Origin of the sequence: Micromonospora sp. ANENR4 (genome assembly GCF_015354395.1) — a bacterium.
Classification (GTDB): Bacteria; Actinomycetota; Actinomycetes; order Mycobacteriales; family Micromonosporaceae; genus Micromonospora; species Micromonospora aurantiaca.
In genome coordinates, this window is sequence record NZ_JADKYQ010000003.1 from 169,101 (window position 1) to 282,316 (window position 113,216).

Here is a 113,216-nt window from a genome sequence, read left to right on the forward strand (position 1 = left end):
ACAAGGCTTTCGAGCGAGTGCCGGGCTCGGGGGTGACCGACATCTATGAAGATGGAATGGTCATGCTGTCCTACGACGAGTCGGACCGCCTCGTCTTCATAGAGATTGGAGGCGAAACGGCGGTGTTGCTTGGTGGAATCCAATTAACCGGAAGGCCCCTCGGGGCTGTGCTTGATGAGCTGGCTCAGGGTGATATCCCGGTTGAGTTCGACGGCGACTCGTCGTACGCAATCTCGTCTACCGGAGTTGAACTATTTACCAGCTCTCCGGATGACATCAATGAGCCAGTTGGAGGGGTTTCGGTAATCCTGGCCGGGCGGCAGTGATGTTGCGACTCAGCGCGTAGTCGGACAGTTTTCGGGGCGTGCCGGCTCCGTACTTCGTGCAGAAGTGCGGAGTCGCGCGCCCCGGTTGCTGTCGGACGCTCAGCGGCGTGCAGATGAATACGGTGCTCCCCGAATGGGCAGTCGGCCCGGCGGTGGCGCAGCAGCACGGTCAGACGCGGGCACACTACTAGCTGGCAGTCAGGGCAACTGGCTGGCTGAAGGCCATGCCAGGGCAGGCGACCGACGCCGCCTTGAAGCCCTAGCCCAGACCGACATTACCGTCATATGCCGCATCCGCCGCATCGCCAGCCGTAGATCGCCTCATCGGGCCGCCGGCCGCACAGATCCATCCACCAGCACACCAGGCGGCGACCGAGTAGACGTCCTCGGTCGCCGCCGTGCCCGCGTAATCAGCGCGGCTAACCGCGCCCGCGTCGCCGTCGCGGCTACGGACGAAATCGCAGCCAATCAATGAGCTCTATCGCGTGGCTGAGCGAAAGCCCATCGACGATGCGACACTGCCGCGGCCAACACCACCCCGGCCATCGGCGTAACGTAGGTGGGAACCCTTGCCGGTCGTCAACGGATTCAAAGGCTAGCCACGACGGTCAGCGAGCCGACCCGTCGCCGGACTCGGCGAGCCGCTTGAGGTTCAGCAACTGCCGGCGGGCCATCACCAGGTCGCCGAGGCATCCGCCGAGGGCGATCACCGGGTTCGTCCGCATCACCACCTTGAGCAGCAGGCGGGTGGTGTTCCCAGCGTCGGGCACCAGGACGTACGACAGAACCGCGCCCATGATCTCGCCGGTGAGGTGGTGTCCCGGCTCGACCGCGAGGATCCGGCCCCGACGCCGTCCGCCGGCAGTCGTGAACGCCTCGCCCACCACCGGCTCGGGAAGGTCCACCAACCGTTGCGGTGAGCGGCGGCCGAGGTTGTCGATCCAGTCGTACGAGTACGGCGCGAGCCGGATCTGGGCGACCCACCGCCACACGGCGGAAGGTGGCGCGTCCACGCTCACCCCGCGCCAGGCCCGCAGGTTGGGCGCGGGAACGACGTCGTCGCACGGATACCGGCGACGTGTCTCGTCGTCGGAGACACCCCACCGGTCACCCAGCATCGGCCCGCCCCAGCACCAGCGTGGTCCGCAGGTCGAGCACGACCGTGCCGCCGAAGTCGTCGACCAGCCGGTCGAGGGCGGCGATCCCACGTCGTTGCTGCTCCGGTGTGCGGGACAGGTACGGCCCGAACGTGCGCATCAGCGCCAGGTACCGCTCCTTGTCCAGCGGCAGCTCCCGCCGGAACACCTCGCGGCGTACGTCGTCGAACTGCCCGCTGTCGAGGATGTCCCGATGGAACCAGTCGACGGGCCGCTTCCGGACGGTGGGGTCGACGGATCGCAGTGCGGCCCGGACGGCGGCCTGCTGGTCGGCGTCGGCGTAGTCGTAGCGGTGCCCGAAGACGGCGAGCGTGCCGCCGGGTGCCAGGGCGCGCCGGGCCAGGGCGTTGCGGGTGGCCGGGTCCAGCCAGTGCCAGGCCATCGCGCAGGCGAGCACGTCCACCCCGCCGGTGGGCGGCGACCACCGCTCGAACGTCGTGGCCTCGATGCGCGCTTCCGGGAACCGCTCGGCCAGCCGGGCCGCCATCAGTGCGTCGGGCTCCACGCAGGTCAGTGGCGCGCCGAGGCGGGCCAGCACCTCGGTGCCCTTGCCGGTGCCCGCGCCGACCTCGACGACTGAGGCCGGTGCGCCGCCGTGGTAGGCGACTATCGACTCGGCGATCTCCGGGGGATATCCGGGCCGGGCGCGCTCGTACAGGTCGGCGACCGTACCGAAGACATTCATCACCAGCAGGATACGGCTCCGACCGGTCCCCGACAGACCGCGCGGAATCCGGCCCACCCGCTTCTACAGTCCGCACCATGAGGTGGACCCTGCGGCTGGTGGCGGCGCTCGGCGTACTCGTGACCGCTCTGGCGACCGGGGCGGCGAGCGGCGCCGCGGCGCCCGCCGACGGCGGCCTCGGCCTGGCCCTGCGGCCCGGCCAGGCCGACTACCGCGCCGGGGACCAGGTCCGCCTCGATCTCACCGTCACGAACACCACCGGGTCGGCGTGCGCGCTCGCCACCGGGCCCGTCGGCACCGTGCAGATCACGGGGGTACGCCGGGACGGGCGCGACGTCGAGCCGACGCTGGCCCGCAGCTTCTTCGAGGACGGGATCGGCGCCGCCACCACCGCCGGGCTCACCACTGTGGAGCCGGGAGCGACCGCTGCCGTGGGATTGACCGGGGTACGGCTGCGCGACGGCGAGGTCGTGCTCCGCTCGGTGGCCGCCACCCCGGACGGCGGTGGGCTGGACACGCTCTGGCCGGTCGGCGCACCCGGCCGGTACGAGGTGACCGCCGGCTACGTGACGCTGCCGGTCACCGGCGCGACGAACCCGTGCGCGGGCGCGACTGCGCTGCGGACCGCCACGTTCACCGTGTCCGACGACGGCGGGACCGGACGGCGCTGGCTCTGGCTCGTCGGCGGGGGAGCACTAGCGCTGCTCGTCGTCGCGCTGGTCGTGCTGCTGGTACGCCGACGACGCCGGCCGACAGCCGCCGCCGTGGCCCTGGTGCTGCTGGTGGCCGTCGGCGCGTACGTCGGCGGTGGTGCCCGGCCGGCGCGGGCCGACTACGGCGTCGACCCGACCGCCGGGGTGCCGGTCAGCGGCGTCGACTTCCAGGCGGCTGTCGACGGCTGCCTGGCCGGGTTCGCGCTACCCGGCGGCGACCCGTCCGGCCTGCTGCCCCGGCTGCGCGACAAGAAGAGTCCCCGGGTGCGGATCATCCCGACCACTGGTGGCTCCGGCGCGTTCGAGACGCCGGACAGCGCCGACGGCAAGGGCTCCTCGACCGTCACGTGGAACCCGACCTCCACCGACCCGTACGGCGACGGGGTGGCCCGCGACCCCTGCGCCGCGCTGTACCACGAGCTGAACCACGCCGACGACATCTCCCGCAACGCGGTGCCGCAGGGCGAGTGCGGCGGCACCGGCATCCGTACCGCTGAGGTGAAGGCGACGCTCGCGGAGAACCGCTACCGGGCGGCGAAGGGGCTGCCGCCGCGCACCGAGTACGACGGGAAGACGCTGCCGAAGAACCTCGACGAGTGCAAGAAGCCGGCCAAGAAGACGCCGCCGCCGAAGGGGCCGGTGAAGCTCTGCGAGGACGGCGTCGACTGCGGCGGCAGCAACGGCGACCCGCACCTGGTCACGTTCGACCGGGTCGCCTACGACTTCCAGGCGGTCGGCGAGTTCACGCTGGTGGCAGCCACCGGCGGCGACCCGCTGGAGGTGCAGGTCCGGCAGGCCCCGATGGCCGGCACGCGCACCGCCTCGGTCAACTCGGCCGTCGCGTTCCGGGTCGGCGCACACCGCGTCGCGCTCACCCTCACCGACGGCGGCACCCGGGTGCACGTCGACGGCGCGTCACCGGCCGCGCTGCCGGACCGCACCGACCTGGTCGGCGGCGGCATCCTCACCCGCCGTCCGTCGGACACCGGCCCCACGGACGGGTACGACGTGACGTGGCCGGACGGGTCCGCCGCGGCGGTGGACCAGATCGGCCGCTACGGCTACCGCGTGCTGGTCCGGCTCGCCGAGACCAGGGCCGGAAAGGTACGCGGACTGCTCGGCGACTTCGACGGCGACCCGGCCGACGACATCGCGCCCGCCTCCGGGGCGGCGCTGGCCCAGCCGGTGCCGTTCGCGAAGCTCTATCCCGCGTACGCGGACAGCTGGCGGATCACCAGGGACCGTTCGCTGCTGCACTACGACGACGGGCAGGACACCGGTACCTTCACCGACCGCGCGTTCCCGGAACGGGAGATCACCGTCGGCGACCTCGACCCGGCCCGGCGCGCGGCGGCCGAACAGGTCTGCCGCTGGGCCGGTGTCACCGCGCCCGCCCAGCTCACCGAATGCGTCTTCGACGTCGCGGTCAGCGGCCGACCCGAGTTCGCCGTGGCCGGCGCGAGCACCGAACGGGTCGCCCCACCGGCCGCCACCCCGATCACCGCCGTACCCGTCGCCACCGCCACGCTCACCCCCGGCGGCGCGCCGCTGACGTTCGCGGCGCGAGCCGGGGACGCCGTCTTCGTCGATGCCACCGCACCGGGGATCGGGGACCGCTGCTCGCCGTACGTGCTCACCGAACCGGACGGACGGGAGATCGCCAGCGGATGCAACATCAAGGGCACTGGGTACGTCGACCGCGTCGACCTCACCGCCACCGGCACGTACGCGCTGCGGGTCGTCGCCGCGCCAGGTGACACCGGCCGCGCCGCCGTGCGGGTGTACACGGCCCGGGACAGCGACGAGACGCTGCAACCGAACGGCCCGGCGGTCACCGCGACAGTCGCACAACCCGGCGCGCGGGCGCGTTACCGGTTCACCGGGCGCGCCGGCGAGCGCGTCTACGTGGAGGTGCCGACGAGCACGCTCACCGACCAGTGCTCCCCGCTGGAGCTACGGGACGCCGATGGGCGGCTGCTGCGCAGCGGCTGCGTGATCAACGGCGTCGGTGAGGTCGACGGCACGCCGCTGCCCGCCGACGGGACGTACACCGTGGTGGTCGACCCCACCGAACGCGGCACCGGCACGGCCACGCTGCGGGTGGTCACCAGCCGGGACCGGGAGGCGACGATCACCGTCGGCGGGCCGCCTGTCGTCGCCGTCGTGGACCGGCCCGGCGCGATCACCGGCTACCGGTTCACCGCTGCGGCCGGCACGTCCGTGACGGTGAGTGCGACCGCCTCCGATCTGCCGGACCAGTGCGGCGTGCTGGCGCTGCGCGCGCCCGACGGCAGCACCGTCGGCAGCGGCTGCGTGATCAACGGGGCCGGTGAACTCGGGCCGACCGTGGTGCCGGCGTCCGGGGCGTACACCCTGGTGGTGGACCCGTCCGGGGCCGCGACCGGGCAGGTCACGCTGGCGGTGCGGTGAGGCCGACCCTGGTTTTCGGGGGTGGCCGGCGGGCGTGCTAACGTCTCGTCCCGTTGTCAGCGAGCGCCGCTAGCTCAACTGGCAGAGCAGCGGACTCTTAATCCGCGGGTTCGGGGTTCGAGTCCCTGGCGGCGCACCAACGATCAAGGCTCTGACCTGGTGTTACGCACCGGGTCGGGGCCTTTTTCGCTTACGCGGGTGATGGGTGGTCGCTCGGAGGGTGCTCGGGAGCTGTTGGACCGGTCTGGCATGGGTGGGACTGAACGCGGGTCTCGTGTGCGTGCGGCGCGCACCGCTGGTTCTTTCCCGGGGTTGATGGGCCAGACGTGTCCGGGCGTTAGGCGAGAGCTTCCGGGGCGCGCCGCCGCCACCACGCGGTGAAGAGGGTTATTACCTGCGTCTTGATCTCGTCCGTGATGATCCCGTGCGCGTCGCCCATCAGCGGCCTGACGGCGTGCTTGTAGACCTCTGGGTGGTGTTCGACAGAGGGGCAGGTGAACATGGCCAGCATTCGGAGGGCGCGCAGGGTGTCTGTACCCATAAGGGGAAAGTGAGCTTCCAGTAGCCTCGCCAGGGCTGACCACACCTTGTCCACGACAAGGCGGATGACAGCGTCGGTCACCAGCCGGGGCAGTCCCGAATCGAACCGCTGCGACAGCACGCCGGTGATGAACTGCTTGGCGGTATCCGTGAGCAGGTCGACGGCCTTGTTGATCCTCTCGATCAACTGGATCAGGCCCACCAGCAGGCTGCACCACGTGTGATCGGCCAGGAGCCTCTTGACCTCCCTGGCGTCAGCCTTGTTCCGGACGAGGCTGTCTATGCCGGCTGAGATCTCGGGCCACGTGCTCTCCATGACCTCTCCGGCGACGGCGTCTATCCGGCCAAGGTCTGATGACGTCGATGATGGTTCAACATCGCGGGGCAACCGACCGTTGATCTTGGTTCGGTTGTCGGCGGCCCACAGGTAGTCGGCGATGTCCAGACGTGCAAGGTCAAAGTAGACCTGGCGGTTGTGGGCGTTAAAACCCCGACGTCCGGATCGTTGGTCCGCTTCTGCCTCTTCCTTGAGTTCGCGCCGCCGGTCGTCGCGCTTCTCTGGCTGGTCGGCGGCTAGGCTCGTCCATCCTTGCCAGCCGTGTTGCGAGCCCCCGCAGCCTGAACACTTGCAGCCTGGCCTTTGAGCGTTTGCGCAGTTAGCCCTGTGGGTGTTAGTCATCATCCGCGAGTCACCGCCCGGTCCGTTGTGCTCAACGTGACTAGCCGGTGACCCTACGTTAATGCAACGATGGTTGCCAATGTATGTGCGAACGGGTCGGGGCAGCTCGACTTTCAGCCTCAACCTTCTGCGGGCGTTCTGCCTGTTGGGAGCCTATAGATCCGCTCCTTCGGCTGGGCTATGACGGATTATTGATAGACCACTCTTCCCTCATTTGCATTCACTTGCTTCGCTTGCGCAGGCCGATGGCCAAGGCTCGGGCTGGACAGGTTGTGGTGCTCCGGAGCCTGCGCTGATTCCATGAGGGGACACCCTGGGAGCTCATCGTGGGTCTTTCGGATGCCACCCCGAGCGTCGACTCTGGTTGGGCTGTCGACTCGACGCCATTGACTTGATGTGATGGCGCGGATGCGCTGTGCTGTCAGGTGGTCGTCGTCCGATCGGAGGTGATCGTGGCCGCGCAGGTGGATCCCGAGTGGTGGAGTTCGGGGCTGTGGAACGGCCGACCGATCAGTGAGTTCCTGCGACAACGCGACATCACTGCGGTCTTCCGCTTTCTTCACGCCAGAGGCGTGTCCTACGGCAGGATCGCGGCTCTCGTTGGCCTCTCGCCCCACCGCGCTACTGAGATCGCCAAGGGCGTCCGGCAGGTCACGGCGTACGAGGTGCTGGAACGGATCGCCGTGGGTCTGCACATTCCGCGTCCGGCCATGGGGCTCGGCCGCGACGAGGACAGCGCCATGCCGGTTGACTCCAGCATCGAGACCGTGGCCGGTGGAGCGGGTCGATCGCCTGCCCGAATGAGGAGCAGCGAGGTCGGAGGCCTGGTCAGACTCCGTCTGGGACTGGACGAGGCTCTGGCGGCGTCGAGTGTCGCCCCTCGGCAGCTTGAGCTGATCGAGCAAAGCGCCGGCGAGCACCTGCGGGTCTATCCCTCAGCTTCGTCGCAGACGATGCTGTCACTGCTGGCGGCCGACTGCCGAGAGGTGCAGGTGCTATCGCTTCGGCGCCAGCCGGCGGCGGTCCAGGCCCGGCTAACGGCGGTGGCGGCTCTGTTGGCGACGATGTGCGCTGACGCGTTGATGAGGCTCGGGGATGTCGCCGAGGCTCGACGGTGGTACGGCACAGCGATCCACGCGGCGGACGACAGCGGGGAGGCTCGGTTCCGGGTGCTCGTGCGCGCCCAGGCGGCGATGCTGCCGTACTACTTCGGGGATCCCGCCCAGACCGTCGCTCTGGCTGATGCGGCTCTGGCGGCCACGTCGGTCGCGTCGTCGTCGGGTGCCCTGGCGGCTGCGGGCCGAGCTCGTGCCCTGGCCAGAATCGGTGCCACCGAGCAGGCGCGATCGGCCGTCGATCAGGCACGCCGGCTGTTCGATCAGGCCGGCGACGAGGACACCGACGTGGCGTTCAGGTTCCCGGCGAAGCGGCTGCTGCTCTACCTCTCAGGCGCGTACACCTGGCTCGGTGACACGGTGAAGGCGTACCGGGTTCAGGACGAGGCATTGCGGCTCTATGGCACGGCTCCGGCCGTACCGATCGACGTGGCGCTCATCGCCCTGGACCGGTCCATGTGCCTCGCGCGGGACCGGCGGGCGACCGAGGCGGCGGCGACCGCGCGTGACGCCGTCGTGGACCTGCCCGAGGCGCAGCGGACGGAGATCATTCTGACCCGCGCGACCGACGTAGCCACGGCGATCCCCGAAGAGAGCCAGCGGGGTGAGGTCGCCACCTTGACGGACTACATACGGGCCTGCCGCGAGCGCGCCCGTAGGCTGGGGGCCACAGCCGCACTCGGTCCCTAGGAGCCCCATGTTCGTCGAGGCGCGCACCCGACCGGTGCTCGCCGAGGTATGTCGTCTCCTCGGCTACGCCGACTCGAACGCGGCTCTGCTGCGGCACCACACCAACGCCGTCTACGCCGTCGGGGACGTCGTCATCAAGATCGCCCCTGGCGACCAGCACCTGGACCGGGTGCGCGCGATGGTGGCCGTGGTCGACTGGCTGGTGGACCGAGATTTCCCCACGGTCGGCCTTCACCCGAGCCTGTCCCAGCCGTTGGAGGTGGGCGGGCACGCCGTCACTGTCTGGCAGCGTCTGGACCCCGCACACGACCATCCCATCACCGTCTCCGAGCTCGGAAGCCTTCTCCGGGATCTGCATTCCCTGCCTGTTCCGCAGCTGCCATTGCCCGTGCTGCGGCCGATCCATGGCATCGAGCTATCCGTGACCCGTTCGGAGATCCTGAACGGCAAGGAACAGGATCTGCTGCTGGGCCGGCTCGAGACGCTGGCCGCCGGCTGGGAGGCGATGCGGTTTCCCCGTGGCACGAGCCTGATCCAGTCAGATCCGCAGATTCGCAACGCGCTCCGGCGTTTCGACGGCACGCCCGTACTCGCCGACTGGGACGGCGCCGCCCTTGGGCCCCGCGAGTGGGACATCGCCACGGTCGCTGTCCACTGCCGCCGGTTCGATCCGCCCGGCTCCGATGCCTTCGCCGGCTTCACCGCCGCCTACGGCTGGGATGCCACCTGCTGGCCGGGGTTCGAGGAGCTGTGCCAGCTTCGCGAGCTGCAGATGATCGCTACCAACGCCCGAAAGTCCCGCCCCGGGACCGAGGCCGCCGACGAGGTGCACCACCGGATTGCAGGACTTGTCCACGGCGGGCCGGAACTCCGCCGCTGGCACATCCTCTGAAATGAATCTCGTAAGGACGGCGTAGTACCGCCTGTCTTCCTCGCATCGGTCGGGGCCGACCACAGTGAGGCCCACCGTGGCCCACCACGCTGGGTCTGTCTCGGGCCCGTGCCGCCCGCGATCGTGGACGTCAGGAACACGTCGGCGGAACGGTCCAGGACGATCCGGATCCCATGGCGTCGGCGGGTCAGCGGCAATGTCACGCCAGGGAGCCCTAGATGGACGTGTCGATCGGCGACAGGTCGGAATGCGACCCGACGCACCGGCAAGTGCTCGCGCCGGACACTCCGTCGACCGTACGGATGAATCCCCGTTCGCGTACCGCCATGAGGGCTGCGCGGGTGGGTGATCGGCGGTCTGCTCCCAGCCGCCGTGGTGCGGCGGCGGGCTCGCCCTTCCCCCGGCGGGCCCGCCGCTCATCGCTGCTGGTGGGGGTGACGGCATGACGGTCTACGTCTCGCGTAACGCCATGACCGGCCAGTCTCGGCGCCCCGAGCCTAGGGGGACGGCCTCGGCGGGGCAGGTGTGGCCCGTTGATCCGCCGCTGCTCACCTTCGTGTGGCGTCGGCTGTTCGAGCAGCAGGCCCGCGAGGGCGGTCGCCGGTGACCGGGCAGCAGCGCCGTCCCGCAGTGAACCGGCTCGTACCCGCCGAGGTGGAACATCTGCCGACGCGCCCGCTGTGGCTGTGCCGCCGATGCGGGCAGCCGTGGCCCTGCGGCGCAGCGAAGCTCGCGCTCCTGGCCGAGTACCGAGAAGTGCCGGTGAGCCTGTTCCTCTACCTGGCCGGCTGCCTGCACGACGCGATCGACGACCTGCACCGGCTCAACCCGAGCGTCACGGGCAGCGCCGCCGACATGTTCGACCGGTTCCTCGGCTGGCCGGCCCGCCACGCTTCCGCCTATCGGGTCAGCACCACCACGGCCAGCATCGACGAGGAGGCCACCTCGTGAACGGCCTCGGCCTCATCAACGCCACTGGCCAACCGGCGGTCTCCGGCAGCTTCCACACCCTGGTCGTGCAGCCGACGAGCTACTGCAACCTCGACTGCACCTACTGCTACCTGCCCGACCGGAAATCCCGGCGCATGATGAGCGGCGCGGTCGCGCAGGCCTGCGCCGAATCGATCGCCCTGCAGAACAGCGGTCATCCCGTGAGTGTCGTGTGGCACGGGGGCGAACCCACCGCCACACCCATCGGGCTGTTCCGGGAGCTGCTGGCCCCGTTCGAGGAGCTGCGGCGCGCGGGCATGGTGCGTCACGAGATCCAGACGAACGCGACGCTGATCAACCGGCAGTGGTGCGAGCTGTTCACCGCCTACGGGTTCGAGGTCGGGGTCAGCATCGACGGACCGGGCGCGTTGAACCGGAACCGCCTCGACCGGGCCGGCAACCCGACGGACGCTCGCACCCTGCGCGGCATGCACATGCTGGCCGACACGGGGCTGAGGTACTCGGTGATCTGTGTGGTCACCCCGGAAACCATCGACCACGCGGAAGCCCTCGTCGACCTATTCGCCGGCCTGCCCGGCTGCGAGTCCGTGGGCTTCAACATCGAAGAGCAGGAGGGCGCCGACCGGGCACCGGTCTCGGAGGATGCCGCGTACCGGTTCTGGCAGCACCTCATCGCACGTCGCGTCGGCGGCAGCCCGCTGCGGATCCGCGATGTGGACCGGCTGGCCGACTATCTCGCCGCCACCCGCGCCGGACACGTCGACCACGCCCCGTACGAGCCGATCCCGACCGTCTCTTGGGATGGGCAGGTAGTGCTGCTGTCACCGGAGCTGCTCGGCATCACCGAGCCGCGATACGGCGACTTCATCGCCGGCAACGTTCTCCATCAGCCCATCACCGCCATGCTCGCCCGCGCCGGCGACCTGGACTACGTCGCCGAGTTCGTCACGGCCCTCAACGACTGCGCCGACCACTGCGACTTCTACGACTTCTGCCGCGGCGCCCAGGCCGGCAACCGCTACTTCGAGCACGCGACGTTCACCGCCCGTGAGACGACCTACTGCCGGACCGCCCGACAGGCCCTCGTCCGAGCCGCCGCGGACCACCTCACCCCTCAAGGAGGAGCACCATGACCAACGCACTCGCGACCCTCGTCAACGCCGCACCCGAGCAACTCGCCCGCCTCGGCGTCGACCCGCAGCGGTCGGTAGCGTCGATCGACGCGGCGAGGTTCGACAACCGCCCCACCTGGGACAACCGCGGAAAGTTCGACAGTCGACCCGGCTGGGACAACTGGAACAAGAAGAAGTAGCCGCCCCACGCGGGGTGGCGTGCCCACCCCGCACCCACACAGGTTGAGGACACATGCGCACCACCACGATCGGCGACGTGAAGGTCCTGTTGCCAGACCTCGAACCGGACGACCTCGACACCACCACAGACCTCGCCGACGGCCTCACCGAGGCCCTCGTCAATGGCGCGGCGTGGCGCGGCTCGCACCTTGAGGACGCCAGTATACGCAGCAGTCTGATCACCGGCGTAGACCTGAGCGAGAGCACCTGGGAAGCCGGCAGCCTCTACGGCTGCGAGATCACCCGCACCGACTTCTCCGGCGCGACCCTGACCGGCATCACCATCGAACGCTGCGCGATCACCGGCTCCCGGTTCACCGGCACCAGACTCACCGACGTACGCCTCAAGGATGTTCTGTTCGACGGCTGCCGCTTCGACTACGCCACACTTCAGCGCGTCACCGCCGCCGGCTCGGTCGCGTTCACCGACTGCGCTCTCACCAACGGCGCGTGGTCTTCCTGCCGACTACCGCGGATCGCGCTGCGGTCATGTGATCTTGCCGGTCTGGAACTGGATTCCTGCCTCCTCGACGGGGCCGACCTGCGGGGCAGCCGGCTCCACGGCCTCAAGGCGCCGCTGGACAACCTGCGCGGTGTCACGCTCGGCGAGGACCAACTTCCTGACCTCACCCAGCTGACCATCGCCGCCTTCAACCTCGCCGTCCGCAAAGACTGATGACGAAAGCCAGGGTCCGGCTACTCCGTACCAGGGCCTTTTCGTCGTGGCCGCTCGCCGGCGGCAGCCTGGGCAGACCCCGGACCCATCGACGGCCGGGCGGAATAGATCATATTCTGACCCGTCGAAGGAGGCCGTCGTGTCCGCCACCCGGAGCGTGCTCACCCCGGCCACGTCGGCCGGTCCAACCGGCCTGCGCCCCCGCACCTGGACCGCGCTGATCGTGCTCGGGCTCGTCGGGCAGATGGCCTGGACCATCGAGAACATCTACCTGAATCTGTTCGTGTACGACACGATCACCGACGATCCCAACGCGATCGCCACGATGGTCGCCGCCAGCGCCGTCACCGCCACGGTCGCCACCCTGCTGCTCGGTGCCCTCTCCGACCGGACCGGCCGGCGCCGGTCGTTCATCGCCGGCGGCTACCTGCTGTGGGGCGTCTCCACTGCCGCCTTCGGTTTCCTGACAGTGGGGTTCGTGGAGGACATCGCGCCCGTGGCGAACGTCGTGCTGGTCACGGCGATCGCGGTCATCACGCTGGACTGTCTGATGTCCTTCCTCGGCTCGGGGGCGAACGACGCGGCGTTCCAGGCGTGGGTCACCGACGTGACCGAGCCGGCGAACCGCGGCCGGGTCGAGTCGGTGCTCGCCGTCATGCCGCTGGTCTCGATGCTGGTCATCTTCGGCGGGTTCGACGGGCTGGCCCGCACCGGGAACTGGCAACTGTTCTTCGTGGTCATCGGCGCGCTCATGGCCGTGGCCGGTTTGCTGGCCTGGTTCCTGGTCGAGGACAGCCCGTCACTCGTCCGGCACGAGGGCGGCTACCTGCGCGCCGTCGTCCACGGTCTGCGCCCGGCCGCCGTCCGGGCCAACCCGGGGCTCTACCTCGCCCTGGCGGCCTGGTCGATCTGGGGGATCTCCACCCAGGTGTTCCTGCCGTATCTGATCATCTACCTGCAGCGGTATCTGCGGATCGAGGGGTACGCGATAGTCCTGGCCGTCGTCCTCGTCACGGCGTCGGCGGTGAGCGTGGTCGGCGGGCGGCTCATCGACCGCGTCGGCAAGGTGCGCTTCCTGCTGCCGGCAGTAGTGGTCTATGGCACCGGGCTGGCGCTGATGTTCTTCGCCCGCGGCATGGTGCCCGTGATCGCCGCCGGGATCGTGATGATGTCGGGCTTCATGCTCGTGCTCGCCCCGATCGGTGCCATCGTGCGCGACTACTCACCGCCGGACCGGGCCGGCCATGTCCAGGGGCTGCGGATGGTCTTCGCCATCCTCGTCCCGATGCTCGTCGGTCCGTACCTCGGCGCCGCCGTGATCACCGGCGCCGGCGAGGTCTACGAGGATCTCGGCGTGGTGAAGCAGGTTCCGACGCCGGGCATCTTCCTCATGGCGCTCGCAGTGCTGGTCCTCATTTCGGTGCCGGCCGTGGCGCTGCGGCGGCGGGAGCAGGAGGCTCGGGCATGACGCTGCTGACGACGTGGGGTGCCACGCTCGACGCGGAGCGTGTCCTGCCCGAGTATCCCCGCCCGCAGTTCGCCCGGGACAGTCATCTCAACCTCAACGGCCGGTGGAAGTACGCGATCACCGGTTCGTCCACCGAGCCGGAACGCTACGACGGCCGGATCCTCGTGCCGTTCTCTCCGGAGTCCGCGCTCTCCGGCGTCGGGCGGCAGCTCCAACCGGGCGAGACGCTCTGGTACCGCCGTCCGCTGACCCTCCCGGCGGGCTTTCACGCTGCCGGTTCGCGCCTGTTGCTGCACTTCGGCGCGGTCGACCAGACCTGCCGGGTCTACCTGAACGATGTTCCGGTCGGCGGCCACACCGGCGGGTATCTGCCGTTCACCTGCGACATCACCGACGCGCTCCGCGAGGACGCCAACGTCCTGGTCGTGGCGGTCCAGGACGACAGCGACACCGGCCACCACTCCCGGGGCAAGCAGCGGCTGCGCCGCGGCGGCATCTGGTACACCGCCCAGTCCGGGATCTGGCAGACGGTGTGGGCCGAGAGCGTGCCCGCCGTACACCTGCGGAGCCTCACCCTGACCCCGCTCCTCGACGAGCGGTGCGTCGAGGTGACGGCGCACGCGACGGCGGATGCCGGCGACGCCGGCATCCGGATCCTGGCCGACGGGGTCGCGGTGGCCGAGGCCACCGCGCCCGTCGGCGTAGCGGTGCGCATCCCGATCCCCGAGGTACGGCAGTGGAGCCCCGAGGATCCGTTCCTCTACGACGTGACCGCCGAGTTGGGCGCGGACCGGGTACGCAGCTATTTCGGCATGCGCTCGTTCGGTGTCGGACCGGACCCCGACGGCGTGCCCCGGCTGCTGCTCAACGGCCGGCCGTACTTCCACGCCGGGATCCTCGATCAGGGCTACTGGTCGGACGGCATGTACACGGCGCCCTCCGACGAGGCGATGATCGCCGACATCGCCACCATGAAGCGGCTCGGGTTCACCATGCTGCGCAAGCACATCAAGATCGAGCCGCTGCGCTGGTACCACCACTGCGACCGGCTGGGGATGCTGGTCTGGCAGGACATGGTAAACGGCGGCAGCAGTTACCACCCGCTGGTCGTCACCGCGCCGGCGGTGACGCCGCTGCGGCTGCCCGACCGGGGCCGGTGGCGGCGCTGGTTCGGCCGTGCCGACGCCGGCGGACGGGCCCGGTTCCGGGCCGAGCTGCGCGACACCGTCGAGCATCTGCGCAACGTGGTGAGCCTCGCCGTGTGGGTGCCCTTCAACGAGGGCTGGGGGCAGTTCGACGCGGCCCGGATCGCCCGCGACGTCGCCGAACTCGACAGCACCCGTACTGTCGACCACGCCAGCGGCTGGCACGACCAGGGCGGCGGTGACCTGCGCAGCCTGCACGTCTATTTCCGCCGCTTCCGGGTGCCGCGGCGACGCGGCGACCGGCGGGTGCTGGTGCTGTCGGAGTACGGCGGCTACAACCTGCGCGTCGACGGGCACGCCTTCAGCCGCAAGGATTTCGGCTATCGGCGGTGCCGGAGCGCCGAGGAACTGGCGGAGGCGTTCACGCGGCTGCACCACGAGCAGATCGTGCCCGCGATCCGGACCGGTCTGAGCGCGACCGTCTACACCCAGCTGTCCGACGTGGAGGACGAGCTGAACGGCTTGCTCACGTACGACCGGCGCGTGGTCAAGCTTCCCGAGGAGGTGGTCCGGCAGGTCAACGAGCGGCTGCGTCACCAGCGGTTCTGAGCTTCCTCCGCCCAGCCGGCCAGGCCGTCCACCGCCACCCGTTCGCCGTCGTCCGCCTGGACCCAGCCGGAGAAGTGCCCGAAGCACTGGTGGGTCTCGCTCGCCACGACGCCGAGGTTGGTGCGCGAGATCTTCTCGTGGAACGGGTGGAACTCCACAGCGACCCGATCACCGCTGATCCGCCACGGCCGCAGCCAGTCGTGGCGGTCGTAGCTCCACTGCAGTTCGGCGCCGAGCTTGTGCAGCCGGCCGCCGAGAAACAGCGCGTTCTCGGTCGAGCCGGTGCCGTCGGTCCACTTGCCGCCGAGCTGGATCGACACGTCCGATCCACTGCCCGCCGCCCAGTTCCAGGTGATCGCGTACGGCCACTTGCCCCGGCCGTGGTCGAGCACGGCGAACGAGTCCCGCTCGTCCACGGCGTGCGTCGTGCCGTCGACCCGTAGCGAGCCGCGCACCGGCCGCCCGACGTCCTTGACCGTGTACTGGAACCGGCGCGGGCTCCACGGGACCACGACGCCGAGCGACTCGTGGCCGGGCGGGAGCGGCACCACGAGGTCGATCTCGATGCCCGGCGCGGTGGCACGGATCGTGCTGCCCTCGCCTGTCTGGTCGATGTCGATCGACAGGCCGCTCCCACGGGCGCTCACGGTGCCCGCTCCGCTGACCGGCGGCAGCACGGCGCCACGGGCGAACGGGACCACGACGTCCTTGCCGGTCTCGACCTTCGTGGCGCGGTCGAGCACGTAGACACCGTGCACCCCGGCGTAGTCCAGCGACGACGCGACGAGACCGACGATGTGGGTGGGCGTCACGATCCCCCAGTACTCCCAGCGCTTGGCCCTTCCCCAGCCGCGCAGGTTCGCCCGGTGCAGCGGCCGGCGGGTCCAGCCGACCGCGGCGGAGTTGAGCCGCCCGTCCGGCAGGCACAGGTCGACCGGCTCGACGATCTCCTTCTCGTGCGTCATCGGGGGAGCGTAGCGACCGCCTCAGTAGTCGATGTTGATGGCGGCGACCTGGCGGCTGCCGTTGAAGACGATCGCCGGGCCGGCGAAGCGGGAACTGGCGTACGTCAGCGCCGTCTTGTGCCCGGGGCTGTTGAACCAGGCCTCGATCATCTGCTCCGGCGAGGAGTTGCCCGACGAGGCGAACAACACCTCGTGCCCGCAGTGCTGCAGGCCGCTCGCGTTGAGGTTCTTACGTACGCAGGACTCCGCCTCCCGGTGCTGCGCCGCGCCGAGTTTGACCTCGTTCAGCCCGAGCGCGCGACGCCGCTCGTTGAGCAGCACCAGCAGCCGCCGTTCCGGGGCGGACAGGCCGGTGGACGTGGCGGCGGACCTGGAGGGCGACGACGACGGGGTCGGCCTGGGCGACTTGCTGGGCTTCGCCGACCTGCTGGGGGTGGGGATCGGGCGGGCAGCGGTCGGGGACGGCTCCACCGCGGCCGGCGAGGGTGTGAGCGCCGGTGCGGCGGTCGCGGCCGAGGGCTGCGCGGCTGCCGCCCTCGCCTGCTGCGGTTTCGGCTCGCTCGGGTAGTTGGCGAGGACGAGCGCGCCGCCTCCGGCCACCGCGACGGCGGCGACGACGCCGACCAGGACCTTGGACAACGAGAGCCCCGGCCGGGCTCCGGCGGTCACGGCGTGGAGGCCCGGCGAGGCGGCCTGCGACCCGGCGACGGTGTGCATCGTGTGGGTGACGTCCGAGGCGAGTGCGGCCGGGGGCGGCGTGAGCGCCAGACCGGCCAGCAGCCGCTCGGCGGGGACCAGGTCGTTCGTCGCGTCCGGGCAGTGCGGGCAGTCCCGGATGTGCCGGGCGAACCGCTTGCGCCACACCGGCGCCGGCTGACGGTCCCAGCGGGCGGCCGCGTCGGCCAGGGCGGCGCAACCGGGCCGGGCGGTGAGCGCCCGCACCACCAGCCGGGCGGTGTCCAGCTGAGCCTTCATCCGGGACACCCGGACGGTCACGTGGTGCGGCGCCAGGTTCAGGGCGTCGACCAGGTCGGCGCGGCTGAGGTGACCGGCCTCGACCAGCCACCAGAGGGACAGCAGGTGACGGTGGTCGTCATCCAGCCAGCGGGTGGCCAGGACGACCTCCCGGCGCTGGTCGGAGAGGCGGAGCTGGGTAAGCGTCAGGTCCTCGAAGTCCGAGCGCGGGTCGATCACGGTGTCGATGTCCTCCGGCGGCGCCGGTGTGGCGGCCCGGCGCTGCGTGTGGGTGCGGATCTCGTTCATCGTGACGGCCACCAGCCACGAGCGGAAGAGCTGCGGCTCGCGCACGCCCGCCAGGCCGCGTACGACGTTCAGCATCGTGTTCTGCACCACGTCGTCGACGTCTGCCGACCGGTTCAGTGCCCGGCCCACGATGTTGTAGACCAGCGGCAGACAGTGCGAGACCAGCTCGTCCATCGCCGCCCGGTCGCCGCGGCGCGCCGCGTCCACCACCGCCGACATGCCGGCCCTGCTCGGGTACGCGGGATAGGACACCCTCACCACCTCGTCTTCGCGCAAACGATCTCGTACACGGTGGAGACTGTCCGGTACGCGGTCAGGTCACACAAAATGCGTGCCCTGTCGGAGGAGAGCGCTATCTTCTCCGCCATGCCATTGATCACAGTCACCGACGAGGTCGTCGGAGCGCCGAGCGGACCCGCATGGACCATCGAGGTCTTCGAGGAAGAGGTACGCCTCGACGAGCTGATCCGGCGACGCGTCTTCCTGGAGATCGCCGAGTCCGGCGTGGACGCCGATCCGGAGGAGCGCACCCGGACGACGCTGGAGGCGTTCGGCCGTAACGCCTTCGTGGTGCTCGTCGACGACCGCCAGGTAACCGCCCTGGACGAGAAGGTCCGCCTGCACGCGGGATCCCGCGTCACCTTCCTCAAGCTCGTCCCGCTGGTGGGTGGCTGAATGAAGACGTACGACCCCGAGTCGGCCCTGCGCGATGTGGCCGCCACCGCCAAGAAGTGGTGGGGCCCGAGCGCCCAGAACCTCAACGAGACCGCCAAGCAGGAATTCGTCGACCGGGTGGTGACGGTGTGCGGCTGGGCACCGGCGGGGACGGTCCCGGCGCTGCTCGCCGCGCTCAAAGATCCGCACGGGCCCTACGATCTCGCTGCGCCGTTGGTCGAGCTGCTGCCGGAGGCCACCCGGAAGGTCGAGTCGGTTGCCGCCGCCGTGGCCGACCTGACCGGCGACGACGCGGATCACGACAGGCGTGTCGCCGCCGCTTCCACCCTGATCGACAGCCTGCCGCACCTGCCGTACCAGCACGAGGAGCCGTGGGACCGGGCCCGGGGCGAGGCGTGGCGCCGGACGGCGGAACTGCTGGCCGCGCAACCGGCACCGGTACGGCAGGTGGTGTTCGACGCGCTGGCGGTGCCGGGGCTCAACAAGGACGGGGCGAGCAAGCTGATCACTGCCGCGCGCTCCGGCGGCGGGCTCGACGGCTCGGCCTGGCTCGGCCGGCTCGGCACTCAAGCATGGCTGGGATTCAATTACTGGAGTTGGCACCTCAAGCGGTTCACCTGGGAGGCCATCCAGGCGGAGGCCTCGGCCGGGCGGGTGGATCCGGCGGCGTTGGCGACCTGGCGGCGGACCCGGATCGAGCGTTCCTCCAGCGACACGAGCGACGAGGCCGATCGGATGTGGCCGATCCCCAACGTCGGTGAGCAGTGGGCCGACCGCGCCGTCGCGGACATCGAGGCGATGCCGGCGGATCGCCGGTCCGCGTGGGAGGCGCTGCTGGCGCACTGTCCGGTCGAGGTGGACAAGGCGAAGCCGACGGCCGGTTGGCGCAAGCAGGCTCGGTCGCTGCTCGACGCGGTGGGCGTCGACGATTTCACCGCCCGGCTCGACGACTGGCTCCCGCTCGTCGGGCAGGCGCGCAGCCTGCCGCTGCGCATGACCACATGCTGCCCCGGCCACATCAAGGACATGCCATCACGGATGATCGACCGCTACAACGTCGGGCTGCTGTGGGGCCTGATCTGGATGCGGACGATGTGCCCGCCGTCGGAGGAGAGCCTGCGCAGCCTCGGCCAGATCGCGGAACGGGCCGCCCGCAAGATCTCCGGCCACGGCCCGGCGAGCCCGAAACTGGCGAACGTCGCGGTCGCGGCGCTCGTCGACACCGATCACCCGGCCGCGCTCGCCCAACTGGCGCGGCTGTCCTCGCGGCTGACCTACAAGAGCACCCTGCGCCTGGTGGAGAAGGGGCTGACCCGGCACGCCGAGGCGCGCGGCGTCAGCCGGGAGGACGTCGAGGAGATGGCCCTGCCCGGCTTCGGGCTGCCGCTCGCGGACAAGCTGGGCGACTGCTCGTACGAGCTGGAGGTGCGCGGTGTCGACGCCGTAGTGGTGTGGCGCAACGCCGACGGCAAGGTGGTCAAGACGCCTCCGGCCCAGGTGCGCAAGGAGCACGGCGAGGAGGTGAAGGAGCTGAAGGCGACTGTCGTCGACGTCGCCGCGACGCTCGTCGCCACCCGCGACCGGCTGGAAGGGCTCCTGCGGCGCGACCGTTCGTGGACCGTCGAGCAGTGGCGCGAACGGTTCCTGGACCATCCGCTGGCCCGTACGCTGGCCCGGCGTCTGGTCTGGACCGTCGATGGCGTCGCCTGCTGCTGGGCCGGTGAGGCGCTGCGAACAATGGACGACACCGTGGTCGAGCCGGCCGACGAGGCGACGGTCCGGCTGTGGCATCCGGTGCTCGACCCCGACGCGGTGGGGTCGTGGCGAGACTTCCTCAGCCGGCACGGGATCACCCAGCCGTTCAAGCAGGCGCACCGGGAGCAGTACCTGCTCACCGACGCGGAGCGGGCCACGGGCATGTACTCCAACCGGTTCGCCGCGCACATCGTGCGTCAGCACCGGCTCAACGCGCTGCTGTCCCGGCGCGGCTGGTCGTACGTCCAGCACCGCAACGATGGGGCCTCGTACGACCTGCCCTGGCTGGCCCTCCCGGACTGGGGGCTGCGCGCCGAGCTGGGTGTCGCCGGGATCGAGGACCGGGGCGACGACCTCGTGTTCGACACGATGGGGACCGACCAGCTGTTCTTCATCCGGGGAGAGCGCCTGCCGGTTCCGCTGGCGGAGGTGCCGCCGGTCGTGCTGAGCGAGGTGATGCGCGACGTCGACCTGTTCGTGGCCGCGGCCGGGGTGGGCGCCGACCCGAACTGGTACGACGGCGGGCCGGAGGGCCGGTACCGCGACTACTGGGCGGGGAGCAGCTTCGGCGAGCTGACCCCGACCGGCCGCACACGCCGGGAGGTGCTGGCGGACCTGATCCCCCGGCTGGCGATCGCCGGCCGCTGCACGCTCACCGACAGGTTCCTGGAGGTACGCGGCGACCTGCACACGTATCGGATCCACTGCGGCTCGGGGAACATCCTGATCGCCCCGGACGAGCGGTACCTGTGCATCATCCCGGACTCGGCGAAGGCGAAGGAGCCGGAGATGTACCTGCCCTTCGAAGGCGACAGCCGGCTCACCGAGATCATCAGCAAGGCGTTGCTGCTTGCCGCCGACAAGAGGATCAAGGATCCGGTGATCCTGCACCAGCTGTGAGGCCGCCGGCGGGCGCCGGGCCCAGGTTCAGCCCGGCGCCCGCTTCGGCAGCAACAGCTCCTCGTGGTCGAGTTCGCGCTCCAGCACGCGCAGTTCCTCGTCCGGCAGCCGCCCGGAGTCGCGCCACCGCAGCAACTCCTCCCGCTGCGCTTCGAGGACGCTCCGGCGGACCCGCAGCGCCGTCTCGTACTCCGGTGAGGTGGGCAGCTCCGACGAGCCGCTCTGCTGGATCAGGTCGAGCCGCCCCCGGTAGCGGGCCAGCCGGGTCTGCAACTGGGCCCGCGTGGTGTCGACGGCGACCCGGCTGTCCGGCTCCTCGGCGACGACGGTGTCGAGGCGTGCCAGCGCCGCCTCCACCGCTGCCGAGCGGGCCTCGTTGCGTACCCGGGCCTGGTCGGCCTCGTTGGCGCGCAGGCCGAGCATCCGCACGAGCGGCGCGAACGTCAGGCCCTGCCCGACCAGCGTCACCAGGACGACCACGAACGTGCAGAACAGCAGCAGGTCACGATCGGGGAAGGGGTCTCCGCTGCGGGTGGTCAGCGGCAGCGTGAAGATCGCGGCGAGGCTGATCACGCCGCGCGTACCGGACCAGCTCAGCGCCACCACCTCGCGGGCGGTCAGCCCGCGGGCGTTGCGGTCGACGCCACCGAGCCGGCGTGCGGCGTCCGGCTCGTCGGTGTCGTCCTGCTCGGCGACGCCACCCAGCCGGGTGTGCAGCGACCGGGGGAGCCACTGGGTCAGGATCAGCCAGGCGGGACGCAGGAGCAGCACCACACCGACCGACACCGCGACGGCGATGACGATGGTCGACGTCTCGTACTGGCGCAGGCCCCGCACGACGGCGGGGAGCTGCTGGCCGATCAGCAGGAAGACGAAGCCTTCGAGGAGGAAGTCGACGAGCCGCCACACCGCGTTCGTCTGGAGGCGGGCGGCCCCGGAGCCGAACTGCGGCGTCTGGTGGCCGACGATCAGGCCGGCGACCACCACTGCCAGCACGCCGGAGACGTGCAGCGCCTCGCCCAGCAGGTACGCCACGAACGGTGTCGCGAGCGAGATCGCGTTGGACAGCAGCGGGTCCGCGGTGAGCGGCCGGACCAGTCGTTTCGCCCGGGCGACGACCACGCCCACCGCGATGCCGCCCGCCGCCGCCAGCACGAACTGCCCGATCGCGGCGTGGAACGAGAACTCGCCGCCCACGGCGGCGGCCACGGCGACGCTGAGCATGGTCAGCGCGGTGGCGTCGTTCAGCAGTCCCTCGCCCTGGATGATCGTGACCATCTTCGGCGGCAGGTTCACCCGGCGCCCCACGGCCAGGGCGGCGACCGGGTCGGGCGGGGCGACGGCGGCGCCGACAGCGATGCCTGCGGCCAGCGTCGCGCCGGCCACGAACAGGTGGAACCCGACGCCCACGAGCAGCCCGGTGAGCAGTACCAGCACCACGGAGAGGCTGACCACGATCCGCAGGTTCCGGCGGATGTCCAGCAGCGACGAGTCGAGCGCGGCGCTGTAGAGCAGCGGCGGCAGCACGACCATGAGCACCAGCTCGGGATCGAGCCCGATGTTGGGGCCGGGGAGCAGCGCGTACGCGATGCCGATGAGGGGCAGCAGCGCGGCCGCCGGCAGGCCGGTCCGGGATGCCACCCACCGCACGGCGATGACGACCGCGACGGCGGCGAGCACGAACAGCAGTGTCGAATGGGTGCTCACCCCGACCGACACTACCGGCGCCGAGATCACCAGGCGACGCGGACTGCACCGTCAACCAGGGGTTGACGGGTAGGAGTCGTCAACCTATGGTTGACGCATGGAGGAGACCGAACCGCTCAAGATGACCCATCCGGTACGCCTCGACGACCTCATCGACGGCATCAAGAAGGCACACACCGACGCGCTCGACCAGCTGGCCGACGCGGTCCTCGTCGCCGACCACCTGGGCGACGTGGCGGACCACCTGATCGGGCACTTCGTCGACCAGGCGCGCCGCTCCGGCGCCTCGTGGACGGAGATCGGCCGCAGCATGGGCGTCACCAAGCAGGCCGCCCAGAAGCGTTCCGCCGCCAAGGCGGAGACCGCCGCCGCGCTCGACCCGAACTCCGGGTTCGGCCGCTTCACCCCGCGCGCCCGCAATGTGGTGCTGGCCTCGCAGGAGGAGGCGCGGGCCGCGGGCAACGCCGAGATCACCCCGGGCCACGTCGCGCTCGGACTGCTCGCCGAGCCGGAAGGACTGGCCGCCGCGGCGATCGTGGCTCGGGGCGTACCCCTGGAGCGGCTGCGGGAGGTCGTCACCGCGACGCTACCGGCGAAGGCCGACCCGGTCCCGGACCTGATCCCCTACGACGCGCGGGCCAAGAAGGTCCTGGAGCTGACGTTCCGGGAGGCGCTGCGGATGGGGCACAACTACATCGGTACGGAGCACATCCTGCTCGCCCTGCTGGAGGAGGAGGGCGACGACGGCGTGCTGCGCGGCCTCGGCCTGGAGAAGTCCGAACTGGAGTCGGCGTTCGAGGCGGCGCTCGCCGAGATCACCCGGAAAGGGGCCTGACCTCGCGCCGGGCACGCGTCACGGGGGCGCGTGCCCGGCGTCCGGGTCGTCAGCCGGCGACGGGGAAGCCGTACCGGGCGGCGTGCTCCGGGTCGGCGGGGTCGACCTGGCGGATGCCGGCGTCGGCCAGCCGCTTGTTCACCTCGTCGAGGTGCTCCCGGACCAGCCGGGCCTCCTCCTCGGTGACCCGGCCGCGGTGCGGGCGCCCGGCGTGTTCGATGGTGCCGTAGTCGATCCTCTCGGTGGCGCGGCGGGCCTTCGGCGGCTTGACCCGCTCGGCGGTCCGCAGCAGCTGCGCCATCGGCACGTCGGTCGCCATCGCGTCGAACTCGCTGGCGGTCAGCACCACCCGGCGCGGCTCACCGTGGCCGTGCCGGTCGTGGATCTCCACCACCGCGACGTCGAGCGCCGCGTCGTCGATGCTCTCCACCTCGACTGCGGTGGCGTCCAGCTGCACGGGGCCGGCGACCAGGTCCGGGTGCTCCAGGACGACGACCTTGACCACCTCGTCGTCGGGGCTGAGCACCTGACCGGTGAAGTCGGAGACGTGGATCGTCTTCTTGCCCATGCGCGGAGCTTCTCCTGTCGTAGGCCGGAAATCGGACCACAAGACGCTACCGCACAGGTGTGCGAAGGCCGGTACGCCGCCCGGCCGGTGTGTCGCCGCCCGCCCTCAGAGGGGCGTGAGGCCACGCCAGGAGGCGGTGCCGGCCGGTTGCGCGTTCAGTTCGGCCCAGGAGAGTCCCCGGACGCGGGCCTCGCGGTACGCCGGCTGCGCCGGAAACCGTCCGGCGTCTGCGGCGGCCCGCCAGCCGCGCTCCGGGTCCTGCTGGAATCGGTCATTCGGTTCGTGAGGCATGACCACTACCGTCCCAGAGAAACTTGTCCATGTATGAAAATGAATATGACGCAGGGTCGATGCCTTCGGTTCCGTGAAGCGCCGGAGTTCCTGCGGCCGGGGGCGGAAGCAGGGATCGGCGTCCGTCGCTGGCGTGCCGACCCTCTACCCATCGGCCGCACGTCTCAACCCCCGCGCGATCGCGGAATTCGGCGGACACGAGCGCGGCGTCCCGGCGTACCATGATCACGTGCTCGACCGGCGGGTCTTCCTTCATCTGGCGACCTGGTTGGGGCAGTGGCCGGCGGGCCCCGGGCTGCACGTGGTCCGGTCCCACCGCCGCGCCCGCCCGGCCTGGGACGGGCGGCTGCGCCCGGCCGTCGCGGTGACAGCGGACGGCAGCACCGTCCTCTCGGTGGCCGCCGACCGGGTCGAGGCGGTCCGGACCCTGGTGCGCGACCGGCCGCTCGGGGAGTGGCTGCCCGACCTGCCGGGCGCGGTCGGCACGCCCGAGTTCGTCGCGCACACCTCGGTCTTCCGCTGGTGCACCGACCCGGCGCCGCTGCCGGAGGTGGGGGAGTGGGTGCCGCCCACGCTGCCCGGGCTGCCGCCGTGGCTGCGGCTGTTCGACAGGGAGGTGCTGGTGGTCCGCGGCGCCGACGGCGCGTACCGGGCCGGCGTGGGGATCAAGCGGCACGACGCGTACGGGCACGAGCTGGCGGTGGGCACGGTGCCGGCGGCGCGCGGGCGTGGCCTGGCCCGGCGGCTGGTCGCGCAGGCGGCCCGCCGGGTGCTCGACGAGGGGGCGATCCCCACCTACCTGCACGACCCGGGCAACGCGGCGTCCGGCCGGGTGGCCGAGGCGGCCGGGTTCCCGGACCGCGGCCTCACCGCGTTCGGCGTCTTCCCCCGCTGAGCCGGCCCGGCATCCCCGGCCTGGCGCGGACCGTGGATCCCGGGCCGGATCCACGGTCCGCTGCTCTCCCCCCCCAGGCCCCGACATCGGTAACGCTATGTGTTAGTGCCGGTGGTCAACAAGGGGTGTGCCACTGTCCGGTTGCGGACTCTCACCTGCGCAATCGCTGTCAGGCGCGGTGGTGAGATCAGTGACGCAGCGTGTGGATCAGGGTGAGCGCCTGACGTGTGACGGGTCGCAGCACGCGCAGCCGGGACAGCCCCACCAGCCGGTCCACGAGCGGCACCACGCCGTCGATGAGCTGCCGGGTCTTGACCTGACCGTCCGAGCGGTCGTGCACCCAGTAGAGCACCACCCCCATGTAGCCGAGCCAGAGCAGCTCGGGCAGCGCCTCGCGCAGCTCGTCGTCGAGCTTGACGGTGGACCCGGTGAGCGCCTCGCGGAACAGCGCGATCGACATGTCCCGGGGCTCCGACGACTCGGCGGAGAACGGGCTCAGCGGCGAGGTCGGCTCGGCCGCCGTCTTGAAGAAGGCGCCAGCGAACGCGTGGTACGGGCTCAGCACGTCGATGCCCGCGTGCAGCACCCCGGCCAGGCGCGGGCCGAAGTCCCGCTCCCGGGCGAGCACCGTGTCGGCCGCCGCCCGGTGCTCGCGCTGGGTGCCCGCGTAGAACTCCTGGACCAGGTGCTCCTTGGAGCCGAAGTAGTAGTAGGCGTTGCCCACCGCCACGCCCGCCTCCTGGGCGACCGCGCGCATCGTCGTGCGGGCGTATCCGCGCTCGCGGAACAGCCGCATCGCGGTGTCCAGGATCAGCTGGCGGGTCTGCTCACCCCGGGCCGTCGACCCCTGGCCAGCCGCAGCTGTCGTCGGCGCACTCTGCTCGGTCATCGTCGTCACCGTATCCCGGTTCCCGGATCCGCTCGCGGACCGCGGAGGCCGCCGCCACCACCTTGCGGGCCAGCGGCAGCAGGTGTGGACGGGCCAGCCGCTCGGCCGTGCCGCGGTGCTCGGCCAGCGCCCACAGGCAGGCGAACCAGGCGCCGTCGCCGCGGTAGACCGCGCCGGTGTCGGCGACCACCGTCAGGTCGCGCAACGTCGCGTCGTGGTCCAGCCCGGGGAAGCGCCGCCGGGCCTCGGCGGAACCGGCCGGCACGAACTCCAGCGGTACGAGCTGGGCGCGCGAGGCGAGCCAGCGCCGGGCGGCCCGGCACATCGGGCAGTCCGCGTCGAACAGGACGGTGAACCCGCGGATCCCACCGGCCCCGTGCCCGGTGGGATCCTGCGGGTGCCCGCCCGGGGCGGACGTCACCGGGCCGGCGGGTTCGGACCCGCCGGTACCGGTCCGCCCTGCGGCGGGAGCATTCTGACCGGCGGCAGCGGTGGGTGGGTGGCCTGCTGCCGCAGGCGGCCGCGCCGGTAGCGGCCGAGCGCGAAGACGTTGAAGAAGTGCAGCGCGCCGAGCACCAGCAGGACGAATCCCACCTTCATGGAGAGCTGCTCCAGTGCCTGGCTGGTGTCGCCGACCGGACCGGACTCCTTCATCGCCACCGTGACGTAGCCGAGGTTGAGCAGGTAGAAGCCGACCACCAGCAGGCTGTTGACGGCCTCGGCCAGCCGGCTGTCGGCGAACACGTCCTGCAGGAACACCAGCCCGTTGCGGGACAGTGCCCGCGCCACCCAGACGGTGAGGCCGATGCTCACCGTCAGGTAGGCCAGGTACATCCAGACCTTCACGTCCATCCCCGTAGCCTCTCTTGAACGTGTTCAAATCGCTGGCGCACTGAGCGTACGACAGATTTTGAACGTGTTCAAGAGGGCGGCCCGCAGCCCTTCCGGGCAGCGGGCCGCGTGGGGGTGCGGGTCAGGCGGTCAGGCCGAGCGCGTCGGCGGCGGCCCGGCCGTTGGCGTGACTGGCGCCGTGGGTGGCGACGAACGCGCGCGCGCCCGCCGGCCGCCACGCGCCCGGCCAGCCCATCTCGACCACAGTCACCCGATGCGTGGCGGCCAGCGCCTCGACCAGCTCGCGCGCGCCGGGCAGCCGGTGCAGGTGCCGCCCGACCAGCACGACCGGCCGGTCCCCGGCGAGCCGCCGCACCTGCTCCGGGTCGGTCTCGCCCGCCACCGCGCGCGCCTGCTCGATCCCGGCGGCCAGGTGCGGGCCGAGTCCCCACGGCACCCGCCCCTCGGCGATGGTGGAGGTGGCGTGCACCTGCACCACCAGGGGAGCGGTGTCGCGGGTGAGGTCGCCCTCCACGCGTACCGCCCGCAGCGCGGCGGCGTAGCCGAGGCCGTCTGCGGCGGGCGGCGGGGCGTCGGCGGGCCCGGTGGCGGCGGCGAGCGCGGCGGTCCGGCCGGCCGCCTCCTCGACCCGCCCACGCGCCAGCCGTCCGTCGGCCATCGCCGCGACGATCTCGGCGGCGACCGACTCGACCAGCTCGGCGTCCACCCGAGCGCCGATGCAGAGCAGGTCCGCGCCGGCGGCCAGGGCCCGGACCGCGCCCGCGCCGACCCCGCCGGCGGCGAGCACCGCGCCCTTCATCTCCAGCGCGTCGGTGATCACCGCGCCGGTGAAGCCGTACTCGACGCGCAGCAGGTCGTGCAGGACCGCGCGGCTGAACGTGGCCGGGCCGTCGCCGGTCAGCGCCGGCACCCGGATGTGCGCGGTCATCACCGCGCGGACGCCCGCGTCGACCACGGCGGCGAACGGCGGCAGGTCGCGTTCCCGCAGGACGGCCGGCTGCACGTCGACAGTGGGCAGCTCGTGGTGGGAGTCCGCGACTGTGGCGCCGTGCCCGGGGAAGTGCTTGGCGCAGGCGGCCACACCGGTCGACTGGAGACCGGCGACGGCGGCGGCCGAGTGGACGGCGACCCGCTTCGGGTCCGCCCCGAACGAGCGGGTGCCGATCACCGGGTTCTCGTCGGCGGTGTTGACGTCGACGGTGGGGGCGAGGTCGACGGTGATGCCCAGCGCGGCCAGCTCCGCGCCGATCGCCGCGTACACCCGGCGGGTGAGATCGGGGTCGTCCACCGCGCCGAGCGCGGCGTTTCCGGGGTACGGGCTGCCGGTGGCGTGCGCCAGCCGGGTGACGTCGCCGCCCTCCTCGTCGATCGCGACGATCACGTCGGGGCGGCCGGCACGCAGCGCCGCCGTGGACGCCGCGACCTGGGCCGGGTCGTGGATGTTGGTGCCGAACAGGGTGTGCCCGGCGAGCCCGTCGGCGAGCAGGTCGACCGCCCAGCCCGGCGGGACCGGTCCCGGGTACGCGGCAAGCAGCGTGCCCAGCGCGAGCCGGCGCAGTCCTGGATCCAGACCCACGAGTATCCCCTTTCCCTGCCGGGTCGTCCGACCTCCGCGCATGGGGGTGGCCGATACGCTAACGGGCGCCCCTCGGCAGGCGTTTTGTGGTTAGAAAACTTTACTGAAAATTGAGGACGACGGCATGAGTGCGACCCGGCTGCCCGGTACCCCCCGACTCCTGCGGGCGCTCAACGACCGTGCGGCGCTGGAGCTGCTGCTCGAGCGCGGCCCGCTGACCCGGGCCCGGATCGGTGAGCTGACCGGGCTGTCCAAGGTCACCGCGTCCCAGCTCGTCGAGCGGCTGGAGGAGCGCGGCCTGGTCGCCCGGGTCGGCGAGCAGGCCGGCGGGCGGGGCCCGAACGCCCAGCTCTACGCCGTCCGGCCGAGCAGCGCGTACGTGGTGGGCGTCGAGGTGGGCGCGGAACGGGTGGTCGCCGCCTGCGCCGACATCACCGGCACCGTGGCCGGACGGGTCGAGCAGTCCACCAGGGACACCGACGACCCGGTCGGCGTGGTGCACAACGCCGTGGTCCAGGCGGCCGCCAGTGCCGGGGCGGAGCTGTCCGCCGTCCGGCGCGTCGTGCTCGGCACCCCCGGCCTGGTCGACCCGCAGACCGGTGACATCACGTTCGCGTTCAACCTGCCGCGCTGGCACAGCGGCCTGCTCGCCGCGCTGCGCGAGGACCTGGACACCCCCGTCGTGTTCGAGAACGACGTGAACCTCGCGGCGGTGGCCGAGGCGCAGTCCGGCGCGGCCCGTGGCACCGCCGACTTCGTGCTGGTCTGGGTGGACGCGGGCGTCGGCCTGGCGATCATGCTGGGCGGCCGGCTGCACCACGGCAGCAGCGGCGCGGCCGGCGAGATCGGTTACCTGCCGGTACCCGGCGCGCCCATCCCGCGCGATGTGTCCAAGCGGGCCAAGCCGGCGTTTCAGCAGCTCGTCGGCGCCGACGCGGTACGCGCGGTGGCAGCCGAGCACGGGTTCGCCAGCCCGGAGGCGGCCGAGCAGGGCGTCGCGGCGGCCCGGGCCGCCGAGGTGGTCCGCGCGGCGATCGCGGCCGGCACCGCCGGTGGGCCGATGCTCGACGAACTGGCCCGGCGGCTGGCGCTCGGTGTGGCGAGCACCTGCGTGGTGCTGGATCCGCCGCTGGTGGTGCTCGCCGGCGCGGTCGGCCAGGCGGGCGGGGCGGCGCTGGCCGAGCGGGTGCAGCACGAGGTCGCCGCGATCACGCTGGTCCGGCCCCGGGTGGTGACGACCGGGCTGACCGAGGAGCCGATCCTGCGCGGCGCGCTGCGTACCGCGCTGGACGCCGTACGCGACGAGGTGTTCGGCTCGACGGTCGGCTGACCGCGTCGTGCACCCTGGCGCCATGTGAAGGAATCCTTCATCATGGCGCCAGGGTCCGCAAGGAGTTGCCGGATCGCGGCTCCGGTCAGATCAGGTCACGGCGGCGGAACACCGTGAACGCCGCAGCCACCAGCGCGCCGGTGAGCCCGAGCAGCACCACCAGGCCCGACGTCCAGGTGAGCGTGTAGGAGCCGTCGCAGTAGCCGGAGATCCCGGAGCCGCAGGCATTGTTGTCCCACAGCCGGACCTCGCCGGACAGCCAGGCCGCCAGGTGGCTGGACAGCATGTACCGGTCCGGCCGGCCGACCTCCAGGATCTGGAACACCAGCCGGGCACCCAGCTCCCACACCACCAGGTACGCGGCCACCGTGCCGAGCGCCGCCGAGGTGTGCCGGCCCAGCGTGGCCACGGCGAACCCGAGCGCCGCGGCGAGCAGCACCAGCACCAGCCCCCGCGCCCAGATCGCGGCGAGCGACGGCCAGAAGTCGCCGCCGGTGCGCCCGACCAGGCCGGAGGCCTGGCCGATCAACCAGAACGCCCCGAGGTACGCCACCGACGCCAGCACCGAGAGGCCGAGCAACCCGCCCAGCAGCGTGCCCAGCTTCGCGGCGAGCACCGTCGGCCGCCGGGGCCGCCACAGCAGCAGGTTCACCACCCCGCCCGAGTTCAGGTCGGCCCCGATGTAGGAGGCGCCGACCAGGAACCCGAACAGCGTCAGGAACGCGATCAGGAAGTAGAGCAGCGGCTCGGCCTCCTTGGCGAAGACGAACACACCGCTGAGGTAGTCGGCAGCGGTCGGCAGCTCCTCGATCTGGGCCGGGTCGATCTGGGCGCAGTCGCGCGGCAGATAGTCGTTCTCGCCCAGCGGTAGCCCGCCCTCCCGGATCCGCAGGCAGCGGTCGTACGCCATCTCCATCTGGCGCACGCTCTCCGCCGCCTGGGTCTGGGCCCGGCTCAGCTCCGCCGGGCTGGGCCGGTGCGAACCGGCGAGCGTGGTCGCCACCGTCACCGCGAAGGCGACAGCCAGCAGCACCACCATGAGCTGCACGAAACGCCGGGCGGCCAGCCGCTCCAGCTCGGCACGGACCAGGTTCACGCGTCCACCTCCCGGGTCTCCCGGACGTCGAGGTCGATCACTCCGTCGTTCGGCGGAGCGCCGTCGACCTGCCGCGGCACCGCCACGTGCTCGTGGCCGCCGGTCAGCTCCAGGAAGACGCTCTCCAGGTCCGGCCGCAGCGGGACCAGCTCCCGCACCCACACGCCCTGCTCGCCGAGCGTCCGGCTGATCGTCTCCGGATCCTCCACACCGGTCACCACCAGGTGGTCCGGCGCGACGGCCACCGACAGGCCGGCCCGGCCCAGCAGCTCCCCGGCCCGCTCCGGGTCGGCCACCCGGACCCGCCACTGGTGCTGGTCGAAGCCGGCCAGCACCTCCTGCACCGGCCCGTACGCGACCCGCTGCCCCCGGCTCACGATCGTCACGTGGTCGCAGATCAACTGGATCTCGGCCAGGATGTGGCTCGACAGCAGCACCGTCACCCCGGCCTCGGCGAGCGACCGGGTCAGGTCGCGCATCTCCCGGATGCCGGCCGGGTCCAGCCCGTTCGCCGGCTCGTCCAGGATCAGCAGCTCCGGGTTCTTCAGCAGGGCCGACGCGACCGCCAGCCGCTGCTTCATGCCCAGCGAGTAGCCCCTGACCCGCTCGTCGCCCCGGTCGCGCAGCCCGACCTGCTCCAGCACCTCGTCCACCCGGCTGGTCGGCACACCGCCTGCGAGCGCCAGCAACCGCAGCGTCCGGTGCGCGGTGAAGTTGGCGAAGAACTGCGGGCTCTCCACGATCGCGCCGACCCGGCCGGCCACGTCCGGCAGGTGCTCGGGGGACTCGGCGCCCAGCACGCGCATCCGCCCGGAGTCCGGCCGGACCAGCCCCAGCAGCGCACGCAGCGTGGTGGTCTTCCCGGACCCGTTCGGCCCGAGGAAACCGTGCACCTGGCCCGCCTCGACCAGCATGTCGAAGCCGTCGACGGCGACCCGGCGCCCCTGGCGCAGCGTGTGGAACGTCTTGCGGAGGCCGGCGATCTCGATGACCGCGCTCATCCGCGCGCCTTCCGGCAGCGGTCGGGCATGGGTGTCCTTCCGGAAGTGGTGACCAACGACACGGCGCCCCACCCTATGGCGGCGGCGCCGCCCGTGGGGGGCGCCGGGCCGGGTGCGTGATTGGATGGAGCGGTGACTGGTGACCTGATCCCCGGCGCCCCGGGCGCCCCCGCCCCCTCGACCGTGGACGCGGATCTGGTGGTCAGCCTCGACGGGGTCGTCGTCAAGCGTTCCGGCACCGCGCTGGTGCACGACGTCGACTGGCGGGTCGAGCTGGACGAACGGTGGGTGGTGCTCGGGCCGAACGGCGCGGGCAAGACCACGCTGCTCAACCTGGCCGCCGGCCGGCTGCACCCGACCAGCGGCGTCGCGCACGTGCTCGGCGAGCGCATCGGCCGTACCGACGTCAACGAGCTGCGTACCCGCATCGGTCTGTCCACCGCGACGCTCGCCGAGCGGATCCCCGCCGAGGAGCGGGTCGTCGACGTGGTGGTGACCGCCGCCTGGTCGGTGGTCGGCCGCTGGCGGGAGAGCTACGACCGCACCGACGTGGCGCGCGCCGCCGCGCTGCTGCGCCAGCTCGGCGTCGGACACCTCACCGACCGCACGTACGGCACGCTGTCCGAGGGCGAGCGCAAGCGCGTGCAGATCGCCCGCGCCCTGATGACCGACCCGGAGCTGCTGCTCCTCGACGAGCCGGCCGCCGGGCTCGACCTGGGCGGGCGCGAGGACCTGGTGGCCCGGCTGGCCGAGCTGGCGTACGACCCGGACGCGCCCGCGATGGTGCTGGTCACCCACCACGTCGAGGAGATCCCGCCGGGCTTCACCCACGCGCTGCTGCTGCGCGAGGGCGGCGTGGTGGCGCAGGGCCTGCTCGCCGACGTGCTCACCGCCGACAACCTGTCGAAGACGTTCGGCCTTCCGCTGGTGGTCACGCGGTCCGGCGACCGCTGGGCCGCCCGCGCCGCCTGAGCGGCGGGACGACACCGTGCCGCAGACCCGGATCGCCGTCGTCGGCAGCGCCAACATGGACCTCGTCGGCATCGGCGCGGCGCTGCCCCGGCCCGGCGAGACGGTGCTGGGCGACGACTTCGTCATGGTGCCCGGCGGCAAGGGCGCCAACCAGGCCGTCGCCGCGGTACGCGCCGGCGCGTCCTGCGTCTTCCTCGGCGCGATCGGCTCGGACTCGTTCGGCGTGACGCTGCGGGCCCGGATGACCGCGGCCGGCGTGGACACCGGCCACCTGCGGGTGGTCTACGGCCCGTCCGGCGTCGCGCTGGTCATGGTCGGCGGCGCGGGGGAGAACGCCATCCTGGTCACCCCCGGGGCGAACGCCGCGTTCACGTCGCTGACCGCGGACGAGCTCTCCGCCGTACGCGATGCGGATGTGCTGGTCGCGCAGCTGGAGGTGCCGGTCGAGACGGTGACCGAGGCGGCGCTGGCGGCCCGGTCGGCGGACACTCGGGTGGTACTCAACGCGGCGCCGGCCCGATCGGTGCCGGCCGAGCTGCTGGCGGCGACCGACCTGCTCGTGGTGAACGAGCCGGAGGCGCAGGCGCTGACCGGTCGCGGCCGGGACGAGCCGGCGGCGCTGCTGGACCTGGTGCCCCGGGCGGTGCTGACGCTCGGCGGCGACGGCGCGTGGTACGTCGACCGGGACCGGCCGGCGACACACGTGCCGGCGGTGCCGGTGGACGTGGTCGACTCGACCGCCGCCGGGGACGCGTTCACCGCCGCGCTCGCGGTGGCCTGGGGCGAGGGTCGGGACCTGGCCGACGCGGTGCGCTGGGCGGCGGCCGCCGGTGCGGCGTGCGTACGCAAGCTCGGCGCCTCGGTCGCGCTGCCCCATCGGGCGGAGATCGACGAGCTGTTCCCGGCCGGCTGAGCCTCAGCCGGCCGGTTCGTCGGTGAGGCGCTCGCCGCGCCGGCGCAGCATGCCGAGCCCGGGGATGCCGGCGACCGCGAGCTTGAGATCGCGCGTGACGTCCAGCAGGTCGTGCAGGTCCGGGCCGACCCGGTCCAGCGTGGCCAGGATCGGCAGCACGTCCGAGGTGAGGTGGTCCTTGAGCTTCGGCAACTCGTCCACGAGCCGGATCGCGGCGGTCACCTCCTCCGGGCTGAGCTGCTCCACGAACCGCGCCGCCATCGGCGCGGCCCGCCGCAGCGTCGCCTCGTACGCGGCGAGCAGCTCGTTCGCGACGCCCGTCGCCTTCTCCGCTGTCGCGAGCGTGCCCGCCGCCCGCGCGGTCACCGTCTCCGCCTCGGTCACCACCCCTGCCGCGCCGCGGGCCACCCGGTCGGCCTCGCCGACCACCACTGCCGCCGCCTCGGAGACCCGCTGCGCCTCGCCGACCACGGCAGTCGCCGCGGCGGCCACCTCGGTCGCCGTGTCGATCGCCGCAGTGGCGGCGGCGCTGATCACCGCCACCTCGCGGACCGCCGTCTCCGCGCCGGTGAGCACCCGGTCGGTGCGGTCGAGCGCGCCCTCGATCCGGTCCACCACCCCGTCGATCCGCCGGACCAGCGCCTCCACCTGGTCGAGGACGGCGAAGGCCCGAGCGGGTACCGAGGCCACCGTGGCGGCCGAGCCGAGCGCCTGGTCCAGTGCGGTACGGGTGAGGCCGAGCACGGCGCCGGGCCGGGGAAGAGGGATCGCCATGACATCCAGTGTGCGGCGTCGCGGCCAGTGCCGCCCGGCGGCGGCCGGGCGGCGACTGTCACTCCGGGCCGCCGACGCGGCGTAGGGTGCCGGCATGCCCACCCCCGGCCCGGCGTCGCGGCGACTGCTCGCCTGCGGCGTGGTCGCGCTGCTCGCCGTCGTCCTGGGCGCTCTGCTCCTGGCCCGCGCCGACGCCGGTCTGAGCACGCGGCGGGCGACGGTGGCGGGAGTGCCGCTGACCGAGGTCCGGGCGGACGGCGTGAGCGGCGACCGGCGGCCCGGGGTGGTGATCGCGCACGGCTTCGCCGGGTCGGCCCGGCTGATGCGGCCGCTGGCCGACTCGGTGGCCCGCCGGGGCGGGATCGCGGTGCTGCTCGACTTCGCCGGCCACGGCGCCAGCCACGCCCGGCTACCCGGCGCGGGCCGGGACGAGGAACGCAGCCGGGCGCTGCTGCGGCACGACCTGGACGTCGCGGTCGCCTGGCTGCGCGGGCGTCCCGGCGTCGACAGGGACCGGATCGTCCTGGTCGGGCACTCGATGGGTGCCGGCGCTGTCGTCCGGTACGCGGTCGCGCATCCGGAGATCGACCGGACCGTGGCGATCTCGCTGCCCGACGGCGGTGACGTGCCGGCGGGCTGGCCGGGGAGGCTGACGCTCGTGGTGGGCGGGCTGGAGTTCGCCGGTTTCCGCCAGGCGGTCGACGAGGCGTCACGGGACGCGGCGCCGGGCACCCGCACGCGGGTGGCGGCGCCCGGCGTCGAGCACGTGTCGGTGCTGTTCGCGCCGCGTACCCACGCCGCGGTTCTGTACGCGCTGCCGAACCCTGCCGGCGGGCTGCCACCGTCCCCGCTGACCCGGCCGGCCGGCGCCGGGCTGCTGCTGGCGGGGCTCGCGCTGGGCTTCGTGCCACTGGCGGCGTTGCTGCCGCGCCGGGCGCGGGCGGGCACCGGCGGTCCGCGTACCGGGCGGTGGCTCGCCGCGACGGTGCCGGCGGCGGGCGTGGGCGCCGTGCTCGCCGCGCTGTTGCCGACCGCCCGGTCGCCGCTCGCCGTGGGCGGATACGTGGCGGTGTTCCTGCTGCTCACCAGCGTGCTGCTGGCCGCCGCGGCGCGCTTCGCGCAACCCCGCCGGCCACCGGCGACCGGGGGTGGCGTCCGGTCCGCTGTCGTCGCCGTCGTGCTCCTCGGGTACGCGGTGCTCGCCGTCGCGCTGCCGCTTCATCTCGGTCTCACCTCGACCGTGCCGGTCGGGGCCCGGTGGTGGCTGCTGCCCCTGGTGACGTTCTGCTGCCTGGCGTTCCTGCTCGGCGCCGAGCGGCTCGCGGACGGCCACGGCGTCCGGTACGCGGCCACCGGCGGGATCGCCGTGCTGGTGCTCGCCGTCGCCGCGGTCATCGGCCTGGCACCCGGGTTCGTGCTGCTGGTGGTGCCCCTGTTCGCGGCGCTTGTGGCCTGGCAGGCGGCCTGGGCCGTGGTGCTGCGCCGCCGGGCCGCGCCGTGGTGGCTGGCGCCGTCGGTAGGGGCGGTGGTGCTCGCCTGGCCGATCGCGACCACGCTGCCGCTCACCTGAGTCGCCGCTATCGGCGGTCGGTCTGCTGCTCCACGGCGCGTTGCACGGCCCGGTAGATCTGCCCGAACCGCAGCGCGTCGGGCGTACGGACCAGCATCGTCTCCCGGCCGTGGTGCTGCACCCACAGCTCGTGCACCCGGTTGCCGCGCTCGTAGGAACGGTCGAGCCAGCCGAGCGGCACCTCCAGGAACGGGGTGAGCGCCAGTCCCACCACCACGAACGCGGCCAGGATGATCAGGGCCAGTTTCCACTCGCCCCGGTCCTGCGCGGACCAGGCCAGCGAGAGCACGCAGACCACCGCGACCAGTGGTGGCAGCGACAGCAGCAGGACCAGCACCCCGCGGCCCAGCACCCGCCCGCGGACGGCGAGTGTGGTGGTGCCGCGCGCGTGCCAGACGTACGTGACGTCGGCGAGCGCGACGGCCTGACCGCCAGCGTGGATGGCCTCGGAGGTGACCTGCACGGCGTCGTCCCGGTAATAGAGGACCATGAATCAGCCTAACCGCGTGTGTCGATGCCGGCGACGCGTGCGCCGGTAGGCTGGCGGCATGACGGACCGGAACGCGGTCGGAACCGGCGGTGACGAGCAGGCGCGCAACGTCGAGGTGGTCAAGCGCTACCTGCGCACCTTCGTCACGAAGGACCTGGCCGAACTGGCCGAGGTGGTCGACGAGGACGTGGAGATCTACGGCTCCGGCAGCGCGGTACGCGGCCGGCGCTACACCGAGGCGGCCGTCTCCTCGCCCGGCCTGACCGTGCTCGACCAGGAGATCCAGGAGATCTTCGCGGCCGGGGACCGGGTGGTGGTGTCGCTGGCGCAGACGTACCGGCGGGACGCGACAGGGGCGACCACAGTGCAGAGCGCCTGCAAGATGTACCGCCTGGCCGGCGGCCGGATCGTCCAGTTCTGGGGCGAGCAGGACACCTACGGCCTGTTGCGCGGGCTGGGCCTGCTGCCGGACGAGCCGATCACGTTCTGACCCGTCGCGGCAGGACCCGTCGCGGCAGGACCGGTCGCGGGACGACCGGTCGCGGGACGACCGGGCGCGGCGGGGAGGCTCTCCACGGCCCGCTGCACCGCCCGGTAGATCTGCCCGAAGCGCATCGCGTCGCGGGTGTGCAGCAGCCGCACCGGGCGGCCCCGCCATTGCGCCCACATCTCCATCTCCCGGCTGCCCCGGGCGTACGAGCGGTCCAGGTGTTCGAAGAGGAAGTCCGCGAGCGGCCCGACGGCGAGGCCGACCAGCACCGAGACGCCGACGATGGCGACGGTGACCACCGCCGAGCGCTGCAGCCACACGGCCAGCGCGATGCCCAGCGCGGCGGCCACCAGCGGCCCGGCGAGCGCGGCCCCGATCGCGCCGCGCCCGGCGAGCACCCGCCAGGAGCGGTCGCCCTGCCGGTGCCACACGGTGGTCAGTTCGGCCAGCGGGTAGCTGCGCCCGTCCACCCGTACCGCGGTGGAGGTGACCTGGACGGAACGGTCGTCGTAGTAGGTGATCATGGCCTCACTCCCGGTGGCGGGGCGGCGGCGACTGCGGCGGCGACCTGGGGAGTCGCCGACACCACACTGTCTACCCCAACGAGGCGAGTCGTAAGGTTGGCACGCGACTTCGACGAGGAAGTGAGGGCAGCGTGGGCGAGTTCGTCAGGCTGGAAGTGAAGGACGGCATCGGCACCATCCGGCTGGAGCGGCCGCCGATGAACGCGCTCAACACCCAGGTGCAGGAGGAGTTGCGCGCCGCCGCGTCGGCGGCCACCGCCGACGCCGAGGTCCGCGCCGTGATCGTGTACGGCGGCGAGAAGGTCTTCGCGGCCGGTGCGGACATCAAGGAGATGGCCGACATGTCCTACGTGGACATGGCGGAGCGCGCGGCCGACCTGTCCAGCGCGCTCGGCGCGATCGCCCGCATCCCCAAGCCGGTCGTCGCCGCGATCACCGGGTACGCGCTCGGCGGCGGCTGCGAGCTGGCGCTGGCCTGCGACTGGCGGATCGTCGCCGAGGACGCCAAGCTCGGCCAGCCGGAGATCAAGCTCGGCATCATCCCGGGCGCCGGCGGCACCCAGCGGCTGGCCCGCCTGGTCGGCCCGGCCCGCGCCAAGGACCTGATCATGACCGGGCGGATGGTCGACGCCGCCGAGGCGCTGCGCATCGGCCTGGCCGACCGGGTGGTCCCGGCCGCCGAGGTCTACGACGCCGCGGTGGCGTACGTGAAGCCGTTCCTGACCGGGCCGGTGCAGGCGCTGCGCGCGGCGAAGGCGGCTGTCGACGGCGGTCTGGACATGGACCTCACCTCGGGCCTGGCCTGGGAGAGCCAGCTCTTCGCAGCGCTGTTCGCCACCGACGACCGGCGCGAGGGCATGGCCGCGTTCGTGGAGAAGCGCAAGCCGGGCTTCACCGGTCGCTGACGCGAGAGCTGTTCACATCCGCGATACCGGCCAGTAGCGTGACCCCGGTCGGTCGACGAAGGGGAATGGCATGACGGAGCGGATCGAGGGCCACGGGGGCGATCTGGCACTCGCGGCACTACGCGCGCACGGCGTACGGGAGATGTTCACGCTGTCCGGCGGGCACGTCTTCCCGCTCTACGACGCCGCGCACAAGGCGGGTTTCCCCCTCTACGACGTGCGGCACGAGCAGTCCGCCGTGTTCGCCGCCGAGGCGGTCGCCAAGCTCCAGCGCCGCCCCGGCCTGGCCGTGCTCACCGCCGGCCCCGGCGTCACAAACGGGGTCTCCGGCCTGACCAGCGCGTTCTTCAACGCCTCGCCGGTGCTGGTGCTCGGTGGACGGGCGCCGCAGTTCCGCTGGGGCTCGGGCAGCCTCCAGGAGATGGACCACCTGCCGCTGGTCGCGCCGGTGACCAAGCACGCCGAGACGGTGTTCAGCGCCGACGACATCCCGCGCGCGGTGTCGGCGGCGCTGACCACCGCGCTCACTCCGCACCGCGGCCCGGTGTTCCTGGACTTCCCGCTGGAGGCGGTCTTCTCCGTCGGTGACGCCGACCTGCCGGCGGTCACGCCGCCGGCCCCGATCGAGCCGGACCCGGACGAGGTGGCGAAGGCGGCCCGCCTGATCGCCGGCGCGTCCCGGCCCGTGATCATCGCCGGCTCCGACGTGTACGCGGGCGACGCCGTCGACGCGCTGCGCGCCGCCGCCGAGTCGCTGCGGGTGCCAGTGTTCACAAACGGGATGGGCCGGGGCGCGCTCCCGCCGGAGCACCCGCTCGCCTTCGCCAAGGCCCGCCGGGTCGCGCTCAAGGGCGCCGACGTGGTCGTGGTGATCGGCACCCCGCTGGACTTCCGGCTCTCCTTCGGCGACTTCGGCGACGCGCAGGTGGTGCACGTCGTGGACGCACCGAGCCAGCGGGCCGGGCACGTGCAGCCGGCCGCCGCGCCGGCCGGTGACCTGCGGCTGATCCTGGGTGCGTTCGCCGACCACACCGGCGACCGGGCCGACCACGCCGACTGGATCGCCGAGCTGCGGACCGCCGAGGACGCGGCGAAGGCCCGCGACGCGGAGGAGATGGCCGCCGAGAGCGACCCGATCCGCCCGGCCCGGATCTACGGCGAGCTGCGCCGGGCGCTCGCGCCTGATGCCATCACCATCGGCGACGGCGGCGACTTCGTGTCGTACGCCGGTCGGTACCTGGAGCCGGCCCAGCCCGGCACCTGGCTCGACCCCGGCCCGTACGGGTGCCTCGGCACCGGCATGGGCTACGCGATGGGCGCCCGGGTCAGTCACCCGGACCGGCAGATCTGCGTGCTGATGGGCGACGGCGCGGCCGGCTTCTCGCTGATGGACGTGGAGTCGCTGGTCCGGCAGAAGCTGCCGGTGGTGATCGTGGTCGGCAACAACGGCATCTGGGGGCTGGAGAAGCACCCGATGCGGGCGATGTACGGCTACGACGTGGCCGCCGACCTCCAGCCCGGCCTGCGCTACGACAAGGTGGTCGAGGCGCTCGGCGGCGCGGGCGAGACGGTGGAGAAGGCCGCCGACCTCGGGCCCGCGCTGGGGCGCGCGTTCGACTCGGGCGTGCCGTACCTGGTGAACGTGCTGACCGACCCCGCGGACGCGTACCCCCGTTCGTCGAACCTGGCCTGACCACGGCGCGTACGGGCCGTCCGCCGGGTGACCGGCGGGCGGCCCGCGGCGCGTCTCAGACCTCGGGGCGGTCCCGGTCGTCCGGCCGGCGCAGTTCCTCCTCGCGGCGGCGCAGGTCCTCCTCCCACAGCCGCAGCCGTTCCTGGTCCTCGCGGCGGGACCGCTCGTCCAGCGAGGCGAGGAACTCCGGGTCGTCGTCCGGGGCGAGCGGCCGGCGGGCCGGGGCGGCCGGACGGGCCGTGCCGGTGACGCCGGCGGTGCCGGCCGGGCGTTCGCGGCCCACGAGGAACCAGGCGATCGAGCCGACCAGCGGGAAGAAGAGAATGATCAGCACCCAGATCATCCGGGGCAGCGCCTTGACCTTCTCCTCGTCGGCGGAGAGGCAGCTGATCAGCGCGCACACGGCGAGGACGATCTGGACCAGGAAGAGCAGCACGTAGAGGCGGGCCATGCCTCATGATGGCTCACCGCCGCTCGTCAGTGCACCCCGCCGAGCACGTGCGCCACGCCGAGCAGCGCCAGTCCGGCCGCGCCGAGCGCGGTCAGCGGCACCGACCATCTGTCGAACCGGCGCGGTCCGGTGCCGGTGGCCCGGTGCCACGTCACCACGAGCACGGCGAGCCAGACCACTACCGCGAGCCCGGCCGGCGCCGCGTCCGCGGGCCGGCCGCCGAACGCCGGCCGGAGCTGGAGCAGCAGCACCGCGGTGAGCGTGAGCAGCGTCCGCCGCCACGCCAGCCGGGTGCGCTCGGGTTGCAGGCCGGGGTCACGGGTCACCGCGCGCCGCCCACCAGCACGGCGGCCACCAGCAGCAGCGCGCCGACCGCGACGACGAGCGCCAGGACGGCCGGGAAGCGGGACGCGGGCAACTCCTCGTTCAGCCGCATGGCGCGTTCGGTGCGTGCCCAGTGGTCGACCGCCCGGATCGAGACGGTGGCGCCGAGCAGCAGCAGCGCGACCGCGAGCCCCTCGCGCAGGTGGGCCAGGCGCAGCGGCGGCAGGAACTGCGCGGCGGCCAGCCCGCCCGCCACCAGCGCGAGACCTGTTCGCAGCCAGGCCAGGAACGTCCGTTCGTTCGCCAGCGAGAAGCGGTAGTCCGGCGGGGTGCCGACCGAACGCAGCTCACGCGGGTCGAACCAGCTCTTGATCGACTCCCACACGCTGCCGATTATCCGCTTTGCCCCGCGCCTAGCCTGGGGGGATGACCGATCTTGACGCGCGCGAGCTGCGTGACGCCTACGACAGCCAGCTTCGTCCGGAGTTGCCCGATCCGGCGCCCGCCGGCGTGACGGTGGAGCGCGACGGCCCGCTGTTCCGCGTGCTCGGCCTCGACCACCGCGGCTTCCTCACCTACCGGACGCTCGACGGCCTGGCCGGCGCCGAGCTGGACGCGCTGATCGCCCGGCAGGTCGAGGTCTTCCGGGAACGGGGCGAGGCGGTCGAGTGGAAGCTCGCCGGTCACGACGAGCCGGCCGACCTGGCCGACCGGCTGCGCGCCGCCGGGTTCGTCCCGGAGGACCAGGAGACGGTAGTGGTCGGCCCGGTCGCGCCGCTCGCCGCCGCCGTCCCGGTGCTCCCCGAGGGGGTACGCCTGCGCGAGGTCACCAGCCGGGCCGACCTGGAGCGGATCGCCGACATGGAGGAGGAGGTCTGGCGGGAGGACCGCAGCCACCTGGTGTACGGGCTGGCCCGGGAGATCGAGGCGGATCCGCAGTCGATCACGATCGTGGTGGCCGAGGCGGGGGAGACGGTGGTCAGTGCGGGCTGGATCCGCTACCAGCGTGGCACCGGCTTCGCCAGCCTGTGGGGCGGCTCGACGCTGCCGCAGTGGCGCAGGAAGGGCATCTACCGGGCGCTGGTGGCGTACCGGGCGCGACTGGCGCAGCAGCGCGGCAAGGCGTTGCTGCAGGTGGACTGCTCGCCGGACAGCCGGCCCATCCTGGAGCGGCTCGGGCTCGTTGCGGTCACCACCTCCACGCCCTACGTCTACACTCCGTGATCATGGAGCGGTTGACGGCGGACGAGCGGCTCACCCTGAAGACCGGCGCGTTCGGTGCCGTGTTCCTGGTCTCCAACGCCGTACCGGGGGTGCTGGCGATGGTGCGGGAGAGCTTCGCCGCCTCCGGCGCGCTCGGCGAGGTGGGCGGCGTGGTGAAGGAGGCGCTGACCACCGGGCCGCTGCCGCAACTCCCTCGGGACTCGGTCCTGGAGGTCGAGTCGGTGGTGCTGCCCGCGCTGGGCCGGTCGGTGGAGATCCTGCGCGCCAAGTCGCCGGGGGACGTCGAGACGTACCGGTCGGTGGTGCTGGACGCGGCGGATCGGGTGGCGCAGGCGCACCGGGGGATCGAGCCGGCCGAGGCGGCGGCGATCGAGAAGATCCGGCAGGCGCTGACCGAGGCGGCGTGACGGCGGTGAGTTGCGTCACTCCGGGCCGCCGGGGCGGCCATGCTACTTGCGGGTAACATTGCCTCGTGGGGAAGTGCACAGCTGCCCGCGGTTGACCCACGTTGCGTCACGCGGGAGGCTGCGCCCGTGACTGGGCGAGTGATCGCTACACCAAACAGGAGGGTCGTCGAAGCGCGATGAACATCGTCGTACTCGTCAAGCAGGTGCCCGATTCGGGCGCGGACCGCAACCTGCGTTCTGACGACAACACCGTCGACCGCGGTTCGGCGAACAACGTCATCAACGAGATGGACGAGTACGCCATCGAGGAGGCGTTGAAGATCAAGGAGGCGCACGGCGGCGAGGTCACCATCCTGACCATGGGTCCGGACCGGGCGACCGAGTCGATCCGCAAGGCGCTCTCCATGGGCCCGGACAAGGCCGTCCACGTCGTCGACGACGCCCTGCACGGCTCCTGCGCGGTGGCCACCTCGAAGGTGCTCGCCGCCGCCCTCGGTCAGCTGGGCGCCGACCTGGTCATCTGCGGCGCCGAGTCGACCGACGGCCGGGTGCAGGTCATGCCGCACATGATCGCCGAGCGGCTGGGCGTGGCCGCCCTGACCGGCGCGCGCAAGCTCACCGTCGACGGGTCCAGCCTGACCGTCGAGCGGCAGACCGAGGAGGGCTACGAGGTGGTCACCGCCTCGACCCCGGCCGTGGTCTCCGTCTGGGACACCATCAACGAGCCGCGCTACCCGTCCTTCAAGGGGATCATGGCGGCCAAGAAGAAGCCGGTGCAGACGCTCTCCCTGGGCGACCTGGGCGTGGCCCCGGCCGAGGTGGGCTTCGACGGCGCCACCAGCGCTGTGGTGGAGCACTCCAAGCGCCCGCCGCGCTCCGGCGGCGAGAAGATCACCGACGAGGGCGAGGGCGGCGTGAAGCTGGTCGAGTTCCTCGCCACCGAGAAGTTCGTGTGAGAGGTCACTGACATGTCTGAGGTTCTCGTCGTCGTCGAAGCCACCAAGGAATTCGGCGTCAAGAAGGTCACCCTGGAGATGCTCACCCTCGCCCGCGAGCTGGGCAGCCCGAGCGCGGTCGTCCTCGGTGGCGCCGGCGCCGCCGAGGCGCTGAGCGCCAAGCTCGGCGAGTACGGCGCGGAGAAGATCTACGCGGCCGAGGGTGAGGAGATCGACGGCTACCTGGTGGCCCCCAAGGCGACTGTGGTCGCCGAGCTGGTCAAGCGCGTCCAGCCGGCCGCCGTGCTGCTCGCCTCGTCGCAGGAGGGCAAGGAGATCGCCGCCCGCCTCGCGGTCAAGCTGGACAACGGCATCCTGACCGACGTGGTCGGCCTGGCCGCCGACGGCACCGCCACCCAGGTGGCGTTCGCCGGCTCCACCATCGTCAAGTCCAAGGTCACCAAGGGCCTGCCGCTGGTCACCGTCCGGCCGAACTCGCTCAACCCGGCCCCGGCCGCTGCCACCCCGGCGGTCGAGCAGCTCACCGTGTCGGTCACCGACGCGGACAAGCTGGCCAAGGTCGTCGAGCGGGTCGCCGAGCAGAAGGGCTCCCGCCCCGAGCTGACCGAGGCGTCGGTGGTCGTCTCCGGCGGCCGCGGTGTCGGCAACGCCGACAACTTCAAGCTGGTCGAGGAGATGGCCGACCTGCTCGGCGGCGCGGTCGGCGCGTCCCGCGCGGCAGTCGACTCCGGCTACTACCCGCACCAGTTCCAGGTGGGCCAGACCGGCAAGACCGTCTCCCCGCAGCTCTACGTCGCGCTGGGCATCTCCGGCGCGATCCAGCACCGGGCCGGCATGCAGACCTCGAAGACCATCGTCGCGGTGAACAAGGACGCCGAGGCGCCGATCTTCGAGCTGGCCGACTACGGCGTGGTCGGCGACCTGTTCAAGGTCGTCCCGCAGGCCGCCGAGGAGATCCGCAAGCGCAAGTGAGCGTCGCGTGACAGAAGGCCGCCGCCCGGTGCACCGGGCGGCGGCCTTTCTCGTAGGGAGCTGATCGGCGGGCCGGGGAGCTGAGCCGGCCCGCCGATCAGCCCGTCAGGGTGCCCCTCAGCAGGCTGTCGCCGGAGTGGCCGGGCTTGTTGTCGTACTGCTCCGCGCTGACGTCGACCACGGTGTAGGTACGCAGGTCGACGTTCGGGGGGATCGGCAGGAGCGCGTCCCCTGATCCGTTGCTCAGCGTACCCACGGAGAACATATCCATCGTGTTCGGATCGATCAGCCAGACCTCGTAGTACCCCGGAACGGTCGGGAGATTCGCCACGTGCAGATGCAATCGGTTGTCGCCGAGCACCCGGGCGTCGCCGGAGGCGTCCTTCGGCGTCGAACCGAACGCGGCGAGCGGCGCGCTGGCCAGCACAGACGGCTGCGGATCGGCCGGCTCGCCACCGCCGCCGCCGAGCACCGCGGCCGTACCGGCCACGCCGATCACCGCGGCGGCGGTGGCGGTGACCGCCGTGGTCGCCCACCCGGGCCAGCGCCGGGTCCGCCGCGGACGACGTGCCACGACGGGTACGGCGGCCGGCTCCACCGGGTCGGCCGGGCGCGGCAGGCGCCGATCGGTCAGCGTCGGCAGCTCCTCGGCGGCCCGGATCTCGGCCACGATGCCCTGCCAGATGTGCTCGGGCGGGTCGGGCAGCTCGGCCAGTCCCTGCGTGCCCGCGCCGAGCCCGGCGACGTGCTGGAGCGTCTCCATCTCGCCCCGGCAGTGGTCGCAGGTGTCCAGATGGGTGGCCTCGCCGTCAGCCGCCTCGCTCTCACCGAGCGCCAGAAAGACCAGCCGGTCGTGGTCCAGGTGCTGCACCGTCCACCTCCCATCTGCGTTTCAGGCTCTGCATGCCGCGTCTGATGTGACTCTTGACGGTGCCGAGCGGCACTCCGGTCACCGCCGCGATCTGCTGATGTGTCAGGTCGTCGTAGAACGCCAGCTCCAGCATCCGGCGCTGCTCGTCGGGAAGCCGGGCCAGCTCGTCGGCGACCACCAGCCGGTCGACCACCGTGTCCGGGTCGGGGCCGGTGGAGACCGGTTCCGGCAGTTGCTTCACCGTCTCGACCACCCGGGTCTCCCGGGCCGAGGCCCGGATCCGGTCGACCACCTTGCGCCGCCCGATTCCGAGCAGCCAGCCGACCAGTGAGCCTTTCGCCGGGTCGAACGTCTCCCGGCCGAGCCAGGCGGCGACGAACGTCGCCTGGGTCACGTCCTCGGCGTCACTGCGGTTCACGAGCGTCGTGGTGGCCAGGTGCAGCACCGCCCGCCCGTACCTGTCGTACGCCTCTCGCAGGGCCGCCTCGTCGCCGTCGCGGAACCGGGTGGCGAGGTCGTCCTCGCCCGGCGGTTCGGGGCCCTGCCTGGCCGCCGTCACCGGGCGGCTCGCCTTCCGTGGGGCATGCCCGACTGTAACTCCCACAGCCCTCGCCCCACTCTCCCGGTGTGTCGGTCACGACCCTCGTCACCTCTCCTTCGTCGCCGGAGGGTCCGGCGGATGCGCCCGGAGACGGGAAAAAGAAATCGGATCCGGGCGCATCCGGGGGCGACGGAGCCGGCGTAACCCGTTCTGCAAGCCAGGCCTGACGAATCAGCATCAACCACCAGGAGGCAGACAATGCAGTACGCGATGTTCCGTCGGGTCGCCGCGGGCGGCGCGGTGGCCGCCCTCACCTTCGCCGGCGTCGGCGCCGCCACCATGAGCCCGGCCTACGCCGCCTCGTCGAAGGTCTCCGTGGTCCACGGCATCCCGGACACCCCGGTCGACGTGTACGTCAACGGCGAGAAGACGCTGAACAACTTCAAGCCCGGTGACGTGGCCGGCCCGCTCACCCTGCCCGAGGGGGAGTACGACATCGCCCTGACCAAGCCCGGTGAGGCGGTCGACAAGGCGATCCTGAAGGTGGACGACGCGAAGGTGCCGGGCGGGGCGAACATCAGCCTCGCCGCCCACCTGAGCGCCGCCGGCGAGCCGCAGATCACCCCGTTCGTCAACGACGTGTCCAAGGTGGGTGCCGGCAAGGCCCGGCTGATCGTCCGGCACACCGCCGCCGCCCCGGCCGTCGACGTGCGGGCCGGCGGCAAGCCGGTCTTCGAGGACCTGACCAACCCGAAGGAGGCGAAGGCGGACGTGGCCGCCGGCTCGGTCGAGGCGGACGTGGTGCTCGCCGGCACCGACACCGTCGCCATCGGCCCGGCCGACCTGAACCTGAAGGAGGGCACCGCCACCATCGTCTACGCGATCGGCTCGGCCGAGGCGAAGAACCTGAGCGTGGTCGCCCAGACCATCAACGGGCTGCACTCGGCGCCGGGCGGCGTGCCCAGCGGCACCGGCGGCCAGGCCGGCACCGGCGTGGACACCTGGTGGTACGTGCTGGCCGGGGCCGGCGTGCTGCTCCTGGTCGGCGGCGGGGCGCGGGTGGCGGCAACCGCCCGGGCCGGTCGCCGGTGACGGTGCGCAACCGCGGGGCGCTGGCGGCGATGGCCGCCGGCGCCGCCGCGCTCATCCTGGCGACGGTGGTGGCGTGCGGATCGGAGCCCGCCGAGGACGTCGGCGGCGACGAGGTGACCGCCCTGGCGAGCGCCACACCCACGCCCACGCCGGCGGCGACCGGCGGCGGTTCGGTCCCGGTGAACCCGGGGACGCTGCCCGGCGACAGCGAGATCGTGCCGCCGGTGAAGCTGAGCATCCCGCCGATCCGGGTCACCGCGACAGTCAACCCGGTCGGCGTCAACGAGCGCACCGACGAGTTCGAGGTGCCGCCCAGCGTGGACCAGGTCGGCTGGTACCGCTACGGCCCCGGCCTGGAGGCCGGCGCCGGCTCGGTGGTGATCGCCGGGCACGTGGACAGCGCCGAGCAGGGCAAGGGGGCGTTCTTCCGGCTGCGTGAGCTGGGCCAGGGGGACGAGCTGACCGCCACCGGCTCGGACGGCCGCGAGCGCGCCTACCGGGTGGTGGCCCGGGAGGAGTACCGGAAGTCGAAGATCCCGCTGGAGCGGTACTTCGCCCGCGACGGGAAGCCCCGTCTCACGCTGATCACCTGCGGCGGGCCGTTCGACGCGAAGACCCGCAGCTACCGGGACAACATCGTGATCACAGCCGTTCCCGCGTGATCACGGGCGTTCCGCGTGAGCGGCCGGACCGCCCCGGGTGGGACGGGGCGGTCCGGCCCCCGGCGCCGGGTACGCAGGCCGTTAGGCTGAACCGTGATGGCATACCTTGATCACGCGGCGACGACCCCGATGCTGGACGAGGCACTCGAGGCGTACGTCGCCGTCGCCCGCGAGGTGGGCAACGCGTCGTCGTTGCACGCGGCGGGTCGCCGGGCCCGGCGACGGGTGGAGGAGTCCCGCGAGCGGGTGGCCGCCGCGCTCGGTGCCCGCCCCTCCGAGGTGATCTTCACCGGCGGCGGCACGGAGAGCGACAACCTCGCCGTGAAGGGCGTCTTCTGGGCCCGCCGCGACGCCCGGGCCGAGCGGGTCCGGGTCGTCTCCAGCGCAGTCGAGCACCATGCCGTGCTCGACGCGGTGGACTGGCTGGTCGAGCACGAAAGCGCGGAGGCCGGCCGGCTGCCGGTCGACGCGGCCGGGCGGCTCGACCCGGAACGCCTGCGCGCCGAGCTGGCCGAGCACGGCGAGCGCGTCGCGGTGGTCACCGCCATGTGGGCGAACAACGAGGTGGGCACCGTCCAGCCGGTGGCCGAGCTGGCCGCCGTCGCCGCCGAGCACGGGGTGCCGTTCCACACCGACGCCATCCAGGCGGTCGGGCAGGTACCTGTCGACTTCGCCGCCAGCGGCGTGTCGGCGCTCACCGTGACCGGGCACAAGCTCGGCGGCCCGACCGGCGTGGGCGCGCTGCTGCTGGCCCGCGACGTCCCGGCCACCCCGCTGCTGCACGGCGGCGGCCAGGAACGCGACGTGCGTTCCGGGACGCTCGACACCGCGGGCATCGTCGCGTTCGCGGTCGCCGTCGAGGCCGCGGTGAAGGGCCAGCAGGAGTACGCGGCCCGCGTCGCCGCGCTCCGCGACGAGCTGGTCGAGCGGGTCCGGCAGGCCGTCCCCGAGGTGATCTTCAACGGTGACCCGGCCGACCGGCTCCCCGGCAACGCGCACTTCTCCTTCCCCGGCTGCGAGGGGGACGCGCTGCTGCTGCTCCTGGACGCCCAGGGCATCGCCTGCTCGACCGGGTCGGCCTGCTCGGCCGGCGTGGCCCAGCCCTCGCACGTCCTGCTGGCGATGGGCGCCGACGACGACCGGGCCCGGTCCTCGCTGCGCTTCACGCTCGGCCACACGAGCACCGGCGCGGACGTGGACGCGCTGATCGCCGCGCTCCCGGCGGCGGTGGAGCGGGCCCGCCGCGCGGCCGCCCTCCGTACGCCCCGCTGACCCGGATACCCTCGGTGAGGACGAGGGGAGTGGGCCGGTGAGGGTTCTGGCGGCGATGTCGGGCGGGGTGGACTCCGCCGTCGCGGCGGCGCGGGCGGTGGAGGCCGGGCACGACGTGACGGGCGTGCACCTGGCGCTGGCCCGTAACCCGCAGACGTACCGCACCGGTGCTCGCGGCTGCTGCACGCTGGAGGACTCCCGGGACGCCCGGCGCGCCGCCGACGTGCTCGGCATCCCGTTCTACGTGTGGGACATGGCCGACCGGTTCCACGACGACGTGGTGGACGACTTCGTGGCCGAGTACGCCGCCGGGCGTACCCCGAATCCCTGCCTGCGCTGCAACGAGAAGATCAAGTTCGCCGCGGTGCTGGACCGGGCCGTGGCCCTGGGCTTCGACGCGGTGGTGACCGGCCACCACGCCCGGCTCGGCGCCGACGGCCTTCTGCGGCGCAGCGTCGACGCGGCCAAGGACCAGTCGTACGTGCTGGCGGTGCTGACCCGCGCGCAGCTCGACCGGTCGATCTTCCCGCTGGGCGACTCGACGAAGGCCGAGGTGCGCGCGGAGGCCGCCCGGCGCGGCCTGGCGGTGGCCGACAAGCCCGACTCGCACGACATCTGCTTCATCGCCGACGGCGACACCCGCGGCTTCCTCGCGGAGCGGCTCGGTGAGGCGCCGGGCCAGGTGGTGGACGCGCTCACCGGCGCGGTGGTGGGCAGCCACAGCGGCGCCTACCAGTACACCGTCGGGCAGCGGCGCGGCCTGCACCTGGACCGCCCGGCGCCGGACGGCCGCCCCCGCTACGTGCTGTCCATCACCCCGACCACCAACACGGTGACCGTCGGCCCGGCCGAGGCGCTGGAGGTCTCGGACGTGCGCGCCACGCGCCCGGTGTGGACCGGCGGGCCACGCCCGGACGGGCCGGTCGAGTGCGAGGTGCAGCTGCGGGCCCACGGCGACGTGGTGCCGGCCGCCGTCGAGGTCGACGCCGACGGCCTGCGCGCGTCGCTGCGCCGCCCGGTCCGCGGTGTCGCCGCCGGCCAGGCGATCGTGGCCTACCGGCCGGACCCGGCCGGCGACGTGGTCCTCGGCTCCGCCACCATCACCGCCGCCTGACCTCGTACGGGCAGCGGATAGGCTGCGGCCGTGACTGAGCAGGCGTGGCCCTGGCCCACCGGCGCGGCGACCGGGATCGGGTCGCTGCCCGGCACCGACATCGCCGAGGCGCAGCGGATCGTGCTCGGCGAGCTGCCCGCCCTGCCGCACCTGCCCGAACTGCCCGCCCGAGGGCCGGGCGCGGACCTCGTCGGCCGCAGCGCCGGCCTGCTCGTCGAACTGCCTGTCGAGCTGTACGCGGCCCGCTGGCGCATCGCCCCGCGCCCCGGCCGGGACCTGCGCCGCGCCCGCGACCTGATGGAACGCGACCTCGACCAGCTGGCCGAGCAGGCCGAGGAGTACGCCGGCCCGGTCAAGGTCCAGGCCGCCGGGCCGTTCACCCTGGCCGCCGCGCTGGAGCTGCCGATCGGCGGCCGGATGCTGCGCGACCCCGGCGCGGTACGCGACCTCGCCGGTTCGCTCGGCGAAGGGCTGCGCGGGCACGTCGAGGCGGTGACCCGGCGGCTGCCCCGCGCCTCGGTGCTGCTCCAGCTCGACGAGCCGTCCCTGCCGGCGGTGCTGGCCGGGCGGGTGCCCACCGAGAGCGGCCTCGGCACCCACCGTCCGGTGGAGACCGAGGTGGCGCGGGCGCTGCTGCGCGACGTGATCGAGGCGGCCGGCGTACCGGCGCTCGTGCACTGCTGCGCGCCGGACGTACCGCTGGAGCTGATCCGCTCCGCCGGTGCGGCAGGCGTCGCGCTCGACCTGTCGCTGGTCACCGACCTCGACCCGCTCGGCGAGGCGATCGACGCCGGGCTCGGGCTGCTGGCCGGCGCCGCGCCGACGCTGCCGCCGCCGTCCGGCCGGGCGCCGACGTCGGCCCAGGTCGCCGACCGGGTGCGGCGGGTCTGGGACCAGCTCGGCTTCCCTCGCCGCCGGCTGGCCGAGCAGGTGGTGGTCACTCCCGCGTGCGGCCTGGCCGGCGCCACCCCGGGGTACGCCCGCGCGGTGCTCACCGCCTGCCGCGACGCGGGCCGGCGGCTCGCCGAGGACTGACGTTTTTCCGTCGTACCCGCCGGGCACGATGACCGGCATGATTGGACGACTGCGTTCCACAGTGATCGACTGCCCCGATCCGCACGCGCTCGCCGCCTTCTACTCCGAGCTGCTCGGCCTGCCGCTGGTGGAGGAGAACTCCGACGGCGACGAGTGGGTGGTGCTCGGCGGTCCACCCGGGCACCAGCCACGGGTGGCCTTCCAACGGGCGCCGGGCCTGCGCGCCCCCGACTGGCCCGACCCGGCCCGGCCGCAGCAGTTCCACCTCGACGTGACAGTCGACGACATCGAGGCGGCCGAGAAGGCGGCGCTGGCGCTCGGCGCGCGGCGGCTACCGGGCGAGGGGGAGGGCTTCCGGGTCTACGCCGACCCGGCCGGCCACCCGTTCTGCCTCTGCTGGGACTGATCTTCCCCGGCTTGCGTGGTGGGGGCATGATCGCCACCGTGACCGCCTCCACCGCCACCGGCCGCGCCGCCGGTTCGCTGTTCGGCCTGGCCTACGGCGACGCCCTGGGCAAGCCGACCGAGTTCCTCACCGTCACCGAGATCGTCCGCCGCTACGGTCCGGCCGGTCCGCGCGAGCTGACCGGCGACCCGGCCCTGGTCACCGACGACACCCAGATGGCGCTCGCCGTGGCGTGGGCGCTGCACGACGCGCCCGCGTACACGGCCGAGGCGGTGGAGCCGCTGCTGCGGCAGCGCTTCGTCGACTGGTCCATCAGCCCGGAGAACAACCGCGCCCCCGGCATGACCTGCCTGCGGGCCTGCGCCGAGCTGGCCCGGGGTGCCCGCTGGCAGGAGGCCACTGTCGCCGGCTCGAAGGGCTGCGGCGCTAACATGCGCGTCACCCCGGTCGGGCTGCTCGACGTCGACCTGGACACGATGGCCGGGCTGGCCCAGCTCCAGGCCGGCCTCACCCACGGCCATCCGACCGGGCTGGCGGCGAGCGAGCTGACCGCGTACGCGGTCCGGCTGCTGCGCGACGGCGCTGCGCTGCCGGAACTGCCCGGCCTGCTCACCGATCGGGCCCGGGAGCAGCGCACCGTCTACCGCGACGACTGGCTCGGTGACCTGTGGCAGCGGCCCGGCGAGAGCAGCGCGGCCGAGTTCGTCGCCCGGGGCTGGGACGACTGCCTGCGCGTGCTCGGCCGGCTGGAGGCGGCGCTGGCCCGCCCGGACGACGGCGGCGACCCGTGCCGGCTCACCGGCGAGGGGTGGATCGCCGAGGAGGCGCTCGCCACCGCGTTGCTCTGCGCGCTGCGCCACCGCGACGACCCGGTCGGCGCGCTGGCCCGGGGCGCCACCACGGCCGGTGACTCGGACTCCATCGCCGCGCTGGCCGGCGCGTTCGTCGGCGCCGCGTACGGCATCGCCGCCTGGCCCGCCGGGTGGGCCGGCCGGATCGAGTACGCCGGTCAGCTCACCGCGCTCGCCGCCGCGTTCGACGGGGAGGCGTCCGGCGGCGGCTCCCGCGGCGAGGGGTGACGCGCTCGCTCAGCCGGCGAGGTGGCTCAGCCGCCGGACACCACGCCACAGGTCCGGGTCGCAGGTGCCGGCCCGGTCGGCGAACGCGCCCAGCGGCACCGGGATCGGCTCGCTCACGTCGAGGTAGCTGTCGTGGTCGGCGCCCGGATCCCAGTCCCGGGTCGGGATCGGCAGGTGGTCGTCCCGGTCCGACTTGTCCTGGCTGGTGATCTTCAGTACCTCGGCGTCCCCGCCGTCGACCCGCAGCACCAGACAGGGACGCACCTTCGAACCGGTCCCGTCGGCGTACGGCACGTCGGCCCACCAGATCTCCCCGGGGCGCGGCTCGTCCCGGTCCCGCCCGGCGCCCCGGGGCCTCGGCGCCGCGCCGGCGCGGTCACCCCGTGGCCCGGTGCCGGCCCGCTCGTCGCCGCGCCCTCCGCCGGGCCGGTCGGTGCCGGTCCGGCCGCCACGCCCGGTGTCCCGCCGCCCGTCGGCCCGGCCGCGCGTGCCGGCGGCGCGGTCGGCCGCGCGGCGGCGCCACTCGTTCCACAGCCAGCCGGCCGCGACGCAGGCCACGATCACCAGCGCCCAGATCACCCCGTCGCGCATCCGCCGCCCGCCTTCCGACCGTTGTCGCCCACTACCGCCGACGCGATCGTCGCACGGCCGCGGCGGACCCGCCCGGGTGGCGCGGCGGGCACCGGTCCGCCCTGCTCGGCGCAGGTGACCGGACGGCTGTCACAGCCGACCGCTACGGTTCTCGGGTAGCACCAACACGGGAGGTCGACAGCGGTGTCCGAAGGCGGCGGCGTGTCCGAAGAAGCGGTTCCCCCAGCGGTCGACGCGGCCCAGGACGCGGCGGCCGGCGCCGAGCCGACCCCGGCGGCCCGGGAGCGGCACGCCACGCTCAGCCAGGAGCTGACCGAACACCAGTACCGCTACTACGTCCTCGACGCGCCGACCGTCACCGACGCCGAGTTCGACGAGCAGCTGCGGGAGCTGGAGGCGCTGGAGGCCGAATACCCGGCGCTGCGCACCCCCGACTCACCCACCCAGCGGGTCGGCGGCACCTTCTCCACCGACTTCACCCCGGTCGCGCACGCCGAGCGGATGCTCTCGCTCGACAACGCCTTCGCCGACGAGGAACTGGCCGCCTGGTCCGAGCGGGTCGAGCGGGACGCCGGCGGCCCGGTGCCCTACCTGTGCGAGCTGAAGGTCGACGGGCTCGCCATCAACCTCACCTACTCCAAGGGCCGGCTGGTGCGCGCGGCCACCCGGGGCGACGGCCGCACCGGCGAGGACGTCACCGCCAACGTGCGCAGCATCAAGGGTGTGCCGGCCCGGCTGACCCCGGCCGACGACTTCCCCGACGTGCCCGATCTCCTGGAGGTGCGCGGCGAGATCTACTTCCCGGTGGCCGCGTTCGCCGACCTGAACGCGAGCCTGGTCGAGCAGGGCAAGGCGCCGTTCGCCAACCCGCGCAACGCCGCCGCCGGCAGCCTGCGGCAGAAGGACCCCCGGGTGACCGCCTCCCGCCCGCTGCGCCTTGTGGTGCACGGCATCGGCGCGCGCACCGGGTTCCGGCCGGCCGCGCAGTCCGAGTCGTACGCCGCGCTCAAGGCGTGGGGGCTGCCCACCAGCGACCGGTGGCGGGTGGTGGACGACCTGGCCGGCGTCGCTGACTACATCGCCTACTACGGCAAGCACCGGCACGACGTCGAGCACGAGATCGACGGCGTGGTGGTCAAGGTCGACCCGGTCTCCATCCAGGGCCGCCTCGGCTCGACCAGCCGCGCGCCCCGCTGGGCGATCGCCTTCAAATATCCGCCGGAGGAGGTGAACACCAAGCTGCTCGACATCGAGGTGGAGGTCGGGCGCACCGGCCGGGTCACCCCGCGCGCCGTGCTCGAACCGGTCCGGGTGGCCGGCTCCACCGTCGCCTACGCCACCCTGCACAACGCCCGCGAGGTCGAGCGCAAGGGCGTGCTCATCGGCGACACGGTGGTGCTGCGCAAGGCCGGCGACGTGATCCCCGAGGTGCTCGGCCCGGTGGTCGAGTTGCGCCCGGCCGACGCCCGCCCGTTCGTCATGCCGACCACCTGCCCGGCCTGCGGCACCCCGCTCGCGCCGGCCAAGGAGAGCGACGTCGACATCCGCTGCCCCAACGGGCGCGCCTGCCCCGGTCAGATCCGCGAGCGGGTCTTCTACCTGGCCAGCCGCAAGGTGCTCGACATCGAGGTGCTCGGCGAGAGGGGCGCGGCGGCGCTTCTGGACGCCCAGATCATCACCAACGAGGGCGACCTGTTCCAGCTCGACGCCGAGCAGTTGAGCCGGTCGCCGTTCTTCGTCAACAAGGACGGCAGCCTGGGCAGCAACGCCACCAAGCTGCTCGAGAACCTCGCCGAGGCCAAGGAACGCGACCTGTGGCGCGTGCTGGTGGCGCTGTCCATCCGGCACGTCGGCCCGACCGCCGCCCAGGCGCTCGCCCGGCACTTCCGCTCGGTCGCCGCGATCGAGGCCGCCGGTGAGGAGGAGCTGTCCTCCGTGGACGGCGTCGGCCCGACCATCGCCGCGAGCGTGAAGGAGTGGTTCGCCGTCGACTGGCACCGCGACGTGGTGCGCAAGTGGGCCGAGGCGGGCGTCCGGATGGCCGAGGAGGCCGCCGACGAGGGGCCGCGACCGCTCGACGGCGTCACTGTGGTGGTCACCGGCACGCTGAGCGGGTTCAGCCGCGACCAGGCGGCCGAGGCGATCCAGGTCCGGGGCGGCAAGGTGACCGGCTCGGTCTCCAAGAAGACGGGTTTCGTGGTGGTCGGCGACAACCCCGGCTCCAAGGCCGACAAGGCCGCCACCCTGAAACTGCCGATCCTCGACGAGGACGGCTTCCGGGTGCTGCTCGACTCCGGCCCGGAGGCGGCCCGCGAGGTGGCCCGGGTGGAGGACTGACAGGCTGGTCACAGCTTTCGTCCGGCGGATACCAAGTTAATTACGACTCCGACCGATTCGTGACTGTCGTGTCGGGGAAATCGCCTCGGAGGGCGTTTCATTGGCGTACGACGCGTGACGGCGCGCGCCAGGACGTTCCCCGGGAGGTGCGATGGAGACCGGCGACCCGCGTAACTCCGTCCCGCCCGGGCGGAGCGGGCCGTTCTTCGGCTTCGTCGCCGCGATCGGCGCGGTCGCTCTGCTGGTCTCGGCCGGGCCGCTCGTCGCGCTCACCGACCGGCTGACCGAGCTGCCGGCCGCGTTCTGGACGATGGCGGTGCTCGCCGTCGCCTGCGACGCCCGCCCGTTCGTCCCGCCCGGCCGCCGGCAGACGTCTGCGGTGTTCCCGTCGACCTGCTTCACCTTCGCGATCCTGCTCGGCTGGGGCTTCGGCCCGGCTGTCGCGGTGCAGGCCGTCGCCGTGGCGGTCAGCGGCTGGCGACTCGGGTACGCCCCCTGGCGCACCGGCTTCAACGCCGCGCAGTACGCGTGCGCGCTCGCCGCCGCGTACGCGGTCACCCGGCTCGGTCCGGGCGAGCTGTTCGGCGGAGGCCGGCTGCACTGGACCGACGTGGCGGCGGTGGGCGGCGCGACGCTCGCCTGGTTCGTGGTCAACTACGGGCTGGTCAGCTCCGCGGTCCGGCTGCGTTTCGGCGACAGGTGGTGGCCCAGCGTCCGCAGCGGCCTGGCGTACGAGCTGCTGTCCACCGGTTCGCTGCTGCTGCTCGCGCCGGTGCTGGTGGCCGCGGCCCGGGCCAGCGCGGCGCTGATCCCGCTGGTGCTGGTGCCGCTGTTCGCCGTCTACCGGATGGCCCGGCTCTCCGAGGAGCGGGAACAGCTCGCCGACGTGGACCCGCTCACCGGGCTGCCCAACCGCAAGGCGCTGCTCACCGAGGTGGCCGAGCAGGTGCACCTGCACGGCGAGCGGGCCGCCCGGGGCGCGCCGGACGCGCACCTGGCGCTGCTGCTGCTCGACCTCGACCGGTTCAAGCACGTCAACGACGCGCTCGGGCACGCGGTGGGGGATCGCCTGCTGGTCGAGGTGAGCGCCCGGCTGATGGGCGCTGTGGGCGCCGGTGACATGGTGGCGCGGCTCGGCGGCGACGAGTTCGCCATCGTCGTACCCCGGCTCACCGACATCGACCAGGCCCGCGAGCGGGCCGGCCGGGTGGTCGCCGCGCTCGCCGAACCGGTGCCGCTGGACGGGCTGCCGCTGGACGTGGGCGGCGCCATCGGCATCGCGCTCTACCCGGACCACGGCGAGGACTTCGCCACCCTGATGCGTCACGCCGACGTGGCCATGTACGACGCGAAGCACCGCAACGACACGGTGGCGGTGTACGCGCCGGAGTCCGACCACAACTCGGCCGAGCGCCTCAGTCTGCTGGCCGACCTGCGCCGGGTGCTGGAGTCCGGCCCGTCCGCGCAGGGCGGGGAGACGGTCGGCGTACGCGGGGGTGACGGCGCGGCCCTGACCCCGGCGCTGCCGGTGCGGGCCGACCGCCCGGCCCGCAACCAGCGCCCGGCGCGCGAGGGCGGCCGGGGACGGTCCGGTGACGGGCCGAACCGGTGGCTGCGGCGCCGCCGCGACCGCGCGGAGGAGCGGCACGACGACGACCTGATCGAGCAGATCCTCACCCGCGCCGACCCGATCCGCCGCCGGGCCGCCCGGGCCGGCGCCGGACCGGGTGCGGGTCCGCTCGTGGTCGGCGACGCGGAGTTCGCGCCGGAGACCGCCGACGCCGACGTCACCCAGGACGCGGAGGCGGCCGTGAGCACCGGCGCGCCGGGCGTCATCGGGCCGACCGCCGACGGGAGCACCGCGGCTGAGGCGGACGAGCAGGCCGGGCACCCGGGCGAGATCACCATGTACTACCAGCCGCAGATCGCCATCGCCACCGGCGAGGTGGTGGGCGTCGAGGCGCTGCTGCGCTGGCGGCACCCGCGCCGGGGCATGGTCGACCCGGGCGAGCTGATCCAGGTCGCCGAGCAGAGCGCGGTGATGCGGCTGCTCACCCGCCGCGTGGTCGACGACGTGGTGGAGCAGCTCGCCAAGTGGTCGGCGGCCGGGCTCACGCTGCGGGCCGCGCTCAACGTCAGCGTCCGGGACCTGCACACCGGCGAGATCGCCGACCAGATCGCCGACCGGCTGACCCGGTACGGCGTGCCGCCCGAGCGCCTCCAGGTGGAGATCACCGAGGGCGCGCTGATGGCCGACCCGCGGCGGGTGCTCGCCAGCATCACCCAGTTGCACCGCATCGGCGTCGGCATCGCGCTGGACGACTTCGGCACCGGCTACTCGTCGCTGCAGCACCTGCGCCGGCTCCCGCTGTCCGAGGTGAAGGTGGACAGGTCGTTCGTCCTCGGAATGGCCGAGGACCCGGACGACGCGGCGATCGTCCGCTCGATGATCGAGCTGGCCGGCGCGCTCGGGCTGCGGGTGGTCGCCGAGGGCGTGGAGGACGAGCGCACCTGGCGGCTGCTGCACGCCGCCGGGTGCGACGTGGCGCAGGGCTGGTTCCACGCCCGGCCGATGCCGGCCGAGGACCTGGTGGCCTGGCTGTCCCGCTACCGTCCGGTGCGTCCGGCGGAGGCGGTGGGCCGCGGCGGTCCGGCGCCGGAGGGGGAGTCGAAGGCGTCGTCGTGACGGCGGGACAATAGACTCGCTCCGGTCACCGCGCGTCATCGAGCACGCCCGTACGCGCGGCCGGTCCACCGCAGACGTCTCAGGACAGCCACGAAGGGGGCACTGATGGCCGCCATCTCCCGCGAGGAGGTCGCGCACCTCGCGCGACTGTCGCGGCTCGCCGTCACGGAGGAGGAACTGGACACCTTCGCCGGCCAGCTGGATGTGATCCTCCAGTCGGTCGCGCAGGTCGGCGAGGTCGCCGCGGCGGACATCCCGCCGACGTCCCACTCCGTGCCGCTGACGAACGTGCTCCGCGAGGACGTGGTGCGGCCGGGTCTGACCCCGCAGGAGGCGCTGTCGGGCGCCCCCGACGCCGAGGAGCAGCGGTTCCGCGTCCCGCGGATCCTGGACGAGGATGTGGCCTCATGAGCGAGCTGACGAAGCTGAGCGCCGTGGAGATCGCCGGGCTGGTGGCGAGCGGCGAGACCTCCGCGGTCGAGGTCACCCAGGCCCACCTGGACCGCATCGGCGCCGTCGACGATCGGGTGCACGCGTTCCTGCACGTCGACACCGAGGGAGCGCTGGCCGCCGCGCGTGCCGTGGACGAGCGCCGCGCCGCCGGTGCGGAGCTGGGCCCGCTCGCCGGTGTGCCGGTCGCGGTGAAGGACGTGCTCACCACCAAGGGCGTACCGACCACCGTCGGGTCGAAGATCCTGGAGGGCTGGCGCCCGCCGTACGACTCGACGATCGTCGAGCGGCTGCGCGACGCCGGCACGGTGATGCTCGGCAAGACGAACATGGACGAGTTCGCGATGGGCTCCTCCACCGAATACTCCGCGTACGGGCCGACCCGTAACCCGTGGGACCTGGAGCGGATTCCGGGCGGCTCCGGCGGTGGCAGCGCGGCGGCGCTGGCCGCGTACGAGGCACCGCTGTCGATCGGCTCGGACACCGGCGGCTCGATCCGCCAGCCCGGCGCGGTCACCGGCACCGTCGGCGCGAAGCCCACCTACGGCGGCACCTCCCGCTACGGCCTGGTCGCGTTCTCGTCCTCGCTGGACACGCCCGGCCCGTGCGCGCGTACCGTGCTCGACGCCGCGTTGCTGCACCAGGTGATCGGCGGTCACGACCCGCGCGACTCCACCTCGATCCCGGCCCCGGCGCCGGACGTGGTGGCCGCGGCGCGGCTCGGCGCCACCGGTGACCTGACCGGCGTGAAGCTCGGCGTGGTCACCGAGTTCACCGGTGAGGGCGCGGAGCCGGGCGTGATGGCCGCGTTCCGCGACGCGGCCGAGGCGCTGGCGAAGCTGGGCGCCGAGATCGTCGAGGTCTCCTGCCCGCACTTCAAGTACGCGCTGCCGGCGTACTACCTGATCGCGCCCAGCGAGTGCTCCTCCAACCTGGCCCGGTTCGACGGCGTCCGGTTCGGCCTGCGGGTCGGCGACGACGGCAACCGGTCGCTGGAGGAGGTCATGTCGCTGACCCGCGAGGCCGGCTTCGGCCCCGAGGTCAAGCGCCGCATCATGATCGGCACGTACGCGCTCTCGTCGGGCTACTACGACGCCTACTACGGCCAGGCGCAGAAGGTCCGCACGCTCATCACTCGGGACTTCACCAGCGCGTTCGAGCAGGTCGATGCGCTGATCTCGCCGACCACGCCGTTCGTGGCGTTCCCGATCGGTTCGCGTACCGCCGACCCGTACCAGATGTACCTGGCCGACCTGTTCACCATCCCGACGAACCTGTACGGCGGCCCGGCCATCTCGGTGCCGTGCGGCCTGTCCGACGGGCTCCCGGTCGGCTTCCAGATCATGGCGCCGACGATGGCCGACGACCGGATGTACCGGGTCGCGGCCGCGCTGGAGGGCGCCGTCGGCACGCTCACCCCGCCGGCGCTCTGAACCAAGCGGTACGGAGGCGGCCCGGCCGCCTCCGTACCGACACGGTGATCACCGATCAGTGGATTGCCCGGGGTCACTGGCACTGGTCGAATAGACTCCGAGTCTGCTGATTCGACTGGACTGTGGCCCGCTGGCGGACGCGAGCGGTTCCGACCGAGAGCTGGATGTGCGATGGGGACACTTCGCCCGGTCATGGCCCTGACGATGGTCGTCGCGTTGCTGCTGGGCGCCGGTCAACCGGCCGCCGCGCAACCGGCTACCGCCGCCACCGAGACCGTCACCATCACGTCGGGCAAGCCCCGGTCGGTGATGGTGATCGGGCAGGTCTACGCGATCCACACCGTCGAGGCGACGGGTGGCACCGGGCCGTACTCGTTGACAGTGGTGTCGGGCGGCCTGCCGACGGGGATGCTCGTGGTGGGGACGTCGCTCGGTGGTGCGCCGACCACGCCGGGGACCTACACGTTCACGCTGCGGATGACCGACAAGAACGGCCTCTTCGACGAGCAGACGGCGACGATCGAGGTACGCGAACCGACTGTCGTCATCACGTCGGGCAAGCCCCGGTCGCCCATGTACCTCGGCCGGGTGTACGCGATCCACACCGTCGAGGCGACGGGTGGCACCGGGCCGTACTCGTTGACAGTGGTGTCGGGCGGCCTGCCGACGGGAATGCTCGTGGTGGGGACGTCGCTCGGTGGTGCGCCGACCACGCCGGGCACGTACACGTTCACGTTACGGATGACCGACAAGAACGGCCGCTTCGACGAGCAGAACGCCACTGTCGTCGTCGCCGAGGCAGCGGCCGCGTTCACCTCCGGCGAACCGCCCGCTGCCACCGTCGGAAAGCGGTACTCCTTCCGGTTCACCGCCGACGGCGACTCGGACATCGTGTTCGCCCTGGCCGCCGGGGCCCTGCCGGACGGCCTCACCCTCGACGACAAGGGCAAGCTCAGCGGCACCCCGAGCAAGGCCGGTACGTTCGCCTTCACCGTCGGCGCGAAGGGGTACAGCACCAGCGCCACGAAGGAGGTGTCGCTGACCGTCGCAGCCCGCACCCCGGCCACCCCCACGGCCTCCCCGACCGGCTCGACGCCCGACCCGGACGACCCGACTGCGACGCCGACGCCGAGCGACCCGGCCGCCACGCCGTCGGAGAGCAGCCTCCCCGCGACGCCCCAGCCGACGCCCTCGCCGTCGAAGGTGAGCGGCGCGTGGCTGCCGATCACCGGACCGGGTTCGCCGCTCGTCCTGCTGCTGCTGAGCGTCGTGGCCTTCTCCATCGGCGGCATCCTGCTCGTTCTGGCCTACAACCGCCGGCGGACCTTCACCACACCCGAGTGACACCCGGCCCGGGCCCGGTCCCCGTCGCGGGGCCCGCGCGGTGATCTCGAAGCCCGGCAGCGGGGTGGCCGGGCCAGCCGATTAGGCTGGAACGGTTCTGTCCGGATCGCGCCTGGAGCTCAGATGACGACGACACTGCCCGCGTACGACGAGGTCGTCGCGCGCTTCGAACCGGTGATCGGCCTGGAGACCCACGTCGAGCTGGGCACGAACACCAAGATGTGGTGCGGCTGCCCGACCGACTTCGGCGGCGAGCCGAACACCCGGGTCTGCCCGGTCTGCCTCGGCCTGCCCGGTTCGCTGCCGGTGGCGAACAAGGCCGCCATCGAGGCGACCATCCGGATCGGGCTGGCGCTGAACTGCTCGATCGCGCAGTGGTGCCGGTTCGCCCGGAAGAACTACTTCTACCCGGACATGCCGAAGAACTTCCAGATCAGCCAGTACGACGAGCCGCTGTGCTTCGACGGCTACCTGGACGTCGAGGTCAACGGCGAGCTGGTGCGCATCGGCATCGAGCGGGTGCACCTGGAGGAGGACACCGGCAAGACGCTGCACGTCGGCGGCGCCACCGGTCGCATCCACGGCGCCACCGAGTCGCTCGTCGACTACAACCGGGCCGGCATCCCGCTCGTCGAGATCGTCACCAAGCCCATCCCCGGCACCGGCGCGCTCGCGCCCGAGGTCGCCCGCGCGTACGTCGCCGAGCTGCGTGACGTGATCCGCTCGCTCGGCGTCTCCGACGTGCGGATGGAGGAGGGCTCGCTGCGCTGTGACGTCAACACCTCCCTCAACCGGCCGGGTGAGGAGTGGGGCACCCGCACCGAGACCAAGAACGTCAACTCGCTGCGCTCGGTCGAGCGGGCGGTGCGTTCGGAGATGCTGCGCCAGGCGTCGGTGCTGGAGGCCGGTGGGCGAATCACTCAGGAGACCCGGCACTTCCACGAGGACACCGGGGACACCACGTCGGGCCGGTCCAAGGAGACCGCCACCGACTACCGGTACTTCCCGGAGCCGGACCTGGTGCCGCTCGCCCCGGACACCGCGTGGGTGGCCGAGCTGAAGGCGGCCCTGCCGGAGCTGCCGCGGCTGCGCCGCAAGCGGATCCAGCAGGAGTGGGGCCTGTCCGACCTCGACATGCAGTCGGTGGTCAACGCCGGCGCGGTCGAGCTGATCGAGGCGACTGTTGCCGCCGGTGCCACCCCTGCCGCCGCCCGGAAGTGGTGGCTGGGTGAGCTGTCCCGCCGCGCCAACGAGACCGGCGTGGAGCTGGCCGACGTGGGCGCCACCCCGGCCCAGGTCGCCGAGCTGCAGGGCCTCGTCGACGCCGGCCAGCTCAACGACAAGCTGGCCCGTACCGTGCTGGAGGGCGTGGTGGCCGGCGAGGGCTCGCCGACCGAGATCATGACCAACCGCAACCTGGAGGTCGTCTCGGACACCGGCGCGCTCACCGCCGCCGTGGACGAGGCGATCGCCGCCAACCCGGACGTCGCCGACAAGATCCGCAGCGGCAAGGTCGCGGCGGCCGGCGCGCTGGTCGGCGCGGTCATGAAGACCACCCGCGGCCAGGCGGACGCGAAGACCGTCCGCGAGCTGATCCTGGCGCGCCTCGGCGCCTGATCCGGTCGTGTGGGCCCTTTCCCGGCAGGGGAGGGGCCCTTCGTCCGCTCCTCACCCCGCAGAGGGCGTCAACGGCGACGCCCGGATGGAGTCACCGTGAACCAGCACGACCTCGACGTCCTCGACGAGATCCAGCGCCGGGTGCTCTGGCTCGCCACCCGCATCGTCGACGCGGCCAACCACGACCGCGACACCGGTGACGGGGTGAAGGTCGGCGGCCACCAGGCATCAAGCGCCTCCCTGGTCACCGCGATGACCGCGCTCTGGTTCCAGCACCTGGACGCCGAGGACCGGGTGGCGGTGAAGCCGCACGCCTCGCCGGTGTTCCACGCGATCCAGTACCTGCTCGGCAACCTCGACAAGTCGTACCTGCCCAAGCTGCGGGCGCGCGGCGGGCTCCAGTCGTACCCGTCGCGCACCAAGGACCCGGACGAGGTGGACTTCTCCACCGGCTCGGTCGGCCTGGGCGCCGCCGCGCCGCTGTTCGCCGCCGTCACCCGCCGCTACGTCGACGCGCACTTCGGCGCGCGCCCGCACTCCCGGTTCGTCGCCATCATCGGCGACGCCGAGCTGGACGAGGGCAACATCTGGGAGGCGGTCGCCGACCCGGCCACCACCGGGCTCGGCAACGTGATGTGGCTCGTCGACTTCAACCGCCAGTCGCTGGACCGGGTCGTCCCCGGCATCCGCATCAACCAGTGGCGCGGCCAGTTCGAGGCGGCCGGCTGGCACGTCGTGGAGGTCAAGTACGGCCGTCGGCTCGCCGAGGCGTACGCCCGGCCGGGTGGCGCGGCGCTGCGCGACTGGATCGACCGGATGCCCAACGAGCAGTACCAGTCGCTGTTCGGACTGGCCGGTCCGGCGCTGCGCAAGCAGTTCCTGGACGGCGCGCCGGCCGAGGTCGCCGCGTTCGTCGCCGACATCGGCGACGACGAGCTGGGTCCGCTCGTCACCGACCTGGGCGGGCACGACGCACAGGCCATGCTCGACGCGTACGCCCAGTGCGACGCGGTCACCGACCGGCCCAGCGTCGTGTTCGCGTACACGGTGAAGGGCTGGGGTCTGCCGATCGCCGGCAACCCGCGCAACCACTCGGCGCTGCTCACCACCGAGCAGATCGACGCGCTGCGCGCCGCGCACGGCCTGACCGCCGAGACCGAGTGGGACCGCCTCGACCCGGCGACCCCGGCCGGCATCCGGGCCGGCGAGCGCCGGGAGGCGCTGTCCCGCCCGCCGCGCGAGCGTGCGCTGGGCGTAACCGTTCCGGAGACCACGAGGGTACGCGCGAACAAGCCCGTCTCCACCCAGGAGGTCTTCGGCCGGGTGCTGGTCGACCTGGCCCGCGATCCGCAGGTCGCGCCCTACCTGGTGACCACCGCGCCGGACGTGGCCACCTCGACCAACCTGGCCGGGTTCATCAACAAGACGGGCGTGTTCGCCCCGACCGAGCAGCGTTCCTGGACCGAGGACCGGATGCTGCGCTGGACCGAGAGCCCCGCCGGGCAGCACATCGAGCTGGGCATCTCGGAGATGAACCTGTTCCTGCTGCTGGGCCAGCTCGGCCTGTCGTGGGACCTGTCCGGTCAGCCGCTGCTGCCGGTGGGCACCGTCTACGACCCGTTCGTGCTGCGCGGTCTCGATGCGTTCCTCTACGGCACGTACTCCGGCTCGCGGTTCGTGGTGGCCGGCACCCCGTCCGGCATCACGCTGGCGCCCGAGGGCGGCGCGCACCAGTCCACCATCACCGCATCGGTCGGCCTGGAGCTGCCCGGGGTGACGTTCCTGGAGCCCGCGTACGCCGGCAGCCTCGACTGGCTGCTCTGCGACGCGCTGGGGCAGATCGCCGGCGGCGCCGCTCCGGCCGCCACCGCCGCGCCGGCCGAGGACGGGGCGTACTACTTCCGGCTCAGCACCCGGCCGATCGACCAGGCGCCGTTCGAGGCCGCGCGTACGCGGCTCGGGGACGCGGTGCTGCGGCGGCAGGTGGTGGCCGGCGCGTACCGGCTCGTCGACGCGCACCAGGCGTACCCCGATCTGGCCGACGCCCCGGTCGTGCAGCTCGCCGCCTCCGGCGCGGTGCTGCCGGAGGTCCTGGCGGCCGCCGCCGAGCTGGCGGAGGAGGGCGTGGCCGCGCACGTCGTGGACGTGACCAGCCTGGACCGGCTCTACCGCGCGTGGCAGCGGACGCTGCGCCAGGGTGTGCGGACCGCGACAGTGCCGAGCGTGCCCGGCGCGCTGCGGTCGGCGTTCGCCGACCGGGTGCCGGTGGTCACCGTGCACGACGCCGCCTCGCACGCGATGGCCTGGCTCGGCTCGGCGGTCGGCGCCCCGGCGGTGCCGCTCGGCGTGGACGAGTTCGGCCAGTCCGGCAGCGTCCGGGAGCTGTACGAGCTGCACGACCTGCTGCCCGGCAGCATCGTCAACGCCGCGCTGGCCGCGATCGCGCTTCGCTGAGGCGGCGGCTGGTTCTCCTCACGGAGCGTGACGGCTGAACTGGCTGCGGAGAGTAACTGCCTTTGGCGGCCTCGGATTCACCTCTCGGCCCCTTTGCTCTGCAGCCATATCCGCATCACCGTCCTGAGCTGGGGCGGAGTGGAATGCCCACCGCTCTGCACCCACCCAGGCGGTGACTCTCGGTGCCTGCTGCGCCGATGGGTGCAGAGCAAAGTCGGCGGCGGGGCATGCCCGGGCCGGACGGGATTTATGACGCGGAGTGACCGGGTGTCGGTGTGGCGGAGCACCGGACTGACCGCGAGGGGAAGCGGCGAGAAAGCGGAGCCGTCAGCTCGTGGGGGTGGGGCTCAGCGTGGTCGTACCCGGCGACGGCGACTCCGACGGGCCGCGGGTCGGGGTCGGGGTCACCGGGACCTGGTCGCCCTTGGCCGGGTCGCGGATGACGTGCCGTTCCAGGTTGACCTGAGACTGCCCGGTGCCGCCCACGGTGATCTCGTCGTACGCCTGGAGCAGCTTCTGCTGGTCGAAGTAGAGCACCGTCATGGTCAGCGGGGTCGGCTTCTCGCCCTCCAGGCCGCGCAGCCCGGCACCGCCGGTCGAACCCTGCACCATCAGCGTGGTCGGCTGCTTGCCCTCCACCTGCGGCAGCTTCGACACCTGCCGGGAGTGGGTGTGCCCGGAGAGCACCAGCGGGCAGGTGCCGGAGAGCGGGCCGGCCGAGGCGGGGTCGTGGATGAGCGCGATGTCGACCTTGCGCGGCGACTTCCCGATCGTGGCGGCGAGCTGTTCACCGGCGCCGATCACCTGGTCGGCGACGGCCGAGGTGAGGCCGCTGCCGGCCGGTGAGGTCTCCTTGTCCGGGGTGAAGCGGGGGTCGCCGATGCCGGCGATGGTCAGCCCGCCCACAGTCGTGACCGAGTTGTTCAGCACGATCGCGTTCGGCTGCTGCGCCACCGCGGCGGCGGTACGCGGCGAGTCGTGGTTGCCGCGGATGAACACGTACGGCTTCTTGAGCAGGCCGATCGACCCGACGAACGACGCCTCCGGCTCGCTGCCCCAGTCGGTCATGTCGCCGGTGTCGACCACCACGTCGATGCCGAACTGCTCGACCACGGTACGGATCAGCTGCCAACCGGTCGGGTTGAGGTGGATGTCCGACACGTGCAGCACCCGGGTGGTGCCGGGCGACGGCTGCACCACCGGCAGCGCCGAGACCGTGGTGTAGAGCTTGCTGACGTTGCCGACCAGCCGCTGGAGCTGCTCGGCGTACTTGGTGTAGTCGTTCGCGATCCGCCGCGCGTCACCGACGATCGCCGGCGCGTTTACGAGCAGGCCCTCGTACCGTGGCTCCTCGATCGCCTGCGGGCGCAGCGTGCTCGCGGCCATGCCGAGGCTGCCGGCGGTCACGACCAGCGCCAGACCGCCGGCCCAGGCGGTGCGCCGGACGTCCCGGAAGACGAGCGCGGCCAGCAGCAGCGTGGCCAGCACGGTCGAGGCGAGCGTACGCAGCCCGAGCCGCATCACGCCGTCGCGGACGTCCTGGACGGCCGACTGGCTGGCCCGGCTGATGCTGGCCGGGTCGTCGATGAGCGCCTCGGTGCGCCCCTGGTCCAGCGAGCCCACCTCGACGGTGAGGTACGCCGGACCGTCGTGGCTGTCCAGCAGTAGCGCGCCCAGCGGCGGGATGTCGACTGTGGTGCCGCCGGACAGCGACGGGCTGAGCTTCAGTTCGGCCCGGAACGGGCCGATGTCGGTGCCGACGTGGCCGCCCGCGTACGTGCCGATCACGATGCCGCCGAGCGTGACCGCGAGCAGAGCCAGCACCACACCCAGCCGACGCAGCCGGTGACCGGGCCGCCACGCCGTCAGTCGGCGGGCGCGCCCGCGCTCCGGAGACGCCTCGTCCCCGGTGCGGTGCTGTTCGTTCTCGTGGCCGTCCATGCTGAGATTCTGACCTGCCCCCTGCGCGATCTTGACAAACCCGGCCGGCCGGATCAGCTCCGGCCGGCACCACCGTCGGCGAAGACGAGCCGCAGGATGCGGTCGTCCTCGGCGGTGGGCGTACCCCGCCCGTCCCGGTTCGACGTGCTCACCCACAGTGAGCCGTCGGGCGCCCCCGCGACGGCCCGTAGCCGACCGTACCGGCCGTTGAGCAGGTCGCGCGGCTGACCGAGGACGGTGCCGTTACCGGCCAGCTCCACCAGCCAGAGCCGCTGGCCGCGCAGGCAGGCGGCCACGAGCAGACGGTCCGCTGCCGCCAGGCCGGAGCAGGAGGCGTCACCGGTGGGCCACTGTGTGATCGGGTTCACGTAGCGCCTGTCGTCGCCGCGTCCCTCGACCCGGGGCCACCCGTAGTTGCCGCCCTTGTTGATCTGGTTGATCTCGTCCCAGGTGTTCTGGCCGAACTCCACCGCGTACATCTTCTTGTCCGGCGTCCAGGCGAAGCCCTGGACGTTGCGGTGACCGGTCGACCAGACCGGCGACCCGGCGGTGGGGTTGCCCGGCGCCGGCTTGCCGTCCGGCGTGATCCGCAGGATCTTGCCGCCGAGGCTCTTGGCGTCCTGGGCGTTCTCGGTGCGCCCGGCGTCGCCGGTGCTCGCGTAGAGGTGACCGTCCGGGCCGAAGCCCAGCCCGCCGCCGTTGTGCGTACCGGACTTCGGGATGCCGGTCAGGATCGGCTTCGGCGCCTGCCCGAGCTGCATCTTCGCGATCCGGTTGTCGTCCTCGGCGGTGTAGTAGACGAAGACCGTGCGGTCCTTGGCGTACGCGGGGGAGACAGCGATGCCGAGCAGGCCGCCCTCACCACCGGCGGCCACGTCCGGCACGGTCTGCACCGGCCGCACGGTCAGCCCGTCCGGGCCGGACTCCGGGCCGACCTGGAGGATCCGCCCCTTGTCCCGCTCAGTGACCAGGGCGCCGCCGTCGGGCAGGAACGCGATTCCCCACGGCACCTCCAGGCCCCGGGCCAGCACGGTGGCGACCACCTGCTGGCCGGCCCCGCCGGGACTCGCGGTGCCGGACGGTGTGGGCAGGTTGGGCGGGGCGCCGGCCGGGTCCGGCTCGGGCTCGCCGAGGGCGCAGCCGGCGGTGCCCAGCAGCAGCGCCGCGCAGGACGCCGCCAGCGCCGTCCGGAGACGGCTGACACGGGGGTACGCAAGACGCGGGCTCACCCGCCCCAGCCTAGCCGGGCGGACCGGCGAACCGGGCGCGTCGCGCCCACCCCTGCCCGCCTCCGGCCGTTCGGGGGAGTGCCGGTTCAGCCGGCTCGCAGCGCGAGCAGGGCGACGTCGTCCTCGCGCCGGTGCGCGGCGGCGAGCAGCCGGTCGCAGAGCAGGTCCAGGGGTACGCCCGGCCCGCCGGCCTCGAGGTGGGCGAGCAGCTCGGCCTGTCCCTCGTCGATCGGCTGGTCCCGGCGCTCGATCAGCCCGTCGGTGTGCAGCAGCAGCGTGTCGCCGGGGGCGAGGGTCAGCGTCCGGCCGGCGCGCCGGGGCGGCCGGGCCAGGCCGAGCAGCGGTCCGCGGCCGTCCGCCACCGAGACCGTGCCGTCGGCGCGGACCAGCAGCGGTGGCGGATGCCCCGCGTTGCACCAGGAGACCGCCAGCCCGCCGGCGGCCGGACGGACCCGGGCCAGTACGGCGGTGGCGACGGTGGGCACCCGCAGCCCGCCCATGGCCCGGTCCAGGTGGGACATCAGATCCTCCACCGGATCGTTCCGCCCGTACGCGTTGCCCCGCACCAGGTTGCGCAGCTGGCCCATGCTGGCCGCCGCCTCGATGTCGTGCCCGGCGACGTCGCCGATCGCGGCGATCAGCTCGCCGTCGGGCTGGACGAAGGCGTCGTACCAGTCGCCGCCCACCTCCACCCGGTCGGCGGCCGGCAGGTACCGGGCGGCCAGCTCGATCCCCGGCACGGCCGGAAGGGTCGGCAGCATGCTGTGCTGCAACACCTCGGCGACGTGGCGCTGCTCGCCGTAGAGGCGGCTGTTGCCGACCGCCTGTCCGGCGCGTACCCCGATGTCCTGCGCGGTGCGCAGGTCGCTCGGGTCGAAACCGCGCCGCCCCGGACGGTTGACCAGCGTGACCGCCCCGATCACCCGGTCCCCGGCGGCGGTGATCGGCACGGTCAGGTGGGAGCCCACGCCGAGCCGCTCGGCGAGCGGCACCAGTTCCGGGCGCGTGGTGCCGCGCGCCACGTCGTCCAGGCCGGCCACGGCCCGCACCACCGGCCGGCCGGTACGCAGCACCGATCGGATCTGCGAGTCCGCGCTGAGCCCGGTGGTCAGCAACTCTGCGAAGCGGGCCAGGTCGGCCTCGCGCTCGGCGTCCCGGTGTACGCCGGTGACGGTGCGCGGCCGCCCGGCCGGGTCGACGAGCGTGATCAGGCACCAGTCGGCGAGCAGCGGCACCATCGCGTGCCCGAGCCGGTCGACCGCGGTGGCCACGTCGAGCGTGCCGCCGAGCATCTCGCTCATCCCGGCCAGCATGGCGAGCCGGTCGTGCGCCTCCTCCGCGCGGCGGCGGGCCTGTTCCGAGCCGCGCACCGCGATGCGCAGCCGCAGCTCCGAGGAGCACGCGGCGGCCAGGTCGGCGAGCGTACGCAACTGGTCCTTGGTCCAGGCCCGGGGCTTGCTGTCGATCGCGCAGAGCGAGCCGAGCACCCGCCCCTCCAGGTCGGTCAGCGGCATGCCCGCGTACGCGACCACGCCCAGGTCCTCGATCGCCAGGTTGAGACGTACGCGCGGGTAGAGGCGGGCGTCGGGCAGCACCAGCGGCATCTCGATGTCGACGACGTGCTGGCAGAACGAGTGGGTCAGCGGCGTCTCCCGGCGGGCCGCCCACGGCTCCGGCAGCCCGGTCGCGCCGGGGAAGAACTGACGGTCCGCGTCCACCAGGGAGACGAGCGCGACGGGAACGTCCAGCAGGTCGCCGACCAGCCGCGCGAACCTGTCGAACGACTCGTCCGGTACGGCGTCGAGCCGCGTCTCGTCGAGTGAGCGCAACCGGTCGGGATCGGCGAGCGCCGGAATCGGCACGGACACCCGTCCCCGGCCGTCCTCGCTCATCGCCACCGCCCTCAGCAAGCGGAACACCCGACCGGCATCCCGCTCTCGGTTATACCCCGCCGGACCGCCACTCCATTCCCGGCGCGGTGTTCGTCACGGGTCACGCCGCACCGGCCGGTCCGGGGCCGATATCGTCGGCGGTCGTGAAGGTATGGATCCCGCACCCCGAAGGACGCCGGCTGCTCGGCGAGCCACCGCCCGGCGTCACCGTGGAGGTGCTGGACGACCCGCACCGGCTCCCGTCGTCCCCGTCCGGGGTGCGATTCTGGGTGCCGCCGTTCCTGTCCGGCCCGGACGCCGGTGCGCTCCTCGCCGAGCTGCCCGACGTCGAGGTGGTGCAACTGCTCTCCGCGGGCGCGGACGCCTGGGCGGGACGGATGCCCGACGGGGTGACGCTCTGCGACGCCCGGGGCGTGCACGACTCGCCCACCGCCGAGTGGGTCGTCGCCGCGATCCTCGCCTCGCTGCGCGGGTTCGCGCCGCTGGCCCGGGCGCAGGCGCGGCGCGAGTGGGCGTACGACGAGGTGGCGCCCACCGACGAGCTGGCCGGCAAGCGGGTGCTCATCGTCGGCGCCGGCTCGATCGGCACCGCGGTCCGCGACCGGCTCGCCCCGTTCGAGGTGAGCTTCACGCTCGTGGCCCGTACGCCGCGCCCCGACCAGGGCGTGCACGGGGTCGACGAGCTGCCCGCGCTGCTGCCGGAGGCGGACGTGGTGGTGCTCCTGGTGCCGCTGACCGAGCAGACCCGGGGCATGGTCGACGAACGTTTCCTCGCCGCGATGCCGGACGGCGCGCTGCTCGTCAACGCCGCCCGCGGGCCGGTGGCCCGTACCTCGGCGCTGGTGGCCGAGCTGACCTCGGGCCGTCTGCGCGCCGCGATGGACGTCACCGACCCGGAACCGCTGCCCGCCGACCATCCCCTGTGGGAGCTGCCGAACGTGCTGCTCACCCCGCACGTCGCCGGCTCGGTACGCGGGCTGCTGCCCCGCGCGTACCGCCTGGTGGGCGAGCAGTTGCGCCGGTACGTGGCAGGGGAGGAGCTGACGAACCGGGTGGTCGACGGCTACTGATCGCCGGCTTGCTGATCGCCGTCGGCGTCCGGTAGTTCCTGCCCGGTGACGGCGATCAGCCGGGGCAGTTCGCTGGCGCGTACCGCCGGCAGCATCACCACCTCGCCGTCGTCGAGCCGGGCCATCGCCCGGCCGCGGGAATCACCGGCGAGTTCGGCGACCCGGTTCCACGGCACCCGGCGCTGCCCGGCGAGCGCCCGCAGCCGCAGCTCCCGGGCGTCGGCGTCGGTGCCGGCCCGCCACGCCCAGACCGCGACGGCGAGGGGTACGAGCAGCACCCAGAGCAGCCACCAGCGGGCGGAGGCCAGGGGCAGCGCGCCGATGAAGGCGACGATCGCGGCGACCAGGATGGCCTGGTTGTGACGGAAACGGACGGTATCGGCGCGGCTCACCTCCCGATGATCCCATCCGGCCCCTCCACCCCACCCCCCGGGCGTCCCCCGCCCCATCGGGACCCCCGCCGCCCCCGCCCTTCCGCCCGCCCCGAACGGCCCGCCCCAGATCTTGGTACGGCTCCGCCCCTCGCGGGGCGGCTCGGTACCAAGATCTGCCGCGTCTGGAGATCTTGGAAGCAAAGGGCCCTCCTGGGGGCCGGTTTCTTCCAAGATCTTGTGTCGGGAGGCGACGCGAAAGCGAGCGGCGTCGATCTTGGACGAGGGCCGTCTCCGTGACAGCTGTTGGTGTGACGGACGTCACTGGTGCGGTGACGTCACCGGGCGCTTCCGGGATCGTTTCTAGGCGTGGCCGCAGCGGTCCCCGCCGATGCGTCCCCGCCCGCCCCGACCCCGCACGTCGTACCGCGTACCGCAACCGCACCGCCCCCGTGCCCCCTCACGAAGGCGACCGCCGTGCCCGTCCCCCCTCCCGCCGATCCCCGTCGGCAATCAGCCCTGCCCGATGTCGCCGTGTCGCTCACCGGCGCGGTCTTCCTCCTCGCCGGCGTCGCCGGTGCCCTGCCCGGCCCCGCTGCCGCCGCGCTCGCCGTCGCCGGAGGTTTCGCCCTCGCCTGCGTCCGGCTCGCCTGGCTGGCCGGAGCCGCCACACCGCCCGACCGTCCCGCAGCCAACGGGCGGCGGGCGCGCCGGGCCGCGCTGTCCCGCCGGGTCGCCGCCATCCTGGACGGCGCCGTCCTGGTCGCCGGGCTCACCGTTGCGGTGCTGCCGCTGAGCGACGCCGCGCACCGGCTGCCGATCGCGCTGGCCGGACTGTGCCTCACCGGGGCGCTGCACGTGACGGCCCTGCTGCGCCTGCCCGGCCGCTCGCGACTGTCCGGCCCGGAGCTGGTGCGCCGTACCGTCGACGTGCTCGCGCTCGGCGTCAGCCTGGTCTTCGCGGGCTGGATGCTGCTGCCGGGCGGCCCGGTCCCGGCTGTCGCCGGGGCCGTCGCGGCTGGTGGTGCGGTGGTGCTCGCCGTGCTCGCGGTGGCGGCCGTCGCCGAACGTCGCCGCCGGCCGGGCGCCGCACGCTGCCACGCCGGGGCGGCGCTGACGCTCGGCGGGCTGACGCTGCTCGTGGTGCTGCTGGCCTACGGCGCGCCGGACCGGGCGCTGCCGCTCGCCGCGGCGCCGCTGGTGGCCGGGGCGCTGCTCACCGCCGCCGGGGCCCGGCGTACCTCGGGCGGTGAACGACCAGGCCGGGACGTGGCGTCCGCCGCGTGGCCGCGCCTCACCGCGCCGGCCGGGATCGCCGCGCTGGCCGCCGGGATCCACCTGGGTACGGCGGGGGAGTTCAGCACCGCCGCGATGGCGCTGGGCCTGGCCGTCATTCCGCCGATCATGATGGGTGAGCTGCTCGCCGCCGCCGACCAGCGCCGCCGGGTGCAGCGGCTCGCGGCCCGCGAGGCGTGGCTGCGGCGCCGCCTCGGACCGGACGCCCGGGCCGCCGAGCCCGTGCCGCTGACGCGCGCGGAGCTGGTCCGGGCGATGGCGGAACGCAGTGGCGGCGCGCTGCTCGTCGTCGACCTGCACGGGGTGGGTGGCGCGGTGCCGGAGGGACCGGTGCTCACCGAGGCCGCGCGCCGGCTGCGGGCGGGCTCCGGGACGCACGATCTGGTGGCCCGGCTCGGCGACACGGAGTACGCCGTCCTCACCGACGCGGGGCCGGTGCTCGCGTACGCGCTCGGCCTGCGGCTGCTGGCGGCGCTGGCCGAGCCGTACCCCCGGCCCGGCGGCGTCGCCCGGCTGGGGGTGAGCGTCGGGCTGGCCGAGACCGGCGGCGGCGATCCGGAGGACGTGCTGCGGCAGGCGGACCTGGCCCGCCGCCGGGCGGTGCAGCTCGGCCGGGACCGGGTCGAGTGGTACGACGCCTACCTGGAGGAGCAGCTGGTCCGCCGGCTGGATCTGGAACGGGAGCTGCCCGGCGCGGTGGCGCGCGGTGAGCTGGACCTGGTCTACCAGCCGGTGGTGGCGCTCGCCGACCGGATGCCGGTGGGTACGGAGGCGCTGCTGCGCTGGCGCAGCCCGGCGCTGGGCACCGTGCTCCCGGCCGAGCTGCTGCCGGTGGCGGCCGACCTCGACCTGACCGGTGAGATCGGGCGGTGGGTGCTGGACCGGGCCTGCCGGCAGCTCGCCGCGTGGTCGGAGGGCGGCCGTGAGCTGTGGATGGCGGTCAACGTGACGCCGCGCGAGCTGGCCGCGCCGGACTTCGTGGCGCGTACCGCGACCGCGCTGGCCGCGTACGACGTGGTGCCGGAACGGCTGGTGGTGGAGGTGGCCGAGCCGGTGGTGGGCGGGGAGCTGTCCACAGTGGTGGCCCGGCTGGCCGGTCTGCGGTCGATCGGCGTGCGGATCGCGCTCGACGACTTCCGGGCCGAGCACGCCTCGCTCGCGCAGCTCCGCCGGCTGCCGATCGACCTGCTCAAGGTGGGCCCGCACCTGGTCGGCCCGGGCGGGGACGGGCAGCGTCCGCTGATCGACGTGGTGGCGAACCTGGCCGACCGGCTCGGCGTGGAGCTGGTGGTCGAGGAACTGGAGTCGGAGGTCCAGGTGGCGGGCGCGCGGCGGGCCGGCTGCCGGTACGGTCAGGGCTTCGCGCTGGCCCGCCCGGCGACCGCCGAGCGGGTCGAGGCGTGGTTCGAGGAGTACCCGTCCACCGCCCGGTGAGCTGAACCGGTTCAGCGGTTCGTCGTACGAGGTGGGGCGGTGCTGCCGCGCGGCGTCAGATGCGCGGTCTCGTCCTGTACGACGGCGGCCGGCTCGCCCGCGATCACGGCCAGGAGCTGGCGCGCGGCGTGCGCGCCGTACGCCGGGATGTCCCGGCCCAGCGCGGTGAGCGGCGGGTGCACCAGCCGGCACAGCGGCGAGTCGTCCCAGGCCACGATGGACAGGTCGCCCGGCACGGTGAGGCCCATCTCCTGGGCCACCGAGAGCCCGGCGATCGCCATCACGTCGTTGTCGTAGATCACCGCGGTGGGGCGGCCGGCGGAGCTGAGCAGCCGCCGGGTGGCCCGCGCGCCCTCCTCGCCGGTGTAGTCGGACCAGACGGTGGTGGCCTCGTCCAGCCCGAGCCGCCGGCACACGCCGGTGAACGCCTCGGTGCGGATCTCGGTGTGCAGCAGCGACTGCAGCCCGCCGACCCGGGCGATGCGCCGGTGGCCGAGCGCGACCAGGTACTCCACGGTCTCGACCAGCGCCGCCGCGTCGTCGGCCCAGACGCTCGCCAGGCCGCCGGTGTGCCCGGGCCCGCCGATCACCACCGCCGGCAGTTGCAGTTCCTCCAGCGCCGGCACGCGCCGGTCGTCGGTGCGCAGGTCGCAGACGAGCACGCCGTCCACCCGGCGTTCGGCCCACCACCGCCGGTAGACGGCGATCTCGGCCTCCTGGTCGCTGACCACCTGGAGCGTGAGCGCGTACGAGCGGGCCGACAATTCGGCCTCGACGCCGCTGATCAGCTCCATGAAGAACGGCTCGATGCCGAGTATCCGGGCGGGGCGGCACAGCGCCAGCCCGACCGCCTTGGCGGTGGCGCCGGACAGCGCGCGGGCGGCGCTGCTCGGACGGAACCCGATCTCGGTGGCGATGGCGAGGATCCGCTGCCGGGTCGCCTCGGAGACACCGGGCTGGCCGTTGAGGGCGTACGACACCGCGCCCTTGGAGACCCCGGCGCGCCGGGCGACGTCGGCGATGGTCGGCCGCTTCACCGAAGCGTTCCTCCACTGTGTCCGGCCCTCGCGGGCGCTTCCGGTCGCCGGATCACCGGCGTCTGGTGACGCTACTGCACGCGCTGCCGGGTCCGGGTGCCGCCGGCGGCGCCGGTGGACCGCATCCGGCGGCAGTCGCTTGTGCGGTTCAGCTTAGGGCGCGGACCCGCCGCCGACCGCCCTGACCGTGGTCGTGAGCGGCGGCGAGGTTACCGAACCAGCACATCGGTAACCGACCGTTGACAGTCATGAATGAGGACCGTACGGTGGCGTCACTTATCCGGTTCAGTCAACGTCTCTCGATATTCGGGAGCGTTCCCATTCGGCGCGGAGGATGAGATGAGACGGTCCTGGACGCACCTGGCGCGGGTGGCCGCCGTCGGTGCCGTCAGCCTGGTCATGATCACCGCCTGCAGCGGCAGGAGCACCACCGGCGGCTCGGACTCGGCCGGTGGTCAGGTCACGCTGAAAATCAACTTCTGGGGCGACTTCGGGCTCCAGGATCTGAAGGCCAAGTACGAGGCCGAACACCCGAACGTCAAGATCCAGCTCAACTCGGGCGAGTACAACGCCCAGCACGAGGACCTGCAGAAGAAGCTCGTCGCCGGCAACGGCGCGCCCGACATCGCGGCGATCGACGAGGGGTTCATGGTCCAGTTCCGCAGCCAGTCCGACAAGTTCGTCAACCTGCTCGACAAGGGCGCCGGCTCCTACGAGAGCAAGTACCTGCCCTGGAAGTGGAAGCAGTCGCTGTCGGCCGACGGCAGGACGCAGATCGGCCTCGGCACCGACGTCGGCGGCCTGGCCATGTGCTACCGCACCGACCTGTTCAAGGCCGCCGGCCTGCCCACCGAACGCGACCAGGTGTCAGCCCTCTGGCCCACCTGGGACAGGTTCATCGAGGTCGGCCAGCAGTACACCGCGAAGACCAAGAAGAAGTTCATCGACGCCGGCACCAACCTGTTCAACCCGATCCTCGGCCAGCAGCCGGTCGGGTTCTACGACGAGCAGGACCAGCTCCGGATGGAGCAGGGTCCGAAGGTCGCGTTCGACTACACGGTCAAGGCGGTCGGCGCCGGATTGTCGGCCAACCTGGTCAGCTTCCAGGCCGACTGGGACAAGGGCTTCACCAGCGGCGCGTTCGCGGTGCTCGCCTGCCCGGCCTGGATGCTCGGCCACATCAAGGACACCGCACCGGGCACCGAGGGCAAGTGGGACATCGCCGCGGTCCCGGGTGGCGGCGGCAACTGGGGTGGCTCCTTCCTGACGCTGCCGAAGCAGGGCAAGAACGTCGACGAGGCGTACAAGCTGCTGACCTGGCTGGTCGCGCCGGAGCAGCAGATCGAGATCTTCAAGAAGGTCGGCAACCTGCCGTCGCAGCCGGCGCTCTACAGCGACCCGGCGATCGCCGACTTCAAGAACCCGTTCTTCAACGACGCCCCGGTCGGCCAGATCTTCCCGAAGATGGCGCAGGGCCTCACCCCGCAGTACCTGGGCCGGAAGAACGGCCCGACCCGGGTGGCGGTCGAGAACGTCATCCGGCGGGTGGAGAACAAGTCGCTCAAGTCCGACGCCGCCTGGAACGAGGCGGTCAAGGAGGCCGAGAAGGCCGCCAAGTCCTGACGTGTCACAGGTGACGGGGCGGCCCGGGGCGGCCCGGTCCGCCCCGTCACCGTCCGATCTCCCGGCCCTGGAGTGAACAGATGTCCAGCACCCGTGCCGCGCCCGCGCCACCAGGCCGTCCACCCGCGCGCAAGCCCGGCCGTACCGGGGCAGCCGACCGGCGGATGACCTGGCGCGACCGGCTGTACCGCTTCGACATGCGGTACATGCCGTACCTGATGATCGCGCCGTTCTTCCTGCTCTTCGTGGTGTTCGGGCTGTTCCCGCTGCTGTTCAACGCGGTCGTGTCGCTGCGCAACTACCGCCTCGACGACCCGACGCTGCCGTACTGGGCGGGCGTGGAGAACTTCAGCCGCCTGGTCGCCGACGAGGACTTCTGGAACGCCCTTTACAACACGTTCGGCATCTTCCTGCTCTCCACGGTTCCGCAGCTGCTGCTCGCGCTGCTCGTCGCGTCGCTGCTCAACCGCAGGCTGCGGGCGCAGACGTGGTGGCGGGTGGGTGTGCTGCTGCCGTACGTGACACCGATCGTGGCCTCGACGATGGTGTTCAGCGTCTTCTTCTCCCGCGACTTCGGCATGGCGAACTGGGCGCTGGGCCTGCTCGGCATCGGCGGCGCGGACGACCCGATCGACTGGCGGGCGGACAAGCTGCACGCCTGGATCGCCATCGCCACGATGGTCAACTGGAAGTGGATCGGCTACAACGCGCTGCTCTACCTGGCCGCCATGCAGTCCATCCCGCGCGACGTCTACGAGGCCGCGGCGATCGACGGCGCCGGGCAGTGGAAGCAGCTCTGGCGGATCACCGTGCCGATGATCCAGCCGGTGGTCCTGTTCACAGTCATCCTGTCCACCATCGGCGGGTTGCAGCTGTTCACCGAGCCGATGCTGTTCGACCCGAACGCGCAGGCCGCGACCGGCGGGCCGGACGGCGAGTGGCAGACCATCGCCCAGCTCATCTACAAGGTCGGCTGGAAGGACCTCAACCTCGGGTACGCCGCCGCCATGTCCTGGGCGCTGTTCCTGATCATCCTGATCGTGGCCGGCGTCAACTACCTGCTGACCAACCGACTCTCCGGAGGCCGCCGGTGACGACGCGACGCGTGGTGGCCCGGGCACCACAGGACACCCCGGCCGGGCTCTGGACCTACCTGCTCCTCGCGGTGAGCATGCTGTTCGCCGCGTTCCCGCTCTACTGGATGTTCGTCATCGCCACCAGCGACGACGAGGCGCTGGCGAAGCTGCCCCCGGCGGTGATCCCCGGCGACCGCTTCCTCACCAACGTCGACGAGGTCTTCTCCCTCCAGGACGTCTACTTCGCCGCGTCGCTGGTCAACAGCGTCATCGTCTCCGCCGTGGTGACCGCCTCGGTGCTGTTCTTCTGCTCGCTGGCCGGGTTCGCCTTCGCCAAGCTGCGCTTCACCGGCAGCCGCGTGCTGATGCTGTTCGTGGTGCTCACCCTGACCGTCCCCAACCAGCTCGGCATCGTGGCGCTCTACATCGTGATGGGCAAGCTCGGCTGGAACGGCACGCTGCTCGCGGTCATCGCGCCCGGCCTGGTCACCGCGTTCGGCGTGTTCTACATGCGGCAGTTCATCGTGAACACCGTCCCGGACGAGCTGATCGAGTCGGCCCGGGTCGACGGCGCCACCACCATGCGGGTGTACGCGACGATCGTGCTCCCCGCGATCCGCCCGGCCCTGGCGGTGCTCGGCCTGCTCACGTTCGTGGCCACCTGGAACGACTTCCAGTGGCCGCTGATCACGCTCAGCGGCACCGACTACCCGACGTCGATGGTGGCGATCTCGGACCTGGCCAGCGGCAACTACGTGATCTACCGGCGGGTGCTCGCGGGCGCGTTCATCGCCACCGTCCCCCTGCTGGTCATGCTGTTCATCGGTGGACGTCAGATCGTCCGCGGAATCATGGAAGGCGCGGTGAAGTCGTGAGCCGTCGAACGCTGCTGCACGAGGGATGGACGCTGCGGGCCGAGCCCGGCCCGGCGGTGCCGCCGGAGATCGCCGGGGCGGCGGTGCCGGCCACGGTCCCCGGTTGCGTCCACACCGACCTGCTCGCGGCCGGCCTCATCCCCGACCCGTACCTGGACGACAACGAGAACCGCCTCACCTGGATCGGCCGCACCGGCTGGGTCTACGAGACCACGTTCGCCTGGCGACCCGGTGACGAGGACCGGATCGACCTGGTCTGCGCCGGACTCGACACGGTCGCCACCGTCACGCTCAACGGCGTCGAGGTCGGCCGCACCGAGAACCAGCACCGCTCGTACCGCTTCGACGTCCGCGCGCTGCTGCGCCCGGACGGCAACACCCTGGCCGTACGCTTCGCCTCCCCGTACCGGTACGCCGAGGCGCACCGGGACCGGCTCGGTGACCGGCCGAACGCGTACCCGGAGCCGTTCCACTTCATCCGCAAGACCGCCTGCAACTTCGGCTGGGACTGGGGGCCGACGCTCGTCACCGCCGGCATCTGGCAGGACATCGGGCTGCACGCCTGGTCCACCGCCCGGCTCGCGTCGGTCCGGCCGCTCGTCACGGTGGTCGACGGCACCGGCCGGGTGGACCTGCGGGCCGAGGTCGAGCGGGCCGGCGACGAGCCGCTGACCGTCCGCGCCGCCGTCGCCGGGGTCAGCGCCGAGGCCGCCGTACCGGCGGGGGAGCGGACCGCCGTCGTGACGCTCACCGTCGCCGACCCCGCGCTGTGGTGGCCGATCGGGTACGGCGACCAGCCGCGGTACGACCTCGACGTGAGCCTGCACGGCGCCGACGGCCGAGCGCTGGACGCCGCGTCCCGGCGGATCGGGTTCCGTTCGGTCCGGCTGGACACCACGCCCGACGCGCACGGTACCCCGTTCACGCTGCACGTCAACGACGTGCCGGTGTTCGTCAAGGGCGTCAACTGGATCCCCGACGACGCGTTCCCGAACCGGGTCACCCGCGAGCGCCTCGCCGAGCGGTTCGCCCAGGCGGCCGGCGCGAACGTCAACCTGCTGCGCGTCTGGGGCGGCGGCCGGTACGAGTCGGACGACTTCTACGACCTCGCCGACGAGATGGGCCTGCTGGTGCAGCAGGACTTCCTGTTCGCCTGCGCGGCGTACCCCGAGGAGGAGCCGTTCCGCACCGAGGTCGAGGCGGAGGCGCGCGAGCAGGTGACCCGCCTCGCCGGGCACCCGTCGCTGGTGCTCTGGACCGGCAACAACGAGAACATCTGGGGCTGGCACGACTGGGACTGGCAGGAACCGCTGGCCGGGCGTACCTGGGGACGCGGCTACTACCTTGAGCTGCTGCCGGAGATCGTCGGCGAGCTGGACCCGACGGTCCCGTACTGGCCGGGGAGCCCCTGGTCCGGCAGCGAGGACGTCCACCCCAACGACCCGGCGCACGGCACCACGCACATCTGGGACGTGTGGAACACCGACGACTACACCCGCTACCGGGACTACGTGCCCCGGTTCGTGGCCGAGTTCGGCTACCAGGCGCCGCCCGCGTACGCGACGCTGCGCCGGTCCCTCTCCGACGACCCGCTCGCGCACGACTCACCGGGCATGGCGCACCACCAGAAGGCCGCCGACGGGGACGGCAAGCTCCGGCGCGGACTCGACGCCCACCTGCCGCCACCGGCCGACTTCGACGACTGGCACTACCTCACCCAGCTCAACCAGGCCCGCGCCATCCAGCTCGGCGTCGAGCACTTCCGCTCGCACCGGCCGGTCTGCACCGGCACCGTCGTGTGGCAGCTGAACGACTGCTGGCCGGTCACCTCCTGGTCGGCGATCGACGGCGACGGCCGCCGCAAACCCCTGTGGTACGCGCTGCGCCGCGCCTACGCCGACCGGCTGCTGACGGTGCAGCCGCGCGACGGTGGGCCGGCGCTGGTGGCGGTGAACGAGACCGCCCAGGCGTGGAGCACGCCGGCCACCGTCACCCGGCTGGCCCTCACCGGGGAGCCGAGGGCGAAGACCTCGGTCGACCTCGACGTCCCCGCGTACTCCTCGGTCGTGGTGGAACTCCCGGCGGAGCTGGCGCGGCCGGACGACGGCCGCGCGGAACTGCTCGTCGCGGACGCCGGGGACGCCGCGGAGCGGGCGCTGTGGTTCTTCGCCGAGGACCGCGACGTGCGGTGGCCGGCGGCGGAGTGGGACGCGACCGCCGAGCCGGTCGACGGCGGCCGGCGCGTCCGGGTGACCGCGCGGACGGTGTTGCGAGACCTGACGCTGTTCCCGGATCGCCTCGATCCGGCGGCGCAGGTGGATCGGGCCCTGGTGACGCTGCTGCCGGGGGAGAGCGTCGTCTTCACGGTGAGCACTACGCGTCCGCTGGATGCCGAGGCGCTCACCTCCCGGCCGGTGCTGCGCTGCGTCAACGACCTCGTCTGAGGCCACACCCGCATCTCCGTCGATTTGAAGATTTCTGCAAGTGCTAAAGTCTTCAGAGTCGTCGGAGAGGTGAGTCGTGTCGGTGCCGCTGTACCAGGCCAAGGCGGAGCTGTTCCGCACCCTCGGGCACCCGGTGCGTATCCGGGTGCTCGAACTGCTCCAGGACGGGCCGAAGCCGGTCCGCGACCTGCTGGCCGCCATCGACGTGGAGGCGTCGAACCTCTCCCAGCAGCTCGCCGTGCTGCGCCGTGCCGGCATGGTCACGTCGTACCGGGACGGCCCGCTGGTGATGTACGCGCTCAGCACCCCCGACGTGGCCGACCTGCTCGCCGCCGGCCGGCGCATCCTCGGCGCGGTCCTCACCGACCGGGACGCCCTGCTGGACGAACTGCGGGCCTCGGGGACGGACCGGTGAGCGCGGCGGCCCTTCGTGCCGGTGACGCCGCCCGGCAGGCGGGCCGGCTGTTCCGCGGGCTGCTGCCCGGCAGGGCCGACTGGGCGGCGGCGCGCCGCTCGCCCCGGCGCGACCTGCTCGCCGGGCTCACCGTCGCCGTGGTGGCGCTGCCCCTGGCGCTCGCCTTCGGCGTCACCTCCGGGCTCGGCGCGCAGGCCGGCCTGGTCACCGCTGTCGTCGCCGGAGCTGTCGCGGCGGTCTTCGGCGGCTCCAACCTCCAGGTCTCCGGTCCCACCGGGGCCATGACTGTGGTGCTGGTGCCGGTGGTGCAGCAGTTCGGCGCCGGTGGCGTGCTGATGGTCGGCGCGCTGGCCGGGCTGATCCTGATCGCGCTCGCCGTGGCCCGCCTCGGCCGGTACGTCCGCTACCTGCCGACCCCGGTCATCGAGGGCTTCACGGCCGGCATCGCCGTGGTCATCGCGCTGCAACAGGTGCCGTCCGCGCTCGGCGTCACCGCCGCGCACGGCGAGAAGGTGTGGGCGGTCGCCGCCGACGCGGTCGCCCGGTTCGCCGCGCATCCCCGGCCCGCCGCGATCGCCGTGGCGCTCGGCGTGGCGGCGCTGATGCTGCTCGGCGGCCGGTGGCGGCCCGCCGTGCCGTTCTCCCTGGTCGGCGTGGCCGCTGCGACGCTGCTCGCCGAGCTGACCCCGATCGAGCTGGCCCGGATCGGCGAGCTGCCGCAGGGGCTGCCCGCGCCGTCGCTGGACTTCGTGGACCTCGGCGCGCTGGGCGTACTGCTGCCGAGCGCCCTCGCCGTGGCCGCGCTCGCCGCCCTGGAGAGCCTGCTCTCCGCCACGGTGGCCGACGGCATGACTGTCGGCGAGCGGCACGACCCGGACCGGGAACTGTTCGGCCAGGGCCTGGCCAACCTCGCCTCCCCGGTCTTCGGCGGCATCCCGGCGACCGCCGCCATCGCCCGTACCGCGGTGAACGTCCGCGCCGGGGCGTCCTCGAAGCTCGCCGCGCTCACCCACGCGGTGGCCCTCGCCGCGATCGTGCTCGCCGCCGCCCCGCTCGTCGGCCGCATCCCGCTGGCCGCCCTGGCCGGCGTGCTGCTCGCCACCACGGTACGGATGGTGGAGGCGGCCTCCCTGCTCGCGCTGATGCGGGCCACCCGGGCCGACGCGGTGGTGCTGGTGCTGACGTTCGCCGTCACTGTCATCTGGGACCTGGTGACGGCGGTGGTCGTCGGGCTCGCCGTCGCTGCCGTCCTGGCGCTGCGCGCGGTGGCGCGCAGCGCCAAGCTGGAACAGGTGCCGCTGGACACCGGCGAGCACAGCGCCGAGGAGCATGCGCTGCTCGCCGAGCACATCGTCGCGTACCGGCTGGACGGGCCGCTGTTCTTCGCCGCCGCGCACACCTTCCTGCTGGAACTGGCCGAGGTGGCCGACGTACGGGTGGTGATCCTGCGCATGTCCCGCGTCTCCACCGTCGACGCGACGGGCGCGCAGGTGCTCGGCGACGCCATCGCCCGGTTGCGCGCCCGGGGGATCACGGTGCTGCTCTCCGGCATCACCCCGGGCCACGACCAGGTGCTCAGCACGCTCGGCGTCGCCGACGAGCTGCGCCGCGAGGGCCTGGTGTTCGCGGACACCCCGGCCGCCATCGCGTACGCCCGGGGTGTCGCCCTCGCCGCGAGTCCCGCCTAGGCTTTCGTCACCTCCTGCTTCCGCACGCCGAAGATGATCAGGTAGCCGAGGATCCACACCTCGCCCACCGTGGCGGGCACCACCAGCAGGTCGCCCGCGACCCCGGCGCCGGGGGCGAGGTACGCGACGAACGTCATGAGCACGTAGCCGACGCCGCCGGCGACGAGGACCCAGCCCAGCGGCCGGGGCAGCCAGCCCGACCGGAGCACGCACCAGCCCATCGGCACCAGCCAGAGCCCGAAGAAGAGGCCGCCCACTTCCCACAGGTTCCCGCTGACCAGGTAGAGGAGCTGGACGGTGTCCGCGTCGCCCGGCCCGCCGGTCCCGACGCGCAAAGCTGTCCCGAGGACGGCGGCGCTGCCGAGGATCGCGACCGCGTTGACGAGCCCGAAGGCGGCGATGCTGCCCGCGACGGTGCTGTCGACGGTACGGAACAGGCGGTGGAACCAGACGGCGGTGAGCGCCTGGGTGAGGACGACGAGCAGTTCGAGGGCGATGCCGACGCGGGCAAGCGACTCGTGGGCCACCAGGTTGGCGAACGTCGCGCCCGCGTCGTCCGGGTCGAAGATCATCGGGCGGACGGTGAGGAACCCCAGCGCGCCGGTGACGGCGAGCCCGAGGTAGAACAGCCCGGTCACCCGGGCGGTACGGATCAGCTGGTGCATGGCGGCTCCTTCGGGGGTGATCGACGTGCCCGTGGCGGGGGTTGCCTTACGTTGTAAGGCCAACCATACGTTGTAAGGTCAAGGGGAGATGGAGAGCCGGATGGGAGCGAGGAAGCCACGGGAGCCGCTCAGCCGCGAGCGAGCCCTGGCCAGCGCGATCGCCCTCGTCGACGCCGAAGGGATGGCGGCGCTCACGATGCGCCGGCTCGCCGCCGAACTCGGCGTCGAGGCGATGTCGCTCTACCACCACCTACCCGGCAAGGCCGGGCTGCTCGACGGCCTCGTGGACGCCGTCGCCGCCGAGATCACCGAAGCCGCCGAGCGGGCCGAGGCGGACGTGCCCGGCGGGGACTGGCGTACCCGGCTGCGGCTGCGCTTCCTCGCCGCGCGCGCGGTCATGCTGCGGCACCCGTGGGCGCCCGCGCTGCTCAACTCCCGCCCGACCGTCCCCGCCGGGGTGTACGCGTACTACGACGGCATCCTCGCCACGCTCGTCGACGGCGGCTTCTCGTACCGGATCGCCCACCGGGCGCTGCACGCGTTCGGCAGCATGGCGCTCGGCTTCGCCCAGGAGGTGTTCCGCCCGGACGCGGGCGGGGCGGCCGACGCCGCAGCCGCGGAAGCGGAGATGGTGGCGCTGGCCGAGCGGCTGCCGCACCTGGCCGCGATGGTGGCCGCCGAGACGCACGACGCGGCCGATCCGACGCTGGGCTGGTGCGACTCTCAGACCGAGTTCGAGTTCACCCTCGACCTGCTCTTCGACGGCCTGGAGCGACACCTGCCGCGCGCCTGAACCTGTCGGTGGAACGCCATTCGCAGTCAGGTATCGGACTGTCAAGCCGACAAAAGCCGAACTGATGGCATGGCCTATCCGTCCGGCATTCGGTTTTCACCGGGACGGATCGCTCGGCATCCGACTGGTCAGCTATTTCCGTTCGTACGCGCCAATTGTCGCGCTGCTTTTCAGCCGGGCTCGCGAGTAACTTCTCGTACCACCGCATTCACGAGGAGTCACGTCATGTCTGAGGAAACCTGGCTCGCGGCCCGCCTGATTCCCACGTCCGGCATTAACGGCGCGGAGGAGCAGGAACGCCGGGCGACCTCCGCCCTGCTGGCGGTGATGAGCGCGGTACGGGAGTTCGGGCGTGTCCTGACCCAGTCCGTCGGGGCGCCGGCCGGAGTGGTGCAGACCTTCATCGAGGTGCCCTTCAAACTCGGAAACCAGCAGCTCTTTCCGGATGGTCTCATCCGCGTCACCAGGGGACAGCGCCAGTGGACCGCACTCGTCGAGGTGAAGACCGGCAGTAACCCGCTGCGATCCGAGCAGTTGGAGGCCTACCTGGACATCGCGCGGGAGCAGGGATTCGACGCCCTCATCACGATCTCCAACGAGATCGCCCCGGTCCCGGGTCAGCATCCGACGACCGTCGATCGCCGGAAACTGCGCAAGGTCGCCCTGTATCACCTGCCCTGGACGGAGATCCTGACCCAGGCGGTGATTCAGAAGGAATACCGCGGCGTCGCAGACCCGGATCAGGCATGGGTTCTGGGCGAGCTGATCCGATACCTCGAACACCCGCGTTCGGGCGCTCTTGAGTTCAGCGACATGGGGCCGGCCTGGGTGCAGGTTCGGGATGGGGTGTCGGCCGGGACCTTGCGGGCCGGCGACGACGCGGCAGCGCAGGTCGCCGGGCGCTTCGACGCCTTGATCCGTTACGCGTGCCTCCGACTCGGCCGCCAGTTGGGCACCGATGTCACTCCCGCGCTGAGCCGCCGCGACCTCGCCGACCCGGCCGCACGCACCCAGTCACTCGCCAATCAACTCGCCAGTGCCGGCACCCTGAGCGGCAGCATCCGGATTCCGGGCGCGGTCGGGCACCTTCACGTGACGGCCGATCTGCGGGCCGGGCAGATCGTCTGCCACGTCGATGTCGACGCTCCGCGGTCCGGCCGGCCGACCACCCGGGTGAACTGGCTGGTCCGTCAACTGAGGGACGCGCCGGACACGGTTCGGATCGAGGCATTCGCCATGCACGCCCGGGGCGGTGGCGCTACCGATCTCCTCCGTCAGGTACGCGCCGAGCCGACGACGCTCATCAGCGATCCCTCGCGTGAACTGCGGGCTTTCCGTATCGCCCAGAGCGCAGCTGCGGGGACCAAGCGTGGCAGTGGCCGGGGCGCCTTCATCGACTCCGTGCTGCACGCCATCGACGACTTCTATGAGCAGATCATCCAGAACCTCAAGCCGTGGATGCCTGCGGCACCCCGGTTGCGTACGTCGGAGGACGTGATCCCCGTTCAGCCGGTCGCTTCCAGCCTCGTCTCCACCGCCATCTCGTCCCAGGACAGCCCCGAGTTCGACACCCAGGGAACGCCCGGCGGCTCCGGTTCCGCGGACCGCACCGACGAGTGACCCCACCGTTCCGCCCGTGGTGGGGGAGCGATACATCCAGCCCTGACGGACGGGCGGGTTCGGGCGGCGCCCGGCGGGTACCAGGACGGCATGACTGATCCGGTTGAGCTGTCCGAACTGCACGCCGGAGGCGCCGACCCCGACGACGTCACTCCGGAGGACCCGCACGCCGACCTGGACGGGACCGACGAGAACTCACCGGCGGAGTTCGGCCTGCCGATAGACGGCACCCTTCCGGCCGAGGAGGACCCCGCCCAGTCCTGACGCGCCCGCCACCGTTGCCGCTGCGCCGTGAGTGGAACGTCATGGGTGTCTACGGCATCGTTTGACACCCATGACGTTCCACCCGACGGCTGTGCAGGCCGAGAGCGCTAGTTGGGCAGGGCGGCGAGGCCGGCCAACAGTTCCCACCGCTCGGCCTCGGTGAGGACCGCGTACGCCGGCTCGTCGCGGCGGTCGGTGTCCGCCTCGATCGCCGCGCGTTCCGGGCCGTCCGGCAGCACCCGGGTCTCGTCGGCGGTCAGCCCGGCGGCCCGCCACGCGGCCCGGTGCGCGTCGGCGCGGTGGTGCCGCAGCGAGCCCAGCCGGGTGACGAGCAGCAGCGCCGGGGAGGCGCCCTCCGGCTCGTACGGCGGGGACATCGCCCGGAACACCGGCCCGCCGGTGGCCTGCGCGTGCGTCAGCACCCGGCCGACCAGGTCGGCGAGGCGGGGCACGATGCTCAGGCCGGGCAGCACGCCGGGCAGCGTCGACCACAGCTCCTCGGCGGCCTCGCCGCTGGCCCGCTGGGCGAACAGCGTCAGCTCGCGGCCCAGGTCGGTGAGGTGCCAGGCGCCGTCGGCGTCCCGGACGACGATGCCCTTCTCCAGCTCCTCGTCCATGCTGCCGGACGTGTAGATCAGGCCGTCGGCCAGCGCCTCGGCGGGCATCGGCCGGGCCAGCACGCCGGAGAAGAAGCTGTTCTCCGCGCCGAGCGTGCAGCCCCGCTCGGCGTAGAACGCCTCCATCCGGGCGCGTGCTCCCCAGCGGGCGCCCACGTACACCCGGTCGATCGCGGGCCGGACCAGTCGCGCGTAGCTCACCGTCGTCTCCACGCCGCCGGACCCTACCGGCGGCGGGCGTCGCGCGGGGCCCTGTCGCAGAGCCCCGCGCTGCTCACTCCGGGACGCGGCGGTAGGCGCCGTCGCTGGCCGAGGTCGCCATCGACGCGTACGCGCGCAGCGCCGCCGACACCGGACGCTGCCGGTCGAGCGGGGTGTACGGGCGGTCCCGCTTCTCCTCGGCCACCCGGCGCGCCTCCAGCACGTCGGCGGGCACGTTCAGCTCGATCGACCGGCCCGGGATGTCGATGACGATCTCGTCGCCGTCGCGGACCAGCGCGATCAGTCCACCGGAGGCCGCCTCCGGGGAGACGTGCCCGATGGACAGGCCGGAGGTGCCGCCGGAGAACCGGCCGTCGGTCAGCAGCGCGCAGGAGCGGCCCAGCCCACGGCCCTTGAGGAACGACGTGGGGTAGAGCATCTCCTGCATGCCGGGGCCGCCCTTCGGGCCCTCGTACCGGATCACCACCACGTCCCCGGCGACGATCTCCTTGGCGAGGATCGCGGTCACCGCGTCGTCCTGCGACTCGTAGACCTTGGCCGGGCCGCGGAACGTCAGGCACTCCTCGGGCACGCCGGCGGTCTTCACCACGCAGCCGGCCGGCGCGAGGTTGCCGTGCAGGATGGCCAGGCCGCCGTCCGCGCTGTACGCGTGCTCCCGGTCCCTGATGCAGCCGCCGGCCGCGTCGGTGTCCAGCGACGACCAGCGGTTGGTGGTGGAGAACGGCTCGGTGGTGCGCACCCCGCCCGGCGCGGCGTGGAACAGCTCGACCGCCTCGCGCGTGGCCGCGCCGCCGCGCACGTCCCAGTCGGCCAGCCACTCGTCGAGACTGGGGGAGTGCACCGCGCGCACGTCGCGGTGCAGCAGCCCGGCGCGGTCCAGCTCACCGAGGATGGCCGGGATGCCGCCGGCCCGGTGCACGTCCTCCATGTGGTAGTTCGGGGAGTTCGGGGCGACCTTGGCCAGGCACGGCACCCGGCGGGAGATCGCGTCGATGTCGGCGACGCCGAAGTCCAGCTCCGCCTCGCGGGCGGCGGCGAGCAGGTGCAGCACGGTGTTCGTGGAGCCGCCCATCGCCACGTCGAGGGCGATCGCGTTCTCGAACGCCTCCCGGCCGGCGATCGAGCGCGGCAGCACCGAGGCGTCGTCGTTCTCGTACCACTGCTTGGCGATCTCGACGACGGTGCGCCCGGCCTCGACGAACAGCGACCGCCGCGCGGCGTGGGTGGCGAGCGTCGAACCGTTGCCCGGCAGCGCCAGGCCGATCGCCTCGGTGAGGCAGTTCATCGAGTTGGCGGTGAACATGCCGGAGCAGGAGCCGCAGGTCGGGCACGCGGAGCGCTCGATCTCGCCGAGCTGGTCGTCGGTGACCGCCTCGTTGGAGGAGGCGATCATGGCGTCGATCAGGTCGATCTTGGAGTGCACCACGCCCTCGATCGCCACCGTCTTGCCGGCCTCCATCGGGCCGCCGGAGACGAAGACCGTCGGGATGTTGAGCCGCAGCGCGGCGAGCAGCATGCCCGGGGTGATCTTGTCGCAGTTGGAGATGCAGACCAGGGCGTCCGCGCAGTGCGCGTTGACCATGTACTCCACCGCGTCGGCGATCAGCTCCCGGCTGGGCAGGGAGTAGAGCATGCCGCCGTGGCCCATGGCGATGCCGTCGTCCACGGCGATCGTGTTGAACTCCCGGCCGACGCCGCCGGCCTCGGCCACCGCGTCGGCGACCAGGCCGCCGAGGTCCTTGAGGTGGACGTGACCGGGTACGAACTGGGTGAAACTGTTCGCGATGGCGACGATCGGCTTGCCGAAGTCGTCGTCGGTCATCCCGGTGGCCCGCCAGAGGGCCCGGGCGCCGGCCATCGTCCGACCGTGGGTGGAGGTCCTCGACCGCAGCTCAGGCATGACAACCAGTCTGACACCATCCGCGCGGCGACCCCGCCGCACGCACCCTGTGTCCCAACAGTTGCACACCCGGTGCCCCACGGGAGGCGCTCATCCGGCAGAGTTGACGCGTGCAGTCGTCCCCGGGGATGGTCACCGTCGCGGTGTTGAGCGGGATCGCCGCGGCCGGCGCCGCCGTGCTGCTCGCCGCCTCGGTGCGGCGCCGCACCGGCCCCCGCCGGCCGGCTCACCTGCTGCTCGCGGTCGCCGCCGGGGCCGCCCTGTTCAGCCTCCTGGTCGGCCTCGGCGGTCTGCTGGCCGCCGGTGACCACTGGGCGCACCGGCAGGGCCAGCGGACCGGTTGGGCGATCCTGGTCGCCGTCGGCACGACGCTCGCCGCGCTCGGTCTCGGCGCCGCCGTGCTGCGGCTGCCCGGCGCGGCCGCGTCCCGGGCGGCCACCGCCCGGCTGCTGCTCGACGGCCTGATCATGGGCAGTGCGCTCTGGTTCGTCGGCTGGGTGGCGATCAGCGAGCCGACCCGGCTGCTCGGCGACGCCACCCCGGTCGCCTGCCTGCCGATCGTGCTGGCGACGGTCAGCGCGGCGCTCACCACCGGGCTCACCGTGATCGTCGTGCTGCGGGTCGCGCCGCCGCGCGGGTGGCTCACGCTGCTCGCGGCCGGCGCGACAGCGGTGACGGCCGGCGGGCTGGCCGTGTCCGCCGGGCTCTGCCAGGCCGGCCCGGGCATGGTGCTCACCGGCGCGGTGCTGACCGCCGCCGGGCTGCTGGCCACCGCCGTGGCCGGGCGCCGCGCCGACCTGACGCAGCTCGACGTCGACTTCATCCGCCGCGACGGCGAGTACGCCTTCGTGCCCATGTTCGCGATGGCCGCCTCCGCGATGTACCACCTGGTGCAGGGCGGCGGGTTCGACGGGTATGCGATCGTGGCCGGCACGGTCGAGGGGTTCGCCCTGGTGACCCGGCAATATCTGGCCCTGAACGACGTCCGCGGCTACGCGATCCGGCTCGCCGAGCGCGAGGCGCACTTCCGCGAGCTGGCGCACACCGACCCGCTGACCGGGCTGGCGAACCGGCGCGGGCTGCTGCGCGCCCTGCACCGCAGTGCCGAGGCGGGCATGCCGTGCGTGTTGCTCGGGCTCGACCTCGACGGCTTCAAGAACGTCAACGACATGCGCGGGCACGACGTCGGCGACGCGGTGCTGATCGAGGTGGGACGGCGGCTGCGGGGCAACCTGCGCCCGGGTGATCTGGCCGCCCGGCTCGGCGGTGACGAGTTCGCGGTGCTGATGCACGGTTCGGCCGACCCCGGCCCGGTCGCCGACCGCCTGCTCGGGGTCCTCGGCCGCCCGTACGAGCAGGGGGACGGGCCGGTCTTCCTGTCGGTGAGCATCGGGGTGGCCGCCGGGCAGCGGGAGCAGGACGTCGAGCTGCTGCTGCGCAACGCCGACCTGGCGCTGCGCTACGCCAAGCAGCGGGGCAAGAACCGGATCGAGCGCTACGACGCCACGTACGACCAGTTGCTGAGCCGGCGTACCCGGATGGAGCACGAGCTGCGCGGTGCGATCGAGCGCGACGAGCTGCGGCTGGTCTTCCAGCCGGTGGCCTCGCTGCCGTCGGTGCGGCCGGTCGGCGCGGAGGCGCTGCTGCGCTGGCGGCACCCGGAGCTGGGCAACGTCCGGCCGGACGAGTTCATCCCGCTCGCCGAGGAGTGCGGGATGATCGCCAAGCTCGGCGCGTGGGTGCTGCACCAGGCCTGCTTCCAGCTCTCCCGCTGGCTGGCCGACGGGCACGACGTCTGGGTGTCGGTGAACGTGTCGCCGCGCGAGCTGCACGCCCCGGAGTACGTGGTCCAGGTCGCCGACGCGCTGCGCGCGCACCACGTGCCGCCGCAGCGGCTGGTGCTGGAGGTGACCGAGCACGCGGTCGCCACCGACCTGGACGAGCTGATCCGGCGGCTCACCGCGCTGCGGCTGACCGGGGTGCGGATCGCGCTGGACGACTTCGGTGCCGGCTACTCGTCGCTCGGCCAGCTCCGGCGCCTGCCGATCGACATCCTGAAGATCGACCACAGTCTGGTCGCCGAGCACGAGCCGGTCCGGCCGGTCGGGCGGGACGGCCCGGCGTTCGCCCCGATGGTCGACATCGTCATGCGCCTGGGTCACCAGCTCGGGCTGGAGGTGATCGCCGAGGGCGTCACCAACCCGACCGAGCTGGCCGCGGTGGTGGCCGCCGGGTGCCGGTTCGGCCAGGGCGCGCTGTTCGGCTGGGGCGTACCGGCCGAGCACCTGGAGGCGATGCTGGAGGCGGCCACCGCGCCGGGCAACCGGCACACCGCGATGCCGCCGGCGCCGCCGCCCGCGCCGGCCCGCGCCCCGTCGCCGCTGCTGCCGAGGCTGCGCAACAATCCGCCCGCCGCGGTGCCCGCGCAGCGTCCCCCGATGGAGGGATCTTCGCAGGTGGCACCGGTCGCGGAGGGGGTGCCGGTGACCGACACGCCCACGTCCGTGAACCAAAATGTGGGATCAGTTGACTCATCGCGTGAGATGCGTCAGGCTTAGCCGCATGTCGTCGAACCGGTCGCCGCGAGTACTTACCTGAGCGCACTCTCCCACCGAGAGTGCGCTGGCCCCGTGCATCCTGCACGTGGGCTTTTTTGTTGCCGTCGGACCATCGCCGGGACCTCGCCGTCCCATCCTGAGAAGCGCGTCACCCACTCACTTCCGAAGGCTTGAACCGCCATGACGAGACCCACGCCAGAGACCCTCGCCCACTCCGCCCGCCGTGCCCGCTCCGGCACCGGCGCGGCCGGTGACTCCGACCCCGCCGCCCGCCCCGGCCGTACCGTCCCGGCGGCCGCCACCACCGAGACGCCCGTACGGGAGCCCGCCACCGCGCAGGTCTCGGGCGCCGGTTCGCTCGTGCGGTCGTTGGAGGCGCTCGGCGTCGACGTGGTCTTCGGCATTCCGGGCGGCGCGATCCTGCCCGCCTACGACCCGCTCTACGACTCCACGGTCCGGCACATCCTGGTCCGCCACGAGCAGGGCGCCGGGCACGCGGCCACCGGCTACGCGCAGGCCACCGGCCGGGTCGGCGTGTGCATCGCCACCTCCGGTCCGGGCGCGACGAACCTGGTGACGCCGATCGCGGACGCGTACATGGACTCGGTCCCGATGGTGGCCATCACCGGGCAGGTGGCCCGGCCGTCGATCGGCACCGACGCCTTCCAGGAGGCGGACATCCAGGGCATCACGCTGCCGATCACCAAGCACAACTTCCTGGTGCAGACCGCCGACGAGATCCCCCGCGTGCTGGCCGAGGCGTTCCACCTGGCCGCGACCGGCCGCCCCGGCCCGGTGCTCGTCGACATCCCCAAGGACGTGCTCCAGGCGCCGGCGACCTTCTCCTGGCCGCCCACGCTCGACCTGCCCGGCTACCGGCCGACGCTGCACCCGCACGGCAAGCAGATCCGCGAGGCGGCCCGGCTGATGACCGGCGCCCGCCGTCCGGTCCTCTACGTCGGCGGCGGCGTGCTCAAGGCCGGCGCCACCGAGGGGCTGCGCAAGCTGGCCGAGCAGACCGGCATCCCGGTGGTCACCACGCTGATGGCACTGGGCGCGTTCCCCGACTCGCACCGCCAGCACCTGGGCATGCCCGGCATGCACGGCACCGTCGCCGCGGTCTACGGCCTGCAGAAGGCCGACCTGATCGTGGCGCTGGGCGCCCGCTTCGACGACCGGGTGACCGGCAAGCTGGACTCGTTCGCGCCGGACGCGACAGTCGTGCACGCCGACATCGACCCGGCCGAGATCGGCAAGAACCGGCACGCGGACGTCCCGATCGTGGGCGACGCGCGGCACGTGATCGACGAGCTGATCGCCGCCGTCACCGCCGAGCAGGCCGCCCACCCGCCGGCCGACCTGACCGGCTGGTGGGCCCAGCTCGACGACCTGCGCGAGCGGTACCCGCTGGGCTTCGAGGAGCCGGCCGACGGCACGCTCTCCCCGCAGTACGTGATCAAGCGGCTGGGCGAGATCGCCGGCCCGGACGCGGTCTACGTGGCGGGCGTCGGCCAGCACCAGATGTGGGCCAGCCAGTTCATCTCGTACGAGAAGCCGCACACCTGGCTCAACTCCGGTGGCCTGGGCACGATGGGCTACGCCGTCCCGGCCGCGATGGGCGCCAAGGTCGGCAAGCCGGACACCACGGTGTGGGCGGTCGACGGCGACGGCTGCTTCCAGATGACCAACCAGGAGCTGGCCACCTGCGCGCTGGAGGGCATCCCGATCAAGGTCGCCGTGATCAACAACGGCAACCTGGGCATGGTGCGGCAGTGGCAGACCCTGTTCTACGGGGAGCGCTACTCCAACACCGAGCTGGGCACCCACAAGCACCGCATCCCGGACTTCGTCAAGCTCGCCGAGGCGCTCGGCTGCGTCGGCCTGCGCTGCGAGAACGCGGCCGACGTGGACAAGACCATCGAGGCGGCCATGGCGATCAACGACGCGCCGGTGGTCATCGACTTCGTGGTCGGCAAGGACGCGATGGTCTGGCCGATGGTCGCCGCCGGCACCAGCAATGACGAGATCATGTTCGCCAGGGGTGTGCGCCCCGCGTTCGACGAGGACGAACTCTAGATGACTATGCACACGCTGTCCGTGCTGGTGGAGAACAAGCCGGGTGTCCTGGCCCGGGTCTCCGGGCTGTTCTCCCGGCGCGGGTTCAACATCGACAGCCTCGCCGTCGGCGAGACCGAGAACCCGGACGTCTCCCGCATCACCATCGTGGTCAACGCCGAGTCCTCGCCGCTGGAGCAGGTGACCAAGCAGCTCAACAAGCTGGTGAACGTCCTCAAGATCGTGGAGCTGGACCCGCAGGTGTCGGTGGCGCGGGAGCTGCTGCTGGTCAAGGTCCGCGCGGACCGCGCGGCCCGCGCCCAGGTGCTGGAGACGGTCGGCCTGTTCCGCGCCCGGGTGGTCGACGTCGCGCCGGACACGCTGACCATCGAGGCGACCGGCACGCCGGACAAGCTCGACGCGCTGCTGCGCGACCTGGAGCCGTTCGGCATCAAGGAGATGGTCCAGTCCGGCACCGTGGCGATCGGGCGGGGTTCGCGGGCCATCACCGCCGGCCCGGCCCTGCGCGCCGCCTGATCCGTACCCACAAGTTTTTCGACGGGCCGACGGGCACCGCCGTACGAAAGGGAAGTCAATGAGCGTTGAGGTGTTCTACGACGACGACGCCGACCTGGGCCTGATCCAGGGCCGCAAGGTCGCCGTGATCGGGTACGGCAGCCAGGGCCACGCGCACGCGCTGTCGCTGCGCGACTCCGGCGTCGACGTGGTGATCGGCCTGCCCGCCGGGTCGAAGAGCCGGCCGAAGGCCGAGGAGCAGGGCCTGCGGGTGCTCACGCCCGCCGAGGCGGCCGCCGAGGCCGACGTGATCATGATCCTGGCGCCGGACACCGCCCAGCGGCACATCTACGCCGAGGCCATCGCGCCGAACCTGGCCGCGGGCAAGGCGCTGTTCTTCGGGCACGGCTTCAACATCCGGTACGGCCTGATCAAGCCCCCGGCCGACGTGGACGTGGCGATGGTCGCCCCGAAGGGCCCCGGTCACCTGGTCCGCCGCCAGTACGTCGACGGCAAGGGCGTGCCCTGCCTGGTCGCGGTCGAGCAGGACGCCAGCGGCAACGCGTTCGGCTTGGCCCTGGCGTACGCGAAGGCGATCGGCGGCACCCGGGCCGGCGCGATCCGGACCACGTTCACCGAGGAGACCGAGACCGACCTGTTCGGCGAGCAGGCGGTGCTGTGCGGTGGCGCGGCGGCGCTGGTGCAGACCGGTTTCGAGGTGCTCACCGAGGCCGGTTACGCGCCCGAGGTGGCCTACTTCGAGTGCCTGCACGAGCTGAAGCTGATCGTCGACCTGATGTACGAGGGCGGCATCGCCCGGATGCGCTACAGCATCTCCGACACCGCCGAGTACGGCGACCTGTCCCGCGGCCCGCGCGTCATCGACTCCCGGGTCAAGGACGAGATGCGCAAGATCCTCGGCGAGATCCAGTCCGGCGAGTTCGCCCGCGAGTGGGTGGCCGAGGACGAGGCCGGCCGGCCGAACTTCGCCAAGTGGCAGGCCGAGGGCGCGGCGCACCCGATCGAGGAGACCGGGCGGAAGCTGCGCGGCATGATGAGCTGGGTCGACCGGCCGATCACCGAGACCGCCTGAACCCTCCCCACGTGCGGCCCGCGACCCGACGCTCTCCCCGGCGTCGGGCCGCGGGCCGCCGTTCGTTCACGTGCTGGGACACGGTGAGTAACGCCTCGTCCCGCACCGCCCCCGGTGAACAGGGGATGACAGGCGTGCGACGGACCTGTGTGAGGGCGCTCACCCCGCAGTCCGGGACCCGGAGAGCGGGCAGGCACCTACCATCCTTGGTGTGGTGCCCGAGCGCACCCGACGGCCGTGGCACGGATCGGCGCAGGGCGCAGCGCGGCGTCCCCGCGCCCCAGGCCGAACCATTACCGAGCGTCTACGAGGACCGATGAATCCTGTCGTACTGATCGCCGAAGAACTCGCCCCCGCCGCCATCGAGGTGCTCGCGCACGACTTCGACGTGCGCCACGTGGACGGCACCGACCGCCCCGCTCTGCTCTCCGCCCTCTCCGAGGCCGACGCGGTGATCGTACGCAGCGCCACCCAGATCGACGCCGAGGCGATCGCCGCCGCGCCGCGGCTGAAGGTGGTCGCCCGGGCCGGCGTCGGCCTGGACAACGTCGAGGTGCCGGCCGCCACCGCCCGGGGCGTCATGGTCGTCAACGCGCCCACCTCGAACATCGTCTCCGCCGCCGAGCAGGCCGTCGCGCTGCTGCTCGCGGTCGCCCGCAACACCGCCAGCGCCAGTGCCGCGCTCAAGGCGGGGGAGTGGAAGCGGTCCAAGTACACCGGCGTCGAGATCCAGGGCAAGACCGTGGGCGTGGTCGGTCTCGGCCGCATCGGCGTGCTCTTCGCGCAGCGTATCGCCGCGTTCGGCACCCGGCTGATCGCGTACGACCCGTACATCCAGCCGGCCCGCGCCGCCCAGCTCGGCGTCCGCCTGGTCGGGCTGGAGGAGCTGCTGCGGGAGAGCGACTTCATCTCGATCCACCTGCCGAAGACGCCGGAGACGGTCGGCCTGATCGGCGAGAAGGAGCTGGCGATCGTCAAGCCGGGCGTCCGGATCGTCAACGCCGCCCGCGGCGGCCTGGTCGACGAGCAGGCGCTCGCCGACGCGATCGCGGAGGGCCGGGTCGCCGGCGCCGGTGTCGACGTGTACGCCAAGGAGCCGTGCACCTCCTCGCCGCTGTTCGCCTTCGACAACGTGGTGGCCACCCCGCACCTGGGCGCCTCCACGAACGAGGCGCAGGACAAGGCCGGTCTCGCGGTGGCCAAGAGCGTCAAGCTCGCGCTCCAGGGCGAGTTCGTCCCGGACGCGGTGAACGTGCAGGCCGGCGGCGTGGTCGCCGAGGACGTCCGCCCGCTGCTGCCGCTGGCCGAGCGGCTGGGCCGGGCGTTCACCGCCCTGGCCGGCGGGGTGGCCGCCAGCGTCACCGTCGAGGTGCGCGGCGAGATCGCCGCCCACGACGTGTCGGTGCTCAAGCTCGCCGCGACCAAGGGCCTGTTCAGCTCCGTGGTGGAGGAGCAGGTCACCTACGTCAACGCGCCGCACCTGGCCGCCGAGCGGGGCGTCGAGGTCACGCTGGCCACGCCGGGCGAGACCGTCGACCACCCGAACCTGGTGACCGTACGCGGGGCGCTGCCGGACGGGCGTACCGTCCGCGTCTCCGGCACCGTGGCGCACACCGGCACCCGCGACGTGTTCAAGCTGACCGAGGTGGACGGTTTCGACGTGGAGATCGGTGCGGAGGGCATCCTGGTCTTCCTGCGCTACGCCGACCGGCCCGGCGTGGTCGGCACCGTCGGCACGCTGCTCGGCGAGGCCGGCGTCAACATCGCCGCCATGCAGGTGGCCCGCCGCGAGGCCGGTGGCGAGACGCTGATGACGCTCACCGTCGACCAGGCGCTCGGCGCCGACCTGCTCACCTCCGCCGCCGACTCGATCGGCGCGGTCGCGGCCAGCGCGGCCGACCTGCGCGACGTGTAGTCCGAACAGGACACATCGGGGCCCGGCCGGATGCGGCCGGGCCCTTCGTCGTCCCGGCCGGTCAGGAACGCACGCGGGCCGGTGGCGGGTAGACCGAGCCGTCCTGCGCGTCGAAGAGCATCAGGTCGTGTTCGCCGGCCAGCCGTTCGATGTCCAGCAGGACCTGGTCCGGGCAGGTCGGGTTCAGGTTCATCTCGATGTGGTCTGCGGCCGTGTGCAGCGGCGCCTCCCAGGGCGTACCCGGCCGGGTCGGACCGTCGGGGTAGCTCGCCGTGATCGTCCGGTAAAAGGCGACCAGCCTCGGGTCGGGTTGCTGCTTGCCGTGCCAGCCCTCGCGGCACTGCTGCACCGCCGCCCGCACCTGCTCCGGTGTCGCCCCGTCCGGCAGGGCCCACACGCTCAGATCGAAACTCACGGCGGACAGCGTGCCATCCCGCGCCCGGCCCGTCACCTCTGCCCCACCGGGCGTTCACCGCTGATTGCCGACATCGTTCACCGGGCGTCCGCTGTGGAGACTCTTGCCTCGAGTTGCGTCGATTCGCTAGCGTACCGATGCGGTTTCCGCTGAGTCGATCCCCGGCCCGTCTTCGGGTGGCGTGGTCGGGCGCCCGGCCCCTCGGCCCGCACCCCTCGATTGCGCGAGCCACGCGCACTCGTCGCTGACCGGCCCTCACGGTCGTTGCCGAGACCGTGGGGGCCGATCGCGCTCCCCCGCCGAGCGCAGATCAGCGCCGGTGGTGCGCGAACAGCGGCCGGTAGTCCGAGTCGTGACGGAACCAGGCCAGCCCGGCCGGTCCGGCGGCGTACAGGGCGGTGGCGTAGGCGTCGGCGACTGCGAGGTTCGGGCCGAACACGGTGGCGGCCACCAGCCGGTCGGTCGGCTCGCCGGTGTGCGGGTCGACGACGTGCCCGCGCCGACCGGTGACGCCCGAGGTGCCGACCGCGCCCGTCGTCATCTCCATCACGACAGGTGTCCGGCGGGTGTCCGTCGGGTGGTGCACGGCGACGCGCCACGGTCCGCCGTGGGCGGCGTGTCCGCGTACCGTCAGGTCGGCGCCGCTGAGCACGGCGTAGTCGTGGATGCCGGCGGCGCGCAACCGCGCCGCGGCCCGCTCCACCGCCCAGCCGCCGAGCAGGCCGCCCGGGTCGAAGCCGCCGGGCACGGCCCAGGCGTCGAACCAGCCGTCGGTGGCCGCCCGCATCGCGGCGCAGAGGTCGATCAGGTCGGCCAGCGGGGGGTACGAGTCGGGGCTGATCTCGTCGCGGCGCAGCCGGGAGACGAGGCTGTCCGGCCGGTTCGGGCCGTAGGTGAGGTCGACGGCGCGCAGCTCGGCGACGGCGTCGCGCAGCGCCTCGCTCACCGCCCGGTGGCCGAACCACTCCGGCGCGTTGAGCAGCATGGTGTAGTCGGCGGTCGAGGTGGTGACGGTGTGCCGGACGCTGATCCGCCCGGACGCGGAGGTGCCGGCCCGCTCGACACGGTGCTTCGTGGCACCCAGGTGCAGGTCCGGCCGGAGCGGGCGGAACGCGGACTGGTCGACCCAGCGGGTACGTGGTTGTTCGTCCGCCCAGTGGGCCCGCCGGTGCTCGATCCGCATGACACCTGCCCCCTCGGTGGTCGCCGCCGCGTCGCGGCGGTGCCGGATTCCGGGCCCCCGTCGACCCGGTGAATCCGACCCTAAGCAGTGGAGATGACCGCAGCATGAGTGCCGGCTGGGAGCCTCCTGTGATTCGCCGTCCCGGATGATGGAAGATTCGTACCGGGGGCCGGGACGGCGACGTACGGTTGCGCCTAACGACGAGACGAGGAGCGCCAGGTGGCACACATCGCGGTGGTGGCCGGCGACGGCATCGGACCCGAGGTGGTCGCGCAGGCCCGCAAGGTCCTCGACGCGGTGGTGCCCGGGATCGAGGCCACCGAGTACGACCTCGGCGCGGCACGTTACCACCGCACCGGCGAGGTGCTGCCCGACTCCGTCCTCGACGAGCTGGCCGGCCACGACGCCATCCTGCTCGGCGCGGTGGGCGACCCCACCGTGCCGCCGGGAGTGCTGGAGCGCGGTCTGCTGCTCAAGCTCCGGTTCGCCTTCGACCAGTACGTCAACCTGCGCCCGTCCCGGCTCTGGCCCGGCGTGGCCGGTCCGCTGGCCGCGGTCAAGCCCGGCGAGGTCGACCTCGTGGTGGTCCGCGAGGGCACCGAGGGGCTGTACGCGGGCGCCGGCGGCGCGCTGCACCGGGACACCCCGGCCGAGGTGGCCACCGAGGAGAGCCTGAACACCCGGCACGGCGTCGAGCGGGTGATCCGGGACGCGTTCGCCCGGGCCGGCCGCCGGGAGCGGCGCAAGGTCACGCTCGTGCACAAGACGAACGTGCTCACCCACGCCGGGTCGCTGTGGGCGCGCGCGTTCGCCGCGGTGGCCGCCGAGCACCCGGACGTGACCACCGAGTACCAGCACATCGACGCCGCCGCGATGTTCCTGGTGACGAACCCGGCGCGGTACGACGTGGTGGTCACGGACAACCTGTTCGGCGACATCCTCACCGACATCGCCGCCGCCGTGACCGGTGGAATCGGGCTCGCGGCCAGCGGCTGCATCAACCCCGAGGGGCGCTACCCGTCGATGTTCGAGCCGGTGCACGGCTCGGCGCCGGACATCGCCGGCCAGGGCGTCGCCGACCCGGTCGCCGCGGTGCTGTCCGCCGCGCTGCTGCTCGACCAGCTCGGCCACCCCGACGCCGCCGCCCGGGTCACCGCCGCGGTCGGCGCCGAGTTGGCCGCGCGTACGCCGGGGACGCCGCTGCGTACCGAGGAGGTCGGCGACCGGCTCGCCGCGTACGCCGTAGCCTGACCGGGCCGACCCTGCTGGCGGCCCGGTACCGGGCCGCCAGACCCGTCACCGGGCCACCCCGACCGTCCGGCGCGTCGTCTCCGCCGGGGCGGAGCTATCCGCTGAACGACCGTTCGGGGTAAGTTTTCTGGCACCAGTGACGTCGGTGTGCGATCCCGCATGCCGTCAACCCGCAGGGAGGTCAGCGCGATGAGCGGTGGTGACATGCTCGATTTCGAGATCCGTCCGAATCCCGCGCCGGTATCCGCCGCCGACCGGGCCGCCCTGCTGGCGAACCCCGGCTTCGGCCGGGTCTTCACCGATCACATGGTCACGATCCGCTACGCCGAGGGCAAGGGCTGGTACGACGCCCGCCTGGAGGCGCGGGCGCCGATCCCGATGGACCCGGCCGCGGCCGTACTGCACTACGCGCAGGAGATCTTCGAGGGGCTGAAGGCGTACCGAACCGGTGACGCGGTGACGATGTTCCGTCCCGAGGCCAACGCGGCCCGGTTCGCCGCGTCGGCCCGCCGGCTGGCCATGCCGGAGCTGCCGGAGGCGACGTTCGTGGAGTCGCTGCGCCGGCTGGTCGAGATCGACCAGGCGTGGATCCCGGAGCACGAGGACGCCAGCCTCTACCTGCGGCCGTTCATGTTCGCCAGCGAGGTCTTCCTCGGCGTCCGCCCGGCCAACGAGTACCTCTACTGCGTGATCGCCTCGCCGGCCGGGGCGTACTTCGCCGGTGGCGTGAAGCCGGTGACGGTCTGGGTCTCGCCGGACTACACCCGGGCCGCGCCCGGCGGTACCGGCGCGGCCAAGTGTGGCGGCAACTACGCCGCCTCGCTCGCCGCGCAGGCCGAGGCGATCGAGGCCGGCTGCGACCAGGTGGTCTTCCTGGACGCGGTCGAACGGCGGTACGTCGACGAACTGGGCGGCATGAACGTCTTCTTCGTCTACGACGACGGCAGCATCGTCACCCCGCCGCTGGGCGGCACGATCCTGCCGGGCATCACCCGCGACGCGATCCTCGCGCTGGCCGCCGAGGCCGGGCACGAGGTGCGGGAGGCGCCGGTCAGTTTCGACGACTGGCGGGCCGACGCGGCGAGTGGCCGGCTGCGCGAGGTGTTCGCCTGCGGCACCGCCGCCGTGATCACCCCGATCGGCGGCGTGCGCTTCCCCGACGGCGAGTTCCTCATCGGCGGCGGCGAGCCGGGCCGGGCCACGATGGCGTTGCGGCAGAAGCTCGTCGACATCCAGCGCGGCCGCGCCGCCGACCCGCACGGCTGGGTCACCCGGGTCCTCTGACGGCCCTTCGCGGTGAGCAGGGATTCCGCTCCCTGCTCACCGCGGCGGCGTCAGTCCAGCAGGTGGGTGCGCAGGGAATCCAGCTGCGCCTCGGTGACGCCCGCGTGGGTCAGGTAGCCCTCGACCGAGCCGTAGCCGGTGCGCAACTCGGTGAGGAACAGCTCCATCGTCTCGGCCGGTGACTCCAGGAACGGCGGCGGTGGTTCCTCCGCGTCCGGCAGCGTGGCCCGGACCCACGCGGTGAAGCGCCGCGACGCGGCGGTGCTGAGCGCGTAGTCGGCTACCACGTCCTCGTCGGGCACCCCGAGCACGGAGAGCGTGAGCGCGCAGACGATGCCGGTGCGGTCCTTCCCGGCGACGCAGTGCACCACCACCGGGGCGTTGGCGCTGTCCGCGATCAACCCGACCGCCTCGCCGAGCCCGGCGGTGCCGGTACGCGCCAGATCGGCGTACCGGTCGGCCAGGTAGCGGGCCAGGCTGACGCCGGAGGCGTCGAACCGGTTCGCGCCCCAGTCGGCGTGCTCGGGGTGGATGTGCCGGTAGGTCAGCCCGTCGTAGCCGGGCACCCGCCCGTCGCGTTCCACCTCGGACGGCCGGCGCAGGTCGATGACGGTGCGGATGCCGAGCGCGGTGAACGCGCTCCGGTCGGTCTCGTCGATGCGGTGCAGCGAGTCGGAGCGGTAGAGCCGGCCGCGGCGGACCATGCGCCCGTCCCGAGCGGCGTATCCGCCGACGTCGCGGAAGTTGAACAGGGTGGGGAAGGGGCTCTGCGGGGCGTCCACATCCGACACGGTAACGGCCGGCGGGGCGTTCGTCCGTCCCCGCCGGCCGTCGCCGAGGTGTCAGGCGCGCGGCGGTACGTCCGGCGGCAGCGCCGAGTGGCTCTCGCCGTAGTAGCCGCCAAGCCGGTCCCGGTAGCCGGGGTCGGCGTGGCTGGCCTCGTCGTACTCCGGGGCGGCCTTGATCTGGTCCTTCTCCCGGTCGACGTGCACGGTGCGGGCGTCGTGGTCGACGTGGTTCACGGTCCCGGCCGGGAGCATCACCTTCTTGCCGAAGATCCACGGCCCGGTGTCCACGACCAGGTAGCTGTCGTCCACCTCGTGGCTCGCCCGGTCGATCTTGCCGATGGCACCGTCGGTGGCCTCGACCTTGTAGCCGGTCAGGTCGGCGCTCGCCACACCCGCCTCGTCGCGGTAGCGCCACGGGTCGAAGGCACCCGCCGGGGCGCCCCCGGCGACCGTGCCCCGGCCGTCGTCGAGGATCGGCTCGGTGCCGCCGTGCGTGGCGCGCGGGTCCAGTCCGTCCATGTGCCGCCTCCCGTCCCAGGGCCGCGGCCGTCGCGGCGCCGTCGTCAGTCGGGAGGGTTACCCACCCTGTCCGGGCACCAACCCGCCGAGGCCGGTCCGCCGACGCCGAGGGGCCGGCGCCACGGTGGTGACGCCGGCCTCTCGGGTCGTCGGCCCGCGCGGTGCCGGTCTGGCACGTGCGGGCCGGTGGATCAGGCCAGTGCGGCCTCCGCGTCCAGGGTCACCGCGGCGGCGTGTACGACGGCGGCGATGCGCAGCCCCTCGTGCACCTGCTCACGGCTGAACCCGGCGGCCCGCAGCGTCTTCTCGTGCGACTCCAGGCAGACGCCGCAGCCGGTGATCGCCGAGACGGCGAGGCACCACAGCTCGAAGTCGGCCTTCTCCACGCCGGGCCGGGCGATGATCTGCATCCGCAGCCGGGCCGGCAGCGACGCGTACTGCTCGTCGCCGATCAGGTGCTTGGCCCGGTAGTAGACGTTGTTCATCGCCATGACCGCCGCCGCGCCCTTGGCCGCCGCGACCGCCTCGGGCGTGAGGTGACCGGCCGCCTCGGCGGCGATCTCCCGCAGCACCAACGGGTTCCGGGCCGCCACCGCGCAGGCCAGGGCGGTGCCCCACGCCTGATCCGGCTTCAGCGTCGAGGTGGTGATGGTGGAACCGAGGTTGAGCCGGATGTCCTTGGCGTACTCCGGCAGGCCCGCCTTGATCGCGTCGAGACCCACGGTCAGGCCCCGGCGCCGGCGAGGAGCGCGTTGGCGTCGAGCGTCGCCGCGCCCTTGTTCCAGTTGCACGGGCACAGCTCGTCGGTCTGGAGCGCGTCGAGCACCCGCAGCACCTCGGAGACGTTGCGGCCGACCGAACCGGCGGTCACCATGACGAACTGGATCTCGTTGTTCGGGTCCACGATGAAGGTGGCCCGCTGCGCGACACCGTCGGCGCCGAGCACGCCGCAGGCGGAGGTCAGCTCGCGCTTGATGTCGCTGAGCATCGGGAAGGGCAGCTCGCGCAGGTCCGGGTGGTCCTTGCGCCAGGCGTAGTGGACGAACTCGTTGTCGACGGAGACGCCGAGCACCTGGGCGTCCCGGTCCGCGAACTCGCCGTTGAGACGGCCGAACTCGGCGATCTCGGTGGGGCAGACGAAGGTGAAGTCCTTCGGCCAGAAGAACACGACGCGCCACTGGCCCTCGTGGGACTTGTGGTTGATCGTCTCGAACGCCTTGTCGGCGTCGAGCGACACGCAGGCGGTGAGTTCGTACTCGGGGAAGTGGTCACCGACAGTGAGCACGGGTCCTCCTTGAGCGTGGCTCGGCAGCACCGCCGGGCCAGTAACTGGATCAGTTCAAGATTCTTCCGCAGCCCCGTTTGTGCTCGTGGTGGGCGGTGGTCCGGTGTGAAGGCGATCACCAGGGCGGTCGTCGTCCCGGAATATGGGTTTCGCCTCCCAAAACCGTGGGCGGGGTGGCAGAGTACGGGTCGTGACCAGCTTCGTCCTGATCATTAGCAGCTAGCGCGCCGGCCCTTCCCCCGCCGAGCGCGCAGACCTCCCGCATCCGCGGGGGGTCTTTTTGTTTGCTCCCCAGGGCACGAGAAGAGGACTCCGATGACCTTCCAGGTGTACGACACGACGCTGCGCGACGGCGCGCAGCGCGAAGGGCTCACGTACTCGGTGGTCGACAAGCTGGCGGTGGCCCGCCTGCTCGACGACCTCGGAGTCGGCTTCATCGAGGGCGGCTGGCCGGGCGCGGTGCCAAAGGACACCGAGTTCTTCCGCCGCGCCCGCACCGAGCTGGAGCTGCGGCACGCGATCCTGGTCGCCTTCGGGGCCACCCGCAAGGCCGGCCTCGCGGTCGAGGACGACCCGCAGGTGCGCGGCCTGCTCGACGCGCAGACCCCGGCCGTGGCCCTGGTCGCCAAGGCGGACCTGCGGCACGTGGAACGCGCGCTGCGCACCACCGCCGAGGAGAACCTCGCCATGATCCGCGACACCGTGTCGTACCTGGTGGCGCAGGGGCGGCGCGTCTTCGTCGACGGGGAGCACTGCTTCGACGGGTTCCGGTTCGACCCGGGCTACACCGCCGCCGTGGCGGAGACCGCGCTGGCCGCCGGCGCCGAGCGGTTCGTGCTCTGCGACACCAACGGCGGCATGCTGCCCTCCCAGGTCACCGCCGTGGTCGAGCAACTGGTGGCGCGGACCGGCATCGCGCCGGAACGGCTCGGCATGCACGCGCAGAACGACACCGCGTGCGCGGTCGCAAACACGATCGCCGCCGTCGAGGCGGGCGTCCGGCACGTGCAGGGCACCGCCAACGGGTACGGCGAGCGCCCCGGCAACGCCGACATCTTCGCGATCGTCGCCAACCTCCAGCTCAAGCTGGGCATGCCCGTCCTACCGGAGGGCTGCCTGGAACAGATGGTGCGGGTCTCGCACGCCATCGCCGAGATCGCCAACATCGCCCCCGACACCCACCAGGCCTACGTCGGGGCCGCCGCCTTCGCTCACAAGGCGGGGCTGCACGCGAGCGCGATCAAGGTCGACCCGTTGCTCTACAACCACGTGGAACCCGCTGTGGTGGGCAACGACATGCGGATCCTGGTGACCGAGATGGCCGGCCGGGCCAGCATCGAGCTCAAGAGCCGCGAGCTCGGTCTGGACCTGGCCGGCCATCCGGACGCCCTGTCCCGGGTCACCGGGCGGGTCAAGGAACTGGAGGCCGACGGCTGGTCCTTCGAGGCCGCCGACGCCTCCTTCGAGCTGCTGGTCCGCTCCGAGCTGCCCGATGCCGCGCCGGCCCGGCCGTTCGCGCTGGAGTCGTACCGGGTGATCGTCGAGCACCGCGAGGACGGTGCGGTGGTCTCCGAGGCGACGGTGAAGATCCGGGTACGCGGCGAGCGGGTGATCGCCACCGCGGAGGGCAACGGCCCGGTCAACGCGCTGGACGAGGCGCTGCGGGTGGGCCTGGCCCGGCACTACCCGGAGCTGCGCGACTTCGAGCTGGCCGACTACAAGGTGCGCATCCTGGAGGGCAGCCACGGCACCGGCGCTGTCACGCGCGTGCTCGTGGAGACCGCCGGGACGGGCCGCGACTGGACCACCGTTGGCGTGCACCCGAACGTCGTCGAGGCCAGCTGGGTCGCGCTCGTCGACGCGCTCACCTACGGCCTGGACCGGGCCCGGGTGGCGGGCGGGAGCCCGGCCTGACTCAGCCGGCCGGCAGGCGCAGCTCGGCCAGCAGCGCGCGGTGGTCGCTGCCCGGCACCGGCCAGGTGCCGGCGGCGTGGGCCGCGATGCGCCTGTCGACGAGGACGTGGTCGATGGTGACCGGCGGGATCGGGTCGCCGTCGTAGGGCCCCCAGGTGCCGTCGAACCCGGCTCCGGCCGCGTCCGCCGCGTCGGTGTAGCCGGTGGCGATCAGGTCCCGCAGCGCCGCGTGGTCGAGCGTGGCGTTGAAGTCCCCGGCCAGCACGCTCAGCCCGCCGTCCGGAGTGGCAGGCGGCTGGGCGCGCTGGTCGGTCCACCAGTCCGGCACCACGTGCGGGGCGTACGGCGCGGCCGGGTGCGCCGACTCCACCCGCACCGGTGGCGCCCCGGGCACGGTCACCGTCGCGTACGCCTGGGTGAAGAAGAAGCCCTTGTTGCGCCGGTGACCGGTGTCGCGCAGCGGGTGCCGGGCGTACACGCCGGAGCCGGTCGAGCCGACCTCGGGCGTCAGCGACCGGTGCGGCAGCAGCGTGGCCAGTCCGAGCCGGTCCAGCTCGGCCGCCAGCGGCGGGGTGAGTTCCTGCACCGTGAGCACGTCGACCCGGCGGTTCCGGACCAGGTCCACCAGCGCCGCCGGGTCGGCCGAGCCGAGGCGCAGGTTGGCGGTGAGCAGCCGCAGCGTCGGGCCGTCGGCGGCGGGCCGGTCGCCGGGGATCGCGCGCGGCGCCACCGCGCCGATCAGCGTCAGCGCGGCCAGGACCGCGACCACCGCCGGGGCGCGGCGCCGCAGGGCGAGCGCGGCCACCGCCACGACCGGGGCCACGGCGGCGACGTACGGCGTGAACGCGACCGCCTGCACCAGCGGGCCGCGTTCCAGCCCGGTCAGGCGTACCAGTGCCCACGCGGCGACCGGCGCGACGGCGAGCCAGCACGCGACGGTGGCGAGGCGGCCGCTCCGGGTGCCCGCGCGGGGCGGTCGCGGCAGGGTGATCATGGCGCTCAGGCTACCCGGATCAGGGACGGCGCGATGCCCTCCGAAACAATTTCGTGAATTGTTGCTCGCAATTTCCGGGCAGCTTTGCGGATCGGTCGGACACGCAATAGTGCTATTGACCGCCCGCATTTTCCGGTGCTAGGTTCCACCTGGTTGAGACGTCGCGACTCTCTGTAGTAAGGCCAGCTCACGAGCGGTGCGCTCCCGGCGGATACCCGATGATCCGCAATTTGACGCGCGCAGTCGCCGTATCACCACGGTCTACCAAGGGAGAACTCATGGCCACATTCTTGAAGCGAAAGGCGACGGTGGTGGCGCTCGCCGCGCTGTCGCTCAGCCTGGCCGGTGGCGGGATCGCCGCGGCCGCCCAGTCGGAGGCGAAGCCGCAGCCGGGTGCCCGGCACTCCACGGCGCAGCCGCCGGTGACCGCCGCCGAGCGGCAGGCCGCCCGCACCGCCATGCGGGCCACCCTGGCCCCACCGGCGGCCGGCCAGGTCGCCTGGGCCGTCGTGGCGGCAAACGGCACGCTGCTGCAGCACTCCGGCAACGTGGTGTCCTCGTTCCGGTTCGCCCCGGGCGTCGGGGTGTCCCCCGGGCAGTACCAGGTGCTGCTGGACTACAACGTGTCCGCCAAGGCGTACGTGGCGACGATCGGCACGAACGACACGGCGAACGTGCCGCCGGCCGGTGAGGTGTCGGTGGCGCCCCGCACGCTGACCCCGAACGCCGTCTTCGTGCAGACGCGCAGCTCCTCCGGCAGCGCCTCGGACCGGCCGTTCCACCTGGTCATCGCCAACTGACCCGTCCGGCACCGCACCGGCCCCCGCTCCGGCGGGGGCCGGTGTCGTGTTCCGTACCGGTCCGGCCGGTGCCGCGCCGCTTCGTGCCGTTCGCGCCCGGCTGGGGAGATGCTGCCGGTCCGGCCCTCCGACCACGCCCCAGGGGCCGATAATCCGACGTTTGTCGCCGGTCCGGCACGGGAAGCAAGCACCGTGACGGACATCTCGGACACCCCGGCCAGCGTGCTCAGCCCGGTCGACGCCGACGCGAGCGGCGTCGAGCTGGAACAGACCCTCGTCGAGGTCAAACGCGTGATCGTCGGGCAGGATCGGCTCGTCGACCGCCTGCTCACCGCCCTCGTCGCCGACGGGCACTGCCTGCTGGAGGGCGTACCGGGGGTGGCCAAGACACTGGCCGCCCAGACACTCGCCACAGTGGTCGGCGGCACGTTCTCCCGGATCCAGTTCACCCCCGACCTGGTCCCCTCCGACATCGTCGGCACCCGCATCTACCGCGCCTCCACCGAACAGTTCGACGTGGAGCTGGGGCCGATCATGGCGAACCTGGTGCTCGCCGACGAGATCAACCGGGCCCCGGCCAAGGTGCAGTCGGCGCTGCTCGAGGCGATGGCGGAGCGGCAGGTCTCCATCGCCGGCCGGAGCTGGCCGGTGCCGGACCCGTTCCTGGTCCTGGCCACCCAGAACCCGATCGAGTCCGAGGGCGTCTACCAGCTCCCCGAGGCGCAACGCGACCGCTTCCTGATGAAGGTCGTGGTCGACTACCCGAGCGACGCCGACGAACTGGCCATCCTCTACCGGATGAGCACCGACCGGCCCACCGCGCGTACCGTGCTCGACCCGGGCCGGCTGCGCGAACTCCAGCGCCGCGCGACGGACGTCTTCGTCCACCACGCGCTGGCCGAGTACGTGGTCCGCCTCATCCTCGCCACCCGCGACCCGGAGCGCTTCGGCCTGCCCGACGTCGCGCCCCTGCTGGCGTACGGGGCCAGCCCCCGGGCCACGCTCGGCCTGGTGGCCGCCGCCCGCGCGCAGGCGCTCATCCACGGCCGGGACTACGTGCTCCCCGAGGACATCCGGGGACTCGCGGTGGACGTGCTGGCGCACCGGCTCGTGCTCTCCTTCGACGCGATCGCCGACGGCATCTCCGGCGAGGACGTGGTACGCCGCGTCATCGAGGCGGTGCCGCCACCCCGGCTGGTGAACGGGCCCACCGAGACGGTGAACGACCTGGCGGCGGCATGACCGGCGGAGCCGAACCGGGACTTGCCGACCTCGCCCCGGACCAGCGGCTGCGCCGGCTGGAGCTGACGGTGACCCGGCGGCTCGACGGCCTGCTGCACGGCCGGTACCGCGGCCTGCTCCCCGGACCGGGCAGCGAGGCGGCCGGCAGCCGCGAGTACCGGCCCGGTGAGGACGAGGTACGCCGGATGGACTGGGCGGTCACCGCCCGGACCACCGTCCCGCACGTCCGCGAGGTCGACGCGGACCGGGAACTGACCACCTGGCTGCTCGTCGACGCCAGCCCCAGCATGGAGTACGGCACGTCCACACTGGACAAACGGGAACTGGCGGTGGCCGCCGTGGCGGCGATCGGCTTCCTCACCGCCGGCGTCGGCAACCGGCTCGGCGCCCAGGTGCTCACCACGGACGGGTTGCGCCGGTTCCCGGCCCGCAGCGGGCGTACCCATCTGCTCGGGCTGCTGCGCGCTCTGCTCGGCGCCCCGCGTACCGGCGACCTGCCGGACTCCGACGGCGCGGGCGCGGCCGGCGCGGGCCGGACCGACGCGGTGCCCGGCCTGGTCGACGGGCTGGACGGCCTTCAGCGCGTCGCCACCCGGCGCGGGCTCGTGGTGATCGTGTCCGACTTCCTCGACGAACTGCCCGACGACCCGGACGCCGCGCCGCCGCCGTGGGCCGCCGCGCTGCGCCGCCTCGCGGTACGGCACCAGGTGCTCGCGGTCGAGGTGACCGACCCGCGCGAGCTGGAACTGCCGGACGTCGGCCTGATCACGCTGGTCGACCCGGAGAGCGGCCGGCACCGCGAGGTGTGGACCGGCGACCCGGGCCTGCGCGAGCGGTACGCGCGCGCCGCCGCCGAGCAGCGCGACCAGGTACGCCGCACGCTGCGCCGGGCCGGCGCGACCCATCTGGCGCTGCGCACCGACCGGGACTGGTGCGCGGACGTCGTCCGGTACGTGCACGAGCAGCGCCGGCTGGCCACCGTGCCGGCCGCGGCCCGCGGAGGTGTCGCATGACCTGGCAGTCACCCGGCCGCCTCTGGCTGCTGCTCGCCGTCGTCGCGCTGGTCGCCGGCTACCTGGTGCTGCAACGGCGGCAGAGCCGGTACGCGGTGCGATTCACCAACCTGCGCCTGCTCGACCGGGTCGCCCCGCGCCGCCCGGCCTGGCGGCGGCACGTCCCGGCGGGTCTGTTCCTCGCCATGCTGGCGCTGCTCGTGGTCGGGTTCGCCCGGCCCGAGGCGGAGGTGCGGGTGCCCCGGGAGCGCGCCACGGTGATGGTCGCGGTGGACGTGTCCACCTCGATGCTCGCCGGTGACGTGGACCCGGACCGGCTGACCGCGGCCAAGGAGGCGGGCCGGCGGTTCGTCGACGGGCTGCCCGACGAGTTCAACGTCGGTCTCGTCGCGTTCGCCGGCAGCGCGGCCGTGCTGGTGCCGCCGAGCACCGACCGGGAGGCGCTGCACGACGGAATCGGGCGGCTGGCCGAGGGCATCACCGGCGTGCAGGGCACCGCCATCGGCGAGGCGATCAGCACTTCGCTCGGCGCGGTGAAGAGCCTGGACGCCACCGCCGCCAAGGACCCGCCGCCGGCCCGGATCATCATCCTCTCCGACGGCGCGAACACCTCCGGCATGGACCCGATGGAGGCCGCCGACCAGGCGGTCGCCGCGAAGGTGCCGGTGCACACCATCTCCTTCGGCACGCCCGGCGGCTCGGTCGACCGGGGCGGTCGCGCGATCCAGGTGCCGGTGGACGGCCAGACACTGCGGGCGGTCGCCGAGCAGACCGGCGGCGGCTTCCACGAGGCGTCCACCACCGCCGAGCTGAAGGACGTCTACGAGGACATCGGCACCTCGGTCGGCTACCGCACCGAGCGGCAGGACGTCTCGGCCCGCTTCATCGGCCTCGGACTGGTCCTGGCGATGGGCGCCGCGGCCGGCTCGCTGCGGTGGTTCTCCCGGCTGCCCTGACCCGCACACCACTACCGCACGACACGTGAGGAGCCAGGCATGGCAGTGCAGACCGGACTCGGCGAGCCACGCGGACCGTGGTTCGTCTCGCCGGAGCTGGACCCGGACGGGCGCGGCCACCGGGACGTACCCGGGGGCGGGCCGGAGGCCGGGCGGCGGAGCATGCGGCACCGGCTGCTGAGCGTGGCGGCGGTGGTGGCGCTCTCCACCGTCTCCGGCGCGGCGGCCGGCACCTGGGCGGCCGACCGGGGCGCGCCCGGACCGACGGCCGCGTCCGCCGCGCCGGTGCCGGCCGAGCTGGTCACCGCCGCCGGCAAGACGGTGCCGGGGGTGGTGTCGGTGATGGTCGGGGGCCGCTCCGGCGCGTCCGCGTCCGGCTCCGGGTTCGCCATCGACAACGAGCAGCACATCGTCACAAACGACCACATCCTGGCCCGGGGCGGCGCCGGCGCGGTGACTGTGGAGACCTCGGACGGGCGGCGCTTCCCGGCCGAGGTGGTGGGCCGGGAACCGGCGAGCGACCTCGCAGTGCTGAAGGTGCCAGCGTCGGCCGGGTTGCCGCCGTTGCCGCTGGCAAAGGCGAACTCGACGCGGGTGGGGGAGCCGGTGCTCGCGGTCGGGTCGCCGCTCGGGCTCGCCGGGACGGTCACCGCCGGCATCGTCAGCGCGCTGAACCGGCAGGTACGGATCGGCAACGGCCGGCACACCGCGGTGCAGACCGACGCCTCGATCAACCCGGGTAACTCCGGTGGTCCGCTGGTGAACGCGCGCGGTGAGGTGGTCGGCGTGAACACCGCGATCGCCACCATCGACGGCAACGGCTCCATCGGTATCGGCTTCGCCATCCCGATCGACCAGGTCCAGCAGACCGCCGACACCATCATCGGCCGGGGCGGCTGAGCCACCGGCGCGGTCTCCCCGCGCGGGGTGCTCCGGCGTCCCGCGCGGCGCTGACCTGCACAAGCGCCGCAAGATCGGTGCGAACTGTCGGATATCCGGCGTGGGATCATTGGGGCATAGAAATATTACGCTGAGTATGGATACTGGCGGAGGTGGAGCAAGCTGTCATTGCGGCCCTCCTCGTGGTGGGCCTGATCATCGGCGCCGGTGTCGGCGCGTCCTACGCGCGCGCGAAACGCGGCTGGACGGATTACCAGACCATCCGGACCAGCGTCCCCGGCGCCCGGCGCAACGCCTGGCTCGCGATCCGGGGCGTGGTCGTCAAGCTCGCGGTGATCGCCCTGCTGCTCGTCGGTGCGGCCGCGTACGCGGCGTCCGGCGGCGGCGA

At 72.9% G+C, this 113,216-nt stretch carries 103 protein-coding genes and 1 tRNA gene (2 of these 104 cut by a window edge); 66 read left to right on the top strand and 38 right to left on the bottom strand.

What is annotated here, in order from left to right:
- Positions 1–326: the 3' portion of a hypothetical protein gene (locus tag IRY44_RS06675; RefSeq protein ID WP_194799581.1), read on the top strand. It extends 85 nt beyond the left edge of the window; the window shows 326 of its 411 coding nt (coding positions 86–411); its start codon lies off the left edge, out of view; it ends in the stop codon at positions 324–326.
- 608 nt (positions 327–934) lie between these two features.
- On the opposite strand, the gene IRY44_RS06680 is transcribed toward IRY44_RS06675, so the two are convergent.
- Together IRY44_RS06680 and IRY44_RS06685 are read right to left on the bottom strand one after the other, a co-directional pair.
- The gene (locus tag IRY44_RS06680) at positions 935–1,444 is read right to left on the bottom strand and encodes an SRPBCC family protein (protein WP_194799582.1); all 510 of its coding nucleotides are present in this window, start codon (positions 1,442–1,444) and stop codon (positions 935–937) included.
- Positions 1,434–2,168: a trans-aconitate 2-methyltransferase gene (locus IRY44_RS06685; RefSeq protein WP_194799583.1), complete on the bottom strand. Its 735-nt coding sequence runs from the start codon at positions 2,166–2,168 to the stop codon at positions 1,434–1,436. Before IRY44_RS06685 ends, IRY44_RS06680 begins: the two co-directional genes overlap by 11 nt.
- A gap of 77 nt (positions 2,169–2,245) precedes the next feature.
- Here IRY44_RS06685 and IRY44_RS06690 point away from each other — a divergent pair, with 77 nt between their 5' ends.
- Positions 2,246–5,311 carry a VWD domain-containing protein gene (locus IRY44_RS06690; RefSeq protein ID WP_194799584.1) on the top strand — a complete coding sequence of 1,022 codons (3,066 nt, stop codon included), beginning with the start codon at positions 2,246–2,248 and terminating at the stop codon, positions 5,309–5,311.
- A gap of 63 nt (positions 5,312–5,374) precedes the next feature.
- Positions 5,375–5,450 (top strand) — tRNA-Lys (locus tag IRY44_RS06695).
- Between the two features lie 198 nt (positions 5,451–5,648).
- On the opposite strand, the gene IRY44_RS06700 is transcribed toward IRY44_RS06695, so the two are convergent.
- On the bottom strand, positions 5,649–6,533 hold the full coding sequence (locus IRY44_RS06700; protein ID WP_194799585.1) for a hypothetical protein: 885 nt from the start codon (positions 6,531–6,533) through the stop codon (positions 5,649–5,651).
- A gap of 443 nt (positions 6,534–6,976) precedes the next feature.
- Here IRY44_RS06700 and IRY44_RS06705 point away from each other — a divergent pair, with 443 nt between their 5' ends.
- From IRY44_RS06705 to IRY44_RS06745, 9 genes are all read left to right on the top strand, one after another.
- On the top strand, positions 6,977–8,335 hold the full coding sequence (locus IRY44_RS06705; RefSeq protein ID WP_370584886.1) for a hypothetical protein: 1,359 nt from the start codon (positions 6,977–6,979) through the stop codon (positions 8,333–8,335).
- Positions 8,336–8,342: 7 nt separating this feature from the next.
- Complete coding sequence (locus tag IRY44_RS06710; RefSeq protein WP_194799587.1) at positions 8,343–9,227, top strand: phosphotransferase; 885 nt, start codon at positions 8,343–8,345, stop codon at positions 9,225–9,227.
- A gap of 442 nt (positions 9,228–9,669) precedes the next feature.
- Positions 9,670–9,834: a multiple cyclophane-containing RiPP AmcA gene (gene amcA / locus IRY44_RS06715; RefSeq protein WP_194799588.1), complete on the top strand. Its 165-nt coding sequence runs from the start codon at positions 9,670–9,672 to the stop codon at positions 9,832–9,834.
- Complete coding sequence (locus IRY44_RS06720; protein WP_194799589.1) at positions 9,831–10,178, top strand: hypothetical protein; 348 nt, start codon at positions 9,831–9,833, stop codon at positions 10,176–10,178. Before amcA (IRY44_RS06715) ends, IRY44_RS06720 begins: the two co-directional genes overlap by 4 nt.
- Positions 10,175–11,311 (top strand): cyclophane-forming radical SAM peptide maturase AmcB, encoded by a 1,137-nt coding sequence (amcB, locus tag IRY44_RS06725; RefSeq protein WP_194799590.1) that lies wholly within the window; start codon positions 10,175–10,177, stop codon positions 11,309–11,311. The genes IRY44_RS06720 and amcB overlap by 4 nt, the downstream gene beginning before the upstream one ends.
- The gene (amcA, locus tag IRY44_RS06730) at positions 11,308–11,490 is read left to right on the top strand and encodes a multiple cyclophane-containing RiPP AmcA (protein WP_194799591.1); all 183 of its coding nucleotides are present in this window, start codon (positions 11,308–11,310) and stop codon (positions 11,488–11,490) included. The genes amcB and amcA (IRY44_RS06730) overlap by 4 nt, the downstream gene beginning before the upstream one ends.
- Before the next feature lie 53 nt (positions 11,491–11,543).
- Entirely contained in the window at positions 11,544–12,206 is a 663-nt protein-coding gene (locus IRY44_RS06735; RefSeq protein WP_194799592.1) for a pentapeptide repeat-containing protein, read from the top strand.
- Positions 12,207–12,345: 139 nt separating this feature from the next.
- On the top strand, positions 12,346–13,674 hold the full coding sequence (locus IRY44_RS06740; protein ID WP_194799593.1) for an MFS transporter: 1,329 nt from the start codon (positions 12,346–12,348) through the stop codon (positions 13,672–13,674).
- On the top strand, positions 13,671–15,428 hold the full coding sequence (locus IRY44_RS06745; protein ID WP_194799594.1) for a glycoside hydrolase family 2 protein: 1,758 nt from the start codon (positions 13,671–13,673) through the stop codon (positions 15,426–15,428). The genes IRY44_RS06740 and IRY44_RS06745 overlap by 4 nt, the downstream gene beginning before the upstream one ends.
- Here IRY44_RS06745 and IRY44_RS06750 read toward each other — a convergent pair.
- Both IRY44_RS06750 and IRY44_RS06755 read right to left on the bottom strand, forming a co-directional pair.
- A complete protein-coding gene (locus IRY44_RS06750; RefSeq protein ID WP_194799595.1) occupies positions 15,413–16,393 on the bottom strand; it encodes a DUF2804 domain-containing protein in 981 nt (326 codons plus the stop codon). The genes IRY44_RS06745 and IRY44_RS06750 overlap by 16 nt on opposite strands.
- Before the next feature lie 21 nt (positions 16,394–16,414).
- Positions 16,415–17,908 (bottom strand): sigma-70 family RNA polymerase sigma factor, encoded by a 1,494-nt coding sequence (locus IRY44_RS06755; RefSeq protein ID WP_194799596.1) that lies wholly within the window; start codon positions 17,906–17,908, stop codon positions 16,415–16,417.
- 114 nt (positions 17,909–18,022) lie between these two features.
- Here IRY44_RS06755 and IRY44_RS06760 point away from each other — a divergent pair, with 114 nt between their 5' ends.
- Positions 18,023–18,331 carry a hypothetical protein gene (locus tag IRY44_RS06760; RefSeq protein ID WP_194799597.1) on the top strand — a complete coding sequence of 103 codons (309 nt, stop codon included), beginning with the start codon at positions 18,023–18,025 and terminating at the stop codon, positions 18,329–18,331.
- Positions 18,332–20,986, top strand: coding sequence for a DUF4132 domain-containing protein (locus IRY44_RS06765; protein ID WP_228531617.1), 2,655 nt, complete (start codon positions 18,332–18,334; stop codon positions 20,984–20,986).
- Positions 20,987–21,013: 27 nt separating this feature from the next.
- Here IRY44_RS06765 and IRY44_RS06770 read toward each other — a convergent pair whose 3' ends face one another.
- Positions 21,014–22,693: a Na+/H+ antiporter gene (locus IRY44_RS06770; protein WP_281600538.1), complete on the bottom strand. Its 1,680-nt coding sequence runs from the start codon at positions 22,691–22,693 to the stop codon at positions 21,014–21,016.
- 97 nt (positions 22,694–22,790) lie between these two features.
- Here IRY44_RS06770 and IRY44_RS06775 point away from each other — a divergent pair, with 97 nt between their 5' ends.
- Entirely contained in the window at positions 22,791–23,528 is a 738-nt protein-coding gene (locus IRY44_RS06775; RefSeq protein WP_194799598.1) for a Clp protease N-terminal domain-containing protein, read from the top strand.
- Positions 23,529–23,577: 49 nt separating this feature from the next.
- On the opposite strand, the gene IRY44_RS06780 is transcribed toward IRY44_RS06775, so the two are convergent.
- Together IRY44_RS06780 and IRY44_RS06785 are read right to left on the bottom strand one after the other, a co-directional pair.
- Entirely contained in the window at positions 23,578–24,096 is a 519-nt protein-coding gene (locus IRY44_RS06780; RefSeq protein ID WP_194799599.1) for a hypothetical protein, read from the bottom strand.
- Positions 24,097–24,201: 105 nt separating this feature from the next.
- Positions 24,202–24,387 carry a DNA repair protein gene (locus IRY44_RS06785; RefSeq protein WP_194799600.1) on the bottom strand — a complete coding sequence of 62 codons (186 nt, stop codon included), beginning with the start codon at positions 24,385–24,387 and terminating at the stop codon, positions 24,202–24,204.
- 229 nt (positions 24,388–24,616) lie between these two features.
- Here IRY44_RS06785 and IRY44_RS06790 point away from each other — a divergent pair, with 229 nt between their 5' ends.
- Positions 24,617–25,282, top strand: a complete 666-nt coding sequence (locus IRY44_RS06790; protein WP_194799601.1) for a GNAT family N-acetyltransferase — start codon at positions 24,617–24,619, stop codon at positions 25,280–25,282.
- Positions 25,283–25,469: 187 nt separating this feature from the next.
- On the opposite strand, the gene IRY44_RS06795 is transcribed toward IRY44_RS06790, so the two are convergent.
- The 4 genes from IRY44_RS06795 to IRY44_RS06810 form a co-directional block, all read right to left on the bottom strand.
- The gene (locus tag IRY44_RS06795; protein WP_194799602.1) at positions 25,470–26,171 is read right to left on the bottom strand and encodes a TetR family transcriptional regulator; all 702 of its coding nucleotides are present in this window, start codon (positions 26,169–26,171) and stop codon (positions 25,470–25,472) included.
- Positions 26,110–26,592, bottom strand: coding sequence for a thiol-disulfide oxidoreductase DCC family protein (locus IRY44_RS06800; protein WP_194799603.1), 483 nt, complete (start codon positions 26,590–26,592; stop codon positions 26,110–26,112). The genes IRY44_RS06795 and IRY44_RS06800 overlap by 62 nt, the downstream gene beginning before the upstream one ends.
- Positions 26,589–27,023, bottom strand: coding sequence for a hypothetical protein (locus tag IRY44_RS06805; protein ID WP_194799604.1), 435 nt, complete (start codon positions 27,021–27,023; stop codon positions 26,589–26,591). The genes IRY44_RS06800 and IRY44_RS06805 overlap by 4 nt, the downstream gene beginning before the upstream one ends.
- Positions 27,024–27,144: 121 nt before the next feature.
- Positions 27,145–28,599: a glycoside hydrolase family 3 protein gene (locus IRY44_RS06810; RefSeq protein WP_194799605.1), complete on the bottom strand. Its 1,455-nt coding sequence runs from the start codon at positions 28,597–28,599 to the stop codon at positions 27,145–27,147.
- A gap of 124 nt (positions 28,600–28,723) precedes the next feature.
- On the opposite strand from IRY44_RS06810, the gene IRY44_RS06815 reads away from it, so the two are divergent.
- Complete coding sequence (locus IRY44_RS06815) at positions 28,724–29,929, top strand: ROK family transcriptional regulator (protein ID WP_194799606.1); 1,206 nt, start codon at positions 28,724–28,726, stop codon at positions 29,927–29,929.
- An 85-nt stretch (positions 29,930–30,014) separates the two neighbouring features.
- Here the strand turns inward: IRY44_RS06815 and IRY44_RS06820 are convergent, their stop codons facing one another.
- Both IRY44_RS06820 and IRY44_RS06825 read right to left on the bottom strand, forming a co-directional pair.
- On the bottom strand, positions 30,015–31,025 hold the full coding sequence (locus IRY44_RS06820) for an ABC transporter permease subunit (RefSeq protein WP_194799607.1): 1,011 nt from the start codon (positions 31,023–31,025) through the stop codon (positions 30,015–30,017).
- Positions 31,022–32,026, bottom strand: coding sequence for an ATP-binding cassette domain-containing protein (locus IRY44_RS06825; protein WP_194799608.1), 1,005 nt, complete (start codon positions 32,024–32,026; stop codon positions 31,022–31,024). Before IRY44_RS06825 ends, IRY44_RS06820 begins: the two co-directional genes overlap by 4 nt.
- Positions 32,027–32,158: 132 nt before the next feature.
- On the opposite strand from IRY44_RS06825, the gene IRY44_RS06830 reads away from it, so the two are divergent.
- On the top strand, positions 32,159–32,998 hold the full coding sequence (locus IRY44_RS06830) for an ABC transporter ATP-binding protein (protein ID WP_128138705.1): 840 nt from the start codon (positions 32,159–32,161) through the stop codon (positions 32,996–32,998).
- A gap of 16 nt (positions 32,999–33,014) precedes the next feature.
- Positions 33,015–33,911: a ribokinase gene (locus tag IRY44_RS06835; protein ID WP_194799609.1), complete on the top strand. Its 897-nt coding sequence runs from the start codon at positions 33,015–33,017 to the stop codon at positions 33,909–33,911.
- A gap of 3 nt (positions 33,912–33,914) precedes the next feature.
- Here the strand turns inward: IRY44_RS06835 and IRY44_RS06840 are convergent, their stop codons facing one another.
- Complete coding sequence (locus IRY44_RS06840; protein ID WP_194799610.1) at positions 33,915–34,685, bottom strand: hypothetical protein; 771 nt, start codon at positions 34,683–34,685, stop codon at positions 33,915–33,917.
- 94 nt (positions 34,686–34,779) lie between these two features.
- Here IRY44_RS06840 and IRY44_RS06845 point away from each other — a divergent pair, with 94 nt between their 5' ends.
- A complete protein-coding gene (locus IRY44_RS06845) occupies positions 34,780–36,255 on the top strand; it encodes an alpha/beta hydrolase (RefSeq protein WP_194799611.1) in 1,476 nt (491 codons plus the stop codon).
- Positions 36,256–36,262: 7 nt separating this feature from the next.
- On the opposite strand, the gene IRY44_RS06850 is transcribed toward IRY44_RS06845, so the two are convergent.
- A complete protein-coding gene (locus IRY44_RS06850) occupies positions 36,263–36,745 on the bottom strand; it encodes a DUF6232 family protein (RefSeq protein ID WP_194799612.1) in 483 nt (160 codons plus the stop codon).
- Positions 36,746–36,803: 58 nt separating this feature from the next.
- Between IRY44_RS06850 and IRY44_RS06855 the strand changes: the two genes are divergently transcribed.
- A complete protein-coding gene (locus IRY44_RS06855) occupies positions 36,804–37,235 on the top strand; it encodes a nuclear transport factor 2 family protein (RefSeq protein ID WP_194799613.1) in 432 nt (143 codons plus the stop codon).
- On the opposite strand, the gene IRY44_RS06860 is transcribed toward IRY44_RS06855, so the two are convergent.
- A complete protein-coding gene (locus IRY44_RS06860) occupies positions 37,181–37,759 on the bottom strand; it encodes a DUF6232 family protein (protein ID WP_194799614.1) in 579 nt (192 codons plus the stop codon). The two genes, IRY44_RS06855 and IRY44_RS06860, sit on opposite strands and share 55 nt — an antisense overlap.
- Positions 37,760–37,890: 131 nt before the next feature.
- On the opposite strand from IRY44_RS06860, the gene IRY44_RS06865 reads away from it, so the two are divergent.
- Entirely contained in the window at positions 37,891–38,664 is a 774-nt protein-coding gene (locus IRY44_RS06865; RefSeq protein ID WP_120571337.1) for an enoyl-CoA hydratase/isomerase family protein, read from the top strand.
- 70 nt (positions 38,665–38,734) lie between these two features.
- A complete protein-coding gene (locus IRY44_RS06870) occupies positions 38,735–40,357 on the top strand; it encodes an acetolactate synthase (RefSeq protein ID WP_194799615.1) in 1,623 nt (540 codons plus the stop codon).
- Between the two features lie 55 nt (positions 40,358–40,412).
- Here IRY44_RS06870 and IRY44_RS06875 read toward each other — a convergent pair whose 3' ends face one another.
- From IRY44_RS06875 to IRY44_RS06885, 3 genes are read right to left on the bottom strand one after another with little or no spacing between them, the layout of a single operon-like run.
- Positions 40,413–40,808 carry a PLD nuclease N-terminal domain-containing protein gene (locus tag IRY44_RS06875; protein ID WP_135243658.1) on the bottom strand — a complete coding sequence of 132 codons (396 nt, stop codon included), beginning with the start codon at positions 40,806–40,808 and terminating at the stop codon, positions 40,413–40,415.
- 26 nt (positions 40,809–40,834) lie between these two features.
- Positions 40,835–41,134 carry a DUF202 domain-containing protein gene (locus IRY44_RS06880; protein ID WP_194799616.1) on the bottom strand — a complete coding sequence of 100 codons (300 nt, stop codon included), beginning with the start codon at positions 41,132–41,134 and terminating at the stop codon, positions 40,835–40,837.
- A complete protein-coding gene (locus tag IRY44_RS06885) occupies positions 41,131–41,517 on the bottom strand; it encodes a YidH family protein (RefSeq protein WP_194799617.1) in 387 nt (128 codons plus the stop codon). Before IRY44_RS06885 ends, IRY44_RS06880 begins: the two co-directional genes overlap by 4 nt.
- A 41-nt stretch (positions 41,518–41,558) precedes the next feature.
- On the opposite strand from IRY44_RS06885, the gene IRY44_RS06890 reads away from it, so the two are divergent.
- From IRY44_RS06890 to IRY44_RS06905, 4 genes are all read left to right on the top strand, one after another.
- Complete coding sequence (locus IRY44_RS06890) at positions 41,559–42,356, top strand: GNAT family N-acetyltransferase (protein ID WP_194799618.1); 798 nt, start codon at positions 41,559–41,561, stop codon at positions 42,354–42,356.
- Between the two features lie 2 nt (positions 42,357–42,358).
- Positions 42,359–42,763: a hypothetical protein gene (locus IRY44_RS06895; RefSeq protein ID WP_194799619.1), complete on the top strand. Its 405-nt coding sequence runs from the start codon at positions 42,359–42,361 to the stop codon at positions 42,761–42,763.
- A 176-nt stretch (positions 42,764–42,939) separates the two neighbouring features.
- Entirely contained in the window at positions 42,940–43,719 is a 780-nt protein-coding gene (locus IRY44_RS06900) for an electron transfer flavoprotein subunit beta/FixA family protein (protein WP_194799620.1), read from the top strand.
- 12 nt (positions 43,720–43,731) lie between these two features.
- Positions 43,732–44,691, top strand: coding sequence for an electron transfer flavoprotein subunit alpha/FixB family protein (locus tag IRY44_RS06905; protein ID WP_194799621.1), 960 nt, complete (start codon positions 43,732–43,734; stop codon positions 44,689–44,691).
- Positions 44,692–44,788: 97 nt separating this feature from the next.
- On the opposite strand, the gene IRY44_RS06910 is transcribed toward IRY44_RS06905, so the two are convergent.
- Positions 44,789–45,562, bottom strand: coding sequence for an anti-sigma factor (locus IRY44_RS06910; RefSeq protein WP_194799622.1), 774 nt, complete (start codon positions 45,560–45,562; stop codon positions 44,789–44,791).
- On the bottom strand, positions 45,516–46,121 hold the full coding sequence (locus tag IRY44_RS06915; protein ID WP_013284457.1) for an RNA polymerase sigma factor: 606 nt from the start codon (positions 46,119–46,121) through the stop codon (positions 45,516–45,518). The genes IRY44_RS06910 and IRY44_RS06915 overlap by 47 nt, the downstream gene beginning before the upstream one ends.
- A 240-nt stretch (positions 46,122–46,361) precedes the next feature.
- Between IRY44_RS06915 and IRY44_RS06920 the strand changes: the two genes are divergently transcribed.
- The 7 genes from IRY44_RS06920 (at position 46,362) to IRY44_RS06950 (ending at position 52,763) form a co-directional block, all read left to right on the top strand.
- Positions 46,362–47,195: a DUF4397 domain-containing protein gene (locus IRY44_RS06920; RefSeq protein ID WP_194799623.1), complete on the top strand. Its 834-nt coding sequence runs from the start codon at positions 46,362–46,364 to the stop codon at positions 47,193–47,195.
- Positions 47,192–47,857 (top strand): class F sortase, encoded by a 666-nt coding sequence (locus tag IRY44_RS06925; protein WP_194799624.1) that lies wholly within the window; start codon positions 47,192–47,194, stop codon positions 47,855–47,857. The genes IRY44_RS06920 and IRY44_RS06925 overlap by 4 nt, the downstream gene beginning before the upstream one ends.
- A gap of 96 nt (positions 47,858–47,953) precedes the next feature.
- Positions 47,954–49,129, top strand: coding sequence for a cysteine desulfurase family protein (locus IRY44_RS06930; RefSeq protein WP_194799625.1), 1,176 nt, complete (start codon positions 47,954–47,956; stop codon positions 49,127–49,129).
- A 37-nt stretch (positions 49,130–49,166) separates the two neighbouring features.
- A complete protein-coding gene (mnmA, locus tag IRY44_RS06935) occupies positions 49,167–50,243 on the top strand; it encodes a tRNA 2-thiouridine(34) synthase MnmA (protein WP_013284461.1) in 1,077 nt (358 codons plus the stop codon).
- A gap of 30 nt (positions 50,244–50,273) precedes the next feature.
- The gene (locus tag IRY44_RS06940) at positions 50,274–51,278 is read left to right on the top strand and encodes a methionine synthase (RefSeq protein ID WP_194799626.1); all 1,005 of its coding nucleotides are present in this window, start codon (positions 50,274–50,276) and stop codon (positions 51,276–51,278) included.
- A 37-nt stretch (positions 51,279–51,315) separates the two neighbouring features.
- A complete protein-coding gene (locus IRY44_RS06945; protein ID WP_184682833.1) occupies positions 51,316–51,684 on the top strand; it encodes a VOC family protein in 369 nt (122 codons plus the stop codon).
- 26 nt (positions 51,685–51,710) lie between these two features.
- Positions 51,711–52,763: an ADP-ribosylglycohydrolase family protein gene (locus IRY44_RS06950; protein WP_194799627.1), complete on the top strand. Its 1,053-nt coding sequence runs from the start codon at positions 51,711–51,713 to the stop codon at positions 52,761–52,763.
- 9 nt (positions 52,764–52,772) lie between these two features.
- Here the strand turns inward: IRY44_RS06950 and IRY44_RS06955 are convergent, their stop codons facing one another.
- Positions 52,773–53,354, bottom strand: a complete 582-nt coding sequence (locus IRY44_RS06955) for a type II toxin-antitoxin system PemK/MazF family toxin (protein WP_194799628.1) — start codon at positions 53,352–53,354, stop codon at positions 52,773–52,775.
- A 183-nt stretch (positions 53,355–53,537) separates the two neighbouring features.
- On the opposite strand from IRY44_RS06955, the gene ligA reads away from it, so the two are divergent.
- The 7 genes from ligA to IRY44_RS06990 all read left to right on the top strand — a co-directional run bounded on the left by ligA (position 53,538) and on the right by IRY44_RS06990 (position 65,675).
- Positions 53,538–55,691 (top strand): NAD-dependent DNA ligase LigA, encoded by a 2,154-nt coding sequence (ligA, locus tag IRY44_RS06960; protein WP_370584872.1) that lies wholly within the window; start codon positions 53,538–53,540, stop codon positions 55,689–55,691.
- A gap of 151 nt (positions 55,692–55,842) precedes the next feature.
- Complete coding sequence (locus IRY44_RS06965; protein WP_194799630.1) at positions 55,843–58,377, top strand: bifunctional diguanylate cyclase/phosphodiesterase; 2,535 nt, start codon at positions 55,843–55,845, stop codon at positions 58,375–58,377.
- 105 nt (positions 58,378–58,482) lie between these two features.
- Entirely contained in the window at positions 58,483–58,788 is a 306-nt protein-coding gene (gatC, locus tag IRY44_RS06970) for an Asp-tRNA(Asn)/Glu-tRNA(Gln) amidotransferase subunit GatC (protein WP_013284468.1), read from the top strand.
- Positions 58,785–60,260 (top strand): Asp-tRNA(Asn)/Glu-tRNA(Gln) amidotransferase subunit GatA, encoded by a 1,476-nt coding sequence (gatA, locus tag IRY44_RS06975; protein ID WP_194799631.1) that lies wholly within the window; start codon positions 58,785–58,787, stop codon positions 60,258–60,260. Before gatC ends, gatA begins: the two co-directional genes overlap by 4 nt.
- Before the next feature lie 192 nt (positions 60,261–60,452).
- Entirely contained in the window at positions 60,453–61,604 is a 1,152-nt protein-coding gene (locus IRY44_RS06980) for a putative Ig domain-containing protein (protein ID WP_228531620.1), read from the top strand.
- Positions 61,605–61,727: 123 nt separating this feature from the next.
- A complete protein-coding gene (gatB, locus tag IRY44_RS06985) occupies positions 61,728–63,221 on the top strand; it encodes an Asp-tRNA(Asn)/Glu-tRNA(Gln) amidotransferase subunit GatB (protein ID WP_194799633.1) in 1,494 nt (497 codons plus the stop codon).
- 96 nt (positions 63,222–63,317) lie between these two features.
- Positions 63,318–65,675 (top strand): pyruvate dehydrogenase, encoded by a 2,358-nt coding sequence (locus IRY44_RS06990; protein ID WP_194799634.1) that lies wholly within the window; start codon positions 63,318–63,320, stop codon positions 65,673–65,675.
- Positions 65,676–66,002: 327 nt separating this feature from the next.
- Here IRY44_RS06990 and IRY44_RS06995 read toward each other — a convergent pair whose 3' ends face one another.
- The 3 genes from IRY44_RS06995 to IRY44_RS07005 form a co-directional block, all read right to left on the bottom strand.
- The gene (locus IRY44_RS06995) at positions 66,003–67,616 is read right to left on the bottom strand and encodes a metallophosphoesterase (protein ID WP_194799635.1); all 1,614 of its coding nucleotides are present in this window, start codon (positions 67,614–67,616) and stop codon (positions 66,003–66,005) included.
- A gap of 53 nt (positions 67,617–67,669) precedes the next feature.
- Positions 67,670–68,845: a sorbosone dehydrogenase family protein gene (locus IRY44_RS07000; RefSeq protein WP_194799636.1), complete on the bottom strand. Its 1,176-nt coding sequence runs from the start codon at positions 68,843–68,845 to the stop codon at positions 67,670–67,672.
- An 86-nt stretch (positions 68,846–68,931) separates the two neighbouring features.
- On the bottom strand, positions 68,932–70,737 hold the full coding sequence (locus tag IRY44_RS07005) for a SpoIIE family protein phosphatase (protein ID WP_194799637.1): 1,806 nt from the start codon (positions 70,735–70,737) through the stop codon (positions 68,932–68,934).
- Positions 70,738–70,880: 143 nt separating this feature from the next.
- Here IRY44_RS07005 and IRY44_RS07010 point away from each other — a divergent pair, with 143 nt between their 5' ends.
- Positions 70,881–71,807, top strand: coding sequence for a 2-hydroxyacid dehydrogenase (locus IRY44_RS07010; protein ID WP_194799638.1), 927 nt, complete (start codon positions 70,881–70,883; stop codon positions 71,805–71,807).
- On the opposite strand, the gene IRY44_RS07015 is transcribed toward IRY44_RS07010, so the two are convergent.
- Complete coding sequence (locus IRY44_RS07015) at positions 71,801–72,199, bottom strand: PH domain-containing protein (protein WP_194799639.1); 399 nt, start codon at positions 72,197–72,199, stop codon at positions 71,801–71,803. The two genes, IRY44_RS07010 and IRY44_RS07015, sit on opposite strands and share 7 nt — an antisense overlap.
- Positions 72,200–72,712: 513 nt before the next feature.
- Here IRY44_RS07015 and IRY44_RS07020 point away from each other — a divergent pair.
- Complete coding sequence (locus tag IRY44_RS07020; RefSeq protein WP_370584874.1) at positions 72,713–74,908, top strand: EAL domain-containing protein; 2,196 nt, start codon at positions 72,713–72,715, stop codon at positions 74,906–74,908.
- Between the two features lie 11 nt (positions 74,909–74,919).
- Here the strand turns inward: IRY44_RS07020 and IRY44_RS07025 are convergent, their stop codons facing one another.
- Entirely contained in the window at positions 74,920–75,945 is a 1,026-nt protein-coding gene (locus IRY44_RS07025) for a LacI family DNA-binding transcriptional regulator (protein WP_194799641.1), read from the bottom strand.
- Between the two features lie 339 nt (positions 75,946–76,284).
- Here IRY44_RS07025 and IRY44_RS07030 point away from each other — a divergent pair, with 339 nt between their 5' ends.
- The 6 genes from IRY44_RS07030 to IRY44_RS07055 all read left to right on the top strand — a co-directional run bounded on the left by IRY44_RS07030 (position 76,285) and on the right by IRY44_RS07055 (position 84,066).
- Positions 76,285–77,568 carry an ABC transporter substrate-binding protein gene (locus IRY44_RS07030; RefSeq protein WP_194799642.1) on the top strand — a complete coding sequence of 428 codons (1,284 nt, stop codon included), beginning with the start codon at positions 76,285–76,287 and terminating at the stop codon, positions 77,566–77,568.
- A gap of 80 nt (positions 77,569–77,648) precedes the next feature.
- Positions 77,649–78,662, top strand: coding sequence for a carbohydrate ABC transporter permease (locus IRY44_RS07035; RefSeq protein ID WP_194799643.1), 1,014 nt, complete (start codon positions 77,649–77,651; stop codon positions 78,660–78,662).
- On the top strand, positions 78,659–79,519 hold the full coding sequence (locus IRY44_RS07040; RefSeq protein ID WP_120571307.1) for a carbohydrate ABC transporter permease: 861 nt from the start codon (positions 78,659–78,661) through the stop codon (positions 79,517–79,519). Before IRY44_RS07035 ends, IRY44_RS07040 begins: the two co-directional genes overlap by 4 nt.
- Positions 79,516–81,963, top strand: a complete 2,448-nt coding sequence (locus IRY44_RS07045) for a glycoside hydrolase family 2 protein (RefSeq protein WP_194799644.1) — start codon at positions 79,516–79,518, stop codon at positions 81,961–81,963. Before IRY44_RS07040 ends, IRY44_RS07045 begins: the two co-directional genes overlap by 4 nt.
- Positions 81,964–82,039: 76 nt before the next feature.
- Complete coding sequence (locus tag IRY44_RS07050) at positions 82,040–82,378, top strand: helix-turn-helix transcriptional regulator (protein ID WP_013284484.1); 339 nt, start codon at positions 82,040–82,042, stop codon at positions 82,376–82,378.
- Entirely contained in the window at positions 82,375–84,066 is a 1,692-nt protein-coding gene (locus tag IRY44_RS07055) for a SulP family inorganic anion transporter (protein WP_194799645.1), read from the top strand. The genes IRY44_RS07050 and IRY44_RS07055 overlap by 4 nt, the downstream gene beginning before the upstream one ends.
- Here IRY44_RS07055 and IRY44_RS07060 read toward each other — a convergent pair.
- Positions 84,063–84,731, bottom strand: a complete 669-nt coding sequence (locus IRY44_RS07060) for a DUF4386 domain-containing protein (RefSeq protein ID WP_194799646.1) — start codon at positions 84,729–84,731, stop codon at positions 84,063–84,065. The genes IRY44_RS07055 and IRY44_RS07060 overlap by 4 nt on opposite strands.
- An 88-nt stretch (positions 84,732–84,819) precedes the next feature.
- Between IRY44_RS07060 and IRY44_RS07065 the strand changes: the two genes are divergently transcribed.
- From IRY44_RS07065 to IRY44_RS07075, 3 genes are all read left to right on the top strand, one after another.
- Positions 84,820–85,524 (top strand): TetR/AcrR family transcriptional regulator C-terminal domain-containing protein, encoded by a 705-nt coding sequence (locus IRY44_RS07065; RefSeq protein WP_194799647.1) that lies wholly within the window; start codon positions 84,820–84,822, stop codon positions 85,522–85,524.
- Between the two features lie 225 nt (positions 85,525–85,749).
- Positions 85,750–87,144, top strand: coding sequence for a stress response protein (locus IRY44_RS07070; protein ID WP_194799648.1), 1,395 nt, complete (start codon positions 85,750–85,752; stop codon positions 87,142–87,144).
- 90 nt (positions 87,145–87,234) lie between these two features.
- Positions 87,235–87,408 carry a hypothetical protein gene (locus tag IRY44_RS07075; protein ID WP_194799649.1) on the top strand — a complete coding sequence of 58 codons (174 nt, stop codon included), beginning with the start codon at positions 87,235–87,237 and terminating at the stop codon, positions 87,406–87,408.
- 107 nt (positions 87,409–87,515) lie between these two features.
- Here the strand turns inward: IRY44_RS07075 and IRY44_RS07080 are convergent, their stop codons facing one another.
- On the bottom strand, positions 87,516–88,238 hold the full coding sequence (locus tag IRY44_RS07080) for a hypothetical protein (protein WP_269696272.1): 723 nt from the start codon (positions 88,236–88,238) through the stop codon (positions 87,516–87,518).
- A gap of 61 nt (positions 88,239–88,299) precedes the next feature.
- The gene (gene ilvD / locus IRY44_RS07085; protein WP_194799650.1) at positions 88,300–90,147 is read right to left on the bottom strand and encodes a dihydroxy-acid dehydratase; all 1,848 of its coding nucleotides are present in this window, start codon (positions 90,145–90,147) and stop codon (positions 88,300–88,302) included.
- 110 nt (positions 90,148–90,257) lie between these two features.
- Here ilvD and IRY44_RS07090 point away from each other — a divergent pair, with 110 nt between their 5' ends.
- From IRY44_RS07090 to serA, 5 genes are all read left to right on the top strand, one after another.
- Entirely contained in the window at positions 90,258–92,705 is a 2,448-nt protein-coding gene (locus IRY44_RS07090; protein ID WP_194799651.1) for a bifunctional diguanylate cyclase/phosphodiesterase, read from the top strand.
- 180 nt (positions 92,706–92,885) lie between these two features.
- Positions 92,886–94,781, top strand: coding sequence for an acetolactate synthase large subunit (locus IRY44_RS07095; RefSeq protein ID WP_194799652.1), 1,896 nt, complete (start codon positions 92,886–92,888; stop codon positions 94,779–94,781).
- Entirely contained in the window at positions 94,782–95,297 is a 516-nt protein-coding gene (gene ilvN, locus IRY44_RS07100) for an acetolactate synthase small subunit (RefSeq protein ID WP_013284504.1), read from the top strand.
- Positions 95,298–95,355: 58 nt separating this feature from the next.
- Positions 95,356–96,369 (top strand): ketol-acid reductoisomerase, encoded by a 1,014-nt coding sequence (gene ilvC / locus IRY44_RS07105; RefSeq protein ID WP_194799653.1) that lies wholly within the window; start codon positions 95,356–95,358, stop codon positions 96,367–96,369.
- Between the two features lie 316 nt (positions 96,370–96,685).
- Positions 96,686–98,284 carry a phosphoglycerate dehydrogenase gene (serA, locus tag IRY44_RS07110; protein WP_120571297.1) on the top strand — a complete coding sequence of 533 codons (1,599 nt, stop codon included), beginning with the start codon at positions 96,686–96,688 and terminating at the stop codon, positions 98,282–98,284.
- Between the two features lie 61 nt (positions 98,285–98,345).
- On the opposite strand, the gene IRY44_RS07115 is transcribed toward serA, so the two are convergent.
- Entirely contained in the window at positions 98,346–98,699 is a 354-nt protein-coding gene (locus IRY44_RS07115) for a hypothetical protein (RefSeq protein WP_194799654.1), read from the bottom strand.
- A 310-nt stretch (positions 98,700–99,009) separates the two neighbouring features.
- Positions 99,010–99,882 (bottom strand): FAD:protein FMN transferase, encoded by an 873-nt coding sequence (locus tag IRY44_RS07120; protein WP_194799655.1) that lies wholly within the window; start codon positions 99,880–99,882, stop codon positions 99,010–99,012.
- A gap of 219 nt (positions 99,883–100,101) precedes the next feature.
- Here IRY44_RS07120 and IRY44_RS07125 point away from each other — a divergent pair, with 219 nt between their 5' ends.
- Together IRY44_RS07125 and IRY44_RS07130 are read left to right on the top strand one after the other, a co-directional pair.
- Entirely contained in the window at positions 100,102–101,133 is a 1,032-nt protein-coding gene (locus tag IRY44_RS07125) for a 3-isopropylmalate dehydrogenase (RefSeq protein WP_194799656.1), read from the top strand.
- A gap of 189 nt (positions 101,134–101,322) precedes the next feature.
- A complete protein-coding gene (locus tag IRY44_RS07130) occupies positions 101,323–102,417 on the top strand; it encodes a branched-chain amino acid aminotransferase (RefSeq protein WP_194799657.1) in 1,095 nt (364 codons plus the stop codon).
- A 50-nt stretch (positions 102,418–102,467) separates the two neighbouring features.
- Here IRY44_RS07130 and IRY44_RS07135 read toward each other — a convergent pair whose 3' ends face one another.
- The 4 genes from IRY44_RS07135 to IRY44_RS07150 form a co-directional block, all read right to left on the bottom strand.
- Complete coding sequence (locus tag IRY44_RS07135; protein WP_194799658.1) at positions 102,468–103,208, bottom strand: tyrosine-protein phosphatase; 741 nt, start codon at positions 103,206–103,208, stop codon at positions 102,468–102,470.
- 51 nt (positions 103,209–103,259) lie between these two features.
- On the bottom strand, positions 103,260–103,724 hold the full coding sequence (locus IRY44_RS07140) for a PRC-barrel domain containing protein (protein ID WP_194799659.1): 465 nt from the start codon (positions 103,722–103,724) through the stop codon (positions 103,260–103,262).
- A gap of 191 nt (positions 103,725–103,915) precedes the next feature.
- Positions 103,916–104,446, bottom strand: coding sequence for a carboxymuconolactone decarboxylase family protein (locus IRY44_RS07145; protein ID WP_194799660.1), 531 nt, complete (start codon positions 104,444–104,446; stop codon positions 103,916–103,918).
- Positions 104,447–104,448: 2 nt separating this feature from the next.
- Positions 104,449–105,009: a peroxiredoxin gene (locus IRY44_RS07150; protein WP_069087635.1), complete on the bottom strand. Its 561-nt coding sequence runs from the start codon at positions 105,007–105,009 to the stop codon at positions 104,449–104,451.
- A 315-nt stretch (positions 105,010–105,324) separates the two neighbouring features.
- Between IRY44_RS07150 and cimA the strand changes: the two genes are divergently transcribed.
- Positions 105,325–106,923 carry a citramalate synthase gene (cimA, locus tag IRY44_RS07155; protein WP_194799661.1) on the top strand — a complete coding sequence of 533 codons (1,599 nt, stop codon included), beginning with the start codon at positions 105,325–105,327 and terminating at the stop codon, positions 106,921–106,923.
- 1 nt (position 106,924) lies between these two features.
- Here the strand turns inward: cimA and IRY44_RS07160 are convergent, their stop codons facing one another.
- A complete protein-coding gene (locus tag IRY44_RS07160) occupies positions 106,925–107,917 on the bottom strand; it encodes an endonuclease/exonuclease/phosphatase family protein (RefSeq protein WP_194799662.1) in 993 nt (330 codons plus the stop codon).
- 278 nt (positions 107,918–108,195) lie between these two features.
- Between IRY44_RS07160 and IRY44_RS07165 the strand changes: the two genes are divergently transcribed.
- From IRY44_RS07165 to IRY44_RS07190, 6 genes are all read left to right on the top strand, one after another.
- On the top strand, positions 108,196–108,717 hold the full coding sequence (locus IRY44_RS07165) for a hypothetical protein (RefSeq protein ID WP_194799663.1): 522 nt from the start codon (positions 108,196–108,198) through the stop codon (positions 108,715–108,717).
- 192 nt (positions 108,718–108,909) lie between these two features.
- Positions 108,910–109,959, top strand: coding sequence for a MoxR family ATPase (locus IRY44_RS07170; RefSeq protein ID WP_194799664.1), 1,050 nt, complete (start codon positions 108,910–108,912; stop codon positions 109,957–109,959).
- Positions 109,956–110,972, top strand: a complete 1,017-nt coding sequence (locus IRY44_RS07175; RefSeq protein ID WP_194799665.1) for a DUF58 domain-containing protein — start codon at positions 109,956–109,958, stop codon at positions 110,970–110,972. Before IRY44_RS07170 ends, IRY44_RS07175 begins: the two co-directional genes overlap by 4 nt.
- Complete coding sequence (locus IRY44_RS07180) at positions 110,969–111,928, top strand: VWA domain-containing protein (RefSeq protein WP_194799666.1); 960 nt, start codon at positions 110,969–110,971, stop codon at positions 111,926–111,928. Before IRY44_RS07175 ends, IRY44_RS07180 begins: the two co-directional genes overlap by 4 nt.
- Positions 111,929–111,967: 39 nt before the next feature.
- Positions 111,968–112,828: a S1C family serine protease gene (locus IRY44_RS07185; protein WP_120571224.1), complete on the top strand. Its 861-nt coding sequence runs from the start codon at positions 111,968–111,970 to the stop codon at positions 112,826–112,828.
- 152 nt (positions 112,829–112,980) lie between these two features.
- Positions 112,981–113,216, top strand: the 5' portion of a protein-coding gene (locus IRY44_RS07190) for a hypothetical protein (RefSeq protein WP_013284522.1). 61 nt of this gene lie beyond the right edge of the window; only the first 236 of its 297 coding nucleotides appear in the window; the start codon lies at positions 112,981–112,983; its stop codon lies beyond the right edge, outside the window.

What these genes read in the sequence shown, in the direction of transcription:
- IRY44_RS06680 (WP_194799582.1), bottom strand. Translation starts at nt 1,444, where the DNA reads ATGCTGGGTGACCGGTGGGGTGTCTCCGACGACGAGACACGTCGCCGG.
- IRY44_RS06685 (WP_194799583.1), bottom strand. Translation starts at nt 2,168, where the DNA reads ATGAATGTCTTCGGTACGGTCGCCGACCTGTACGAGCGCGCCCGGCCC.
- IRY44_RS06690 (WP_194799584.1), top strand. Translation starts at nt 2,246, where the DNA reads ATGAGGTGGACCCTGCGGCTGGTGGCGGCGCTCGGCGTACTCGTGACC.
- IRY44_RS06700 (WP_194799585.1), bottom strand. Translation starts at nt 6,533, where the DNA reads ATGATGACTAACACCCACAGGGCTAACTGCGCAAACGCTCAAAGGCCA.
- IRY44_RS06710 (WP_194799587.1), top strand. Translation starts at nt 8,343, where the DNA reads ATGTTCGTCGAGGCGCGCACCCGACCGGTGCTCGCCGAGGTATGTCGT.
- amcA (WP_194799588.1), top strand. Translation starts at nt 9,670, where the DNA reads ATGACGGTCTACGTCTCGCGTAACGCCATGACCGGCCAGTCTCGGCGC.
- amcA (WP_194799591.1), top strand. Translation starts at nt 11,308, where the DNA reads ATGACCAACGCACTCGCGACCCTCGTCAACGCCGCACCCGAGCAACTC.
- IRY44_RS06735 (WP_194799592.1), top strand. Translation starts at nt 11,544, where the DNA reads ATGCGCACCACCACGATCGGCGACGTGAAGGTCCTGTTGCCAGACCTC.
- IRY44_RS06745 (WP_194799594.1), top strand. Translation starts at nt 13,671, where the DNA reads ATGACGCTGCTGACGACGTGGGGTGCCACGCTCGACGCGGAGCGTGTC.
- IRY44_RS06750 (WP_194799595.1), bottom strand. Translation starts at nt 16,393, where the DNA reads ATGACGCACGAGAAGGAGATCGTCGAGCCGGTCGACCTGTGCCTGCCG.
- IRY44_RS06760 (WP_194799597.1), top strand. Translation starts at nt 18,023, where the DNA reads ATGCCATTGATCACAGTCACCGACGAGGTCGTCGGAGCGCCGAGCGGA.
- IRY44_RS06765 (WP_228531617.1), top strand. Translation starts at nt 18,332, where the DNA reads ATGAAGACGTACGACCCCGAGTCGGCCCTGCGCGATGTGGCCGCCACC.
- IRY44_RS06775 (WP_194799598.1), top strand. Translation starts at nt 22,791, where the DNA reads ATGGAGGAGACCGAACCGCTCAAGATGACCCATCCGGTACGCCTCGAC.
- IRY44_RS06780 (WP_194799599.1), bottom strand. Translation starts at nt 24,096, where the DNA reads ATGGGCAAGAAGACGATCCACGTCTCCGACTTCACCGGTCAGGTGCTC.
- IRY44_RS06785 (WP_194799600.1), bottom strand. Translation starts at nt 24,387, where the DNA reads ATGCCTCACGAACCGAATGACCGATTCCAGCAGGACCCGGAGCGCGGC.
- IRY44_RS06795 (WP_194799602.1), bottom strand. Translation starts at nt 26,171, where the DNA reads ATGACCGAGCAGAGTGCGCCGACGACAGCTGCGGCTGGCCAGGGGTCG.
- IRY44_RS06805 (WP_194799604.1), bottom strand. Translation starts at nt 27,023, where the DNA reads ATGGACGTGAAGGTCTGGATGTACCTGGCCTACCTGACGGTGAGCATC.
- IRY44_RS06815 (WP_194799606.1), top strand. Translation starts at nt 28,724, where the DNA reads ATGAGTGCGACCCGGCTGCCCGGTACCCCCCGACTCCTGCGGGCGCTC.
- IRY44_RS06825 (WP_194799608.1), bottom strand. Translation starts at nt 32,026, where the DNA reads ATGAGCGCGGTCATCGAGATCGCCGGCCTCCGCAAGACGTTCCACACG.
- IRY44_RS06840 (WP_194799610.1), bottom strand. Translation starts at nt 34,685, where the DNA reads ATGGCGATCCCTCTTCCCCGGCCCGGCGCCGTGCTCGGCCTCACCCGT.
- IRY44_RS06845 (WP_194799611.1), top strand. Translation starts at nt 34,780, where the DNA reads ATGCCCACCCCCGGCCCGGCGTCGCGGCGACTGCTCGCCTGCGGCGTG.
- IRY44_RS06850 (WP_194799612.1), bottom strand. Translation starts at nt 36,745, where the DNA reads ATGGTCCTCTATTACCGGGACGACGCCGTGCAGGTCACCTCCGAGGCC.
- IRY44_RS06855 (WP_194799613.1), top strand. Translation starts at nt 36,804, where the DNA reads ATGACGGACCGGAACGCGGTCGGAACCGGCGGTGACGAGCAGGCGCGC.
- IRY44_RS06860 (WP_194799614.1), bottom strand. Translation starts at nt 37,759, where the DNA reads ATGATCACCTACTACGACGACCGTTCCGTCCAGGTCACCTCCACCGCG.
- IRY44_RS06870 (WP_194799615.1), top strand. Translation starts at nt 38,735, where the DNA reads ATGACGGAGCGGATCGAGGGCCACGGGGGCGATCTGGCACTCGCGGCA.
- IRY44_RS06875 (WP_135243658.1), bottom strand. Translation starts at nt 40,808, where the DNA reads ATGGCCCGCCTCTACGTGCTGCTCTTCCTGGTCCAGATCGTCCTCGCC.
- IRY44_RS06890 (WP_194799618.1), top strand. Translation starts at nt 41,559, where the DNA reads ATGACCGATCTTGACGCGCGCGAGCTGCGTGACGCCTACGACAGCCAG.
- IRY44_RS06895 (WP_194799619.1), top strand. Translation starts at nt 42,359, where the DNA reads ATGGAGCGGTTGACGGCGGACGAGCGGCTCACCCTGAAGACCGGCGCG.
- IRY44_RS06900 (WP_194799620.1), top strand. Translation starts at nt 42,940, where the DNA reads ATGAACATCGTCGTACTCGTCAAGCAGGTGCCCGATTCGGGCGCGGAC.
- IRY44_RS06905 (WP_194799621.1), top strand. Translation starts at nt 43,732, where the DNA reads ATGTCTGAGGTTCTCGTCGTCGTCGAAGCCACCAAGGAATTCGGCGTC.
- IRY44_RS06920 (WP_194799623.1), top strand. Translation starts at nt 46,362, where the DNA reads ATGCAGTACGCGATGTTCCGTCGGGTCGCCGCGGGCGGCGCGGTGGCC.
- IRY44_RS06930 (WP_194799625.1), top strand. Translation starts at nt 47,954, where the DNA reads ATGGCATACCTTGATCACGCGGCGACGACCCCGATGCTGGACGAGGCA.
- IRY44_RS06945 (WP_184682833.1), top strand. Translation starts at nt 51,316, where the DNA reads ATGATTGGACGACTGCGTTCCACAGTGATCGACTGCCCCGATCCGCAC.
- IRY44_RS06950 (WP_194799627.1), top strand. Translation starts at nt 51,711, where the DNA reads ATGATCGCCACCGTGACCGCCTCCACCGCCACCGGCCGCGCCGCCGGT.
- IRY44_RS06955 (WP_194799628.1), bottom strand. Translation starts at nt 53,354, where the DNA reads ATGCGCGACGGGGTGATCTGGGCGCTGGTGATCGTGGCCTGCGTCGCG.
- IRY44_RS06965 (WP_194799630.1), top strand. Translation starts at nt 55,843, where the DNA reads ATGGAGACCGGCGACCCGCGTAACTCCGTCCCGCCCGGGCGGAGCGGG.
- gatC (WP_013284468.1), top strand. Translation starts at nt 58,483, where the DNA reads ATGGCCGCCATCTCCCGCGAGGAGGTCGCGCACCTCGCGCGACTGTCG.
- gatA (WP_194799631.1), top strand. Translation starts at nt 58,785, where the DNA reads ATGAGCGAGCTGACGAAGCTGAGCGCCGTGGAGATCGCCGGGCTGGTG.
- IRY44_RS06980 (WP_228531620.1), top strand. Translation starts at nt 60,453, where the DNA reads ATGGCCCTGACGATGGTCGTCGCGTTGCTGCTGGGCGCCGGTCAACCG.
- gatB (WP_194799633.1), top strand. Translation starts at nt 61,728, where the DNA reads ATGACGACGACACTGCCCGCGTACGACGAGGTCGTCGCGCGCTTCGAA.
- IRY44_RS06995 (WP_194799635.1), bottom strand. Translation starts at nt 67,616, where the DNA reads ATGGACGGCCACGAGAACGAACAGCACCGCACCGGGGACGAGGCGTCT.
- IRY44_RS07005 (WP_194799637.1), bottom strand. Translation starts at nt 70,737, where the DNA reads ATGAGCGAGGACGGCCGGGGACGGGTGTCCGTGCCGATTCCGGCGCTC.
- IRY44_RS07030 (WP_194799642.1), top strand. Translation starts at nt 76,285, where the DNA reads ATGAGACGGTCCTGGACGCACCTGGCGCGGGTGGCCGCCGTCGGTGCC.
- IRY44_RS07035 (WP_194799643.1), top strand. Translation starts at nt 77,649, where the DNA reads ATGTCCAGCACCCGTGCCGCGCCCGCGCCACCAGGCCGTCCACCCGCG.
- IRY44_RS07060 (WP_194799646.1), bottom strand. Translation starts at nt 84,731, where the DNA reads ATGCACCAGCTGATCCGTACCGCCCGGGTGACCGGGCTGTTCTACCTC.
- IRY44_RS07065 (WP_194799647.1), top strand. Translation starts at nt 84,820, where the DNA reads ATGGAGAGCCGGATGGGAGCGAGGAAGCCACGGGAGCCGCTCAGCCGC.
- IRY44_RS07070 (WP_194799648.1), top strand. Translation starts at nt 85,750, where the DNA reads ATGTCTGAGGAAACCTGGCTCGCGGCCCGCCTGATTCCCACGTCCGGC.
- IRY44_RS07075 (WP_194799649.1), top strand. Translation starts at nt 87,235, where the DNA reads ATGACTGATCCGGTTGAGCTGTCCGAACTGCACGCCGGAGGCGCCGAC.
- ilvD (WP_194799650.1), bottom strand. Translation starts at nt 90,147, where the DNA reads ATGCCTGAGCTGCGGTCGAGGACCTCCACCCACGGTCGGACGATGGCC.
- IRY44_RS07095 (WP_194799652.1), top strand. Translation starts at nt 92,886, where the DNA reads ATGACGAGACCCACGCCAGAGACCCTCGCCCACTCCGCCCGCCGTGCC.
- ilvN (WP_013284504.1), top strand. Translation starts at nt 94,782, where the DNA reads ATGACTATGCACACGCTGTCCGTGCTGGTGGAGAACAAGCCGGGTGTC.
- ilvC (WP_194799653.1), top strand. Translation starts at nt 95,356, where the DNA reads ATGAGCGTTGAGGTGTTCTACGACGACGACGCCGACCTGGGCCTGATC.
- serA (WP_120571297.1), top strand. Translation starts at nt 96,686, where the DNA reads ATGAATCCTGTCGTACTGATCGCCGAAGAACTCGCCCCCGCCGCCATC.
- IRY44_RS07120 (WP_194799655.1), bottom strand. Translation starts at nt 99,882, where the DNA reads ATGCGGATCGAGCACCGGCGGGCCCACTGGGCGGACGAACAACCACGT.
- IRY44_RS07130 (WP_194799657.1), top strand. Translation starts at nt 101,323, where the DNA reads ATGAGCGGTGGTGACATGCTCGATTTCGAGATCCGTCCGAATCCCGCG.
- IRY44_RS07140 (WP_194799659.1), bottom strand. Translation starts at nt 103,724, where the DNA reads ATGGACGGACTGGACCCGCGCGCCACGCACGGCGGCACCGAGCCGATC.
- cimA (WP_194799661.1), top strand. Translation starts at nt 105,325, where the DNA reads ATGACCTTCCAGGTGTACGACACGACGCTGCGCGACGGCGCGCAGCGC.
- IRY44_RS07160 (WP_194799662.1), bottom strand. Translation starts at nt 107,917, where the DNA reads ATGATCACCCTGCCGCGACCGCCCCGCGCGGGCACCCGGAGCGGCCGC.
- IRY44_RS07165 (WP_194799663.1), top strand. Translation starts at nt 108,196, where the DNA reads ATGGCCACATTCTTGAAGCGAAAGGCGACGGTGGTGGCGCTCGCCGCG.
- IRY44_RS07175 (WP_194799665.1), top strand. Translation starts at nt 109,956, where the DNA reads ATGACCGGCGGAGCCGAACCGGGACTTGCCGACCTCGCCCCGGACCAG.
- IRY44_RS07180 (WP_194799666.1), top strand. Translation starts at nt 110,969, where the DNA reads ATGACCTGGCAGTCACCCGGCCGCCTCTGGCTGCTGCTCGCCGTCGTC.
- IRY44_RS07185 (WP_120571224.1), top strand. Translation starts at nt 111,968, where the DNA reads ATGGCAGTGCAGACCGGACTCGGCGAGCCACGCGGACCGTGGTTCGTC.